86 protein-coding genes are annotated in these 80,883 nt (G+C 71.4%); 69 read left to right on the top strand and 17 right to left on the bottom strand.

All coding sequences use genetic code 11. The annotated features are described in order from the left end of the window. The first annotated feature begins 52 nt into the window (after positions 1 to 52). The 11 genes from KHA85_RS03855 to tuf all read left to right on the top strand — a co-directional run bounded on the left by KHA85_RS03855 (position 53) and on the right by tuf (position 13,535). Positions 53 to 1,255 (top strand): acyl-CoA dehydrogenase family protein, encoded by a 1,203-nt coding sequence (locus tag KHA85_RS03855; RefSeq protein WP_213184854.1) that lies wholly within the window; start codon positions 53 to 55, stop codon positions 1,253 to 1,255. Continuing rightward, positions 1,252 to 2,850 carry an acyl-CoA carboxylase subunit beta gene (locus tag KHA85_RS03850; protein ID WP_213184853.1) on the top strand — a complete coding sequence of 533 codons (1,599 nt, stop codon included), beginning with the start codon at positions 1,252 to 1,254 and terminating at the stop codon, positions 2,848 to 2,850. The genes KHA85_RS03855 and KHA85_RS03850 overlap by 4 nt, the downstream gene beginning before the upstream one ends. 11 nt (positions 2,851 to 2,861) lie before the next feature. Beyond that, positions 2,862 to 4,904 carry an acetyl/propionyl/methylcrotonyl-CoA carboxylase subunit alpha gene (locus KHA85_RS03845; protein WP_213184852.1) on the top strand — a complete coding sequence of 681 codons (2,043 nt, stop codon included), beginning with the start codon at positions 2,862 to 2,864 and terminating at the stop codon, positions 4,902 to 4,904. Positions 4,905 to 4,909: 5 nt separating this feature from the next. Beyond that, positions 4,910 to 6,091 (top strand): acyl-CoA dehydrogenase family protein, encoded by a 1,182-nt coding sequence (locus KHA85_RS03840; RefSeq protein ID WP_213184851.1) that lies wholly within the window; start codon positions 4,910 to 4,912, stop codon positions 6,089 to 6,091. A gap of 40 nt (positions 6,092 to 6,131) precedes the next feature. After that, the gene (locus KHA85_RS03835) at positions 6,132 to 6,941 is read left to right on the top strand and encodes an enoyl-CoA hydratase family protein (protein WP_213184850.1); all 810 of its coding nucleotides are present in this window, start codon (positions 6,132 to 6,134) and stop codon (positions 6,939 to 6,941) included. A gap of 82 nt (positions 6,942 to 7,023) precedes the next feature. Next, positions 7,024 to 8,157, top strand: coding sequence for an NDMA-dependent alcohol dehydrogenase (locus KHA85_RS03830; protein WP_131885278.1), 1,134 nt, complete (start codon positions 7,024 to 7,026; stop codon positions 8,155 to 8,157). Positions 8,158 to 8,168: 11 nt separating this feature from the next. Continuing rightward, positions 8,169 to 8,819 (top strand): TetR family transcriptional regulator, encoded by a 651-nt coding sequence (locus KHA85_RS03825; protein WP_070720664.1) that lies wholly within the window; start codon positions 8,169 to 8,171, stop codon positions 8,817 to 8,819. Between the two features lie 200 nt (positions 8,820 to 9,019). Then, positions 9,020 to 9,391: a 30S ribosomal protein S12 gene (gene rpsL / locus KHA85_RS03820; RefSeq protein ID WP_007628148.1), complete on the top strand. Its 372-nt coding sequence runs from the start codon at positions 9,020 to 9,022 to the stop codon at positions 9,389 to 9,391. Continuing rightward, on the top strand, positions 9,391 to 9,861 hold the full coding sequence (gene rpsG, locus KHA85_RS03815) for a 30S ribosomal protein S7 (protein ID WP_007628146.1): 471 nt from the start codon (positions 9,391 to 9,393) through the stop codon (positions 9,859 to 9,861). The genes rpsL and rpsG overlap by 1 nt, the downstream gene beginning before the upstream one ends. Before the next feature lie 195 nt (positions 9,862 to 10,056). Continuing rightward, positions 10,057 to 12,168 carry an elongation factor G gene (gene fusA / locus KHA85_RS03810; protein ID WP_213184849.1) on the top strand — a complete coding sequence of 704 codons (2,112 nt, stop codon included), beginning with the start codon at positions 10,057 to 10,059 and terminating at the stop codon, positions 12,166 to 12,168. Between the two features lie 176 nt (positions 12,169 to 12,344). Further along, positions 12,345 to 13,535: an elongation factor Tu gene (tuf, locus tag KHA85_RS03805; protein ID WP_063971880.1), complete on the top strand. Its 1,191-nt coding sequence runs from the start codon at positions 12,345 to 12,347 to the stop codon at positions 13,533 to 13,535. A 111-nt stretch (positions 13,536 to 13,646) separates the two neighbouring features. On the opposite strand, the gene KHA85_RS03800 is transcribed toward tuf, so the two are convergent. Then, on the bottom strand, positions 13,647 to 13,919 hold the full coding sequence (locus KHA85_RS03800; protein WP_007628135.1) for a hypothetical protein: 273 nt from the start codon (positions 13,917 to 13,919) through the stop codon (positions 13,647 to 13,649). Positions 13,920 to 14,483: 564 nt separating this feature from the next. On the opposite strand from KHA85_RS03800, the gene rpsJ reads away from it, so the two are divergent. The 31 genes from rpsJ (at position 14,484) to rplQ (ending at position 33,801) form a co-directional block, all read left to right on the top strand. After that, positions 14,484 to 14,789 (top strand): 30S ribosomal protein S10, encoded by a 306-nt coding sequence (gene rpsJ, locus KHA85_RS03795; protein WP_003938093.1) that lies wholly within the window; start codon positions 14,484 to 14,486, stop codon positions 14,787 to 14,789. A 52-nt stretch (positions 14,790 to 14,841) separates the two neighbouring features. Continuing rightward, entirely contained in the window at positions 14,842 to 15,507 is a 666-nt protein-coding gene (gene rplC / locus KHA85_RS03790) for a 50S ribosomal protein L3 (RefSeq protein WP_063971881.1), read from the top strand. Continuing rightward, the gene (rplD, locus tag KHA85_RS03785) at positions 15,504 to 16,193 is read left to right on the top strand and encodes a 50S ribosomal protein L4 (protein ID WP_007628131.1); all 690 of its coding nucleotides are present in this window, start codon (positions 15,504 to 15,506) and stop codon (positions 16,191 to 16,193) included. The genes rplC and rplD overlap by 4 nt, the downstream gene beginning before the upstream one ends. Next, on the top strand, positions 16,190 to 16,492 hold the full coding sequence (gene rplW, locus KHA85_RS03780; RefSeq protein ID WP_007628130.1) for a 50S ribosomal protein L23: 303 nt from the start codon (positions 16,190 to 16,192) through the stop codon (positions 16,490 to 16,492). The genes rplD and rplW overlap by 4 nt, the downstream gene beginning before the upstream one ends. 31 nt (positions 16,493 to 16,523) lie before the next feature. Next, positions 16,524 to 17,360 (top strand): 50S ribosomal protein L2, encoded by an 837-nt coding sequence (gene rplB / locus KHA85_RS03775; protein ID WP_061228295.1) that lies wholly within the window; start codon positions 16,524 to 16,526, stop codon positions 17,358 to 17,360. Positions 17,361 to 17,374: 14 nt separating this feature from the next. Further along, positions 17,375 to 17,656, top strand: coding sequence for a 30S ribosomal protein S19 (gene rpsS, locus KHA85_RS03770; RefSeq protein WP_007628126.1), 282 nt, complete (start codon positions 17,375 to 17,377; stop codon positions 17,654 to 17,656). Next, a complete protein-coding gene (gene rplV, locus KHA85_RS03765; protein WP_007628124.1) occupies positions 17,653 to 18,081 on the top strand; it encodes a 50S ribosomal protein L22 in 429 nt (142 codons plus the stop codon). Before rpsS ends, rplV begins: the two co-directional genes overlap by 4 nt. Continuing rightward, complete coding sequence (gene rpsC / locus KHA85_RS03760) at positions 18,082 to 18,900, top strand: 30S ribosomal protein S3 (RefSeq protein ID WP_007628122.1); 819 nt, start codon at positions 18,082 to 18,084, stop codon at positions 18,898 to 18,900. Positions 18,901 to 18,902: 2 nt separating this feature from the next. Beyond that, a complete protein-coding gene (gene rplP, locus KHA85_RS03755; protein ID WP_007628120.1) occupies positions 18,903 to 19,319 on the top strand; it encodes a 50S ribosomal protein L16 in 417 nt (138 codons plus the stop codon). Further along, the gene (gene rpmC / locus KHA85_RS03750) at positions 19,319 to 19,549 is read left to right on the top strand and encodes a 50S ribosomal protein L29 (RefSeq protein ID WP_007628118.1); all 231 of its coding nucleotides are present in this window, start codon (positions 19,319 to 19,321) and stop codon (positions 19,547 to 19,549) included. Before rplP ends, rpmC begins: the two co-directional genes overlap by 1 nt. Then, positions 19,546 to 19,842 (top strand): 30S ribosomal protein S17, encoded by a 297-nt coding sequence (gene rpsQ, locus KHA85_RS03745; protein WP_174521529.1) that lies wholly within the window; start codon positions 19,546 to 19,548, stop codon positions 19,840 to 19,842. Before rpmC ends, rpsQ begins: the two co-directional genes overlap by 4 nt. Positions 19,843 to 20,016: 174 nt before the next feature. Beyond that, positions 20,017 to 21,528, top strand: coding sequence for an alpha/beta hydrolase (locus tag KHA85_RS03740; RefSeq protein WP_236885127.1), 1,512 nt, complete (start codon positions 20,017 to 20,019; stop codon positions 21,526 to 21,528). A gap of 144 nt (positions 21,529 to 21,672) precedes the next feature. Further along, a complete protein-coding gene (rplN, locus tag KHA85_RS03735) occupies positions 21,673 to 22,041 on the top strand; it encodes a 50S ribosomal protein L14 (protein ID WP_007628112.1) in 369 nt (122 codons plus the stop codon). 1 nt (position 22,042) lies between these two features. After that, the gene (gene rplX, locus KHA85_RS03730) at positions 22,043 to 22,357 is read left to right on the top strand and encodes a 50S ribosomal protein L24 (protein ID WP_070720656.1); all 315 of its coding nucleotides are present in this window, start codon (positions 22,043 to 22,045) and stop codon (positions 22,355 to 22,357) included. 2 nt (positions 22,358 to 22,359) lie between these two features. Beyond that, on the top strand, positions 22,360 to 22,932 hold the full coding sequence (gene rplE / locus KHA85_RS03725; RefSeq protein WP_063971884.1) for a 50S ribosomal protein L5: 573 nt from the start codon (positions 22,360 to 22,362) through the stop codon (positions 22,930 to 22,932). A gap of 271 nt (positions 22,933 to 23,203) precedes the next feature. Continuing rightward, complete coding sequence (gene rpsH, locus KHA85_RS03720) at positions 23,204 to 23,602, top strand: 30S ribosomal protein S8 (RefSeq protein WP_007628106.1); 399 nt, start codon at positions 23,204 to 23,206, stop codon at positions 23,600 to 23,602. Positions 23,603 to 23,614: 12 nt separating this feature from the next. Next, the gene (gene rplF / locus KHA85_RS03715) at positions 23,615 to 24,151 is read left to right on the top strand and encodes a 50S ribosomal protein L6 (RefSeq protein WP_063971885.1); all 537 of its coding nucleotides are present in this window, start codon (positions 23,615 to 23,617) and stop codon (positions 24,149 to 24,151) included. Between the two features lie 2 nt (positions 24,152 to 24,153). Next, positions 24,154 to 24,549, top strand: a complete 396-nt coding sequence (gene rplR, locus KHA85_RS03710; RefSeq protein ID WP_063971941.1) for a 50S ribosomal protein L18 — start codon at positions 24,154 to 24,156, stop codon at positions 24,547 to 24,549. Between the two features lie 43 nt (positions 24,550 to 24,592). Next, positions 24,593 to 25,252 carry a 30S ribosomal protein S5 gene (gene rpsE, locus KHA85_RS03705; RefSeq protein WP_063971886.1) on the top strand — a complete coding sequence of 220 codons (660 nt, stop codon included), beginning with the start codon at positions 24,593 to 24,595 and terminating at the stop codon, positions 25,250 to 25,252. Positions 25,253 to 25,254: 2 nt separating this feature from the next. Beyond that, positions 25,255 to 25,437, top strand: a complete 183-nt coding sequence (rpmD, locus tag KHA85_RS03700) for a 50S ribosomal protein L30 (protein WP_007628098.1) — start codon at positions 25,255 to 25,257, stop codon at positions 25,435 to 25,437. Between the two features lie 2 nt (positions 25,438 to 25,439). Then, complete coding sequence (gene rplO, locus KHA85_RS03695) at positions 25,440 to 25,886, top strand: 50S ribosomal protein L15 (RefSeq protein ID WP_213184848.1); 447 nt, start codon at positions 25,440 to 25,442, stop codon at positions 25,884 to 25,886. Between the two features lie 204 nt (positions 25,887 to 26,090). Next, on the top strand, positions 26,091 to 27,413 hold the full coding sequence (gene secY, locus KHA85_RS03690; protein WP_007628094.1) for a preprotein translocase subunit SecY: 1,323 nt from the start codon (positions 26,091 to 26,093) through the stop codon (positions 27,411 to 27,413). 48 nt (positions 27,414 to 27,461) lie between these two features. Then, positions 27,462 to 28,007 (top strand): adenylate kinase, encoded by a 546-nt coding sequence (locus KHA85_RS03685; RefSeq protein WP_070720647.1) that lies wholly within the window; start codon positions 27,462 to 27,464, stop codon positions 28,005 to 28,007. A gap of 8 nt (positions 28,008 to 28,015) precedes the next feature. Next, the gene (gene map, locus KHA85_RS03680; protein ID WP_213184847.1) at positions 28,016 to 28,813 is read left to right on the top strand and encodes a type I methionyl aminopeptidase; all 798 of its coding nucleotides are present in this window, start codon (positions 28,016 to 28,018) and stop codon (positions 28,811 to 28,813) included. Positions 28,814 to 28,846: 33 nt separating this feature from the next. Continuing rightward, positions 28,847 to 30,127, top strand: a complete 1,281-nt coding sequence (locus tag KHA85_RS03675) for a lipase family protein (RefSeq protein ID WP_213184846.1) — start codon at positions 28,847 to 28,849, stop codon at positions 30,125 to 30,127. A 113-nt stretch (positions 30,128 to 30,240) separates the two neighbouring features. Further along, positions 30,241 to 30,462 carry a translation initiation factor IF-1 gene (gene infA / locus KHA85_RS03670; RefSeq protein ID WP_005140011.1) on the top strand — a complete coding sequence of 74 codons (222 nt, stop codon included), beginning with the start codon at positions 30,241 to 30,243 and terminating at the stop codon, positions 30,460 to 30,462. A gap of 169 nt (positions 30,463 to 30,631) precedes the next feature. After that, positions 30,632 to 31,000: a 30S ribosomal protein S13 gene (gene rpsM, locus KHA85_RS03665; RefSeq protein ID WP_007628088.1), complete on the top strand. Its 369-nt coding sequence runs from the start codon at positions 30,632 to 30,634 to the stop codon at positions 30,998 to 31,000. Further along, a complete protein-coding gene (gene rpsK, locus KHA85_RS03660; protein WP_043566757.1) occupies positions 31,000 to 31,407 on the top strand; it encodes a 30S ribosomal protein S11 in 408 nt (135 codons plus the stop codon). Before rpsM ends, rpsK begins: the two co-directional genes overlap by 1 nt. A 22-nt stretch (positions 31,408 to 31,429) precedes the next feature. Beyond that, positions 31,430 to 32,035, top strand: coding sequence for a 30S ribosomal protein S4 (gene rpsD / locus KHA85_RS03655; RefSeq protein WP_007628084.1), 606 nt, complete (start codon positions 31,430 to 31,432; stop codon positions 32,033 to 32,035). A 106-nt stretch (positions 32,036 to 32,141) separates the two neighbouring features. Then, positions 32,142 to 33,176: a DNA-directed RNA polymerase subunit alpha gene (locus KHA85_RS03650; RefSeq protein ID WP_007628082.1), complete on the top strand. Its 1,035-nt coding sequence runs from the start codon at positions 32,142 to 32,144 to the stop codon at positions 33,174 to 33,176. A 34-nt stretch (positions 33,177 to 33,210) separates the two neighbouring features. Then, positions 33,211 to 33,801: a 50S ribosomal protein L17 gene (gene rplQ / locus KHA85_RS03645; protein WP_213184845.1), complete on the top strand. Its 591-nt coding sequence runs from the start codon at positions 33,211 to 33,213 to the stop codon at positions 33,799 to 33,801. 74 nt (positions 33,802 to 33,875) lie between these two features. On the opposite strand, the gene KHA85_RS03640 is transcribed toward rplQ, so the two are convergent. Then, positions 33,876 to 34,859 carry an SGNH/GDSL hydrolase family protein gene (locus tag KHA85_RS03640; protein ID WP_213184844.1) on the bottom strand — a complete coding sequence of 328 codons (984 nt, stop codon included), beginning with the start codon at positions 34,857 to 34,859 and terminating at the stop codon, positions 33,876 to 33,878. Positions 34,860 to 34,936: 77 nt separating this feature from the next. Here KHA85_RS03640 and truA point away from each other — a divergent pair, with 77 nt between their 5' ends. Then, on the top strand, positions 34,937 to 35,824 hold the full coding sequence (gene truA / locus KHA85_RS03635) for a tRNA pseudouridine(38-40) synthase TruA (protein ID WP_213184843.1): 888 nt from the start codon (positions 34,937 to 34,939) through the stop codon (positions 35,822 to 35,824). Between the two features lie 34 nt (positions 35,825 to 35,858). Here truA and KHA85_RS03630 read toward each other — a convergent pair whose 3' ends face one another. Continuing rightward, a complete protein-coding gene (locus KHA85_RS03630) occupies positions 35,859 to 36,578 on the bottom strand; it encodes a CPBP family intramembrane glutamic endopeptidase (protein ID WP_243699613.1) in 720 nt (239 codons plus the stop codon). Continuing rightward, on the bottom strand, positions 36,575 to 37,675 hold the full coding sequence (locus tag KHA85_RS03625) for an NAD(P)H-binding protein (RefSeq protein WP_213184842.1): 1,101 nt from the start codon (positions 37,673 to 37,675) through the stop codon (positions 36,575 to 36,577). Before KHA85_RS03625 ends, KHA85_RS03630 begins: the two co-directional genes overlap by 4 nt. Before the next feature lie 167 nt (positions 37,676 to 37,842). Between KHA85_RS03625 and KHA85_RS03620 the strand changes: the two genes are divergently transcribed. After that, positions 37,843 to 38,928, top strand: a complete 1,086-nt coding sequence (locus tag KHA85_RS03620; RefSeq protein WP_213184841.1) for a DUF695 domain-containing protein — start codon at positions 37,843 to 37,845, stop codon at positions 38,926 to 38,928. On the opposite strand, the gene KHA85_RS03615 is transcribed toward KHA85_RS03620, so the two are convergent. Next, entirely contained in the window at positions 38,882 to 40,513 is a 1,632-nt protein-coding gene (locus KHA85_RS03615; RefSeq protein ID WP_213184840.1) for a type VII secretion protein EccE, read from the bottom strand. The two genes, KHA85_RS03620 and KHA85_RS03615, sit on opposite strands and share 47 nt — an antisense overlap. 150 nt (positions 40,514 to 40,663) lie before the next feature. Here KHA85_RS03615 and eccB point away from each other — a divergent pair, with 150 nt between their 5' ends. After that, positions 40,664 to 42,118: a type VII secretion protein EccB gene (eccB, locus tag KHA85_RS03610; protein ID WP_213184839.1), complete on the top strand. Its 1,455-nt coding sequence runs from the start codon at positions 40,664 to 40,666 to the stop codon at positions 42,116 to 42,118. Between the two features lie 65 nt (positions 42,119 to 42,183). Here eccB and mycP read toward each other — a convergent pair whose 3' ends face one another. After that, entirely contained in the window at positions 42,184 to 43,581 is a 1,398-nt protein-coding gene (gene mycP, locus KHA85_RS03605) for a type VII secretion-associated serine protease mycosin (RefSeq protein WP_213184838.1), read from the bottom strand. Next, positions 43,578 to 45,098: a type VII secretion integral membrane protein EccD gene (gene eccD, locus KHA85_RS03600; protein ID WP_213184837.1), complete on the bottom strand. Its 1,521-nt coding sequence runs from the start codon at positions 45,096 to 45,098 to the stop codon at positions 43,578 to 43,580. The genes mycP and eccD overlap by 4 nt, the downstream gene beginning before the upstream one ends. Before the next feature lie 190 nt (positions 45,099 to 45,288). Between eccD and eccCa the strand changes: the two genes are divergently transcribed. From eccCa to KHA85_RS03570, 6 genes are all read left to right on the top strand, one after another. Then, entirely contained in the window at positions 45,289 to 49,362 is a 4,074-nt protein-coding gene (gene eccCa, locus KHA85_RS03595; RefSeq protein ID WP_213184836.1) for a type VII secretion protein EccCa, read from the top strand. Then, positions 49,359 to 50,204: a hypothetical protein gene (locus tag KHA85_RS03590; RefSeq protein ID WP_213184835.1), complete on the top strand. Its 846-nt coding sequence runs from the start codon at positions 49,359 to 49,361 to the stop codon at positions 50,202 to 50,204. Before eccCa ends, KHA85_RS03590 begins: the two co-directional genes overlap by 4 nt. 112 nt (positions 50,205 to 50,316) lie before the next feature. Continuing rightward, positions 50,317 to 50,637 (top strand): WXG100 family type VII secretion target, encoded by a 321-nt coding sequence (locus KHA85_RS03585; RefSeq protein WP_007628508.1) that lies wholly within the window; start codon positions 50,317 to 50,319, stop codon positions 50,635 to 50,637. A 33-nt stretch (positions 50,638 to 50,670) separates the two neighbouring features. After that, positions 50,671 to 50,964, top strand: a complete 294-nt coding sequence (locus KHA85_RS03580) for a WXG100 family type VII secretion target (protein ID WP_007628507.1) — start codon at positions 50,671 to 50,673, stop codon at positions 50,962 to 50,964. A 167-nt stretch (positions 50,965 to 51,131) separates the two neighbouring features. Then, positions 51,132 to 52,490 carry an NAD-dependent succinate-semialdehyde dehydrogenase gene (locus KHA85_RS03575; RefSeq protein ID WP_213184834.1) on the top strand — a complete coding sequence of 453 codons (1,359 nt, stop codon included), beginning with the start codon at positions 51,132 to 51,134 and terminating at the stop codon, positions 52,488 to 52,490. Positions 52,491 to 52,539: 49 nt separating this feature from the next. Beyond that, positions 52,540 to 53,412 carry a sulfurtransferase gene (locus KHA85_RS03570; protein WP_213184833.1) on the top strand — a complete coding sequence of 291 codons (873 nt, stop codon included), beginning with the start codon at positions 52,540 to 52,542 and terminating at the stop codon, positions 53,410 to 53,412. Between the two features lie 103 nt (positions 53,413 to 53,515). On the opposite strand, the gene KHA85_RS03565 is transcribed toward KHA85_RS03570, so the two are convergent. Continuing rightward, complete coding sequence (locus tag KHA85_RS03565) at positions 53,516 to 54,346, bottom strand: HpcH/HpaI aldolase/citrate lyase family protein (RefSeq protein ID WP_213184832.1); 831 nt, start codon at positions 54,344 to 54,346, stop codon at positions 53,516 to 53,518. Between the two features lie 96 nt (positions 54,347 to 54,442). After that, entirely contained in the window at positions 54,443 to 54,838 is a 396-nt protein-coding gene (locus tag KHA85_RS03560) for a VOC family protein (protein ID WP_213184831.1), read from the bottom strand. Positions 54,839 to 54,969: 131 nt separating this feature from the next. On the opposite strand from KHA85_RS03560, the gene KHA85_RS03555 reads away from it, so the two are divergent. Continuing rightward, positions 54,970 to 56,082, top strand: coding sequence for an ATP-binding cassette domain-containing protein (locus KHA85_RS03555; protein WP_213184830.1), 1,113 nt, complete (start codon positions 54,970 to 54,972; stop codon positions 56,080 to 56,082). Next, positions 56,079 to 56,945, top strand: coding sequence for an ABC transporter permease (locus tag KHA85_RS03550; RefSeq protein ID WP_063971904.1), 867 nt, complete (start codon positions 56,079 to 56,081; stop codon positions 56,943 to 56,945). Before KHA85_RS03555 ends, KHA85_RS03550 begins: the two co-directional genes overlap by 4 nt. On the opposite strand, the gene KHA85_RS03545 is transcribed toward KHA85_RS03550, so the two are convergent. From KHA85_RS03545 to mftR, 4 genes are all read right to left on the bottom strand, one after another. After that, complete coding sequence (locus tag KHA85_RS03545; RefSeq protein WP_213184829.1) at positions 56,865 to 57,275, bottom strand: transcriptional regulator; 411 nt, start codon at positions 57,273 to 57,275, stop codon at positions 56,865 to 56,867. The genes KHA85_RS03550 and KHA85_RS03545 overlap by 81 nt on opposite strands. Next, positions 57,272 to 57,769, bottom strand: coding sequence for a hypothetical protein (locus KHA85_RS03540; RefSeq protein WP_213184828.1), 498 nt, complete (start codon positions 57,767 to 57,769; stop codon positions 57,272 to 57,274). The genes KHA85_RS03545 and KHA85_RS03540 overlap by 4 nt, the downstream gene beginning before the upstream one ends. 60 nt (positions 57,770 to 57,829) lie before the next feature. Continuing rightward, positions 57,830 to 58,336 (bottom strand): hotdog fold domain-containing protein, encoded by a 507-nt coding sequence (locus KHA85_RS03535; RefSeq protein WP_063971906.1) that lies wholly within the window; start codon positions 58,334 to 58,336, stop codon positions 57,830 to 57,832. A gap of 64 nt (positions 58,337 to 58,400) precedes the next feature. Then, on the bottom strand, positions 58,401 to 58,997 hold the full coding sequence (mftR, locus tag KHA85_RS03530) for a mycofactocin system transcriptional regulator MftR (RefSeq protein ID WP_231888781.1): 597 nt from the start codon (positions 58,995 to 58,997) through the stop codon (positions 58,401 to 58,403). Positions 58,998 to 59,109: 112 nt separating this feature from the next. Between mftR and mftA the strand changes: the two genes are divergently transcribed. The 12 genes from mftA (at position 59,110) to KHA85_RS03470 (ending at position 69,563) form a co-directional block, all read left to right on the top strand. Then, on the top strand, positions 59,110 to 59,196 hold the full coding sequence (mftA, locus tag KHA85_RS03525; RefSeq protein ID WP_063971908.1) for a mycofactocin precursor MftA: 87 nt from the start codon (positions 59,110 to 59,112) through the stop codon (positions 59,194 to 59,196). 1 nt (position 59,197) lies between these two features. Beyond that, positions 59,198 to 59,524, top strand: coding sequence for a mycofactocin biosynthesis chaperone MftB (gene mftB / locus KHA85_RS03520; RefSeq protein ID WP_063971909.1), 327 nt, complete (start codon positions 59,198 to 59,200; stop codon positions 59,522 to 59,524). Further along, complete coding sequence (mftC, locus tag KHA85_RS03515; RefSeq protein ID WP_213184827.1) at positions 59,521 to 60,780, top strand: mycofactocin radical SAM maturase; 1,260 nt, start codon at positions 59,521 to 59,523, stop codon at positions 60,778 to 60,780. The genes mftB and mftC overlap by 4 nt, the downstream gene beginning before the upstream one ends. Positions 60,781 to 60,840: 60 nt before the next feature. Further along, on the top strand, positions 60,841 to 62,064 hold the full coding sequence (gene mftD, locus KHA85_RS03510) for a pre-mycofactocin synthase MftD (RefSeq protein ID WP_213184826.1): 1,224 nt from the start codon (positions 60,841 to 60,843) through the stop codon (positions 62,062 to 62,064). Between the two features lie 45 nt (positions 62,065 to 62,109). Continuing rightward, a complete protein-coding gene (locus tag KHA85_RS03505) occupies positions 62,110 to 62,925 on the top strand; it encodes a mycofactocin-coupled SDR family oxidoreductase (RefSeq protein ID WP_213184825.1) in 816 nt (271 codons plus the stop codon). 6 nt (positions 62,926 to 62,931) lie between these two features. Beyond that, positions 62,932 to 63,657 (top strand): mycofactocin biosynthesis peptidyl-dipeptidase MftE, encoded by a 726-nt coding sequence (gene mftE / locus KHA85_RS03500; RefSeq protein WP_213184824.1) that lies wholly within the window; start codon positions 62,932 to 62,934, stop codon positions 63,655 to 63,657. Continuing rightward, positions 63,654 to 65,147, top strand: a complete 1,494-nt coding sequence (gene mftF, locus KHA85_RS03495) for a mycofactocin biosynthesis glycosyltransferase MftF (RefSeq protein WP_213184823.1) — start codon at positions 63,654 to 63,656, stop codon at positions 65,145 to 65,147. Before mftE ends, mftF begins: the two co-directional genes overlap by 4 nt. Further along, the gene (gene mftG / locus KHA85_RS03490; RefSeq protein WP_213184822.1) at positions 65,144 to 66,439 is read left to right on the top strand and encodes a mycofactocin system GMC family oxidoreductase MftG; all 1,296 of its coding nucleotides are present in this window, start codon (positions 65,144 to 65,146) and stop codon (positions 66,437 to 66,439) included. Before mftF ends, mftG begins: the two co-directional genes overlap by 4 nt. A 57-nt stretch (positions 66,440 to 66,496) precedes the next feature. Beyond that, positions 66,497 to 67,408 carry an alpha/beta fold hydrolase gene (locus KHA85_RS03485; RefSeq protein WP_063971915.1) on the top strand — a complete coding sequence of 304 codons (912 nt, stop codon included), beginning with the start codon at positions 66,497 to 66,499 and terminating at the stop codon, positions 67,406 to 67,408. Positions 67,409 to 67,602: 194 nt separating this feature from the next. Further along, the gene (gene trxA, locus KHA85_RS03480; protein ID WP_063971916.1) at positions 67,603 to 67,986 is read left to right on the top strand and encodes a thioredoxin; all 384 of its coding nucleotides are present in this window, start codon (positions 67,603 to 67,605) and stop codon (positions 67,984 to 67,986) included. A gap of 159 nt (positions 67,987 to 68,145) precedes the next feature. Beyond that, positions 68,146 to 69,084, top strand: coding sequence for an alcohol dehydrogenase catalytic domain-containing protein (locus tag KHA85_RS03475; RefSeq protein ID WP_308936846.1), 939 nt, complete (start codon positions 68,146 to 68,148; stop codon positions 69,082 to 69,084). Then, on the top strand, positions 69,000 to 69,563 hold the full coding sequence (locus tag KHA85_RS03470) for a DUF1707 domain-containing protein (protein ID WP_236885125.1): 564 nt from the start codon (positions 69,000 to 69,002) through the stop codon (positions 69,561 to 69,563). The genes KHA85_RS03475 and KHA85_RS03470 overlap by 85 nt, the downstream gene beginning before the upstream one ends. On the opposite strand, the gene KHA85_RS03465 is transcribed toward KHA85_RS03470, so the two are convergent. From KHA85_RS03465 to KHA85_RS03455, 3 genes are all read right to left on the bottom strand, one after another. Beyond that, positions 69,560 to 70,060, bottom strand: a complete 501-nt coding sequence (locus KHA85_RS03465) for a dihydrofolate reductase (protein WP_213184821.1) — start codon at positions 70,058 to 70,060, stop codon at positions 69,560 to 69,562. The genes KHA85_RS03470 and KHA85_RS03465 overlap by 4 nt on opposite strands. Before the next feature lie 21 nt (positions 70,061 to 70,081). Further along, positions 70,082 to 70,882, bottom strand: a complete 801-nt coding sequence (locus tag KHA85_RS03460; RefSeq protein ID WP_213184820.1) for a thymidylate synthase — start codon at positions 70,880 to 70,882, stop codon at positions 70,082 to 70,084. Positions 70,883 to 70,944: 62 nt separating this feature from the next. Then, positions 70,945 to 71,685, bottom strand: coding sequence for a 3'(2'),5'-bisphosphate nucleotidase CysQ (locus tag KHA85_RS03455; RefSeq protein ID WP_063971921.1), 741 nt, complete (start codon positions 71,683 to 71,685; stop codon positions 70,945 to 70,947). A 96-nt stretch (positions 71,686 to 71,781) separates the two neighbouring features. Here KHA85_RS03455 and KHA85_RS03450 point away from each other — a divergent pair, with 96 nt between their 5' ends. The 4 genes from KHA85_RS03450 (at position 71,782) to KHA85_RS03435 (ending at position 79,113) form a co-directional block, all read left to right on the top strand. Then, positions 71,782 to 76,464 (top strand): ATP-dependent helicase, encoded by a 4,683-nt coding sequence (locus KHA85_RS03450; RefSeq protein WP_213184819.1) that lies wholly within the window; start codon positions 71,782 to 71,784, stop codon positions 76,462 to 76,464. 70 nt (positions 76,465 to 76,534) lie between these two features. Beyond that, positions 76,535 to 77,482 carry a cation diffusion facilitator family transporter gene (locus tag KHA85_RS03445; RefSeq protein WP_213184818.1) on the top strand — a complete coding sequence of 316 codons (948 nt, stop codon included), beginning with the start codon at positions 76,535 to 76,537 and terminating at the stop codon, positions 77,480 to 77,482. Between the two features lie 3 nt (positions 77,483 to 77,485). Continuing rightward, positions 77,486 to 78,361 carry a DNA-formamidopyrimidine glycosylase family protein gene (locus KHA85_RS03440; RefSeq protein ID WP_213184817.1) on the top strand — a complete coding sequence of 292 codons (876 nt, stop codon included), beginning with the start codon at positions 77,486 to 77,488 and terminating at the stop codon, positions 78,359 to 78,361. Next, positions 78,358 to 79,113 carry an SDR family oxidoreductase gene (locus KHA85_RS03435; protein WP_213184816.1) on the top strand — a complete coding sequence of 252 codons (756 nt, stop codon included), beginning with the start codon at positions 78,358 to 78,360 and terminating at the stop codon, positions 79,111 to 79,113. Before KHA85_RS03440 ends, KHA85_RS03435 begins: the two co-directional genes overlap by 4 nt. A 49-nt stretch (positions 79,114 to 79,162) precedes the next feature. Here KHA85_RS03435 and KHA85_RS03430 read toward each other — a convergent pair. Beyond that, positions 79,163 to 80,883, bottom strand: a 1,721-nt coding sequence (locus KHA85_RS03430; RefSeq protein ID WP_213184815.1) for an HNH endonuclease signature motif containing protein, incomplete at its 5' end; no start/stop codon positions are given.

The raw sequence follows: 80,883 nt of genomic DNA, 5'->3' as shown, positions 1-80,883 counted from the left end.
CCCCCGTGCCCACCACCGCCGATGCCGCCCGCGCGGCCGCCGAGGAGAACGCGTGACCATCCCGCGCAGTACCGCCCCCACCGTCCCACCTCATGTACCCGGGGACCCCTGGTACACCGACGAACGTCTCGCCCTGCGCGAGACCACGACCCGCTTCGCCGAGCGCGAGATCCTGCCGCACCAGGACAAGTGGGAGGCCGCCGGAGCGATCCCCCGCGACGTGCACCGCGCGGCCGGTGACCTCGGCCTGCTCGGCGTGTCGTTCCCCGAGGAGGTCGGCGGCGGCGGGGGAGACATGCGCGACTCCCTCATCGTGTGCGAGGTCCTCCACGAGGCGGGCGTGTCCGGCGGGGTCTTCGCCTCCCTCTTCACCTGCGGCATCGCCACCCCGCACCTCGCCCAGTCCGGGCGCCCCGACCAGATCGACCGGTGGGTCCGCCCCACGCTGGCCGGCGAGATGATCGGCTCCTTGGCCATCACCGAGCCCGGCGGGGGCTCGGACGTCGGACACCTGACCACCAGCGCCCGCCGGGACGGCGACCACTTCGTCGTCAACGGAGCCAAGACGTACATCACCTCCGGTACCCGCGCCGACTTCGTCGTCACCGCGGTCCGCACCGGCGGCGAGGACCTACCCGGTGCGTCCGGCGTCAGCCTCCTGGTGATCCCCACCGACACCCCGGGGTTCCACCGCTCGCCCCCGCTGGAAAAGCTGGGCTGGCGCGCCTCGGACACCGCGGAGTTGACCTTCACCGACTGCCGGGTGCCGGTCGAGAACCTCGTCGGCGAGGAGAACGACGGGTTCGCGCAGATCGCCATCGGCTTCGTGGGCGAGCGGATCGCGCTGGCCGCCCAGGGCTACTCGCACGCCCAACGCTGCCTCGACGTCACCCTGGCCTGGGTTCGCGAGCGCGAGACCTTCGGCCGCCCGCTGCTGTCGCGCCAGGCCGTGCAGAACACGGTCACCGAGATGGCCCGTCGCGTCGACGTGGCCCGCACCTACACGCACCGGTGCGCCGACCTCGCCGTCGCCGGGCACGACGCCATCGCCGAGGTCTGCTTCGCCAAGAACACCGCCGTCGAGTGCGCCGAATGGGTCGCCAACCAGGCAGTGCAGCTTTTCGGAGGGCTCGGCTTCATGGCCGAGTCCGAGGTGAGCCGCCAGTACCGCGACGTCCGACTCCTCGGCATCGGCGGCGGCACCACCGAGATCCTCACCACCCTCGCCGGACGACGTTTGGGGTACACGGCATGACCATCCTGCGGTCCACACTGGACACCACCAGCGCCGAGTTCGGCGCAGCGAGAGAGGCCATGGAGGGCAAGCTGGACCAGCTCGCCACCGACCTCGAACCGGCGCTGGCCGGCGGCGGCGAGCGCAAGGTCGCCCGCCACCGCGAGCGCGGCAAATTCACCGCCCGCGAGCGGATCGACATGATCCTCGACCGCGAGTCGCCCTTCCTCGAACTGTGCGCGCTCGCCGCGTGGGGCTCGGACTTCCAGACCGGCGCCTCCGTGGTCGCCGGGATCGGGGTGGTCTCCGGTGTCGAGTGCCTGCTCATCGCCAACGACCCCACGGTCAAGGGCGGCACCTCCAACCCCTGGACCCTGCGCAAGATCCTGCGACTCAACGACGTCGCCATGAAGAACCGGCTCCCGGTCATCAGCCTCGTCGAGTCCGGCGGCGCCGACCTGCCCACGCAGAAGGAGGTCTTCGTCCCGGGCGGCGGTCTGTTCCGTGACCTCACCCGGCTGTCCAAGGCCGGCATCCCCACCATCGCCGTCGTGTACGGCAACTCCACCGCCGGCGGCGCGTACGTGCCCGGTATGAGCGATCACGTCGTCATGATCGAGGAGCGGTCCAAGGTCTTCCTGGCCGGCCCTCCGTTGGTCAAGGCCGCGACCGGGGAGATCGCCGACGAGGAGACTCTCGGTGGCGCCGACATGCACGCGCGGGTCTCCGGGCTGGCCGACCACCTCGCCGTCGACGAGTCCGACGCCGCGCGTATCACCCGCGGCATCGTCCGCCGCCTCAACTGGACCAAGGCCGGGCGCGCCCCGCGCGCGGACGTGATCGAACCGCTCTACAGCGCCGACGAGCTCCTGGGGATCGTGCCCGACGACCTCAGGATCCCCTTCGACCCGCGCGAGATCATCGCCCGCATCGTGGACGGCTCGGACTTCGACGAGTTCAAGCCCCTCTACGGCGCGAGCCTGTGCACCGGGTGGGCCGAGATCCACGGCTACCCGATCGGCATCATCGCCAACGCCCGCGGCGTGCTCTTCAGCGAGGAGGCCCAGAAGGCCACGCAGTTCATCGAACTGGCCAACCGCTACGACACCCCGCTGCTGTTCATGCACAACACCACGGGCTACATGGTCGGCTCGGAGTACGAGCGCGGCGGCATCATCAAACACGGCGCCATGATGATCAACGCCGTCTCCAACTCCGAGGTCCCGCACCTGTCGCTCATCACGGCCGCGTCCTACGGCGCCGGCCACTACGGCATGTGCGGCCGCGCCTTCGACCCGCGATTCCTCTACACCTGGCCGAGCGCCAAGTCCGCGGTGATGGGCGGCCAGCAGCTCGCCGACGTCGTCACCTCGGTGGCGGCCGCCGCGTCGGCCGCCCGTGGAGAGGAGATGGACCCCGAGACCATCGAGGGGCTCAAGGCGGCGATCGCCGACCAGATCGAGTCCGAGTCGTTGCCGGCGTTCCTGTCCGGGATGCTCTACGACGACGGCGTCATCGACCCCCGAGACACCCGGACGGTGCTGGGCCTCAGCCTGTCCGCGATCCACTCCGGAGAGGTCGCCGGAACCGACCGCTTCGGCGTCTTCCGGATGTGAGGAACGAGACCATGAGCACCACACCCATCACGTCCGTCCTGGTGGCCAACCGCGGCGAGATCGCCCGGCGCGTCCACCACACCGCCCGCGCGCTCGGGATGAGCACCGTCGCCGTCTTCTCCGACGCCGACGCGGACGCGCCCCACACCCGCGAGGCCGACGCCGCCGTCCGCCTGCCGGGCAACACCCCGGGAGAGACCTACCTGCGCGGCGACCTGGTGATCGAGGCCGCGAAGGCCGCCGGCGCCGACGCCGTCCACCCCGGGTACGGCTTCCTGTCTGAGAACGCCGGGTTCGCCCGCGCCGTCATCGACGCCGGCCTGACCTGGGTCGGCCCACCCGTCGCCGCCATCGAGGCGATGGGCTCGAAGATCGAGGCCAAGAAGATGATGGCCGGCGCGGGCGTGCCGATGCTCACCGACCTCGAACCCGCCGACGTCACCGCCGACATGCTCCCCGTCCTGATCAAGGCCTCCGCCGGTGGCGGTGGTCGCGGCATGCGCGTCGTCCGCACCCTCGACTCGCTGCAGGACGAGATCGCCGCCGCGCAGCGCGAGGCCGGGTCGGCCTTCGGTGACGACGCGGTGTTCTGCGAGCGCTACCTCGAGCGCGGCCGGCACATCGAGGTCCAGATCATGGCCGACGCCCACGGCACGGTCTGGGCGGTCGGGGAGCGCGAGTGTTCCATCCAGCGCCGACACCAGAAGGTCATCGAGGAGGCCCCCAGCCCGCTCGTCGATCGCACCCCCGGCATGCGGGAGAAGCTCTACGAGGCGGCGCGCAGCGCCGCCGCCGCGATCGGGTACACCGGCGCCGGCACCGTGGAGTTCCTGGCCACCGACGACGGCGAGTTCTTCTTCCTCGAGATGAACACCCGACTCCAGGTGGAGCACCCGGTCACCGAGGCCACCACCGGTCTGGACCTCGTCGCCCTCCAGTTCGACGTGGCCGCAGGCCTGCCGCTGCCGTCCGCCGAACCGCCGGCCGCCCACGGATGGTCGCTCGAGGCGCGCCTGTACGCCGAGGACCCCGCGAACGACTACGCGCCCGGGTCGGGGACCCTGTGGGCGCTCGACGTTCCGGGCGTCTCCGCGCGGTTCTCCGGGCCGCAGCGCCCGGGCATCCGCCTGGACAGCGGTGTCGAACCGGGCCCCGACGGCGCCCTGATCGGCGTGCACTACGACCCCATGCTGGCCAAGGTGATCTCCTACGGACGCACCCGCGCCGAGGCCTGTGCGTCCCTCGCCGGGGCACTGTCCCGCGCGAAGGTCCACGGCCTGACCACCAACCGCGCGCAGCTCGTCCGCGTACTGCGCCACCCCGAGTTCATCGCCGGCAACCTCTCGACCGCGTTCCTCGACGATCACGGCGCCGAGTCGCTGGCCGCCCCGCTCGCGGACCCCGAGGCGGTGCGGATCTCCGCCCTGGCCGCCGCGGTCGTCTCCGGCACCGCCGATCACCTCGCCGGACCGGTGGCTCGGGCACAGCCCGGGTTCCGCAACGTCGGTCGCACCCTCCAGAAGCGCACGTTCCGGATCGGCGAGGACGAGCTCGAGGTGAGCTACCTCCGCGACCGCTCGGGCCCCCGTCCGGACGGTGAGCTCGCCGACGTCGTCAGCATCGAGGACGTGTCCGCCGACTCCGCCGTCCTCGCGATCCGGGGGGTGCGCCGGGTGTTCACCGTGGCGCGCTACGAGACACCCGGCGCCGACACGGTCGTCGAGGTCGACTCGCCGCTCGGCCCCGTCTCGCTCACCGAGCCGCCCCGGTACACCGACCCGGCCACCGAGGTCGCGGCGGGGTCCCTGCTCGCACCCATGCCCGGCGCGGTCATCCGGGTGGCCGTCTCCGTCGGGGACACCGTCACCGCAGGCCAGCCCCTGTTGTGGATGGAGGCCATGAAGATGGAACACACCATCGCGGCCGCCGTCGACGGAGTCGTCACCGAGCTCCCCGTGGAGGTCGGCACCCAGGTCGAGTCGGGAACGGTCCTCGCCGTCGTCACCGAACCCGGCACCCACACCGACAGCACCGACGCCACCACCCAGGAGTAATCACGATGACCGACGTCTCACAGATCCCCAACCCCGTGATCGACACCGACGAGCAGGCCCAGCTCCGGAAGGTCGCCTACGACCTGGGCTCGCGCTACGGGCTCGAGTACATGCGATCCAAGTCCGACGCGGGTGAGACCACAGACGAGCTGTGGACCGAGGCCGGGAAGCTCGGCCTGCTCGGCGTGAACCTGCCCGAGGAGTACGGCGGCGGCGGCGCCGGGATGACCGAGCTCGCGATCGTCGAGGAGGAGCTCTCCGCCGCCGGCGCCGGGCTGCTCATGATGGTGGTCTCTCCGGCCATCAACGGCACCATCATCTCGCGGTTCGGCACCGAGGAGCAGAAGAAGCGCTGGCTGCCGGGCATCGCGTCGGGCGAGACGATCACCTCGTTCGCGATCACCGAACCCGACGCCGGGTCCAACTCGCACGCCATCACCACGACGGCCCGTCGCGACGGCTCCGACTTCCTCATCTCCGGCCAGAAGACGTACATCTCCGGCGTCGACCAGGCCGACGCGATCCTCGTCGTGGCGCGCCTCGAGGGCTCCACCTCCGGTCGGCTCGAACCGGCGTTGTTCATGGTCCCCACCGACGCGCCCGGCCTCGAGCGGACGCACATCCCCACCGAGGTCCGCACGCCCGAGCGGCAGTTCCAGCTGTACTTCGACGACGTCCGCGTGCCCGCCGAGGCGCTCATCGGCGACGGCGACACCGCCATGCTCATGCTGTTCGCCGGCCTCAACCCCGAGCGCATCATGGCCTCCGGGATGGCGTGCGGTACCGCGCGCTTCGCCCTGGACCGGGCCGCGAAGTACGCCAACGAGCGCGCCGTGTGGAAGACCCCCATCGGCGCGCACCAGGGTGTCGCCCATCCTCTCGCGCAGTGCAAGATCGAGGTGGAACTCGCGCGGCTGATGATGCGCAAGGCCGCCGCCCTGGTCGACGCCGGCCGCGACGACCTCGCCGGGGAGGCCGCGAACATGGCCAAGTACGCCTCCGGAGAGGTCTCGGCCCGCTCGGTCGACCAGGCCATCCAGACCCTCGGCGGCAACGGACTGTCGGTCGAGTACGGCCTGGCGGGGATGCTCGCCGCGTCCCGGCTGCCCCGGATCGCGCCCGTCAGCCGGGAGATGATCCTCAACTACGTCGCCCAGCATTCGCTCGGGCTGCCGAAGAGCTACTGAGGGGCGTGACATGAGTGACCAGGCGATGAGTGATCGGACCATGAGTGATCAGGCCGGGGCCGGTCGGTCCCTGGTGCGCTACGAGGTCTCCGGCGGTGCCGCCCGCCTCACCCTCGACTCGCAGCACAACCGGAACGCCATCTCCACGGCTCTCGTCGAGCAACTCCATGCCGCGCTCGATCGCGCGGCCGACGAGGACACCGCCCGGGTGGTGGTGCTCGGGCACGCGGGCGGCACGTTCTGCGCCGGGGCGGACCTCTCGGAGGCCTCGGCCGCCGGTTCGGAGAGCACTCCGGAGGAGCAGGCGGCCGAGCGGACCCGGATCTTCCTGAACCTGCTGCGGGCGATCGTGTCCCATCCCAAACCGGTGATCGCGGCCGTCGACGGACACGTCCGTGCAGGCGGGATGGGACTGGTGGCGGCATGCGACTTCGCGCTGGCCGGCCCGGCCTCGACGTTCGCACTGACCGAGGTCCGCCTCGGTCTCGCCGCGGCCATGATCTCGGTACCGCTGGCGGCGCGCGTGAACTCGCGTGACCTCACCCGGGCACTGCTGACGGGCGAGAAGTTCGATGCCGCCCATGCACGGGCGATCGGGCTGCTCTCCGAGGCCGTGGAGGACCTCGACCCCGCCGTCGACGAGCTCGTCGCGGCGTTCAGGCCCTGCTCACCACAAGGCCTCGAGGAGAACAAGGCCCTGCTCAGCGCACCATTGCTCGCCGAGTTGGACGCCCGGGGCGAGGACCTGGCGGGCATCACGGCCCGCCTGTTCGGTACCTCCGAGGTCGCCGAGGGGATGACGGCGTTCCTGGAACGCAGACAGCCCTCCTGGGCAGCAGAGTCGGAGTAGGTTGGGCTGTGACACTGGTCACATGACCGGTGTCACATCATCCTTTCTCGCTCATCACCCTTTCTCATCCGAGGAGACACGAATGCGCACCAAGGCCGCCATCATCCGGGAGCCGAAGCAGGACGGCTGGGAGATCGTCGACGTCGACATCGACGATCCCAAGGCCGGGGAGGTCCAGATCAAGCTGGCAGCGTCAGGCCTCTGCCACTCCGACGAGCACCTGCTCACCGGCGACCTGCAGTTCGAGTCCTACCCGATCATGGGCGGTCACGAGGGGGCCGGCGTGATCACGAAGGTGGGGGAGGGGGTGATCGGACTCGAGGAGGGCGATCACGTCGTCCTGGCCTTCATCCCCGCCTGTGGGACCTGCCCGCCCTGCTCCGAGGGGCTGCAGAACCTCTGCGACAACGGCGCCGGCCTGCTCAGCGGGCGGGCGATCAGCGACGGCGGGTACCGGGTCCACACCGCGGACGGGACCGACGTCGCCACCATGTGCGTCCTCGGCACCTTCGCGCCCCACGTCACGGTGCACCAGTCGTCGGTCATCAAGATCGAGAAGGACATCCCCCTCGACAAGGCGGCCCTGCTGGGTTGTGGCGTGTGCACGGGCTGGGGATCCGCCACGGAGATCGGCGGCGCCAAGGAGGGCGACATCGTCGTGGTCGTCGGCGTGGGCGGCATCGGCATCAACTCCGTGCAGGGCGCGGCGGCCGCGGGCGCCCGCGCCATCGTCGCGGTCGACCCGGTCGAGTTCAAGCGGGAGAAGGCCGTGGAGTTCGGCGCGACCCACACCTGCGCCTCGATGGACGAGGCGATGGGGCTGGTGGGGGAGATCAGCTGGGGCCGCATGGCCGACCTCGTCATCCTCACCATGGGCGTCGTCGAGGGCAAGGACCTGCTCCCGGGGCTGCTGCTCACGGGTAAGGGGCGGCGGTGCGTGGTGGTGGGGCTCGGCGACATGAACGCGGTCGACGCCCAGATCTCGATCCTCGACCTGGCGATGCAGCAGAAGACCCTGCAGGGGGCTATCTTCGGCGGCACCGGTCCGCGCAAGCAGATCCCACACCTGCTGCACCAGTACCGGGCGGGCAACCTCAAGCTCGACGAACTCATCACCAAGACCTACCGGCTCGAGGAGATCAACCAGGGCTACCAGGACATGCGTGACGGCAAGAACCTCCGCGGTGTGATCATCTACGACGAGCAGGACTGGTAACAGGAGGACCGATGACGGCACCAGAGCAGCGCGCGCCAAAGCAGGACCGCAGCCGCATCACGCGGGAGCGACTGCTCGGTGCCTCCATCGACCTCCTCGCCACCCAGGGCTGGGCGGCCACCACCGTCGGGGCGGTGGCCGCCGCCGCCGGCGTCTCACGGGGCGCCGCCCAGCACCACTTCCCGACCCGCGAGGACCTCATCACCGCCGCGCTCGGGCACATGATCGAGCAGCGCATCTCCGACGTCCGACGTGGCGGACTCGACCTGCCCGAGCCCGGCCCCGAGCGCACCGTGGCCGTGGTGGGTTTCATCGTCCAGCACTACACCTCGGACCTGTTCAAGGCCGCCCTGCACGTATGGACCGCCGCGGCGAGCGATCCGGCGCTCCGCGACAGGGTCCTGCCCCTCGAGAACCACATGTCCCGCGAGGTGCTGGCCATCGCCGCGGCGGCACTCGGCCGCGACGCCGGCGACGTCCGCGTGCGACGCGGGCTCCAGACCACCCTCGACCTCGCCCGCGGGCTCGGCCTCGCCGACGTCCTCTCGGATGACTCCGAGAGACGTGAGAAGATCGTGCGGTTCTGGGCGCAGACCCTCGACGGCGTCCTCGCGGAGACCCCCGGGTCGCCGGCCGGGGACGTCGCTAATGCCTCATTTTGACCGCCACTCCTTCCGGCGGTTAGGCTTGACCATCGTGCTCGCAGTATGCGAGCTGGAGGATCGTGCCCTGTAGGCCAGCGAGAGCGGCTGACGAGGTCGCCCGTGCGCGGCGACAGGTGCGCGAGAGTCCGGATACGAGCCATGTCCCAGAGACCGGTGGTCGCCCCCGACGGAGGCCGCCAGCTAGAGAAAGTCGGTTCATGCCAACCATCAACCAGCTGGTCCGCAAGGGCCGCCAGGACAAGAAGTCGGCGACGTCGACGGCTGCCCTCAAGGGCTCGCCTCAGCGTCGCGGCGTGTGCACCCGCGTGTACACCACGACCCCCAAGAAGCCGAACTCCGCGCTCCGTAAGGTCGCCCGAGTGCGCCTGACCAGCGGCGTCGAGGTCTCCGCCTACATCCCCGGTGAGGGCCACAACCTGCAGGAGCACTCGATGGTGCTCGTGCGCGGCGGTCGTGTGAAGGACCTCCCGGGTGTCCGTTACAAGATCATCCGCGGCTCGCTCGACACCCAGGGTGTGAAGGACCGCAAGCAGGCCCGCTCCCGCTACGGCGCCAAGAAGGAGAAGTAATGCCTCGTAAGGGTCCCGCCCCGAAGCGCCAGCTCATCAATGACCCGGTCTACGGGTCGCCGCTGGTCACGCAGCTCGTGAACAAGATCCTCCTCGACGGCAAGAAGACCACCGCCGAGCGCATCGTCTACTCGGCGCTCGAGATCTGCCGCGAGAAGACCGGGACCGACCCGGTCATCACCCTCAAGAAGGCCCTGGACAACGTCCGCCCGGCCCTCGAGGTCCGCTCCCGTCGTGTCGGCGGCGCCACCTACCAGGTGCCCGTCGAGGTCCGCCCCGGTCGTTCGACGACCCTGGCGATGCGCTGGCTGGTGACCTTCTCCCGGCAGCGTCGCGAGAACACGATGGTCGAGCGCCTGGCCAACGAGATCCTGGACGCCTCCAACGGCCTGGGTGCCGCGGTCAAGCGTCGCGAGGACACGCACAAGATGGCCGAGGCCAACCGGGCGTTCGCGCACTACCGCTGGTGATCCGGTGGGGCCGTGGCCGGGGCGGCGTCGATGACGACCCCCCGGCCAGGGTCCCGTGGTCACCCGCCGGGTGGCATCATTGAACAAGGCCCGTACCGGCCGCACCGAGTGCGGGTACCGGCAGTAACACCGACCCGGTTCGGACGGTCGACACCGACCGCACGGGCCACCGACGACTCACAATCGGGAGAATCCGTGGCACAGGACGTGCTGACCGACCTCAACAAGGTCCGAAACATCGGCATCATGGCGCACATCGACGCCGGTAAGACCACCACGACCGAGCGCATCCTGTTCTACACGGGTGTCAACCGCAAGGCCGGCGAGACCCACGACGGCGCGTCGACCACCGACTGGATGGAGCAGGAGAAGGAGCGCGGCATCACGATCACCTCGGCCGCGGTGACCTGCTTCTGGAACGACAACCAGATCAACATCATCGACACGCCGGGTCACGTCGACTTCACCGTCGAGGTCGAGCGCTCGCTCCGCGTGCTCGACGGCGCCGTCGCCGTCTTCGACGGCAAGGAGGGCGTCGAGCCCCAGTCCGAGCAGGTCTGGCGCCAGGCCGAGAAGTACGACGTCCCCCGCATCTGCTTCGTCAACAAGATGGACAAGCTGGGCGCGGACTTCTACTACACGGTCCAGACCATCATCGACCGTCTCGGTGCCAAGCCGCTGGTCCTGCAGCTGCCGATCGGTGCCGAGGACCAGTTCGACGGCATCGTCGACCTGCTGACCATGAAGGCCCACGTCTGGCCGGGCAAGACCGAGATCGGTTCCGAGGCGCAGATCCAGGACATCCCGGCCGAGCTCCAGGAGAAGGCCGAGGAGTACCGCGAGAAGCTCCTCGAGACCGTCGCCGAGAGCAGCGAAGAGCTCATGGAGAAGTACTTCGGCGGCGAAGAGCTGACCCTCGACGAGATCAAGGCGGCCATCCGCAAGATGACCGTCAACTCCGAGGTGTATCCCGTTCTGTGCGGTTCCGCGTACAAGAACAAGGGTGTCCAGCCGATGCTCAACGCGGTCATCGACTTCCTCCCGACCCCGCTCGACATCGGTGAGGTCCACGGCCACAAGGTCGGCGACGAGGAGACCGAGATCCTGCGGAAGCCGTCCAAGGACGAGCCGTTCTCCGCGCTGGCGTTCAAGATCGCCGTGCACCCCTTCTTCGGCAAGCTCACGTTCGTGCGCGTCTACTCGGGTCGTGTCGAGCCGGGTGCCCAGGTCGCCAACTCGACCAAGGGCAAGAAGGAGCGCGTCGGCAAGCTCTTCCAGATGCACGCCAACAAGGAGAACCCGGTCGACGAGGCCGTGGCCGGCAACATCTACGCCTTCATCGGACTCAAGGACACCACCACCGGTGACACGCTGTGCGACCTGAACAACCAGGTCGTCCTCGAGTCGATGACGTTCCCGGACCCGGTCATCGACGTCTCGATCGAGCCCAAGACCAAGGCCGACCAGGAGAAGCTGTCGACCGCCATCCAGAAGCTCGCCGAGGAGGACCCCACCTTCTCCGTGCGTCTGGACGAGGAGACCGGGCAGACGGTCATCGGCGGCATGGGCGAGCTGCACCTGGACGTCCTCGTGGACCGCATGAAGCGCGAGTTCAAGGTCGAGGCCAACGTCGGTAAGCCCCAGGTCGCGTACCGCGAGACCATCAAGGGCTCGATCGACAAGTACGACTACACCCACAAGAAGCAGACCGGTGGTTCCGGTCAGTTCGCGAAGGTGCAGATCGCGCTGGAGCCCCTCGACCAGGAGGCCGTCGAAGAGGGCTCGACCTACGAGTTCAGCGACAAGGTCACCGGTGGCCGCGTGCCCAAGGAGTACATCCCCTCCGTGGACGCCGGCATCCAGGACGCGATGCAGTACGGCATCCTCGCCGGGTACCCGATGGTCAACGTCAAGGCGACCCTGGTCGACGGTGCGTACCACGAGGTGGACTCGTCCGAGATGGCGTTCAAGGTCGCGGGTTCGATGGCCTTCAAGGAGGCTGCCCGCAAGTGCCAGCCCGTGATCCTTGAGCCGCTCATGGCCGTCGAGGTCGTGACGCCCGAGGACTACATGGGTGACGTCATCGGCGACCTCAACTCCCGCCGCGGCCAGGTCATCGCGATGGAGGAGCGCTCCGGCGCCCGCGTCGTGAAGGCCAACGTGCCGCTTTCCGAGATGTTCGGCTACGTCGGCGACCTCCGGTCGAAGACGCAGGGCCGGGCGAACTACTCGATGGTCTTCTCCCACTACGCCGAGGTTCCGGCGAGCGTGGCCAAGGAGATCATCGCCAAGGCGACCGGCGAGTGACCGGTACGGCTCCGGTGCGTCTGTGAAGGCGCACCGGGGCCGATGCCGGCGGCGCACGGTCGAACCTCCGGGTGGCCGCCGGTTCGTGCCTCACGGCACGATGAGTAAGATCAGACCCCACACAATGCAGTGCCCACCTCGACGGGTGGGGACAGACCAGTCCAGGAGGACAACAAGTGGCGAAGGCGAAGTTCGAGCGGACGAAGCCGCACGTTAACATCGGCACCATCGGTCACGTCGACCACGGTAAGACCACCACCACCGCGGCCATCACCAAGGTTCTGGCGGACACCTACCCCGAGCTCAACGACGCCTTCGCGTTCGACGAGATCGACAAGGCGCCGGAGGAGAAGGCTCGTGGTATCACGATCAACATCTCCCACGTCGAGTACCAGACCGAGAAGCGTCACTACGCGCACGTCGACGCCCCCGGTCACGCCGACTACATCAAGAACATGATCACCGGTGCCGCCCAGATGGACGGCGCGATCCTGGTCGTGGCGGCCACCGACGGCCCGATGCCCCAGACCCGTGAGCACGTGCTGCTCGCCCGTCAGGTCGGCGTTCCCTACATCCTCGTCGCTCTCAACAAGTGCGACATGGTCGACGACGAGGAGATCCTCGAGCTCGTCGAGATGGAGGTCCGCGAGCTGCTGGCCTCGCAGGAGTTCGACGAGGACGCCCCCGTCGTGCACATCTCGGCGCTGAAGGCGCTCGAGGGTGACGAGAAGTGGGTCCAGGCCGTTCGCGACCTCATGCAGGCCTGCGACGACTCGATCCCCGATCCCGAGCGTGAGACCGACAAGCCGTTCCTCATGCCCGTCGAGGACGTCTTCACGATCACCGGTCGTGGCACCGTCGTCACCGGTCGTATCGAGCGTGGCCAGATCAACGTCAACGAGGACGTCGAGCTCATCGGTATCCGTGACAAGGCGACCAAGACCACCATCACGGGCATCGAGATGTTCCGTAAGCTCCTCGACTACGGCGAGGCGGGCGACAACGTCGGTCTGCTGGTCCGTGGCCTCAAGCGCGAGGACGTCGAGCGTGGCCAGGTCGTCATCAAGCCGGGCGCCTACACCCCGCACACCACGTTCGAGGGTCAGGCCTACATCCTGTCCAAGGACGAGGGCGGCCGTCACACGCCGTTCTTCAACAACTACCGCCCGCAGTTCTACTTCCGTACCACGGACGTGACCGGCGTCGTGACCCTCCCCGAGGGCACCGAGATGGTCATGCCGGGCGACAACACCGAGATGAGCGTCGAGCTCATCCAGCCGGTCGCCATGGACGAGGGCCTGCGGTTCGCCATCCGTGAGGGTGGCCGCACCGTCGGCGCCGGCCAGGTCACCAAGATCATCAAGTGATCGAGTGATCCCACGGCGCGGGTGATCAACTCGCACCACATGTGAAGGGCGTCCCACCGCGAGGTGGGGCGCCCTTCACGCATTCCGTGGGAGGCGGTGGGGCGGCGTCGATCACCTACGGCGGCCGAGGATGCTCATGGCCACGGACAGGCCGACAGCGGCGACCCCCGCGAACGCCGTCACCGCGACCGCGGCGACCTGCTCGGCACTGGCGCCGTGATCGGCGCGACCGGTGCCGATGACCCCGTGTCGCCTGTCCACCTCCTCGAGAGCGCGCAGGAGCGCGTCGGGGTCACCTCCCTTGTCGGGATGATGGCGGAGGACCGCCTGCCGCCTGTCCCTTCGATAGGCGACAGGATCGCGGGGTTCACGTCGACTGTTCACGGGCAGCTCTCCTAGGCGCGGACGGGGTCGCTGATCTCCCCGACGGTACCCAAGTCGTGGCGCGCGCCGTGGCGCCGTCCGGGACGACACGGCGTGGGCGTCGGATCGCCGGGGCGCGCCGATTTTGCCCCCGGCGACGATGTACTGCATACTGGTCAAGTTGCCCGGACAAGGCGGCGTCTGCGGATGGGTCCTCACGGATCGGTTCGTGGTGCCGGGTTGGTCGGGCGAGCACGACAAGGGCGGGTGAGCGATCACCCGCCGGAAAAGCGGGAGGGCGACACGCCCGACCGCGTGGACGCGTCGTGACACGTCAACAGCGGCAGCGGATCGGTCCGCCGTCATCCTCGCCTCGCGCGAGTGTGCGGCATCCCGTCCTCTGGAGGTCTCGTAGTCGTGTCATGTGCGTGCACGGGGGAGCCCTCCACGACGGGCACCGATGCACGAGACCGGGTTATCGACGGTCTGACGGTGTCACGTATGACAAGCGAACACAGCAGTGTCCCCGCGCGGCGAGGGCGCTCACGACAGCCGCCTTCATGGGCGGGAGGAGAAGAGGACGAAGTGGCGGGACAAAAGATCCGCATCCGGCTCAAGGCCTATGACCACGAGGCCATCGACGCCTCGGCGCGCAAGATCGTCGAGACGGTGACCCGTACGGGTGCTCGTGTCGTCGGCCCGGTGCCGCTGCCCACCGAGAAGAACGTCTACTGCGTCATCCGCTCGCCGCACAAGTACAAGGATTCGCGTGAGCACTTCGAGATGCGTACCCACAAGCGGCTGATCGACATTCTCGACCCCACGCCGAAGACCGTGGACGCGCTCATGCGCATCGACCTGCCTGCCAGCGTCGACGTCAACATCCAGTGACCTCCGACCGCGTAGCGGTCAGCAAGCAACGTGCAGCGGAGACAGTGAACAGATGAGTAACACCGAGATCAAGGGCATCCTGGGCGCCAAGCTCGGCATGACCCAGGTCTTCGACGAGAACAACCGGGTGGTCCCGGTGACCGTCGTGAAGGCCGGGCCGTGCGTCGTGACCGGGATTCGTACCGAAGAGAACGACGGCTACAACGCCGTCCAGATCGCGTTCGGCGCGGTCGACCCCCGCAAGGTCACCAAGCCGGTCGCGGGTCAGTTCGAGAAGGCCGGGGTCACCCCGCGCCGCCACATCGCCGAGATCCGCCTCGACAACGCCGAGCAGGCCGCCGGCTTCGAGATCGGTCAGGAGATCGGCGCCGACGTGTTCGAGGACGGCGCCTTCGTCGACGTCACCGGCACGTCGAAGGGCAAAGGTTTCGCCGGCACCATGAAGCGCCACGGCTTCGCCGGCCAGGGTGCCTCGCACGGTACCCAGGCCGTGCACCGTAAGCCGGGTTCCATCGGCGGCGCCTCGACGCCCGGCCGCGTCTTCAAGGGCAAGGCCATGGCCGGCCGCATGGGCAACGAGCGTGTGACCACCATGAACCTCAAGGTCCACAAGGTCGACGCCGAGGCCGGCGTCCTCCTCATCAAGGGAGCCATCCCGGGTCGCAACGGCGGCCTCGTGATGGTCCGTTCCGCTGTGAAGGGCGGTGCGCGCGCATGACCACGACGGAGAACACCGTGAACCTCAAGCTGGATGTCCGTACCCCGGCCGGCTCGACCGACGGATCGGTCGAGCTCCCCGCCGAGATCTTCGGCGTCGAGCCCAACCTGCCCCTGATGCACCAGGTCGTAGTGGCGCAGCTCGCCGCGGCGCGGCAGGGCACCCACTCGACCAAGACCCGCGGCGAGGTCAGCGGCGGCGGTCGTAAGCCGTTCCGCCAGAAGGGCACCGGCCGCGCCCGTCAGGGCTCGACCCGCGCTCCCGCCTACACCGGCGGCGGTACGGTCCACGGCCCCAAGCCGCGTGACTACTCGCAGCGCACCCCCAAGAAGATGAAGGCCGCCGCTCTCCGTGGCGCCCTGTCCGACCGGGCCGCCAGCGAGCGCATCCACGTGGTCACCGAGTTCGTCGAGGGCCAGAAGCCGTCGACCTCCGGTGTCCGTGACTTCCTCGGCACCCTGTCCGACCGGAAGAAGTTCCTGATCGTGGTCGGTCGTGAGGACCTCGCCGCATGGCGCTCCGCCGCCAACCTCGATCATGTCCACCCGATCGCTCCGGATCAGCTCAACACCTACGACGTCCTGAACGCCGACGACGTCGTGTTCTCGGTCGAGGCTCTGGACGCGTTCGTCACGCAGGCGAGCCGTTCGCTCGCCGGCAAGGCTGCGAAGGAGGCCGACAAGTGAGCACCGTCGCCGATCCCCGGGACGTGATCCTCGCCCCGGTCGTCTCCGAGAAGGCCTACGGCCTGCTCGAGCAGGGCGTGTACACGTTCCTGGTGGCACCGGACGCCAACAAGACGCAGATCAAGATCGCCATCCAGGAGATCTTCGGCGTCACGGTGGAGTCCGTGAACACCGCTAACCGTCAGGGCAAGCGCAAGCGCACCCGCACCGGGTACGGACAGCGCAAGAGCACCAAGCGCGCCATCGTGACCCTCGCGGCCGACAGCAAGCCCATCGAGATCCCGGGTCTGACCGCCTGACGGCGGGAAGAGTTAAGGACGAGAGAACCTCATGGCTATCCGCAAGTACAAGCCCACGACCCCCGGTCGTCGCGGCTCGAGCGTCTCGGACTTCGCCGAGATCACCCGCTCGACGCCCGAGAAGTCGCTGCTGCGCCCGCTGAGCAAGACCGGCGGCCGCAACGGCCACGGCCGCATCACCACCCGTCACAAGGGCGGTGGACACAAGCGCCAGTACCGCGTCATCGACTTCCGTCGGAACGACAAGGACGGCGTGCTCGCCACCGTGGCGCACATCGAGTACGACCCGAACCGCACCGCGAACATCGCGCTGCTGCACTACGCGGACGGCGAGAAGCGCTACATCCTCGCCCCCCGCAACCTCAAACAGGGCATGAAGGTCGAGTCGGGCGCAGGCGCCGACATCAAGACCGGCAACAACCTGCCGCTCCGCAACATCCCCGCCGGCACGGTCGTGCACGCGGTGGAGCTGCGCCCGGGCGGCGGTGCCAAGATGGCCCGCGCGGCCGGCGCCGGTATCCAGCTGCTCGGCAAGGAGGGCACCTACGCGTCCCTGCGTATGCCGTCCGGTGAGATCCGCCGCGTCGACGTGCGCTGCCGCGCCACGATCGGCGAGGTCGGCAACGCAGAGCAGGCCAACATAAACTGGGGTAAGGCCGGCCGCATGCGGTGGAAGGGCGTCCGCCCGACCGTCCGTGGTGTGGTCATGAACCCCATCGACCACCCGCACGGTGGTGGCGAGGGCAAGACGTCCGGTGGACGTCACCCCGTCAGCCCGTGGGGCCAGCCCGAGGGCCGGACCCGCAAGCCCAACAAGGCGAGCGACAGCCTCATCGTCCGTCGCCGTCGCACCGGTAAGAAGCGCTAAGGAGGGAAACTAGGATGCCTCGTAGTCTCAAGAAGGGTCCGTTCGTCGACGAACACCTCCTCGCGAAGGTGGACGTGCAGAACGACAAGGGCACTCATCAGGTCATCAAGACCTGGTCGCGTCGCTCGACGATCCTGCCCGATTTCATCGGCCACACGTTCGCCGTCCACGACGGCCGCAAGCATGTGCCCGTGTTCGTGTCCGACTCGATGGTGGGTCACAAGCTCGGCGAGTTCGCGCCGACGCGCACGTTCAAGGGGCACATCAAGGACGATCGGAAGAGTAAGCGTCGATGAGCACTGACACCCAGAAGAACGAAGCGCAGGCCGAGCAGAAGCTCACCGCCCGCGCCACCGCTAAGTTCGTCCGCGTGACGCCCATGAAGGCGCGTCGCGTGATCGACCTGGTCCGGGGCAAGGACGCCTCTGACGCGCTGGACATCCTGCGGTTCGCCCCGCAGGCCGCCAGCGAGCCGGTCGCCAAGGTCCTGGCGTCGGCTATCGCGAACGCCGAGAACAACCTGGATCTGGATCCCCGGACCCTGGTCGTCACCACGGCGTACGCCGACGAGGGGCCGACCCTGAAGCGGTTCCGTCCGCGCGCCCAGGGCCGGGCCTTCCGCGTGCGGAAGCGCACGAGCCACATCACCGTCGAGGTGACCAGCGTGCCCGAGAAGGCCGGGTCCGGCCGGGGACGTCGTAACCAGGGAGGTGCCCGCTAAATGGGACAGAAGATCCATCCGCACGGCTTCCGTCTGGGCATCACCTCGGACTGGACGTCCAAGTGGTTCGCCGACAAGCAGTACGCCGACTACGTGTCCGAGGACATCAAGATCCGCCAGCTCCTGTCGAAGGGCATGGAGCGTGCCGGCATCTCGGGCGTGGACATCTCGCGTACCCGTGACCGGGTCCACGTGGACATCCACACCGCCCGTCCCGGCATCGTGATCGGTCGTCGTGGCGCCGAGGCCGACCGCCTGCGCGGCGAGCTCGAGAAGCTCACCGGCAAGCAGGTCCACCTCAACATCCTCGAGATCAAGAACACCGAGGCCGACGCCCAGCTCGTTGCCCAGGGCATCGCCGAGCAGCTGTCCAACCGCGTGGCCTTCCGCCGCGCGATGCGCAAGGGCATCCAGTCCGCCATGCGCCAGCCGCAGGTCAAGGGCATCAAGGTGGTCTGCTCGGGTCGTCTCGGCGGTGCCGAGATGTCCCGTTCGGAGCGCTACCACGAGGGTCGCGTCCCGCTCCACACCCTCCGTGCCGAGATCGACTACGGCACGTACGAGGCCAAGACGACCTTCGGTCGCATCGGCGTCAAGGTGTGGATCTACAAGGGCGACGTCGTGGGCGGTCGCCGCGAGTCCGACCAGTACGCCCAGTCCAGCAACCGCGGTGGCGCTGACCGTGGCCCGCGCCGCGAGCGTGGTGCCGGCCGGCCCCGTCGCTCCGGCGCCCAGGGCACCACGGCCACCAGCACCGAGACCGGCCGCGCCGGCTCGGCTGCCCCGGCCGAGGCGCCCGCAGAAAACAAGGAGGCCTGACCGTGCTGATCCCGAAGCGCGTCAAGCACCGCAAGCAGCACCACCCCGGCCGCAGCGGTGCGGCCAAGGGCGGCACCAAGGTGACGTTCGGTGACTACGGCATCCAGGCCCTCGAGCCGGCGTACGTCACCAACCGTCAGATCGAGTCCGCTCGTATCGCCATCAACCGCCATATCAAGCGTGGTGGCAAGGTCTGGATCAACATCTACCCGGACCGTCCGCTGACCAAGAAGCCCGCCGAGGTCCGCATGGGTTCCGGTAAGGGGTCGGTCGAGTGGTGGGTCGCCAACGTCAAGCCGGGACGCATCCTCTTCGAGATGTCGTACCCGAACGAGGAGACCGCTCGCGAGGCGCTTCGCCGCGCGCAGCACAAGCTCCCCTGTAAGACCCGCATCGTGACCCGGGAGGAGCAGTTCTGATGGCTAGTGGAACCACCGCCCCCGAGCTGCGCGAGCTCGACGCGGAAGCGCTGACCGCGCGTCTGCGTGAGGCCAAGGAAGAGCTGTTCAACCTGCGCTTCCAGATGGCCACCGGTCAGCTGACCAACAACCGTCGCCTGCGTGTCGTCCGTCACGACATCGCTCGCATCTACACCGTCATGCGCGAGCGCGAGCTCGGGCTGTCGGCGGCGCCGGGTGATGCCAAGTGAGTGACAAGGAAGCAGTTGTGACTGAGTCCAACGAGAACACCGAGCGCAACAGCCGCAAGGTGCGGATCGGGTACGTCGTGTCCGACAAGATGGAGAAGACCATCGTCGTCGAGCTCGAGGACCGCGTGAAGCACCCGCTGTACGGCAAGATCATGCGTCGTACGGAGCGCGTCAAGGCGCACGACGAGACCAACACCGCCGGTGTCGGCGACCGCGTGCGGATCATGGAGACCCGCCCGCTGTCCGCCTCGAAGCGGTACCGCCTCGTGGAGGTCCTGGAGCGCGCCAAGTAGGTCCGCCCCGCTCCACACGAGCAACCCGCCCCTGGGATTCCCGGGGGCGGGTTGTTCGCATTTGTCACATGAGTAGACGCTGATACGACGGGGAACGTACTGTGTCATCGGCCCGGGTACGGACCGGAGCCTCACACACGACAGCGACATCGCCCAGCCAGGACAGGACGCCACATGACCGTACGAGTGGATATCCACCAGCGGAAGGAAGTGCGAGCCGGGGCCGCCCGCGGATTGCGCGCCCTCGCCGCGTCGGCAGCCGCGGTGGCTCTGATCGCCGGCGGGGCCGTGCCGGCCGCCGCGCAGAGCCCCGACGCCGGATCGATCGGGCCGGGGTCCGTCGACCCTGCGTCCCTGGCGCCGAGCGTCGTGCCCGGGAGCCTGTTCGGGGTACCGTCGCTGAGTATTGCCGCCTCGACCCATCTCGGCGCGCCGATCCCGTTGACGGGCGTCCTCGGATCACTCGCGGACGCCGGGTCCGGGGATTTCGCTCGGCCCGGCAGCTCGCTGCCGCCCGGGCAGCCGATAGCGGTCCGCGACAAGTCGATCACCCGGTCCGAGGTGCGGAGCATAGATCCGCTCTTCCCCGCGTCCCCACACGAGGTCGACGGGCGCGCCGAGGTCTGGACGGTCACGTCGGCGACGATGCAGCGGGTCGTGCGGGTGGAGGTCTACCGCGCTCCCGCGGGCGTCGACGCCCCCAACGTCTACTTCCTCGACGGTGTGGGCAGCGAGTCCCCCTCGGGCTGGAGCGGTGGCATGGGCTGGGGCGATCCGGCCGTGCGCGACCTCGACGTCAACGTGATCGCGCCGACCGGCGCTCCGTCATCGATGTGGTCCGACTGGCGGACCGACGATCCGGTCCTCGGCCCCAACAGCTGGGAGACGTTCCTGACCGAGGAGCTGCCGCCGCTGCTCGAGCAGGGTCTCGAAGGCGCCGCCGACGGGCTCGCGCACAACGGGGACTGGGGCGTGTTGGGCGTCTCGATGGGGGCGGCGTCGGCGCTCCACCTGGCCAACTCCACTCCGGAGATGTTCAGCGGGGCCGGGGGAGTGTCGGGTGCCTATTCGACACTGGACGAGCTCGGGTACCAGTACGCCCGTCTGACCGTGGCCGCCCGCCACGGTGAGGTGACCAACATGTGGGGACCACGTGGATCGCAGGCGTGGGAGGACCACGACACGGTCGCCGACCCGAGCGGGCTGGCCGGACAGTCCGTGTTCCTCAGCGCTGCCACCGGGCTCGTCGGCTCGACCGAGCTGGGGTACTTCGGGAGCAACGAACTCGTGCTGCTGGACGGGCACGTCCTCGAGAAGGGGTCATTCGAGAGCACCCTCGCACTCGAGGCCGCACTGGGCGGGGTCCCGGACGTCGATCTCGAGGTCGTCTACATGGACGCCGGTATCCACAACTGGCCGGCCTTCGTCCCACAGATGCTTCCGGGCCTGCAGCACATCCTCTCCGGCCTCGCGCCCGCCGTTCCCAATTCGCGCGCCACGACCGGGGGAGTGGCCGACCGCGAGAACGGCCCACTGGGTTCGCTGGGGTCGACCAGCTCGACCAGCTCGACCGGCTCGGCCGGCTTGACCGGCTCTTCGGGCGCGACGGGTTCCGCCGGCTCGTCCGGTTCCTCCGGGTCGCTCCGCTCGGTCGGCGCCGGGTCGGCGGGGTCAGGGGGTAGCTGACCGGGATTTGGGCCGCGCAGGGGCCGCACCCTACACTGGAACAGTTGCCCGAGCTGTCGCGTACCTTTCGCGCGCCCGGGCGGCATGACCGCGTGTGTCGGGTCGGTATCCGGCACACATCGAACAGACCTGGTCAGGAGAACCATGATCCAGCAGGAGTCGCGGCTGAAGGTCGCCGACAACACGGGTGCCAAGGAGATTCTCTGCATCCGCGTTCTCGGCGGGTCCAAGCGTCGCTACGCGGGCGTGGGCGACATCATCGTCGCCACCGTCAAGGACGCCATCCCCGGCGGCAACGTCAAGAAGGGTGAGGTCGTCAAGGCCGTCATCGTGCGCACCGCCAAGGAGCGCCGTCGCCCGGACGGGTCGTACATCAAGTTCGACGAGAACGCCGCCGTCATCATCAAGAACGACAACGACCCGCGCGGCACGCGCATCTTCGGGCCCGTCGGCCGCGAGCTGCGCGACAAGAAGTTCATGCGCATCGTCTCGCTGGCTCCGGAGGTGCTCTGACATGAAGGTTCACAAGGGCGACACCGTGCTCGTCATCTCGGGCAAGGACAAGGGCGCGAAGGGCAAGGTCATCCAGGCTTACCCCGCGCAGGAGAAGGTCCTCGTCGAGGGCGTCAACCGCATCAAGAAGCACACCTCCAACTCGGCTGCCGAGCGTGGCGCCTCCTCCGGTGGCATCGTCACCCAGGAGGCCCCGATCCACGTGTCCAACGTGATGGTCGTGGACGCCGACGGCACCCCGACCCGGGTGGGAATCCGCACCGACGAGAACGGCAAGCGCGTCCGTGTCTCGCGTAAGACCGGGAAGGACCTGTGACCATGACCGAGACCGCACTTCCCTCCGGCTACACCCCGCGTCTCAAGGCGAAGTACCGCAACGAGATCAAGCCGGCCCTGAACGAGACGTTCGAGTACACGAACGTTATGCAGATCCCGGGCGTCGTCAAGGTCGTCGTCAACATGGGCGTGGGCGACGCCGCTCGCGATGCCAAGCTCATCAACGGCGCGATCAACGACCTCACCCTGATCACCGGTCAGAAGCCCGAGGTTCGCCGGGCCCGCAAGTCCATCGCGCAGTTCAAGCTGCGTGAGGGCATGCCCATCGGTGCGCGCGTCACCCTGCGTGGCGATCGCATGTGGGAGTTCCTGGACCGTCTGACCACGGTCGCCCTGCCGCGTATCCGCGACTTCCGCGGCCTCTCCGGCAAGCAGTTCGACGGCCACGGCAACTACACCTTCGGTCTCAACGAGCAGACGATGTTCTACGAGATCGACGTCGATAAGGTCGATCGTCCGCGTGGTATGGACATCACCGTCGTCACCACCGCGACGAACGACGAAGAGGGCCGGGCGCTGCTCAAGCAGCTCGGTTTCCCCTTCAAGGAGAACTGAGCCTCTCCTGCCAGGCCGGACCGGCCGTCCTCGCCGGGGCACCGCACCGCGGATCCCCGGCGACGGGCAGACGGCCCAGTCGTCTGGTCGTGAACAGTGAGAAGAGCACTGTGAACGGCGGGACACCCGAGCGCCCCACGGGGAGCCGGATCCCACACAAGAGAACATTCGCACTCTTCGTGATAGGCCCACGACGTTCGCGGGCGACCCACAGGTCGCCGGAGGGACGTGTTGCATGGGAACCGTTACGAGAAAGGAACATGGTCCATCCATGTCGATGACCGATCCCATCGCGGACATGCTGACGCGTGTGCGTAACGCCAACTCGGCGTTCCACGACACCGTGTCGATGCCGCATTCCAAGCTCAAGGGCAACATCGCGGCGATCCTCAAGCAGGAGGGTTACATCGCCGACTACGCCGTCTCCGACGCCGAGGTGGGCAAGAAGCTCACCATCGATCTGAAGTACGGCCCGTCCCGCCAGCGGAGCATCCAGGGCATCAAGCGCATCTCGAAGCCGGGTCTGCGCGTGTACGCCAAGTCCACCGAACTGCCCAAGGTCCTCGGCGGACTGGGCGTCGCGATCATCTCGACGTCCCAGGGTCTGCTCACCGACCGTCAGGCGAACAACAAGAAGGTGGGCGGGGAAGTCCTCGCCTACGTCTGGTAAGGGGGCGACGAAATGTCACGTATCGGCAAGGCTCCGATCACGGTCCCGTCCGGTGTCGACATCAAGGTCGACGGCCAGACCATCACGGTCAAGGGCCCCAAGGGTGAGCTCACCCAGGTGCTGCCCGAGCCCATCTCGGTGACCATCGAGGACAACACCATCACGGTGAACCGTCCCGACGACCACCGCGACAACCGCTCCCTGCACGGCCTCTCCCGCTCGCTGGTCAACAACATGGTCGTGGGCGTGACCGAGGGTTACAAGCAGGACATGGAGATCTTCGGCGTCGGTTACCGCGTCGTGGCCAAGGGCTCGGACCTCGAGTTCGCCCTCGGTTACTCGCACCCGGTGCCGGTCGCCGCTCCGGACGGCATCACGTTCGCCGTGGACGGTGCGACCAAGTTCTCGATCTCCGGTATCGACAAGCAGCAGGTGGGCCAGATCGCCGCCAACATCAAGCGACTGCGGAAGCACGACCCGTACAAGGGCAAGGGCATCCGCTACGCCGGCGAGCAGGTCCGTCGCAAGGTCGGAAAGACGGGTAAGTGATCATGAGCAGCACCAAGAAGCGTTCCCCGCTGGGAACCGACGCCTCGACCGCACGTCGCGAGGGTCGCGCCCGGCGCCATTACCGCCTCCGCAAGAAGGTCTCCGGCACGCCGGAGCGCCCGCGGTTGGTCGTCAACCGGTCCTCGCGCCACATCCACGCCCAGATCGTCGACGACCAGGCGGGCCGCACGCTCGCCGCCGCGTCGACCATCGAGGCCGATGTGCGCTCCCTCGAGGGCGACAAGAAGGCCCGCAGCGCGAAGGTCGGCCAGCTCCTGGCCGAGCGCGCCAAGGCCGCCGGCATCGACGCCGTCGTGTTCGACCGTGGTGGCAACAAGTACCACGGCCGGATCGCGTCGCTCGCCGACGCCGCCCGCGAGGGTGGGCTGGAGTTCTGATGACCAACACCACTGCACTGACCGCTAATGGAAGGACCGTCTGATGCCGGGACGTCAGCGTCGTGACGGCGGAAGCAACGGGCCCGCCGCAGACAACAAGAACACCAACGACAACGCCCAGGGGCGCGGCGGCGACCGCGGCCGTGGGCGGGGCCGCGATGATCGTCGTGGCCGCCACGACGACGAGAAGTCGCAGTACATCGAGCGCGTCGTCACCATCAACCGTGTCTCCAAGGTCGTGAAGGGCGGTCGTCGCTTCAGCTTCACCGCGCTCGTGATCCTCGGTGACGGCAACGGCATGGTGGGCGTCGGCTACGGCAAGGCCAAGGAGGTGCCGGCCGCGATCCAGAAGGGATCGGAGGAGGCCCGGAAGAACTTCTTCCGAGTCCCGCTCATCGGCTCCACCATCCCGCACCCCATCCAGGGTGAGGCCGCCGCCGGTGTCGTCATGCTCCGTCCGGCCTCCCCGGGTACCGGTGTCATCGCCGGTGGCGCCGCCCGCGCCGTGCTCGAGGCCGCCGGGGTGAACGACATCCTCTGCAAGTCGCTCGGCTCGGACAACGCCATCAACGTCGTTCACGCGACCGTGGCCGCCCTCAAGGGTCTGCACCGTCCCGAGGAGGTCGCGGCACGTCGTGGCCTGCCGATTGAGGACGTCGCGCCCGCGGGCATGCTCCGTGCGCGTGCCGGACAGGGGGCCTGATCATGGCTAACCTCAAGATCACCCAGGTCCGTGGGACCGTCGGGACCAAGAAGAACCAGCGGGACTCCCTGCGTACGCTCGGCCTCAAGGGCATCCGGAAGTCGGTCGTGCGTGAGGACAACGCGCAGACCCGGGGTCTCATCAACGTCGTGAACCACCTCGTCGTGGTCGAAGAGACGGAGTGAGCATGACCATCAAGTTGCACCACCTGCGCCCGGCGCCCGGCGCCCACACCGACAAGACCCGCGTGGGTCGTGGTGAGGGATCGAAGGGCAAGACCGCCGGCCGCGGTACCAAGGGCACCAAGGCGCGTAAGAACGTCCCCGCGGCGTTCGAGGGCGGCCAGATGCCGATCCACATGCGGCTCCCGAAGCTCAAGGGCTTCAAGAACCGCAACAAGGTCGTCTTCCAGGTCGTCAACGTGTCCGACATCCAGCGGCTGTTCCCCAACGGCGGCGAGATCGGCGTGGCCGAGCTCGTCGACGCGGGCGCTGTCCGCAAGAACCAGCCGGTCAAGGTTCTCGGTGACGGGGAGATCTCCGTCGCCGTCACCCTGACCGTCGACAAGGTCTCCGCGTCGGCCAAGAGCAAGATCGAGGCCGCCGGCGGAAGCGTGTCGGAGGCCGGAGCCTGATCCCCGGCCGGCCCCTCGTGGGCCGCTGAGGTGCGCAGGGGTCGGGTCCGAGAGTCTCGGATCCGGCCCCTGCCCTCGTCTTGATAGAGTTTTCCCGTTGTGCGCTCCGGGCCCGGCGACCGCCGTGCGGTCCGTCCGACCCGCTCCCGGCGCATCTGCTTTCGACGACCGGCGGCCCACAGCCGACCACGACCAGGAGGACATGTGCTCTCCGCACTCGCGTCCGCGATCAAGGACCGGGACCTGAGGAAGAAGATCCTCTTCACCCTCGGGATCATCATCCTCTACCGGATCGGCGCGCAGATCCCGTCGCCCGGCGTCGACTACCCCAAGCTGCGCGGCCTGCTCGACACCGCGATGACCGGGGACAACGCCCAGTTGTACTCCCTGGTCAACCTGTTCTCCGGTGGCGCGCTGCTGCAGCTGTCCGTCTTCGCGATCGGCATCATGCCGTTCATCACTGCGAGCATCATCGTCCAGCTGCTCACCGTGGTCATCCCTTACTTCGAGCAGCTGAAGAAGGAGGGGCAGTCCGGCCAGGCCAAGATGACGCAGTACACGCGCTATCTGACCATCGCGCTGGCCGTCCTCCAGTCCGCCGGCATCGTCGCGCTGGCCGACCGGGGACAGCTCCTCGGTAACGGGCAGTCCGTCCTCATGGACGACGACATCCTCACGCTCATCACGATCGTGATCGTCATGACCGCCGGCGCGGCCCTCGTGATGTGGTTCGGCGAGCTCATCACCGATCGCGGCGTCGGCAACGGCATGTCGCTGCTCATCTTCGCCGGCATCGCGTCCCGCATCCCCGCCGAGGGCGTGAACATCTACCAGAACTCGTCGACCATGAAGTTCGCCGCGGTCATGTTCGCGGTCGTGCTCATCGTCGTCGCCGTCGTCTTCGTCGAGCAGGGACAGCGCCGGATCCCCGTCCAGTACGCCAAGCGGATGGTCGGTCGCCGTCAGTACGGCGGGACCTCGACCTACCTGCCGCTGAAGGTCAACCAGGCGGGTGTCATCCCCGTGATCTTCGCGTCGTCGCTCATGTACGTGCCGATCCTCATCACCCAGCTGGTGCAGGGCCCCGAGCCGTCGGGTGACGGGTTCTGGCAGCGCTACGTGATGCAGTACCTCCAGAACCCGTCGAGCTGGGGTTACATCGTCCTGTACTTCGCCCTCATCATCTTCTTCGCGTACTTCTACGTGGCCATCCAGTTCGATCCGATGGAGCAGGCCGAGAACATGAAGAAGTACGGAGGCTTCATCCCGGGGATCCGGCCCGGACGCCCGACCGCCGAGTACCTGGGCTACGTCCTCAACCGGATCCTGCTCTTCGGTTCGCTGTACCTCGGCCTCATTGCCGTGCTCCCGAACATCTTCCTCGACATGGGCAGCGGGGGTGGCGACATGCAGAACATGCCGTTCGGCGGCACCGCCGTGCTCATCATGGTCTCCGTGGGCCTCGACACCGTGAAGCAGATCGAAGCCCAGTTGATGCAGCGCAACTACGAGGGCTTCCTGAAGTAGCCGCGGCCTCGTCCGAGCAACCCCACTGTAGAAAGGCTGGTCCCCACCATGCGTCTCGTCCTCCTCGGCCCTCCCGGTGCCGGTAAGGGAACCCAGGCGGCTCTGTTGTCGGAGAAGCTCGGCGTGCCCCACATCTCGACCGGCGACCTCTTCCGTGCCAACATCTCCCAGGGCACCGACCTGGGCAAGGAGGCGAAGGGCTACATCGACGCCGGCAACCTGGTCCCCGCCGAGGTGACCAACCGCATGGTCAAGGCCCGGATCGCCGAGCCCGACGCCGAGGAGGGGTTCCTTCTCGACGGGTACCCCCGCAGCGTCGCGCAGGCGGACGCCCTCAAGGAGATGCTCTCGGAGGCGGGGTGCTCCCTCGACGCGGTGCTGGAGTTCAAGGTCGACGACGACACGGTCGTCCAGCGGATGCTGGCCCGTGGTCGCGAGGACGACACCGAGGACGTGATCCGGAACCGCATGTCGGTGTACCGGTCCGAGACCGCCCCGCTGCTCGAGTACTACGCGGGCGACGTCAAGAGCATCGACGCCGTCGGTGAGGTCGAGGAGATCAACGCCCGCGCGCTCGCCGCGCTGGGTCGCTGACGCCCGCCGTGTTCGGCCGGTCGCGCAAGGGCGTCGTCACCGCCCGCACCGCGGGGGAATTGGACGCGATGGAGGCGGCGGGGCGCATCGTCGGCCGCACGCTCATCGCGGTCCGGGACGCCGCCGTCCCGGGCGCGACGACAGGTGATCTCGACGAGGTCGCGGAGCAGTTGATCCGCGAGGCCGGGGCCATACCGTCCTTCAAGGGGTACGAGGGATTCCCGGGCTCCATCTGTTCCTCGGTCAACGAGGTCGTCGTGCACGGGATCCCCGGACCTGACACGGTGCTGCGCGAAGGCGACCTCGTCTCGATCGACTGCGGCGCCATCCTCGAGGGATGGCACGGTGACTCGGCGTGGACGTTCGGCGTGGGGTCCCTCGCGCCCGATGTCGCCGCCCTCAACGACGCGACGGCCGAGGTCCTCGAGGAGGGCATGCTCGCGATGCTCCCCGGGAACAGACTGACCGACGTGTCACACGCGCTCGAGGTGGCCACCCGGCGGGCCGAGGAACGACACGGCGTCTCGCTCGGGATCGTCGACGGTTTCGGCGGCCACGGCATCGGCCGTGAGATGCACGAATGGCCGTTCCTCGCCAACGAGGGCAAACCCGGTAGGGGACCGCGCCTCCAGGAGGGATCGGTCCTGGCGATCGAGCCGATGCTGGTTCTCGGCGGAGAGGCCGACACGCGGACCCTGTCGGACGACTGGACGGTCGTCACCGTCGACGGTTCGCCGGCCTCACACTGGGAGCACACCGTCGCCGTGACCGCCGACGGTCCGCGGATCCTCACGCCACGGTCGTGACGGCGACGGAACCCGCGAGAAGGGGAGTGTGGAGTGCGCGCCCGGCCTGAGTGCACCACGCCGCGGTCGGCGGCTCGGGTGCTGCTCGCGCTGATCGTCGGCGTCGCGGTGGCCCTGACGCAGCTCGGGACGCCGTGGGCCCCGGTCGCCGCCGCGCAGTCCGTCATGGACCGACCCGGGGGACCGGTGATGGAGCCGCCGCAACCGGCACCCTTCTACCACGCGGACCCCGGTGTGCTCGCCGCCGCCCGTAACGGACAGGTCATCAACACGCGCGACGTGACGATGCCCGTGTTCCTCGGGTACCGGACCACCGAGATCGCCTACCGGTCCACCGATACCGCCGATCGGCCGCTGCTGGCCACCGCCACCGTCGTCAGGCCCCCACACGCCCGCCCGAACGGGCCCGTTCTGAGCTACCAGCACTATCTCAACGCGCTCGGTCAACGGTGCGCCCCGACGGAGACGCTGGTCAACCCCACGCTGGAGACGGTCCAGGACAACGTCATGGCCTTCCTGCGGGTGCGGCTCGACCAGGGGTGGACCGTGATCATCCCCGACCACCTCGGCCCCAAGGTCGCCTACCCGGGTGGCCAGCTGTCCGCGAGGATCGTCCTCGACGGCATGCGTGCGGTGCGGGACGACCCCCGGTTCGACTCCGCCGCGAGCCGATTCGGGGCGTTGGGCTACTCCGGCGGCGGCATCGCCAGTGCGTGGGTCGCCCTGATGCACGACGAGTACGCGCCCGACGTCGACCTCGTCGGAGTCGCGCAGGGCGGTGTCCCGACGGACATGACCACCATGGCCCGCATGATCGGGAACGCGCCGCATCCGGCGTTCGGTCTGGCCTTCGCGGCCGCGGTGGGCATGGCGCGCGAGTACCCGGAGGCCATCCGCCTGGAGGACAAGCTCACTCCGGAGGGGTGGGCGCTCTTCGAGCAGCTGCGCGGTCGGTGTACCGCCACGCTCCTCGCCCTCGGGGCGTTCAAGTCGGTGCCCATGGTGCTCCACGGGGGCGACCTGATGGCGGAGGAGGGGCTCATGCGCGCGTTCGCGGCCAACAGCGTCCGGCTCAGCCCCGACGTCCCCCGCGTCCCGGTGTTCATGTGGCACGCGCGCACGGATCCCCTCGTGCCGTTCTGGGACGCGGAGGAGACCGCCCGCCGCTACTGCGCGGAGGGCACCCCGCTGACCTGGGAACCGGGGATCGCACCCGAGCACCTCGTGGGCGCGGTGGAGAAGCTGCCGGCTGCGATGACGTGGCTGCAGCAGCGGTTCGACGGTGTGGCCGCCGGGCCGCGCTGTACCGTCTGAGCCTCGATTGGCGCGCAGCCCCGGCCTGCCGTAGGCTTATACGTCGGTGTGCCCACCAGTGCACCACAATCCGGTAGACGTCATCCGGGGAATCGTGGAGGACCGTAACCAGCATGGCAAAGAAAGACGGAGCCATCGAGGTCGAGGGCCGTGTCGTCGAGCCGTTGCCGAACGCAATGTTCCGCATCGAGCTCGAGAACGGGCACAAGGTCCTCGCTCACATCAGCGGGAAGATGCGGCAGCACTACATCCGCATCCTTCCGGAGGACCGCGTCGTCGTGGAGCTCTCGCCCTACGACCTGACGCGTGGTCGGATCGTCTACCGCTACAAGTAAAGACGCTCAACTCCCCGTACCAGCCGCCGCCTCCGGGAAAAGGGGTCGGCGGGTTCGTACCCCCGGTTGCGGAGGCCGGGGCCCCGGACGGCTGCTCATCGAGAGATGACCATCCGGATCGGGGGCGGTCGGGGAGCAGACCTACCGCACGACGAAAGAGATACGCCACATGGCACGCCTTGCCGGCGTCGATCTCCCACGCGACAAGCGCATGGAGATCGCGCTCACCTACATTTTCGGCATCGGTCGCACCCGGTCGTTGGAGATCCTGGAGCGTACGGGCATCAGCCCCGACCTCCGCACCAAGGACCTCACCGACGAGCAGCTGACCGTCCTTCGTGACGACATCGAGGGCAACTACAAGGTGGAGGGTGACCTCCGCCGCGAGATCCAGGGCGACATTCGCCGGAAGATCGAGATCGGTAGCTACCAGGGACTGCGTCACCGTCGTGGCCTGCCCGTCCGTGGTCAGCGGACCAAGACCAATGCCCGTACCCGTAAGGGTCCGAAGAAGACCGTCGCCGGAAAGAAGAAGTAATGCCCCCCAAGTCACGCGCTGCGGGCCCCAAGAAGACGGGCCGTCGCAAGGATAAGAAGAACGTGCCCCTGGGCCAGGCCCACATCAAGAGCACGTTCAACAACACGATCGTCTCGATCACCGACCCGTCCGGTGGCGTCCTCGCATGGGCGTCCTCCGGCCACGTCGGCTTCAAGGGCTCGCGTAAGTCGACGCCCTTCGCCGCCCAGCTGGCCGCCGAGAACGCGGCCCGCAAGGCGCAGGAGCACGGCGTCAAGAAGGTCGACGTGTTCGTCAAGGGCCCCGGCTCGGGACGTGAGACCGCGATCCGCTCCCTCCAGGCCGCCGGCCTCGAGGTGGGCACGATCTCCGATGTCACCCCCCAGCCCCACAACGGCTGTCGTCCGCCCAAGCGGCGTCGAGTCTGAGCCGGAAGGAACGCACTAGACCATGGCACGTTACACCGGCCCCGTCACCCGCAAGTCCCGCCGCCTCGGCGTGGACCTCGTGGGTGGAGACACCGCATTCGAGCGTCGGCCCTTCCCGCCCGGTCATCACGGCCGTGCGCGGATCAAGGAGTCCGAGTACCGCACCCAGCTGCAGGAGAAGCAGAAGGCCCGCTTCACCTACGGCGTGATGGAGAAGCAGTTCCGTCGTTACTACGAGGAGGCGAACCGCCGCGCCGGTAAGACCGGCGAGAACCTCCTCCAGATCCTCGAGTCGCGACTGGACAACGTCGTGTACCGCGCGGGTCTCGCGCGGACGCGCCGTCAGGCCCGTCAGCTCGTGGCGCACGGCCACTTCCTGGTCAACGACCAGAAGGTGACCATCCCGAGCTACCGCGTCTCGCAGTACGACATCATCGATGTCCGTCCCAAGTCCACCAAGATGGACTGGTTCGAGATCGCCCAGGAGACGCTCGGTGAGCGTCCCGTCCCGGCGTGGCTGCAGGTCGTCCCCACGACCCTGCGGATCCTCGTCCACCAGCTCCCCGAGCGCGCCCAGATCGAGGTGCCGCTGCAGGAGCAGCTGATCGTCGAGCTCTACTCGAAGTGATCTGTCCTCCCTCGTCGCCGGGCGGGCCGCACACCGCGGCCCGCCCGGCGACGGTGGGTTCCCACGGCGTCAAATAGCGGGCGCCGAGAATCGAAAGAGGTAGCACATGCTCATCTCCCAGCGGCCCACCCTCACCGAGGAGGTCGTCTCCGAGAACCGCTCGCGGTTCGTGCTCGAGCCCCTCGAGCCCGGTTTCGGCTACACCATCGGCAACTCGCTGCGGCGCACGCTGCTGTCGTCCATCCCGGGCGCGGCCGTGACCAGCATCCGCATCGAGGGCGTCCTGCACGAGTTCACCACCGTGCCGGGTGTCAAGGAGGATGTCACCGACATCATCCTCAACCTCAAGGGCCTGGTCGTCTCGTCCGTCGAGGACGAGCCGGTCACCATGTACCTCAAGAAGCAGGGCCCGGGCGCCGTCACCGCCGGTGACATCGTCCCGCCCGCAGGCGTCGAGGTGCACAACCCGGACCTGCACATCGCCACTCTCAACGAGAAGGGCCGTCTGGAGATCGAGCTGGTCGTCGAGCGTGGTCGTGGCTACGTGCCCGCCGGGCTCAACAAGGACGCGGGCCACGAGATCGGCCGGATCCCCGTCGACTCGATCTACTCGCCCGTCCTCAAGGTGACCTACAAGGTCGAGGCCACCCGTGTGCACCAGCGCACCGACTTCGACCGCCTGGTCCTGGACGTCGAGACCAAGAACTCGATGACCGCCCGGGACGCCCTGGCGTCCGCCGGCAAGACCCTCGTCGAGCTCTTCGGCCTCGCCCGTGAGCTCAACGAGGAGGCGGAGGGCATCGAGATCGGGCCCAGCCCGGCCGAGGCCGACCACATCGCCGCCTACGGCATGCCCATCGACGACCTGGACCTGTCGGTCCGGTCCTACAACTGCCTCAAGCGCGAGGGCGTCCACACGGTGGGCGAGCTCGTGGCGCGCAGCGAGTCGGACCTGCTCGACATCCGCAACTTCGGCCAGAAGTCGATCGACGAGGTCAAGGTCAAGCTCGTCGAGCTGGGCCTGTCGCTCAAGGACGCGCCCCCCGGATTCGATCCCGCCTCGGTCGCCGGCTACGACGCCGAGACCGGGACCTGGACCGACGAGGGCGGCGAGGATTACGCCGAGACCGAGCAGCTCTGACGAGCGCCCGGAACACCATTCCTAGGAGAATCTGATGCCCAAGCCCAAGAAGGGCGCCCGCCTCGGCGGATCCGCCGCCCACCAGCGGCTCATCCTCTCGAACCTGGCCACCCAGCTGTTCGAGCACGATGCCATCCGCACCACGGAGACCAAGGCGAAGCTGCTGCGCCCCTACGCGGAGAAGCTCATCACCAAGGCCCGCCGCGGCACGCTGGCCGACCGTCGTGAGGCCGCCAAGGTCATCCGCGACAAGGACGTCCTGCACAAGCTGTTCGCCGAGATCGGACCGCGCGCGGCCAACCGCGACGGTGGCTACACCCGGATCGTCAAGCTCGAGAACCGCAAGGGCGACAACGCGCCCATGGCGATGATCGCGCTCGTCACCGAGGAGCTCGCTTCCGCCGAGGCCTCCCGCGCCACCCGCGCCGCCGCCTCCAAGGCCGCCGCCGCGCCGGCCGCCACCGAGTCGACCGACGACGTGACCGCCGAGGCCGAGGACAACAGCCCGATCGCCGACCAGGTCGAGGCCGCCGACGACTCGCAGGTGGACGCCGCCGAGGAGACCGCCGAGGCCGTGTCCGAGGACGCGACCCACGCCGAGGGTTCGGACGCCGACAAGGCCTGATCCGCCCCGGCACGAGATGCAGGGCCCCGTCACCGCACCCGCGGAGACGGGGCCCTCGTCGTACGCGCCGCCGGTCAGAGCACGTTCGCGACCGCCTCGGCCATCGCCCGGTGCCCGGCCGCCGTGGGGTGCATCGGGTGCGAGGCGGTCTCGATGCCGGTGAAGTCGGTGTAGCGCTCCGCCACCGGCGCGCAGGCGTGGCGGCTCGCGGCGTCGTCGGGCAGGACCGCCTCGGCGCCGGCGCGGTCCGCCGCGTCCACGACGACCCGGTTGATCCGCTCGGTGACGGACCGGGTCCAGTCCACGTCACCCGGACTCATCCGCGCCACGAAGTCGCAGCCGCCGCGCTCGGGAACCAGCGGGAGGTACGCGGTCGCGACGATCCGCGCGTCGGGCGAGCGCTCCCGGATGCCGGCGTACACGGCGTCCAGCCGACCCGGCAGCCCGTCCAACGCGTCCGAGGTGGCCCCGTCCAGCCGCTCGCGGCAGGGCGCCCCGTCGGCGACGCGGGGCGCCCGGACCACGCAGCCCACGATGTCGCCGAACCCGATGTCGTTGCCGCCGATCGACAACGTCACCAGGTCCGTGTCGGCGGTGAGGGCGTCGAACTGCGGCGGGGTGTCGGGGATCTGTGATGTGGTCATGTCGACCGTCCGCGCGCCGCCGCAGGTGGCGTCGACGAACTCGCCCGGGTCGATGTCGGCGGCGAGGAGTGACGGGTAGTTACGGGTGGAGCGCAGGCACGCCTCCGGCCCGCTGGTGGGGGCGTCGGTCGGCCCCAGGGCGGCGAACGAGTCGCCGAGCGCCACGTACCGGGTCACGGCGGTGTCGGACGGTCCCGCGCTGTCGGCGGGTGCGGGAGGGGACGCGACGGGCGGGGCCTCGTCGTCGTCGCCCCCGGAACAGGCCCCCAGCGCGAGGGCGACGGTCACGCCGACGGCGAGCAGCGCGGCGTGGTGTGGCCGGCCGCGCGCGGCGCGGCGAGGGGGAGGGACCGACGGGCCGGACCCCGGCGCCGGTCGGGACGGGGACGACGGTGAGGACGGCGACGACGACATGGGCCCATCGTGCCGGACCGGGCGGCGGCGGGCTGGTGTGGCGGGCGCGCGCCGGCGTGGTCTAGCGTCTGTAGGCCGTGAGCACCCGCCGGATCCGCCTCGACGTCGCCTACGACGGCACCGACTTCTCCGGGTGGGCACGCCAGCCCGGCCTGCGGACGGTGTGCGGAGTGCTCGAGGCTGAACTCTCCACGGTCCTGCGCCACCCCGTCGTGCTGACCGTCGCCGGACGGACCGACGCCGGGGTGCACGCCCGCGCGCAGGTCTGCCACCTCGACGTGGACCCGGCGTGGCTCGACCAGCGCTCGCTGGACGGACGCCCCCAGGCGCTGGTCCGCAGGCTCGCACGGCTGTTGCCCGCGGACATCGCGGTGATGGACGCCAGGTGGGTGCCCGACGAGTTCGACGCCCGCTTCTCCGCCCTGCGCCGGCACTACGAGTACCGCCTCACCACGGCGCCGTGGGGCGCCGAGCCCACCCGCGCCCGCGACACGGCGGCGTGGACCCGCACCGCGGATCTCGAGGCGGTGCGCGCGGCCTCGGAGCGGCTGCTCGGCCTGCACGACTTCGCCGCGTTCTGCCGCCGCCGCGAGGGCGCCACCACCATCCGGGAGCTGCAGTGCTTCGAGTGGCGGACCGAGCCCGACCCGCGCGGCCCGGACGCGCCCGGTGCGGCCGAGGTGTGGACGGCGTCGGTGAGCGCGGACGCGTTCTGCTGGTCGATGGTGCGCAGCCTCGTGGGCGCCGTGATGGCCGTGGGGGAGGGCCGGCGCAGCCTCGAGTGGATCAGCGGGCTGCTGGCCGAGACCGAGCGGTCCTCCGCGGTGCCCGTGGCGCCCGCGTGCGGGTTGTCGCTGATCGGGGTCGACTACCCGGCCGACGACGAGCTCGCCGCGCGCAACCTCGTCACGCGCGAGGTGCGGCCGGGCCCGGGCGGCGGCGCGGCGGGGTGCTGCGGGGGATAGCCGCACAGGGCGGCGCGGCGGGGTGCTGCAGGGGTCAGCCGCGCGCGGCGTCGAGGATCGGCCCGAGCGCGAACAGCATCACCATGGACCATGCGACGTGCGTGATCGCCGGCCCCAGGACGCCGCCGGTGGCGCGCCGCTGTAGCGCGGTCACGACACCCACGATGACGGCCGCGAGCACCAGCAGGGGGATTCCCGCGGTGGCCGTGACCGCGGCGTACACGACGGTGGTGGTGAGGACCGGCCGCACGCGTGAGGCCGCCGAGTACACCGCGCCGCGGTGGAAGCACTCCTCGGCGACCCCGTTCACCGCCGTGAGGACCGCGACGAGCGCGAGGTTCCCCACGGTCGCGTGGGCGAGGAGCGCGTCGACCGGGTCGCGGAGTGGTTCGATGCGCGCCACGACGAGGGCCCCCAGGCAGAACACCAGCGCGAGCGCGGCGGCCGTGAGTACCGAGGACAGCACCGGCCGGCGCGGGCGGTACGGCTCGCAGCCCACCCGGATCGGGCCCGAGGCGAACGCGCCGGTCAGCCACACCGCGGCGAGGAGCGCGGTGGCGGGGTAGAAGAGGGCGTCCCCGGCGGGGATCCGGAGCGCCCACGCGCCCACCGCCGCGCCGACGACGAGGGTGACGACGACGACGAGGACGCGCCGCCGGGACGGGTGCGACGGCGCGGTGTCCATGTCACCGGTCCGCAGCGCCCGCAGGTACCGACCGGTGGGCGTGTCCCGGTCCCGCTGTCCGGACGTCACGGCCGGGAGCGCGTGCGCCCGAGGGTGGGCGGGCGGACCCCGGCCCAGTCGGCGTCGGACGGCAGCAGGCGCGCGGGATCGCCGAGCGGATCCGCGCCCTCCCACAGGGGTGGCCGCGCCGGACCGTGCGGGACCCGGAGCGCCTCGCGGAGGGCGTCGCGGTAGGTCGTGCGCCCGCCCGGCGGGGGCCCGAGCACCTCGTCGGCGTCGTCGACGCCCACCACGGCCTCGCAGCGGAGCGACTCGACCAGCGGCCCGGCGAGGCCGCGGTCGAGCGGGGTGACCAGGCCCATCCACAGTGCCGACAGTTCGGGGGTGAGCACGGGCACCGGGACCATGAGGCGACGACGCAGACCGGCCTCCTCGGCGAAGACCTGCATCATGTCGCCGTAGGTGAGCACGTCGGGTGCGCCCACGTCGATCGCGCGGCCGCCCGCGAGGTCGCCCTCGAGCGGGCACGCGGTGGCGGCGGAGAGGTAGTGGGCCACGTCGCGCACGGCGATCGGCTGGATGCGGTTGTGCACCCACCTGGGTGTGACCATCGCCGGGAGCCGGGTGGTGAGGTGCCGGATCATCTCGAACGACGCCGATCCCGACCCGATCACCACCCCGGCCCGGATCACGAGCGCGGGCACGGACGAGGCGAGCATGATGTCCGCGACCTCGGCGCGCGAGCGCAGGTGCGGGGACAGGTCGTCGTCGTCCTCGGGGTGCAGCCCGGACAGGTGCACGATGCGCTCGACGCCCGCCTCCTCGGCGGCGCGGACGAACGCCTCGGTGGTCTCGCGCTCCTCGCGGGCGAAGTCCTCCGAGTCGCCCATCGAGTGCACGAGGTGGCACGCCACGTCCACCTCCCGCAGCGTCGCGAGCAGCGCGTCGGTGTCCCCGAGCCCGCCGGCGTGGACGGTCACCTCGTCCCGCCACGGCACGTCGTCGAGTCTGGCGGGGGTGCGCGCGAGCACGGAGACCTCGGCGCCGTCCGCGAGGAGCCGGGGCACGAGACGCGATCCGATGTATCCGGTCGCGCCGATCACGAGCACTCGCCGGCCGTGCGGCGCTCCGGAGGACAGCCCGGCCAGGTCCTGGGAGGAGGTCATGGTCCCGACCCTGCCACCGTCGCCGTCCCGCCGCACCCGCACCCGCACCCGCACCACGATCAGCCTTCTGACCTGTCCGGGTGTGTCGGCGCGGGCGCGATCGGCGGGTTATCCGGATACTGGGGAGGGACAGGCACTCACGGACCGCGGCCACGGGAGGAGAACACATGGCGATTCGCGCGGCTCGACCTCGGCAGCTATCGCGATCGCTGGACTTCTCCGGCGTGCGCATCGAGACGGCCCGCCTGCGATCGGACCGGGCCATCACCACCTTCTGGCGCTGGTGGTCCGCCGACGGCAGGCGCCGGGCCACCGCGGCGATCGACTCCGGCGACACCGGGCGGGTGGTCTCGGAGATCAGCTCGCTCATCGAGGCCATCGACCCGGGCCTGTCGTGGGAGTTCGTCCCGGGCTGCGAGGACGTGCCCCACCGGCTGACCGTGACCGCGGCGGGAGTACCCGAGCTGCGGGGCGCCGCCCGTCGGTGGCTGGCCGCGGCGCCGCGGGCCGACGAGACGTGGTCGTTCGCCGACTTGCGTGAGCCGGTCCGGGGCTGCGCGATGTACTTCCGCGATCACCGGCTGGGGTTCGACGACGCCGAGGTCGTGGTCGACCTGGGGCTGTCCCGGGCCGACGTCACCGTGCACCACCCCGCGTTCACCGCGCTGACCGGGGCCGACTCGTCGATCGCCGCCTACCTCCTGCTGGACGCCCTGTGCGGAGAGGAGCAGGTGGAGACGTGGGTCGGGCTCATCAGGGCCAACGCCACGGCGCCCGGCGTCGACGCGGTCCCGCTCGCCGACCTGCCCCGGATCCTGCGTGAGCTCGCCGCGGACAACACCGACGAGCTGGGCGAGCCGGCGTGGCAGATCCTCCACGGGGACACCGACCGGGGCCCGCTCGTGGCCGTGGTCCGTGTCCCGCTGGTCGCCCTGTCGGCGCCGGAGTTCGACCGCCACGTCGCCGTCCACGTGCCGTACACGGACGTCGAGGACGGGGGCCTGCCCGGACCGCGCTCGCTGCCCGGCCTGCGGAACCTCGAGGACCACCTCGTCGAGCGCCTCGAGGGCAACGGCGAGTGCGTCGGGGCGGAGAGCTGCGACGGCCGCCGCCTGCTGCACTTCTACGTCGACTCCACGACCCCCGCCCACGAGCAGCTGCGCGTGGCGGCGTCGGGCTGGGATCAGGGCGAGGTGACGGTGACCGTTACGGATGATCCGGGCTGGCGGAAGGTGCAGCACCTGCGGGTGTGAGCTCGCCCGGCACGGTGAGGGGGCCGACGAACGCCTCCTCGCCGGGACCGGCCACCACCGAGACGCGATGGGACTCGCCCGCGCGCGGCTCGACCGAGATCCACCCGTCGATCCGCCCGTCCAGGACTAGGTCCGGCGGGGCCGCGGTGTCCGGGTGCCGCTCGCCCCGCAGGTCCCAGTCGGCGTCGACGCGGATCACGGTGGGCGGGGTGACGTCCGGACCGCCCGGCCCGGCGAGGGCGTCGATGCGCCCCTCGGTCAACGGACCGTCGACGTCCCACATCACGGCGTCGACCGGTGCTCCCGCATCGGAGGCGTCGGGGTCGACGATCCGGTAGCGGGACTCGTCGCCGATCGCGGTCAGCGGCCGCCACCGGTCGGGGACGTCGGTGACCACGGCGACCCGGTACCCGGCCGCGACCGCGCGGAACGCGACCTGTCGACAGACCGCGGGTCGCGCGGCGAGCAGGACCGACCGCAGGTGCGGACCGGCCAGCTGGACCGCCGCCGCGCCCCCGGTGCGGGTCGCGCCGAGGATCTGCCCGCAGCCGTGCGCCGGCGGGGCGAGGGCGGCGAGGTCGTCCACACGTCGCCGGACCAGGGATCCGGCGACGGCCACGGGCATCTCCTCGCCGGGGACGGGCAGGACGCCCGCCGTAGGCAGCCGGTGGCAGGTGTCGGCGGTGGTCGGCAGGACCCGCTCGGCCATCGCCTCCGCGGCCACGCCGGTCAGCCCCACGGTGGTCACCACGTCCACCACGTCGTCGCGGCCCTCGACGCGCCGCAGGCGGAGCACCTCGGTGACGCGCGCGGCCCGCACGGTGGTGAGCCCGTCGATGACCGCTCGCGGGTCGGCGGACGGGCGCACCACCACCCCGACGCCCGGCCCCGGGTCGCCCTCGGCGTCCAGGTAGAGGCCGGCGAGTCCGGCCGCGTCGAGGACCCGGCACGGCACCCCGTGATGCACCAGCGACCGGCGCAACCGCTCGGTGGCCACCGTGACCACCTGCTCCAGCGAGCCGTCGGCCCGTCCGGCGGGCCCCAGCGCGAGCCGTGCGAGGTCGAACCGCAGCAGCAGGTGGACGCGCCGGTGCGAGATCAGCGCGAGCGGGCCGACGAGCGCGTCGTACACCTCGCCGTCGTCACCCGTCGCGGCGCGGCGACCGTCGACCACCACGTCGATCCCCTCGAGACGCACCCCGCCCTGCTCGAGCTGGCGTGCCACCACCGCCAGCGGGAGGCGGACGCCACGATGCGCGGCCGGGTCGTCGCGCCCCACCTCGGTGGTCACGAGCGCGCCGGCCGAAATCTCCACGGCGGTGGTCACCACGCGCTCGCCCTCCACGCATCCGACGGGGGAGCGGTCCGGGGCGACGAGGTCCACCACGTCGACGGGCCGCTGACGCGCGGTCCCCGGGCGAGCCAGCACCGGACGGCCGCCGCGGCGCGCGGTGATCACGGCGGCGACGAGCGCGACCGCCACGAACTGGGCCCACGGTTGCGCCTGCGGCGGGCAGACCGCGGTGAGAACGGCCGTCGCCACGAGCGCGGCGACCAGCCCGGCCAGGGTGGGAACCGCCGTCATCCACGCGCCCCCTTCACGCCTGTCGCGAGCTCTCGGGCGCGAGCGGACGGCGCCCCGGATGACCGGCCACGGGGGCCGGATCCTGGCGTACCCTACCCCCGGTGCCCCCGGCCGCGGGGGTCCCACATCCGTGGAAAGGGGGCCGCGCCGGTGCCGCTCAAGCCGACGACCAGGGCGCAGGTGGACGGCCACCGCTTCCTCGCCCGCCGGGCCCGCCACGCCGTGGTCTCCCGGGACGTCCGGATGCTGCACGATCCGCTCAGGCGCCAGTCGACGGGGCTGACGGTGGGCGTGGTCGCGGCGGTTCTCGGTGTGGCCGGCGCAGCGGTGTTGGCCCTGTTGGACCCCGCCCCGGACGTGGGCAGCACGACGATCATGGTCGGGCGGGACTCCGGGCAGATGTACGTGCGCGCCGGCCAGACGGTGCACCCGGTGCTCAACCTCGCGTCCGCGCGCCTCGTGCTGGGCGAGCCGGCGGAGCCGCGGACCGTGCGCGACGACGACATCGCCGGCACCCCGCGCGGCGGCCTGCTCGGCATCCCCGGGGCACCGTCGGCGTTACCCGGTCACCGGGACGCGGAGGCGGCGGCCGCCGTGTCGTGGACGGTGTGCGACGAGGTCGCCGACGCGGACCGCGGCCGCCCGCGCGTCACCGGCACCAGCATCGTCGCGCGGGAGGACGCGGACGCCGGGGCGGCGCCCGGTCGCGAGACGGGCCCGGACGAGATCGTGCTGGCGGACCAGGACGGCACCGGTTGGCTGCTCCGCGACGGCACCCGCGCGCGCATCGACCTCGAGGACGGCGATCTGCTGGAGATCCTCGGCCTCGGCGGGGTCGACCCGCGTCCGGTCACCGCGGCCCTGGTGGACCCGCTGCCGGAGGTGGACCCGGTGCGCCGGCCGGTGATCGAGATGGCGGGCGAGCCGGTCGACTACGGGCTCGACGGGCTGCGGATCGGCCAGGTGTTCACCGTGGAGACGGCCACGGGGACGCGGACCCATGTCGCGCTGGCCGACGGCGTGCAGGAGGTCGGACCGGTGCTCGCGGACGTGATCCGGTCCACCGCGACGGTGGGGGCGGTCGTCCAGGTGCCGCCGGACCGGATGGGTGTGCCGCGGTCGGTGGCGCTGGACGTGGAGGCCTTCCCCGGCGAGCGCCCGACGGTGCTGGAGACGTCCGCCTCGCCGGTACTGTGCGTGCGCGACGCGGGCGGGCCGGGCCCCGCCGCGCGCCAAGTGTCCCTGGTGGCGGGCGCGCCGGCTCCGGGCCCCGGGGAGGCCCGGGCGGTGGCCGGCGCCGACGGCGGGGGTCCGGCGGTCGACGCGGTGGGCGTGCCGGGCGGCGGGCTGCTCGTCGCGGCGACGGGGCGGGGCACGACGACGCGCACCGCGGTCACGACGATCGTGGCCGACACCGGGGTGCGGTTCGACGTCCCCGACGCGCCGACCGCGGCGGTGCTCGGCCTGGGTGGCGCGCCGGTGCCGGTGGACACCGCGATCCTCGACCGGCTCCCGGCCGGGCCGCGCCTGGACCGCGGGTCGGCGCTGGTCGCCCGGGACGGTTCGGAGCTGGAGCCGGTGGGTCAGGACGACGCGACGCGCTGACCCGGGCGCGTGGCGGGCGGTGGCCGGCGACGGGTGGCAGGTCCGCGACGGGCGGCGGGGTGCGGTCAGTCCGCGCGGCGCCTGGTGCCGCCCGGCCCGATGTCGCGGGACCCGAGCAGGGTGACGACGACGAGGGCGATCGCCCCCAGGGCCAGCGCGCCCGCCGCCACACCCGCGCCGGCGCCCGCACCAGGTGGGCCGGGCTCGGGCGGGGGAGCGGCGATCGTGGTGGTCGACGGGGCGGGCCGGCCGGCTCTGCGGACGCCGGTCACGGCGGCAACCGGGTCCACCACCCCGTGGCCGATCGCATGGTCGTGCCCGCCCGCGGCGGGGATCGCGGTGTCCTCGATCCGGGCGATCACCTGGCGCGCGGTGAGCCCGGGATGGGCCTGGCGGACGAGCGCGGCGGTGCCGGCGACGAACGGCGCGGCGAAGCTGGTGCCGCTGATCGGGGTGCGAGAGCCGTCGCCGGCCACGACGAAGTCGGACACGCCCGCGCCGTCGGCGCCCACGGACCGCAGCCCCACGGCGGGCGCGGCGACGTCCACCCACGGGCCGCGCAGCGAGAACTCCGCGGGGGCGCCGTCCGCGTCGACGCCCCCGACGGTGAGCACGTGGTCGTCGTACCAGGCGGGCGAGGCGATCGTGAGGACGTCGTCCCAGCCGTCGTCGCCCGGTACCGACGGGTCGGCCGCGGGCGGGTTCTGCTCGCCGCACGCCTCGCCGACGTTCCCGGCGGCGGCGACCACCACGACGTCGTGGTCGACGGCGGCGTAGCGGATCGCGCCGCCGAGGGTGGCGTCGGCGAGCACGGTGCCCGCGGGGACGCAGGCGACCTCGGAGATGTTGATGACCCCGGCACCGGCGTCGACGGCGGCCCGGATCGACCGGGCGAGGGTGGACAGGGTGCCGACCCCGGCGCCGACCGTCGGGCCGCCCGGGCCGGGGCTCTGGGCGCGGAGGACGCTGCTGGACTGGCGGATCGAGACGATCTCGACGCCGGGCGCGATGCCCGAGTGCCCGGTGGCGTCCTCGGTGGCCGCGAGCACGCCGGCCACGAGCGTGCCGTGGGCGTCACAGTCCTCCGTGCCGTCCCGGCCGGGCACCACGTCACCGGCCCCGCGGACCCGGGGCAGCCGCGGCCCGGGGTTGACCCCGGTGTCGATGACGGCCACGACCTGCCCCTCCCCGCGGCCGTGGATCCACGCGTCGGCGAGCTCGGCGGCGGTCGCGGAGGCGGGTGGGGCGGTCGGGTCGAGGACGGCGGCTGTGGTGCGGCACGGGCCGTCCAGGCGCAGCGGCCCGGACTCCAGCCCCGACCCCTCGGGGACCGGGCCGTCGATCGACGGGCGCTCCACCGCGGACGCGGCGGGCGTCCCGGCCGGGTTGGCGAGCAGCTGACCGGCCACCACCGCGGCCACAGCTGCCGTGGCCGCCGCCCGCCGGACGGCACGGACTGTCATCGCTGGCGGACGAGGGAGTAGACCTCCATGGCACCCACCGCGAGGGGGACGATCGCGCAGAGGGCGACGGCCTCGACCACGCCCACGGCCCGGAGTGCGCCGGGGGAGAGGTCGACATGCGGGAGGACCGACGCGGCCACGACGACCGCCGCGGCGACGGCCACCGCGGCCGGGACGACGACCCCCACCGGCGAGTCGACGGTCACGCCCGCGCCCACCAGGACGCCGGCGGTGAGCACGAGCGCCGAGACGAGCAGCACGGCCGTGTGGACCCGGTCGGCGTAGCCCAGCCCGCGGAGCACCAGCACGACGATGAGGACGAGCGCCATCGGAGCCGACCAGCGGGTGGTGTCGCCGTCGCCGGTCAGGGACGTCAGCGATCCGGCCGTGCAGACCGCGCCCGCCGCGGCCAGCAGGCCGGTGAGCCAGGACCGCGAGGTGAGGAACCGGTGCCGCAGCACGTCCGGCGTGGGCAGGGGGCCGCGGGCGCGACCGCGCACGTCGTGGTCGATGTCCTCGAGGTCGCCGGCCTCGACGTCCTCGCCCGGGGCGGGCACCGGCGGGATGGGGATGCGGGCGGCCCAGACGGCGATCCGCGGGGCCGCGGTGAGCAACAGGAGCCCGACGAGCACGGCGCCGGCGCCCACCGCGGGGGCCGGCGTGGGGGTCGTCGCCGCCACGAGCGCGCCGACAGCGCCCGTCGCGAGCGCCACACACGCCGCGAGGTACCCGGCGGCGGTGTCGTACCCGTGGGTCGGCCCCGGGCGGAAGACGGTCGATCGGAGCACCCCGGCGAGGACCGCCCCGGCCGTGAGTCCGCCCAGGAGGTGCCCGGCGCCGACGGGAGGGCCACCCACGGTGGTCCCCGCGAGCACCGTGAAGCCCACCGCACACGCACCCGCGACGGCGTCCGCGGACCCGGGGACGGGGGCGCGACGCAGGGCGAGGGCCGCGGTGAGGCCGAGCAGCGCGAGCAGAACCGACACCAGCGGGGTCGTGAGCCCGCCGTCGAGCCACCACTGCCGGGTCGCCGCCACCGCGGCGGCGACCGCCACGACAGCGGTCGCGGCGGTCGCGGTGGTGACCGCGTCGCGGCGGCCCCACGAGGCGGAGCGGGCCACGTCCGGCTCGGTCAGTCCCTGCAGGACGTCGTCGAACAGCGGGGCGGGCGTCGGCACCGGGCGGTGGTCCAGCACGAGGATCTCGCCGTCGTGGACGCGCTGCTGGGCGAGGGTCTCCGACACGGCCAGCGGGCCGCCGGCCAGTCGGGACAGCTGCCAGGACCCGCCGGTGCCGCCGCCCATCCGGGCGTCGACGTCCACCCCCGACGCCGGACCCGCGGCCGCGCGGATGTGGTCGCGGACGAGGTCCACGACCTCCGGGATCACCGCGACCAGCTCGAGGTGGGCGGGCAGGCTCAGGTCCACCCGGGTGGATCGGCACACCACCGACACCCGGCGCTGGTCCAGGGGTTCGACGCCCGCGGCGACGCCCCTGATCTCACTGTCCGCCGACATCCCGCCGACCTCCCGCTCGCTCCCGGTTGGTGCCCCCGCCAGAACGTGTACTGCCCTAACATCGCCACCCGATACGCCGATCATTGTCGGGGCGGAAGGGCGCTCGTGGGGGCCCCAACTCCCGGCGGCGCGCCGCGCGCCCGGCGGCAGTGGAGGAGACGATCGCTGGTGACGCACACGGGTGCCGCTGATGGGTGACGTCGTGTTCGCGCGCGCCGGGAAGCTCGACGCCCCGCCCACGCCCGGCGGCGAGATCGCGCTGCAGGCGCCGCCCGCCCTGCCGCGGCCGACGCCGCGTCCGCTCATCCAGATCGTCCTGCCCATCGTGTTGGTGGTGGCCGTGGGCGGGATGGTCGTGGTGATGATGCGCACGGGGATGATGCGCAACCCCATGTTCATGCTCTTCCCGGTGATGATGGCCGTCTCGGCGGTGGGCATGCTCGCCGGCACGCTGACCGGCGGGAACAAGACCGCCGAGACGGACGAACTGCGCAAGGACTACCTGCGCTACCTCGGCCAGACCCGGGACACCGTCCGTGAGACCGCGGCCGCGCAGCGGGCGGCCGCCCTGTGGCGCCACCCGGATCCCCTCGAGCTGCCCGCGCTCGTCGGTACGCCCCGCATGTGGGAGCGCGACGAGTCGGCCCCCGACGACCTCACCGTCCGCGTGGGCCCCGGCCGCCAGTCGCTCGCGACCCGGCTCGAGGCCCCGGACACCGGCCCCGTCGACGACCTGGAGCCGGTGTCGGTGGTGAGCATGCGACGCTTCGTCCGCGTGCACTCGGTGGTCGACGACCTGCCCGTCGCGCTGGAACTGCGCGCGTTCGCCGCCCTGTCCCTCGACGGCGACGTCGACCGCGTGCGCGCCGCCGTGCGCGCCATGATCGCCGGCCTCGTCGTGGCCCACGGTCCCGACCGGGTCCGCGTCGCGGTCGCCGCCAGCGAGGGCGACGCCCGCCGGGCCTGGGAGTGGCTCAAGTGGCTCCCGCACCACGAACACCCCGTCTACACCGACGGCGGCGGGCGGGTCCGGCTCACCGAGTTCTCGCTCGCCGGGGTCGAGTCGATGCTGGGGACCGACATCTCGGACCGTCCGGCCTTCTCACCGAGCGCGGCCGGTGTCCCGGGGCGGGCACACCTCGTCGTCGTCGTCGACGGGGTCGGCGTCACCGGCACCGAGCGTCTCCTGGCCGAGGACGGACTCGACGGCGTCACCGTGCTCGAGGTCTCCGGCAGCCGCGCGGGGCAGCTGCGCGACCTCGCGCTGCGCCGGGGCCTGTGCATCCGCGTCGGTGACGACCGCGTGGCGCGCGTCCGCACCGAGTCCGGCGAGGAGGAGGTCGCGCGGGTCGACGCGATGAGCCTGCCGGAGGCCGAGCGCCTGGCCATGGCGCTGTCGCGCTACCGGCCCGCCGACACGGTGACGCACGCCGACGGCTCCACCTCGACCCGCCGCGCGCCCGGCCTGCCCGACCTGCTGGGGATCGGCGTGGCCACCCAGGTCGACCCGGCGGTGGCGTGGCGGCGCCGCGGCGAGCGCGACCGGCTGCGCGTGCCCGTGGGGGTCAGCCCCGACGGCGCGCCCGTGGAGCTCGACCTCAAGGAGGCCGCGCACGGCGGCATGGGACCGCACGGGCTGTGCATCGGCGCGACTGGGTCCGGCAAGTCCGAGTTCCTGCGCACCCTCGTGCTGGGTCTGGTCGCCACCCACGACCCCGATTCGCTCAATCTCGTGCTGGTGGACTTCAAGGGCGGCGCCACGTTCCTCGGGCTGGAGCCGCTGGCGCACGTCGCCGCGGTCATCACCAACCTGCAGGCCGAGATCACCATGGTGGACCGCATGCGGGACGCCCTCGAGGGGGAGCTCACCCGGCGCCAGGAGGTGCTCCGCGCGGCCGGCAACTACTCGAACGTGGCGGAGTACGAGGCCGCCCGCGCCAAGGGCGCGCCGCTGGACCCGCTCCCCGCGCTGGTGATCGTGGTCGACGAGTTCTCCGAGCTGCTGTCCTCCAAGCCCGAGTTCGCCGAACTGTTCCTCACGATCGGACGGCTCGGGCGCTCCCTGCACATCCACCTGCTGCTCGCCTCCCAGCGCCTCGAGGAGGGGCGGCTGCGCGGACTGGACAGCCACCTGTCCTACCGGATCGCGCTCAAGACGTTCTCGGCCACCGAGTCCCGCACGGTTCTGGGCGTGACCGACGCCTACCACCTGCCCGCGACCCCGGGCGCCGGCTACCTCAAGGTGGACGCCGGCGACCCGGTGCGGTTCGACGCCGCCTATGTCTCCGGTCCGTACACCGAGGACCGACGCCTCGATGGTTCCACGGTGGCCACGGTCGCCGCCCGCGCGGCGGTGCGGCCGTTCACCGCCTGGTACATGCCGGTACCGACCCCACCGGTGGTGGTCGGAGGCGACGACGATGACGAGGACCTCGTTCCCGGCGACGCCGCGGACGCCGACGGCGCGGGGGAGTCGGCGAGCCTGCTCGACGTCCTGGTGGGCCGACTCGCCGGGCACGGCCGACCCGCGCACGAGGTGTGGCTGGCTCCGCTGGGGGAGGGCGCCCCGCTGGACTCGGCTGTGGGCACCGAACCGACGGGCGCCGAACCGCTGGGCACCGAACCGACGGGGACCGACCCGACGGGGACCTCGATCTCGGCCGCCCGGCCGGCCGGGCTGCGGTTCCCGCTCGCCGAGGTGGACCTGCCGTTCGAGCAGCGCCGCGACACCTGGTATGTGGACCTGTCCGGGGCCGACGGCAACGTCGCCGTCGTCGGCGGCACCCGCTCCGGCAAGTCGACGACACTGTGCACCCTCGTGCTGTCCGCGGCCGCGACCACCGAGCCCGACCGGCTGTCGGTGTACGTCGTGGACCTCGGCGGCGGACTGCTGCAGTCGGTCGCGGACCTGCCGCACGTGGGCGGGGTCGCCCGCCGCGGTGAGGAGGAGAGGATCCGGCGCACGATCGCCGAGGTGGACGCCGAGCGCCGCCGTCGCGAGACCGCCTTCCGCGAGGCGGGCATCACCTCCGTCGACCAGGCGCGCCGCCGCGTGGTCGAGCGGACCGGGCGCCCCGTGACGGAATACCCCGACGTCCTGCTGGTGCTCGACGGGTGGCAGGCCCTGCGCACCGAGTTCGAGGACCTCGAGGCCGTGGTCCTGGGGCTGGCCGCGGACGGGCTGTCCTACGGCATCCACGTGGTGCTGTCCGCCTCCCGCTGGGCGGACCTGCGGCCGGCGCTGCGCGACGCCCTGGGCACGAGGGTGGAGCTGCGGCTGGGCGATCCCACCGACTCCATGATCGACCGGCGCGCGGCGATGACGGTCCCGGCCGCCCCGGGGCGGGGACTCACCCGCGCCCGCGATCACATGCTCGTCTACCAGCCCCGGCTCGACGGTCGCGTCGACCCGGAGGGCATGGCCGACGCGACCGCCGAGGCCTCGCGTCACCTCGCCCGGCGGTGGCGCGCCCGCGTGGGTGACGTCGGTGCCGCCCCCGTCCGGATGCTGCCCGAGGTGCTGCCCTACGCGCAGGTCGCGAGCCTGGCCCGCCCCGACGCCGACGGTCGTCGCACCCGCGTCCCGCTCGGCGTGGACGAGGCCGATCTCACGGTGGTCTACGCCGACCTCGAGGGCGACCCCCTCATGCTGGTGCTGGGCGACTCGGAGTGCGGGAAGACCTCCCTCCTGCGGTCGCTGTCCCGGGGGCTGGTCGCGGGGAACACCCCCGAGCACACCAAGCTCATCGTGGTGGACTACCGGCGCACGATGCTCGGCGAGGTCACCGGGGACCACCTCGCGGGATACGCGCCCACCGAGACGGCCCTCGTCCCCATGGTCGGGCACCTGGCGCAGGTCCTCGAGGAGCGCATGCCCGGCGCCGACGTCACGGCCGAGGAGCTGCGCGCGCGGTCGTGGTGGAGCGGACCCAGGATCTACCTCCTCGTCGACGACCTCGACCTCGTCATCACGGGCGGGGGCAACCCGCTGCAGCCCCTGGCGCGCTTCCTGCCGCACGCTCGCGACATCGGCCTGTCGGTCGTCCTGGCCCGGCGCAGCGCCGGCGCCTCGCGCGCGCTCTTCGACCCCTTCGTGGCCCGGATTCGCGACCTGGGCGGCGCGGGATTCGTCATGTCCGGCAGCCGCGAGGAGGGACCGCTGCTCGGCGGCGTGCGACCCGGCCCGCTGCCGGCCGGGAGGGGACGGCTCATCACCCGTGACGGCGGCGTGCGGCTGGTCCAGACCGCCCTGTCCGAACCGTGACCGACTCGCGGGCGGCGACCCTGGCCGTCGACCTGTCCTGCTCGGGGTTGGCCGTCGCGGCGGCGTCCGCCTCGGCGGTGCTGTCCCCGGTGGTCGCCCCCGCCTCCGTCCTCGCCGGCCTCGACGGATCGGCGCTCCCGCCCGGTGGCGACCGCATCGAGTGCTCGGATCGGGCCGACGCGGCCGCCGCCCGCTTCCCGGCCCGGTGTCTCGCGGACCCCGTCGCCCACGCGCACCGCGACCGCGTGGATGTCGCCGGCCTCTCGGTGCCCGTCCCCGAGCTCCTCGCGGCCCCCGTGGCGCGCGCACTGCGCTGGGCCGGGACCGGGCCCGGCGACGGTTCCGGTGACGGTGACGGCGACGCCGCGGTGCTGGTGGTGCCCAGCGACTGGGGGACGAGCCGCACCACCCGGCTCGTGGCCGCCGCCCGGGGCGTGGGGGTCGCCGCCCGCGTGGTCCGCTCAGCCCTGGTCACGGCCGAGGCGCTCCCGTCGTCGTCGGCGCGCTGGGCGGTGTGCGTGGAAGTCTCCCGCACACGCACCACGGTCTCGCTCGTCGAACGCGCGCGCGGCGGACTGACCCTGGTCGACCGCGCCGTGGTGCAGCGCCGCGACCCGTTCCGCGACACGGCCGCCGACGACGAGGTGGCGCGCATCCTCGACGCGGTCACCGGCCTGCGGCGCCGGCGGCGCGAGGCGGCCACCGGGTCAGCGGAGGTCCTCGTGCGCGGCCGGGTCGCCGAGCGGGTCGTGGACGCGTGCGACCGGGCCCGCCTGCTGTCGTTCGTCGTACCCGAGGTCGCGCCGGTCGAGGCGGCGGCCCGGCTCTACGCCACCTCCTGACGACCCCGACGGAGATTTTCCCGATCCCGTGGAACCGAACGGCCTCGCGGCCGCGTCGAACACTGTGACGGACCCAGAAGGGGAGTCCGCAGCGACCACAGGGGAGGACGAGATGACCGGGTTCAACACCCACATCGGGACCATGGACACGGCGGCCAGGAGGGTCGACGACGTGAACCTCGAGATCGACCGGCTGCTCGGCACCGTGCGGGACTCGGTGTCCCAGCTCGGCGGCTCGGTGTGGCGCGGCGCCGCGCAGGCACGCTTCACCCAGATCATGACCGAGTGGCAGCAGCAGAGCGCCAAGCTCAACAACGCCCTCGCCGGGATCTCGGAGACGATGCGGACCAACAGCTCGTCGTTCGACGCCGCGGACCAGGACTCGGCCGCCCTCATCACCCGGGCCGGCGGCACCGGCCCGCTCAACCTCTGATCGCCGACACCACCACCACCGGAAGGGACCGTCATGACCTCTGGACAGATCACCTACAACCACGGCCCGATCGAGGCCCTCGTCGGCCAGGTCGCGCAGGCGTCCACCAACCTGCGCACCACTCTCGACGACCTCAAGGCCTACCTCGCCCCGCTGGTCGCAGAGTGGGAGGGCGACGCCGCGGTCGCCTACCAGGCGCACCAGAACGACTGGGACCAGGCCGCGGCAGCGCTGCAGGCGATGCTCGCCGAGATCTCCCGCGCCGCCGCCCAGGGCAACCAGGGCATGGCCGACGCGGATCGTCGTGCCGCCCAGGGCTGGGGCTGACCCACCGGCCCCGACACCCACGTCCGACCTCCTGCGACCCCGTCCCGCACCACTGCGGAGGCGGGGTCGGGGCGCACCGACCGGATGCACCGGTCCGACCCGCCGCCTACCGTCGCGGCACACGACCGGGCACCACCACCGGCCGCCGCGAGAAGAGGGAGGACCGCATGTACGTCACGCACGACCCGTCCACCGGTCGGACCGACCGCGAATACGAACAGATCCGCGACGTCGACGGCGTCCTGGACACGGTCACCGGGGGATTCGCCACCTGGCGCGCCACCGACCTGGCCGAGCGGGCCCGCATCCTGGTGGCGATCGCCGACGCCTTCGACGAGCACCGCGAAGAACTCGGTAAGGCGATCACCACCGAGATGGGCAAGCTGCCCGACCAGGCGCAGGGCGAGGTGGAGCTCGCGGCGTCGATCTACCGCTGGTACGGCGAGCACGGTCCCGCCGTCCTGGAGCCCGAGTCGCTGGACGTGCCCGAGGCGCGTCTCAACCGGGTCACCTACGAGCCCGTCGGGCCGCTGGTGGGGATCATGCCGTGGAACTACCCCTACTACCAGGTCGCCCGGTTCGCCGCGCCCAATCTGCTGCTCGGCAACACCGTCGTGCTCAAGCACGCCAGCATCTGTGCCCGGTCGTCCGCGGCCATCGAGAAGGTGCAGCGCGCGGCGGGCCTACCCGAGGACGTCTTCGTCAACGTCTACGCCTCCAGCGACACGGTCGCCGAGATGATCGCCGACCCCCGGATCAAGGGCGTCTCCCTCACCGGGAGCGAGGGAGCCGGCGCCGCGGTGGCCACGGTGGCCGCGGAGAACCTCAAGCCCAGCGTGCTGGAACTCGGCGGGTCCGACCCGCTCATCATCCTCGACGCGGACGACCTCGACGAGCTCACCGAGACCGTGGGACGGGCACGGCTGTCGAACTGCGGGCAGGCGTGCAACTCGCCCAAGCGGATCTTCGTTCCGTCGCAGCTCGAGGACGACTTCCTCGGTCGGCTGAAGAATCTCTACGAGGAGCTGACCGTCGGGCCCGCCGCCGACGAGGGCACGGAGCTCGGGCCGCTTTCGTCCGAGGACGCCCGCGACGGCGTCGTCGAGCAGGTCGAGACGGCCGTGCGGCAGGGCGCGACGCTCGTCACGGGCGGCGCGGCGATCGACCGGCCCGGCGCGTTCATGCAGCCCACCATCCTCACCGGTATCACCGAGGAGATGGACGCCTACCGCGAGGAGATCTTCGGCCCCGTCGCGATGGTGTACACCTACGACTCCGTCGACGAGGCCGTGCGCATCGCGAACGACACCCACTTCGGGCTGTCCGGATCCGTGTGGGGGACAGACACCGAGCGCGCCTCCGAGGTGGCGGAGCGTCTCGAGGTGGGCATGGCCTACGTCAACGAGCACGGCACCACCATGCCGGGGCTACCGTTCGGCGGCGTGAAGCGCTCCGGGTACGGGCGTGAGTTGGGCCGATGGGGCCTGACCGAGTTCGCCAACGTGCGGCTCCAGCGCGTCAGCTGAACAGATCTGTCTATCCTTGAAAGGGCGTACCCCATCGAAAGGACGAGACATGACGACTCCGCTCACCGTGAGCCCCGGGTGGCTGCGCGAGCACCTGGGTGACGCCGACCTCGTCGTCGTCGACGCCACCACCCACCTGACCGCCGACGCGGACGGTACCCCGCGCCCGGTCTCGGGCCTCGAGACGTACCGGCCCGAGCACATCCCCGGTGCCCTGTTCGCCGACCTGCTTGGCGACTTCGCGGACCCGTCCAGCCCCCTGCCCGCCACCGCGCCGGATCACGAGCGTTTCGCGGCCGCCGCGAGCGGGCTCGGCATCGGGGACGGCGCGACCGTGGTGGTCTACGACCAGCATGAGGGGTTCTGGGCCACCCGGTTCTGGTGGCACCTGCGCTTCGAGGGCTTCGACGACGTCGCGGTCCTCGACGGCGGCCTACCGGCGTGGAAGGCCGCGGGCTACGAGGTCACCGACGAGATCGCGGTGCCGACGCCGCGCACCTTCACGGGCGTCCGTCGGCCGGAGCTGATCCGGTCCACCGAGGACGTGGCCGCGGCCCTCGACGACGAGAACACGATCCTCGTCAACGTCCTCGACGAGGCCACGTACCGCGGCGACGTCGCCTCGTACGGGCGTCCCGGCCACATCCCCGGCAGCATCAACCTGCCGGTGGCCCGCCTCCGGAACCCTGAGACCGGCACGCTGCGTCCGCTCGAGGAACTGCGTGCCGAGTTCGAGGCCGCCGGGCTGCTGGACGAGGACCGCACGGTCGTCACCTACTGCGGCGGTGGCATCGCGGCCACCGGAGTCGCCCACGCGCTGGCGCTGACCGGCCGCGAGGACGTGGCGGTGTACGACGGTTCGATGACCGCGTGGGCCGGCGATCCCGCCCTGCCGCTGGTCACCGGCGACTCACCCCGCTGACCGTACCGACCAGCTGAACGACCCGGAGCGACGACAGGGCCCCGACCGCATCGCGGCCGGGGCCCTGTCACGTCCGCGACGAGCCAGGTACCCGAGGCTTCCGTCAGCGCGCGACGGCGTACGCCTGCGCGAGCCGGGCGATCTTCTGCGCGCGGGCCAGGCGCGGCAGGTCCGACCCGTCGCGGCAGCGCTCGCCGCCGTTACCGAGTTCGTCGATGACCGACTCGGCCCACGAGACGTCCGCGGCGGAGGGGGAGAGGACCTCGTTGATGTACGGCGCCTGGTCGACCCGGAGACACAGCTTGCCGGTCATGCCCATCTCGACGGCGTGCTCCGCCGCGTCCATGAGCACGCGGGTGTCGTTGGAGATGGTCGGCCCGTCGATCGGTGGGGCCACGCGCGCGATCCGGCTGGCCACGACGAACTGCGAACGCGTGTAGGCCAGGGCGATCTGGGAGGACCCGATGCCGGTGTCGCGCCGGTAGTCCCCGACGCCGAACGCCAGGCGCACCACCTGGTCGGTCTTGGCGATCTCCGCCGCCTGTGCCAGGCCGTCCGCGGACTCGACCAGGGCGACGATCGGGGTGCCCTCGGCCATGCGGGACGCGGTGAGGGCGACGTGTTCGGCGTTCTCGGTCTTGGCCAGCATCACGCCGTCCAGCCCGGGGCAGTGACCCAGCGCCATGAGGTCCTTCTCCCACTCCGGGGAACGGACGTCGTTGATGCGGATCCACGCGTGGTTGCCCGCCTCGAGCCACTGGCGCACCTCGCGGCGCGAGCGCTCCTTCTCGGACTGCCGCACCCCGTCCTCCACGTCGAGGACGACCACGTCCATCTCGGAATTCACGGCGTCGTCGAAACGCTCGGACTTGTCCGCGGGCAGCAGGAGCCACGAACGGGCGATGGTCGGTGGGATGGTCGACTGGGGGCTCACGGGTACTGGTCATCCTTTGGTCTGGGGCATCGGAAGGCGCTGGCGGCCTCCCACGATACGTCGCGGAAGACGGGCGCGGCCCCGCGGAACCGGGACTCAGAGGTCCGGGGCGGTGGCGAGCTGGACGAGGTTGCCGCAGGTGTCGTCGAGGATCATCGTCCACACCGGACCCATCTCGGTGGGCGGCTGCACGATCCGCGCGCCCCGCTCCTGCAGCTCGGTGTGTACCCGGTGGATGTCGTCCACCTCGAACTGCGCGGCGGGGATCCCGTCGGCGTGCAACGCCGTGACGTAGGCCCGGGCGGCGGGGTGCTGGTCGGGCTCGAGCAGCAGCTGGGTGCCGTTCGGGTCGCCCGGGTCGACCACCGTGAGCCAGCGGAACTCGCCTGCGGGAAGGTCGTGCTTGAGGACGAACCCCAGGACCTCGGTGTAAAAGCTCAGCGCACGCGACTGGTCGTCGACGTGGACGGAGGTGATGGCGATGCGGGGCATGGCACGACGGTAGGCCGCTCGGGGTCCGCCGGCATCCGATCCGGTGCCGCGGGCCGCATTGCTGACAGGATCTGTCCGCACAGCGCGGCGGGACTGTTGACTACATCACGGGTGCGGGCCACCCTTTGAGGGTGAGTACCCGATCCACGTCCGCACCGGCGATCGAGGCCGAACACCTCGTCAAGCGATTCGGCGACTTCACCGCCGTCGACGACATCTCGTTCACCGTCCCCACCGGGACGGTCCTCGGACTGCTCGGTCCGAACGGTTCCGGCAAGACCACCACGATCCGGATGATGACCACCCTGAGCCCGCCGACCTCGGGGACCGCCCGGGTGGCCGGCCACGACGTCGTCTCCGAACCCGCACTGGTGCGCAAGAAGATGGGGCTGACGGCCCAGTCGGCCACGGTGGACGAGCTGCTCACCGGGCGGGAGAACCTCCGGCTGATCGGTGACCTGTACGGGCTGCCGAAGAAGGCGGTGAAGGCGCGGGCGGACGAACTGCTCGAGAAGTTCTCGCTCACCGAGGCGGCGACCCGCGTCGCCAAGAGTTACTCCGGCGGGATGCGGCGACGCCTCGACCTGGCGGCCAGTCTCGTGGCGGCCCCGCCGGTGCTGTTCCTCGACGAGCCGACCACCGGGCTGGACCCTCGGTCGCGCAACGAACTGTGGGACGTGCTGCGCGGACTGGTCCGTGACGGCACCACGCTGCTGCTCACCACCCAGTACCTCGACGAGGCCGATCAGCTCGCCGACCGGGTGATCGTGATCGACCACGGACGTGTCATCGCCGAGGGCACGCCGCTGCAGCTCAAGGACCGGTCGGGGGCGGCCAGCCTCGTGATCACGGTGTCGCGTCCGGAGGACGTCGACGAGGCCGCGCGGGTGTTGACGACCCGTATCGCCGACTTCCACGTCGACCGCGACGCGCGCCGCCTCACCGCGCCGTCGGAGGGGGTGTCCGCGCTCGCGGGGATCGCCGCGGCGTTCACGGAGGCCGGGATCGAGCTCGACGACATCGGCCTGCAGCGCCCGAGCCTGGACGACGTCTTCCTCTCGCTGACCGGGCGGAAGGCGGAGGACCCCCGACTCGAGTCCGCCGCGGACGGGGCCGCCGAGTCCGAGACCGACAGGCCCGAGACCGACAGACCCGAGCCCGCCCGATCCGAGAGCGCCAGAACCGAGACCACCAGAACCGAGACCGCCGGTCTCGGCACCACCGAGGAGGAGCACCGGGTATGAGCACCGTCGCGGACCCCGCCGTGGGGACCACCAGCGCGGACGGCTTCGTCGTCCCTGCCCGCCCGGACGGCCCCTCGTTCGGCCGGCAGGTCTCGGCGCTGGTACGCCGCAATCTGTTCCACATCCGGCGGCAGCCGGAGAACCTGGCGGACGTCACCATCCAGCCGGTGATGTTCGTGCTGCTGTTCGCGTACGTCTTCGGCGGCGCGATCGCCGTGGCGGGCGGGGTGAACTACCGCGAGTGGCTGCTGCCGGGGATCATGGCGCAGACCATGGCGTTCTCGTCGTTCGTCGTGGCGTCGGGGCTGTGCAACGACCTCAACAAGGGCATCATCGACCGATTCCGGTCGCTGCCCATCCAGCGGGCGTCCATCCTCATCGCGCGGAGCGCGTCGAGCCTCATCCACTCCTCGATCGGGGTGGTGGTGATGTCGTTGACCGGGTTGATCGTGGGGTGGCGGATCCGTTCGAACCTCCTCGACGCCCTGCTGGGCTACGTCGTGCTGGTCGGGTTCGGGTTCGTCATGATCTGGATCGGGATCGTCGTGGGGTCGCGGCTGAAGACGATCGAGGCGGTCAACGGGGTCATGTTCACGACCACGTTCCCCATCACCTTCCTGGCCAACACGTTCGCCCCGCCGGAGTCGATGCCGGACTGGCTCCGGGTCTTCGCGGAGTGGAACCCGCTGTCGTCGGTGGTGCAGGCGATGCGCCAGCTGTGGGGCAACGCCCCGGCCGTGGGGCCGGAGGCGGCGCTGCCGCTGCAGTACCCGCTGCTCTCGTCACTGCTGTGGATCGTCGGCCTGACCGTGCTCATCGCTCCGATCGCGATCCGGGCCTTCGACGCCCGTACGCGGGACTGACGCGCTCCGGGCGAGCGGCTCGCCCTCCGCGGCGGCGGCGAGTTCGCGCAGTGCCTCGAGGTGACCGGCGAAGGCCTTGCGTCCGGCGCGGGTGAGGGCCAGCCACGTGCGTGCGCGCCCGGTGGGGGCGGCGGCTTTGGAGGTGGTGGCGTAGCCGGCGTCGGTGAGGACCTTGAACTGCTTGGACAGGACCGAGTCGGCGACGCCGAGTTCGTCCCGGATGGTGCCGAACTCCATCGACTCGACGGGGGCGAGCAGGGCGCAGATCCGCAGCCGGTGGGGGGCGTGGATGATGTCGTCGAACCGGGCGGCGGCGCGCCTGGCCGTCATCGACGCGCCTTCGGGAGGGCGGCGGCGCCGGTGCGGATCTCCTCACGCATCGCGCTGTCGACTCGGCGGCCCAGGACGATCGTGGCGACCAGGGCGACGGCGGCGAGCAGGACGGCCAGCCAGACGGGGAGCGCCCGGCCCGAGGCGGTGGGGATGAGTGAGGACCCGGTCACCACCAGCACGATCACCGCGTAGGCGAACCACCACCTGCGGGAGGTGGGACCGAGGTTGCGCATGTCGACCCACAGGCCGGTGGTGCGCTGGTAGGCCCCGACCAGCAGGCCGATGCCGATCGCCCCGCCCAGGGAGACCACGAGGCGGACGATGTTGTGGAGGTCCAGAGCGGCCACCAGCATGATCGCGGCGAGGATCGCCCCGAGGGCGGGGTGGTACCACCACGGGGTGATGAGCCGGTCGGCCACGGAGCGGCGGGCCGAGTCGACGTCGGCGAGGGCGGCGGCGGGGTCGTACGGGGACGACGCGTTGTTTTCCATAACGGAAACGATAGGAGTTACTTTCCGTTTCCGCAAGGGAAAATCAAGACTGGTGCCCGGTCACGCCTTCTTCTTGGGCGAGACCCGGATCGTGATGCTGCCGACCACGGGCTCGACCCCCGCGTCGTCGACGAACCGCAGCGGGACCTCGACGTCCTGCCCGGTGGTCATCGACGCAAAGTCGGGCAGTTCCGTCCATTCGGCGGTGACGGTCATCCCGCCGGTCGACTTCGCGGGGTAGCGCACGTTCATGCCCACGGGGATCCAGCGGTGGGTCGCGGGCACGGTGGCCTCGGCGAGCATGCCCATCGCCATCTCCGCGAGGTTGCACGCGGCGATCACGTGGAAGGTGCCGATGTGGTTGCGGTTGCCCCACCATCCCGGCCCGCGCACGACGCAGCGTCCGGGTCGGAGCTCGGTGACGTGCGGGTGGGCGGTGCGGAAGTACGGGGCCTTGAGGCTCACCGCCGCGCTGAACAGGCGTGACCCGAACGGCAGGCGGGTGGTGGTCTTCCACAGGCGGTAGGTGGAGGTGTCGGCGGCGGGGCTGGGCGAGGTATCGGTCACGACGACGAGGTTACCCGTCGGTAAGTTGTCCCGCGGCCACCGGGGCGCGCGAGTGCCCACCTCGTCAGGCCAGTATCTGCGTCCCGCGGCGCAGGAGCTCGTGGAGGCGATCCTGATCCGCCCCGGGCTCGGCCACCCACAGGCGGTAGGCGGACAGCGCTATCCCGAGAGCAGCGTGCGCGGTGGCGGCGGGCACGAGGTCGTCCACCGTCTCGCCCCGCCGGTCAGCGACGAACCCGGCCACGGCCCGCCGCCAGTCGGCGTACACGAGCGTCGAGTGGGCCTGGAGTTCGTCCACGCTTAGGAGGAGGCGCATCCGGAGACGGTGGACCTCGGTCTGCGACGGTGGGAACGTGTTGAACGCGATGAGTGCGTCCGCCAGCGCGTCGCGCAGCGGCGTGTCCTCCGGGACGCCGGCCAGGTACCCCAGCATGAGCTGGATCTGCTCGTCGAACTCGCCCCACGCTATGGCGGCCTTGCCGGGGAAGTAGCGGAACAGGGTGCGCCGCGAGATGTGGGCGGCCTCGGCGATCTGATCGACGCTGGTCGCCTCGTAACCCTGGCGCGCGAACAGGTCGAGGGCCACGTCGACGATCGACGCGCGGGTGGTCGACGGGCGACGTCCTGGCGTCCGTCCTGAGGTCATTCCCGTCGTTCCCATGACACGAGAGCCTAGATCAGTGATCCTTGTCACTGGCACCAAGTGCCAATATGATTCGGGTCTCACCACGCCCGTGGTGGGGTTCCCGTAGTTCCGGAGGGAGGGACGCGAGATGGACAACGCGCAGAACACCGAGGTCGTGCTGGAGGAGGCCCTCATCGAGGAGGTCTCGATCGACGGCATGTGCGGGGTCTACTGAGATGACCTCCGCGGCAGCGCCGGCCGGCGCCGGGCAGACGGCCGCCCCGGCGGCATTCGATCTCGACGCCGGCTGGCGCCTGCACCCCGGGGTGGCGCTTCGGCCCGAACCGTTCGGGGCCCTGCTCTACCACTTCCACACCCGCAAGCTCAGCTTTCTCAAGTCGCCGACCATCGTCGAGGTGGTCCGCACGCTCGCGGAGCATCCCACCGCCCGCGCCGCGTGCGCGGCAGCGGGGGTGCCGATCGACGACCCGGGCACGGCCCGGCTGTACCTGCACGCGCTCGGCCAGCTCGCCGCCTCGCGCATGATCGAGGAGACCTCATGACCAGCACGCTCGACCGCCCGGCCACGTCCGGCGCAGCGCCCACCACCGCGGCGCCGGCTCCTGTCGGCCGACTCGTGGACCAGTTCGAGCGCGGGCTCGACGCGCCGATCTGCCTGACCTGGGAGCTCACCTACGCCTGCAACCTCTCGTGCGTGCACTGCCTGAGCTCCTCGGGCAAGCGCGATCCGCGGGAGCTGAGCACCGAGCAGTGCAAGGCGATCATCGACGAGCTGCAGAAGATGCAGGTCTTCTACGTCAACATCGGCGGCGGCGAGCCCACGGTCCGCTCGGACTTCTGGGAGCTCGTCGACTACGCCACCAGCCACCAGGTGGGCGTGAAGTTCTCCACCAACGGCGTGCGGATCGACGAGAAGGCCGCCCGGCGCCTGGCGGCGAGTGACTACGTCGACGTGCAGATCTCCCTCGACGGCGCGACCGCCGAGGTCAACGACGCGGTCCGCGGCCCGGGCTCGTTCGACATGGCCGTGCGGGCGCTGCAGAACCTCAAGGACGCCGGCTTCACCGACGCCAAGATCTCGGTAGTGGTCACGCGCGAGAACGTCACCCAGCTCGACGAGTTCAAGGCGCTCGCCGACCGCTACGACGCCACCCTGCGCATCACGCGACTGCGTCCGTCCGGTCGCGGCGCCGACGTGTGGGACGACCTGCACCCGCTGCCCGAGCAGCAGAAGGACCTCTACGACTGGCTGGTCGCGCACGGCGAGAACGTGCTCACCGGCGACAGCTTCTTCCACCTGTCCGCGTTCGGCGACGGCCAGGGTTCGCTGCCGGGTCTCAACCTGTGCGGCGCCGGCCGCGTGGTGTGCCTGATCGACCCGATCGGGGACGTCTACGCGTGCCCGTTCGCCATCCACGACAACTTCCTCGCCGGCAACGTCGTCGCCGACGGCGGGTTCGAGTCGGTGTGGCAGACCTCGGAGCTGTTCAGCGAGCTGCGCGAGCCCCAGTCCGCGGGCGCGTGCGGGTCCTGCGGGTTCTACGACAGCTGCCGCGGCGGCTGCATGGCCGCGAAGTTCTTCACCGGCCTGCCGATGGACGGCCCGGACCCCGAGTGCATCCAGGGCCACGGGGAGGGCCTGCTCGCCGCCGAGCGCGCCATCCCGGCGCCGTCGCAGGACCACTCGCGCACCAAGGGGCTGGCGGCGCGCAAGCAGCCCGCCGGCCCGGTGCCGCTCACGCTCATCACCACCCCGCCGCGCCGGCCCACCAGCCTGTGCGACGAGTCCCCGATCTGACCGCGCGTCCCGAGCCGATCCGCGCCCCCCGGACCGAATCCCGTAGGAGGAACCCCCACCGTGTCCCGTCTGTCCAAGATCGCCGAGGCCAACCCCTGGCGGCAGAACCCGTGGTTCGAGTCCGTCGCCGAGGCGCACCGTCGAGCGAAGAAGAAGCTGCCCAAGAGCGTGTACATGGCGCTCGTCGGTGGCAGTGAGGCGGGCGTGACGATCCGCGACAACATGGACGCGTTCTCCGAACTCGAGCCGAAGCCGCACGTCATCGGCGCCAAGCAGGAGCGCGACATGGCCACCACGGTGATGGGTCAGCCCATCAGCCTGCCGGTGATGATCTCGCCCACCGGCGTGCAGGCGGTCACCCCGGACGGGGAGGTCGACGTCGCCCGTGCGGCGGCCGCCCGCGGCACGGCGATGGGCCTGAGCTCGTTCGCCTCCAAGCCGATCGAGGAGGTCATCGCGGCCAACCCGCAGACCTTCTTCCAGGTGTACTGGCTGGGCGGCAAGGAGCAGGTCCTGCGCCGGCTCGAGCGGGCCAAGGCCGCCGGCGCGGCAGGGGTCATCCTCACCACGGACTGGTCGTTCTCGATGGGGCGGGACTGGGGGAGCCCGGCCATCCCGGAGACCCTCGACGCCGGGGCGTTGGTCACCCTGGCGCCGCAGATCGCCGTGCGGCCGCGCTGGGCGGCCGAGTGGGCCCGCGACGTGGTGGTCAACAAGCGCTTCCCGGACCTGACGACCCCGAACCTGGTCGACCGGGGCGAGATGGGGCCCTCCTTCTTCGGCGCCTACGGCGAGTGGATGAACACCCCGCCGGCGACGTGGGAGGACATCGCCTGGGTGGTCGAGAACTACGACGGCCCGGTCATGCTCAAAGGCATCACCCGCATCGACGACGCCAAGCGGGCCGTCGACGCCGGGGTCACGGCGATCTCGGTGTCCAACCACGGCGGCAACAACCTCGACGCGACCCCCGCCTCGATCCGCTGCCTCGCGCCGATCGTCGACGAGGTCGGCGACCAGGTGGAGGTGCTGCTCGACGGCGGTGTCCGCCGCGGCTCGGACGTGGCCAAGGCGCTCGCGCTCGGCGCCCGTGCCGTGATGATCGGCCGCGCCTACCTCTGGGGCCTGGGCGCCAACGGGCAGGCCGGCGTGGAGAACGTCCTCGACATCATGCGCTCCGGTCTGGACTCCAGCCTCATCGGGCTGAGCAAGTCGTCGATCTCCGAACTGAACCGCGACGACTACGTCATCCCCGAGGGCTTCATGCGCCGCCTCGGCGCCTGATCCGCCACCATCCCACGAGAACTCAGAGAACAGGACACCTCCTCCATGGGAGATCTCGACGGCAAGGTCGTCTACATCACCGGCGTGGCCCGCGGCCAGGGACGCAAGCACGCCATCCGCTTCGCGCGCGAGGGCGCCAAGATTATCGGCCTCGACCTGTGCGCGGCGCCGTCCGAGTACGTCAAGTACCGGACCGCCACCGAGGATGACCTGGCCGACACCATCGAGCGCGTCGAAGCCGAGGGCGGGGAGATCTGCGCCGAGATCGGGGACGTGCGGGACCTGGCGTTCCAGCAGGACCTCGTCGCGCGCGGCGTGGAGCGCTTCGGCGGGCGTCTGGACGTGGTGATCGCCAACGCCGGTATCTGCAACTGGGGCAAGGTGTGGGAGCTCGACGAGCAGCAGTGGCAGGACACCATCGACATCAACCTCACCGGGTACTGGAAGACCCTCAGGGCCACGATCCCGCACATGCTCGACGCGGGCAACGGCGGCTCGATCATCCTGGTCAGCTCCGTGGCGGGCCTCAAGGCCATGCCGGTGCAGTCCCCGTACTCGGCCTCGAAGTACGGCGTGGTGGGCCTCGCGCAGACCGCCGCGAAGGAGCTCGGCGAGCACGGCATCCGGGTCAACACGATCCACCCCTACGGCGTGCAGACGCCGATGGGTGCCGAGGACCCCGACGCGCTCGAGGTGTTCAACAACATGCCGCAGTTCATGCCGCACTTCACCCCGATCCTGGGCATGGGCATGGCCAGCACCGACGACATCTCCGACTCGGTGATGTTCCTCGCGTCGGACGCCTCGCGCACCATCACCGCCTCGACCTTCACCGTCGACATGGGCGCGATCAAGGTCTGACCCGACATGACGGGCGCGACCGGCGCGGACGGACGGCCGGGCGGCGGCGTGCTGGCCGTGCTGCCACTCGGGGCCACCGAACAGCACGGTCCGCACCTGCCGCCGGAGACCGACACCCTCCTCGCGGAGGCCGCGGCCCGCGCCGTCGCCGACTCGGCCACCGGCGCCCCGGCCCCCGCGGCGACCGACGTCACCGTCCGCGTGCTCCCCGCCCTGGCCTACGGCTCGAGCGGGGAGCACCAGTCGTTCGCGGGGACCGTCTCCATCGGGACGGCGGCGCTCGCCGAGGTGATTCTCGAGTTCGGTAGATCGGTGTCCACGTGGGCGGACCGGCTGCTCGTGGTCAACGGCCACGGCGGCAACGTCGACGCCCTCCGCCGCGCGGTCCCGCGACTGCGGCACGAGGGCCGCGACGCCGCGTGGCTGTCCTGCCGCACCGCCGAGAACCCCCGTGACACCCACGCCGGGCACACCGAGACCTCGCTCATGCTGCACCTGCACCCACACCTCGTGCGCGTCGACCTCGCGGCCCGCGGGTGCGTCCGGCCGCTGCCGCAGATCCTGCCCGCCATGCGCGACGACGGGGTCGCCGCGGTGAGTCCGTCCGGCGTCCTGGGGGACCCGACCACCGCCACGGCCGCGGACGGCGAGCGGCTGTGGGGCCTGCTGGTGGCCGACGCCCGCGCGCGGCTCGACGGGTGGCGGCCGGGCGACGACGGGATGCTCCGATGACGCCCTCCGGACACCGCGCACCCGCCACCGCCCGGCCGCACGTGTTGCTCGACCGCCGGACCCGGATCCTGCGACGCGGCGGCGTCGTGCGGGTCCTGGGCGGCGACCCGGTCACGCTCATCACGCCCGCGCCGTCGGTGGCGGGCCTCCTGGACGGCGGCCGGACCGTCGCGACGGACACGCCCGCGGGGGCCGCGCTCGCCCGTGCTCTCACCGATCGAGGGATGGCCCATCCCGCCGGCCCGGTGTCCGCGGACCGCTCGCTGGACGGCCTCGCCGTGGTGGTCCCGGTCCGTGACGACGCGGACGGGGTCGACGCCCTCGCGCGGACCCTCGCACCCGAACTCGCGCGGGGCGCCCACCTCGTCGTCGTCGACGACGGCTCCACCCAGCCCGTCACCATCCCGCCCGTCACCACTTCCGTCACCACCCGGCCCGTCACCGTCCTGCGCCACGACCGCTCCCGCGGCCCGGCGGCCGCGCGCAACGCCGGCACGTCCGCGGCGGTCGCTTCCGGCGCCGAGGTGGTGGTGTACCTCGACGCCGACGTCCTCCCGCTGCCGGGCTGGCTCGACATCCTTTTGGCCCGACTCGACGATCCGCTGGTCGCGGCGGTCGCGCCGCGCGTCGTCGCCGCCGAGCCCGGCCGGCTCTGGGTGCGCGGCTACGAGACGGCGCGTTCGGCGCTGGACATGGGGCCCGAGCCGGCGCGGGTGCGGCCGCGCACCCGCGTGGCGTACGTGCCCAGCGCCGCCCTCGCGGTCCGCCCCGACCGGCTGCCCCGGGTCCCCGCCGGAGGGGGCGAGGGGCCGTTCGACGAACGCATGCACGTCGCGGAGGACGTGGACCTGTGCTGGCGCATCGACGACGCCGGGGGCCGGGTCCGCTACGAGCCCGCCGCCCGCGTCGCCCACCGGCACCGCACCGGGCTGCGCGCGCTGCTGACCCGCCGCGCCTACTACGGGCGTGGAGCCGCGCCCCTCGCCGCGCGCCACGGCGCCGACGTCGCGCCCGCCGTCGCCGCGCCGTGGTCGCTGGCCGTGGCGGTTGGGGTATGGAGCGCGAGCCCGCTCGGCACGGTGGTCGCGCTCGGCGCGGTGGCCAGGGCGTGGTGGCGGACGCGCGCGCTGACCGGCGACGGACGCGCGGCCGCCGAGCTCGTCGCCCGCGGCGCCGGGGCCTCGATCAGGCAGCTGCCGGAGGCGTTACTACGCCCGTATGGGCCGGTCACCGCGACCGCGCTGGCGCTCACCGCCGGGTCGCGGGGCCGGATCGCGCGGGCGCTGCGCCGGCGCCTCGCGGTCGCGGCCACCGCGGAGGGGCTGTGGCACTGGTGGAGCGCGCGGGAACCGGGCCGATGGCCGGCCGACGAGCCTGTCGGGCACGCCCTGCTGCACCGCCTGGACGACCTGGCCTACGGCGTGGGGGTCTGGCGCTCGGCGGTGGCAGAGCGTTCCCCGGCCGCCCTACGCCCGGAACTCACGCGATGACCGGCGGTTCGAGCGGCGACGCCGATGTCGTCGTGGTCGGGGCTGGCGCCGCCGGGTGCGTGGTGGCCCGGCGGCTCGCCGACGCCGGCGCGGACGTCCTGCTGCTCGAGGCCGGCACGGCCGCCGCCTCCCCGCGCGCGGGCCTGCTCGACATCGGCCCCGACTCCCGCGTGGTCGCGCGCCACCCCGCCACGCTCGGGGACGCGGCCCTGGAGCTGCCCCGCGGCCGGACGCTCGGCGGGTCGGGCGCGGTGAACGGGGGGTACTGCGCGCCGGCCCGGCCGGCGGATCTCGAGGCGTGGGGACCGGACTGGCCCCGGCGCTACGCGGTGGGGATGGCGCGCGCGGCCGAGCGTCTGTGCCCCCGCCTGGCGCCGATGGGGCCGGTCGCCTCGTGGGTCGCCGCCGCGTTCCCCGGCCGCGTGTCGGCCGTCCCGCAGGCGCGCAGCGGGGGGCGGAGGGTGACGGCGTCCGACGCGTGGGACCCCGCCGGCGCGGGCGTACGGGTGCGCACCGGCGCCGCCGTGCGCGAGCTGTCGTGGGCTGGCGGGGCCGTCGGGGGAGCGGGGGACGCCCGGCGGTGTGTGGGCGTGGTCCTCGACGACGACGAGGAGATCACCACCGGCCAGGTGGTGCTGTGTGCGGGGACGATCGGGACGACCGTTCTCCTCCTGGGCTCCGGCATCGACCGGGCCGGCGGGTGCCCCGTCGGCCACGAGGTGCAGGAGCATCCCGAGCTGTTGCTGGACGTTCCCGCGGACCTGGCCGCCGGGGCTGACGCCGGGCCCGACGCGGCCGGCGGGCTGCCGCCCCTGCTCTCCCACGTGGTGCGGCTCGCCCTCCCTGTGCGGGAGCGCGGGTGGGTGCCGGAGATCGAGGTGCGCCCCTACGCGGTCCCGATGCACCGCGTGATCCCCGGCCTCGGCGAGGTGCCGCACCGTGTCGGGGTGGCACTGATGAACCCCGTCGGACGGGGGCGGGTGCACGCCGACGGGAGCGTGGACCTCCCGGACGACCCGCGCGACGCGACGGCGCTGGCCGAGGCGACGGCGTTCGTGGCGGAACGCCTGGGCATCGACGGCGCCGTCATCCGCTCGACCTCCCACCACCTGTCGGGCGCGGCGCGGATCGGGGAGGTGTGCGACGACTCCGGTCGGGTGCTCGGGGTGGAGGGAGTGCGGGTGGCCGACGCATCGGTCCTGCCGTCGCTTCCGCGATGCGGTCCGTATTACACCGTCCTGGCGGTGGCCGAAGACCTCGCCGCGCGGATGGTCGCCGAGCGGGCGTGGTAGAACACAGATAGAACACGTTCCGCCGAGAGGGTGGGCGACGGCCCGGGAGGCACGCACATGCCGAGTACTGAGACCACCGTCGAGCCACAGCAGTTCGCGGTCGAGCGCGAGGACGGCGTCCGACTGGTCGGGGAGGTCTGGGAACCGCACGGACCGGACGGCCGGCCCACCGAGCCCGTCGACGAGATCCTCATGCTCCACGGCGGTGCGCAGACCCGCCACGCCTGGAGCCGGGCCTCCCGCCGCCTGGCCGCCGAGGGCTACCGCGTCACCGCGATGGATGCGCGCGGGCATGGCGACAGCGACTGGGACCCGGAGGGTGACTACGACATCCATCGCCTCGCCGCCGATCTCGAGGCGATCGTCGCAGAGCGGTTCCCCGAGCGGCGTCCGGTCGTCGTCGGCGCGTCACTCGGCGGGATGACCGCGATGCTCTCGCTGGGCACCGGAAAGGACGTCGCCCGCGCGCTCGTCCTGGTCGACGTCACCCCCAGGCTGGAGGCCAAGGGCGTCGAGAGGGTGGGGGAGTTCATGCGCTCCGGGTTCAACGGGTTCGCGAGCCTCGAGGAGGCCGCGGACGCGATCGCCGCCTACCAGCCCCACCGCAAGCGGCCCCCGAACCCCGAGGGGCTGCGCAAGAACCTGCGGCTGCGCGAGGACGGGCGGTGGCACTGGCACTGGGACCCCCGCTTCGCCGGCAACGCCTCGGCCGACAACACCGAGATCGGCAACGCCTTCTTCGAGGAGCTCGTCCCGAAGATCACGCAGCCCACCCTGCTCATCCGCGGGTCGGCCTCGGACATCGTCAGCGACGAGTCCGTGCAGCATCTGCTCGAACTGCTCCCGCACGCCCACACCACCGAGGTCGCCGACGCCGGTCACATGGTCGCCGGCGACGACAACGCCGTGTTCCTCGACCAGCTCGAGTGGTTCCTGGCCGAGGTGCTCGACTCGCCGCCCCTCCGCTGAGTCGCGGGCGGACCGCGACGCGGGGGTGTCCGAGGAATAACCCCACTCCGTGTACGTTGCCCTGGGTGAGCGGCCGTCGATACCCAGACGGGTATCGGTGGCCGGGGAATCTCGTCGTCGGCCCACGCGATCCGTAGGCTGGCGACGAGCAGACGGGTCGAGAGTCGCCCCGTACGCGCAAGGAGGGCATTCGTATGAGCACCGTCGACATCACGACCGCCGAGTTCGAGAAGACCGTCACCGAGAACGACATCGTCCTGGTGGACTTCTGGGCCGAGTGGTGTGGCCCGTGCAAGGCCTTCGGCCCGGTCTACGAGAAGGTCTCGGGCAAGAACCCCGAGGTGACCTTCGCCAAGGTCGACACCGACGCCGAGCAGCAGCTCGGCGCGATGCTGCAGATCCAGTCGATCCCGACGCTCATGGCGTTCCGTGAGGGCATCGCCGTGTTCCGTCACTCGGGTGCGATCCCGGAGCAGGCCCTGGACGACCTGGTCGAGCAGATCAAGGGACTCGACATGGACGAGGTCCGCAAGGCCGTCGAGGAGGCGCAGGCCCAGCAGGGCGACGCGCAGGTCTGAGACCCCGCACGGACCCGGGACCCCGGATCCGCACCGCGCTCCCCCCGGGGCGAGAACACGTTCTTGTAGCCACCCCACAGATGTCAGTACCGGGGTTAGTGTGACGAGAACACGTTCCAGTGACGGGGGTGACCACCGTCGCGCCCGGAGGGAGTCGCAGTGAAGACCAAGGCCGTAATCGCCCGTGAGATCGGTAAGCCGTTCGAGATCGTCGAGGCCGAGCTCGACGGGCCCCACTTCGGTGAGGTGCTGGTCAAGTGGAAGGTCGCCGGCCTGTGCCACTCGGACCTGCACATGCGGACCGGGGACCTGCCCGGTCGGCTCCCGATCGTCCTGGGGCACGAGGGCGCGGGCGTGGTCGAGGCCGTCGGTGAGGGTGTCACCCACGTCCAGCCCGGTGACCACGTGGTGGGCTCGTTCATCCCCGCGTGCGGCAAGTGCCCGGCGTGTGCCCGTGGCATGTCCAACCTCTGTGATGGCGGCCTGAACGGCACCTTCGGCGTCATGGCCGACGGCCGGTACCCCTTCGCCCTGGACAATGGCGAGACCGCCGGCGCCATGTGCACGCTCGGAACGTTCTCGCAGTACACCGTCGCCAACATGAACTCGGTGGTCAAGATCCAGGACTGGATCCCCTTCGAGGTCGCCGCGCTCGTCGGCTGCGGTGTCACCACGGGGTGGGGCTCGGCGGTCTACTCCGCCGACGTCAAGGCCGGCGACACCGTCGTGGTCTTCGGCATCGGTGGCATCGGCATCAACGCGATCCAGGGCGCCAGGCACGCCGGCGCCCGCTTCATCCTCGCGATCGACACCGACGAGACCAAGCTCGCCAAGGCCAAGGAGTTCGGTGCGACCCACGTCTACACGGACGTCGAGCAGGCCAAGGCCGAGCTGCCCGGGATGACCTGGGGCCTCTTGGCGGAGAAGGCCATTATCACGATCGGCGTGGCCGACGCCAAGGTCACCGCCGACATGGATCCGGAGCAGGACAACGACCCCAGAGCACTGGCCCGATGGTGGGGCGCGGTGAGCTCTCGCTCGCCGAGTTCTCCGACCGTGCAGCCAAGATCTGGGCGGCCACCTGCCCCGCCGAACTAGAGGTCGCCCTGAGCGGACTGCCCGCCGATCCCGACCCGGCCGCCCCAGCCGCCGCGCACCGCGCGGGCCCGCCCGCCTCCCGACCCGGCGCCGCCATCGCCGTGGACGAGGGCCAGAAGACCACCTCGATCTTCGACACCCTCAAGCGCGAGGGGCGGTGGATGTTACCGGACGACTACCGGCTCACCTCGTGGATGGGGGAGATCTACCTCGACGCCCGCGAGGCCGTCGTCGACCGCCCCCGCACGCACCTCCAGCTGGACCTGTGGGCCGCCAACGCCCGGGTGCTGCTCCCGCCGGGCGTCTCGGTCACGATCACCGGGAACCGGAGGATGACCGATCTCAAGATCGACGAGGGACGCTACGAGGTCCACGGCGGCCCGCACCGCGACATCGAGATCAACGGCTTCATGGCCACCGCCAAGATCAAGATCCTCGCCGCGGGGGAGAAGATCCCCAAGACCTGGAAGTGGTTCTAGCGCTCCCGGCGACGCCACACGGTATGCCGGTGCCGCACCTCGTCGTCGTACCCGTCGACGCGGCTCCGCGGATCGGTGATCCACTCGCCGACCTCCACCCGCTCCCACGCCGCGTCCAACGTGGGCGCCAGCACGGTCCCGGGCGCGTCGGCGTCGATCTCGGTCACCAGGCACTCGTCGGCCGCGGGCAGCGCGGCGGCGTAGACCTGACCGCCGCCCATCACGACCGCGTCGCGACCCGCCGAGGCCAACGCGGCGTCCACTGACCCGGCGCGCTCGGCGCCGTCGGCCGCCCACCCGGCGTCCCGCGTGCACACGATGTTGCGGCGCCCCGGCAGGGGGCGGAACCGCTCCGGCAGGGAGTCCCACGTCGCGCGGCCCATCACCACGGGACGTCCGACGGTGGCCTGCTTGAAGAAGGCCAGGTCCTCGGGGATATGCCACGGCATGTCCCGGCCGTCACCGATCACCCCGCCGCGGGCCTGTGCCCACACCATCCGCACCGCCACGGCGCCGGCTCAGACCGCGACCGGGGCCTTGATGCCCGGGTGGTGCTCGTAGCCGACGACCTCGAAGTCCTCGAACCGGTAGTCGAAGATCGACTCCGCCTTCCGCAGTCGTAGCTCCGGGTACGGGTACGGCTCACGCTCCAGCTGGGTGCGCACCTGCTCGACGTGGTTGTCGTAGATGTGGCAGTCCCCGCCGGTCCAGACGAACTCGCCCACCTCGAGGCCCACCTGCTGCGCGACCATGTGCGTGAGGAGGGAGTACGAGGCGATATTGAACGGCACGCCCAGGAAGAGGTCGGCGCTGCGCTGGTAGAGCTGGCAGCTGAGTTTCCCGTCGGCCACGTAGAACTGGAACAGCAGGTGACACGGCGGCAGCGCCATCTGCGAGAGGTCGCTGACGTTCCACGCGCTGACGATGTTGCGCCGCGAGTTCGGGTCCGTACGCAGCAGGTCCACGGCCGCCGCGATCTGGTCGATGTGCCGGCCGTCCGGGGTGGGCCACGACCGCCACTGGACGCCGTAGACCGGGCCGAGCTCGCCGGCCTCGTCCGCCCACTCGTCCCAGATGCTCACGCCGTGGTCCTGCAGCCACCGCACATTCGAGTCGCCGCGCAGGAACCACAGCAACTCGTAGGCGACCGACTTGAAGTGGACCCGCTTGGTCGTGAGGAGGGGGAAGCCGCGGGACAGGTCGTAGCGCAGCTGGTGGCCGAACAGGCTCCGCGTGCCCGTTCCCGTGCGATCCGCCTTCGGGGTGCCCTCTTCCAGGACGAGCCGGAGCAGATCCTCGTACGGGGTGGGGACGGTCATGAGGCGGAGTCTACTGAAATTCCGGGGGCCGACCCACTCTGCTCACGTCGACCCACTGGAGCTCACACCGACCAGCCCGCCGTGGCGGCCAGCACCTTCTCCGTGAGATCCGGTCGACACACGAGGATGTCCGGGGAATGGGCGTCGGACTTGTTGAACTCGATCGGCGAGCCGTCGGGCCGGGACGCGTGCAACCCGGACGCCAGCGCCACCGCGACCGGAGCGGCCTGGTCCCACTCGTACTGACCGCCGGCGTGGAGATAGACATCGGCGTCGCCGAGCAGCACCGAGAGCATCTTGGCCCCGGCGGAGCCCATCGGACGCACGCGCAGCCCGAGCTCACCGGCGATCTCGTGCACGCCGGCCGGCGGGTTGTTGCGGCTGATCACCATCGTGCCGGAGGGCGGCCCGTCGACGTGGTCGACCTGATCCGACCGGAACACCCGGCCCGAGTCGGGCAGACCCACCGAGGCGAGGGCGGGCCGGCCGTCCACCACGAGCGCCACGTGCACCGACCAGTCCGAGCGGCCGGTCGAGAACTCCTTGGTCCCGTCGATCACGTCGATGATCCACACGCGCGACTTGTCCAGGCGACTCAGGTCGTCGGTGACGCCCTCCGACAGGGTGCCGTCGTCCGGCCGGTGCACCGCGAGCACCTCGTCGGTCCAGTTCTGGGCGACCTCGTTGGCGACCCGCGCGAGCGACCGCCCGTGCAGCAACCCGCCGGCTCGGGTACCCCGGACGATGTCCCCGATGCCCGTGGCGAGGTGGTAGGCCAGGTCGTGGTCGCTGAGTTCGCGCATGCCCTCACTCTACGGAGCAGGCGGCGCGCGGCGGCCTGTGTCGTCGGCCGCCCTGTCGTGGGGCGTCCTGTCGTAGGCGTAGGCCATCATGAGTTCATGCCCGCCGCCCTGGACCGGTTCCACCCGGCCACCGCCTCCTGGTTCCGTGGTGCGTTCGACGCGCCCACCGCCGCCCAGGAGGGCGCGTGGACCGCGCTCGCCGGCGGATCGCACACCCTGGTCGTGGCGCCCACCGGTTCGGGCAAGACCCTGTCGGCGTTCCTCGCCGCACTCGACGGTCTGTTGCTCGGCGACCGGGACGGCGCGCCGGACCCCGGCCCGGGCACCCGTGTTCTCTACATCTCGCCGCTCAAGGCCCTCGCGGTGGACGTCGAGCGCAACCTGCGCGCGCCGCTCGCGGGGATCGCACGCGAGGCCGCGTCGATAGGGGTGCCGACGCCGGACGTCACCGTCGGGATCCGCACCGGTGACACCCCGCCAGACGAGCGTCGCCGCCAGCGCGCCCGGCCGCCGCACATCCTCGTGACCACCCCGGAGTCGCTGTTCCTGCTCCTCACCTCCGCCGCGCGGGAGACCCTCGCCACGGTGGACACAGTCATTATCGACGAGATCCACGCGGTCGCCGGCAGCAAGCGGGGGGCGCATCTAGCACTCAGTCTCGAGCGGCTCGACGAGCTGCTCGATACACCCGCGCAGCGCGTGGGGCTGTCGGCGACGGTGCGGCCGCACAGCGAGGTCGCCCGCTTCCTCGCGGGGGAGCGGCCCACCACGATCGTGGCGCCCGGGTCGGACAAGGGCTTCGAGCTGTCGGTTCGCGTGCCGGTGGAGGACATGGCGGACCTGTCCTCCTCGGCCCCGGAGGTCACCGCGCCGCCCGGCACCCCGGGGCAGGGCTCCATCTGGCCGCATGTGGAGCGTCAGGTCGTGGACCTCGTGACCGCCCACCGTTCGACCATCGTGTTCGTCAACTCCCGGCGCCTGGCCGAGCGGCTCACCGCACGGCTCAACGAGATCTACGCCGAGGACACCGACCCCGGGTCGCTCCCCGAGCCCCCCGCCCGGCCGCCCGCGCAGCTCATGGTGCCGTCGGAGGTCTCGCGCGGGGCGCCGCCGGAACTGGCCATGGCCCACCACGGGTCGGTGTCCAAGGAACGCCGGGCGATCATCGAGGACGCACTCAAATCGGGCCGGCTCCGCGCGGTGGTGGCGACCTCCTCGCTCGAGCTGGGTATCGACATGGGAGCGGTGGATCTGGTCGTGCAGGTCGAGTCCCCGCCGTCGGTGGCATCGGGGCTGCAGCGCGTGGGCCGCGCGGGACACCAGGTCGGCGAGGTGTCGCGGGCCGTGGTGTACCCCAAGCACCGCGCGGACCTCGTGCACAGCGCGGTGACGGTCGAGCGGATGCTCGCGGGCGCGATCGAGGAACTCACGGTGATCGCCAACCCGCTCGACGTGCTGGCGCAGCAGACCGTGGCCGCGTGCGCGCTCGAGCCCATCGACGTGGAGGAGTGGTTCTCGGCCGTCCGGCGCACCGCCCCGTACGCCGGGCTGCCGCGATCGGCGTTCGAGGCCACCCTCGACATGCTCGCCGGCAAGTACCCGTCCGCGGACTTCGCGGAGCTCAAGCCGCGCCTGGTGTGGGACCGCGACGCCGGCACCCTCACCGGCCGGCCCGGCGCCCAGCGACTGGCCGTCACCTCCGGCGGCACGATCCCGGACCGCGGCCTGTTCGGCGTGTTCATGGTGGGGGAGAAGGCCACCCGCGTCGGCGAGCTCGACGAGGAGATGGTCTACGAATCGCGGGTCGGCGACGTGTTCGCCCTGGGCGCGTCGAGTTGGCGCGTCGAGGAGATCACCCATGACCGCGTGCTGGTCTCTCCCGCGCCCGGCGGTTCCGGACGGCTGCCGTTCTGGCTGGGCGACGACCAGGGCCGGCCCGCCGAACTCGGCCGCGCCCTCGGCGGGTTCCTTCGCGAGGTGTCGGCCGGGTCGGAGGCGGAGGTCACCGCGCGCCTGGACGCGGCCGGCCTCGACACCTATGCCGCCGCCAACCTGCGGCGGTATCTGGCCGATCAGCGCGAGGCGACCGGCCACGTGCCCAGCGACACGACCCTGGTCGTGGAGCGGTTCCGCGACGAGGTGGGGGACTGGCGGATCGTGCTGCACTCGCCGTTCGGCGCGCGGGTGCACTGGCCGTGGGCGGAGGCGGTACGCGCCCGGCTGGCCGCCGCGCACGGCTTCGACGCGGTGCCGGTGGTGTCCGACGACGGCATCATCCTCCGGGTCCCCGATACGGGTGACGACGGCGAGGGGGGCGCGCGCCCGGGAGCCGAGACGTTCGCGATCGGTGCGGAGGAGGCGGTCGATCTGGTGACCCGGCACGTGGGCGGGTCGGCGCTGTTCGCCTCACGCTTCCGCGAGTGTTCCGCGCGCGCCCTGCTGTTCCCCCGGCTGGATCCGGGCCGGCGGGCCCCGCTGTGGCAGCAGCGTCAGAAATCCGCGCAGCTGCTCGACGTCGCGCGGAGATATCCGGACTTCCCGATGATCCTCGAGGCGGTGCGCGAGTGCCTCCAGGACGTCTACGACGTGCCCGCACTCGAGCGGCTGCTGGGAGAGATCGAGTCGCGCACAGTGCGGATCGTCGAGGTGGACACGCCCGGCGCCTCGCCGTTCGCGCAGTCGCTGCTCTTCGACTACGTCGGCGCCTTCCTCTACGAGGGTGACTCGCCGCTCGCCGAGAAGCGGGCCGCCGCCCTGAGCATCGATCCCGGCCTGCTCGGTCAGCTGCTGGGCCGCGTCGAGCTGCGCGAACTGCTCGACGTAGAGGTCCTCGACTCGATCGAGCGACGCCTGCAGCACCTCGAGCCCGAGCGCGCGGCGCGCGACGCCGAGGCGGTGGTCGACCTGCTCCGGCTGCTCGGTCCGCTCACCGTCGACGAGATCACCGCACGGTCCGCCGATCCCGACGCGGTCCCGGGCTGGCTCGACGAGTTGGCCCGGACGTGGCGGATCGTGCCGGTGGAGCACTCCGGCCGCAGCTGGTGGGCCGGGGTCGAGGACGTGGCCCGGCTCCGCGACGGCCTCGGCGTCCCGCCTCCGCCCGGCGTGCCGTCGGCCTTCCTCGGCGACGTCGACGACCCGCTGGGTGAGCTGATCCGCCGCTACGCGCGCACCCACGGGCCCTTCTCGATCGAGGCGGTCGCCGAGCGATTCGGACTCGGCGTGGCGGTCGTACGCGGCGTACTCGACCGGCTGACCTCCTCCGGCACGCTGCTGGCCGGCGAGTTCCGCCCCGGTGCGACGGGGCCCGAGTGGAGCGACGCCGAGGTGCTGCGCCACATCCGCCGCCGATCGCTGGCGGCGCTGCGCTCGCAGATCGAACCGGTGTCCCACTCCGCGCTGGGCCGCTTCCTGCCCGGGTGGCAGAGCCTGGGCTCGGGCGCCGAATCCGGCGTCGACGGGTTGCTCGCGGTGATCGAGCAACTCGACGGGCTCGCGCTTCCCGCCTCCGCCCTGGAACCGCTCGTCCTGGCGCCCCGGGTGAGCGACTACTCCCCGGCGATGCTCGACGAACTCCTGGCCGGGGGAGAGGTCATCTGGAGCGGGCGCGGACGTGCCGGAGCCCGCGACGGCTGGGTCTCCCTGCACCCGGCCGATTCCGCCGGCGCCACCCTGCCCCTGGAGCGACCGCAGCCGGAGGGGCCGGTCCACCTCGCCGTCGTCGACTCCCTGCGCTACGGAGCCCTGTTCTTCCGCGACATCGTCACCGCGGTCAAGAACGCACTCACCGACCCCGCCCCCTCCGACCCCGCGCCCGCCGTCACCGAGGCCGCGGTGCGCGACGCCCTCTGGGACCTCGTGTGGGACGGGGTCGTCACCAACGACACGCTCGCACCGCTGCGCGCGGTGCTCGCCGGCGGCGGCTCCTCGGGGTCGGGGACCGCGCACCGGTCGCCTCGCGCCTCCGCCCGCCCACGTCGCGCCAGGTTCGGCCGCACCGCGATGGCGCAGCTCAACGGCGCGGTCGCGGCGGGGACGAGGACGCCACCCGTGCTGGCGGGCCGCTGGTCCCTGGTCCCGGAGCCGATCACCGACGCCACGCTGCGGGCGCACGCCTGGGCCGAGACCCTCCTGCTGCGCCACGGCGTCGTCACCCGGGGCGCGGTCGAGGCCGAGGAGATCCCCGGCGGGTTCGCCGCCGTGTACAAGGTGTTGGCGCAGATGGAGGATTCGGGCCGCTGTCGCCGTGGGTACTTCGTCGACGGCCTCGGCGCAGCGCAGTTCGCGGCCGGCAACACGATCGACCGCCTGCGCACGTTCGACGACACCGCCGACGACGCCCACTGGCCCTCCGGCACCGACGAACCCTCCGTCCGGGTCCTCGCCGCCACCGATCCCGCCAACCCCTACGGCGCCGCGCTGCCCTGGCCGGCCGCCGCGCCCACCGGTGGCGGCGCGGCGGGCGGAGGCGACGCGGCAGGCGTGGGCGGTTCGGGTCACCGGCCCGGCCGGAAGGCCGGCGCTCTCGTGGTGTTGGTCGACGGGATCTGCGTGCTGTTCGTCGAACGGGGCGGGCGCACCGTCCTCGTCTTTGACGACCGCACCGGAGCGGTGCCTCTCGCCGCCGGTGCGCTCGTCGACGCCGTCCGCTCGGGAGCGGTCGGCCCGTTGACCGTCACCACGCTCGGCGGAGAGCCCGTGCACGGCTCGCCGCACGCCGCCGCGTTCGAGGCCGCCGGTTTCGGTATCACGCCCAAGGGACTGCGAATCCGACGCTGACGCCCTTGAGGCCCCACGCCCGATTAGTTAGAATATGCGCATTGGTGCATATATGGGAGGGGGTCGTCGGATGGGAGTCGGTCACGCGCACGGCACGCGCGGCGGTCACGGCCCGGGGCACACCCACGCCCGTCCCGCCGGACATGCCGGTGGACGCCACCGCGCCAGGCTGGCGATCGCGTTCGCGCTGACGGCGGCGTTCTTCGTCGTCGAACTGGTCGCCGGCCTGCTCTCCGGCTCCCTCGCCCTGCTCTCTGACGCCGGCCACATGGGGGCCGACGTCGTCGCGCTCGGCGCGGCTTTTCTCGCGACGATCATCGCCACCCGCCCCGACTCCACCGGCCAGCGGACGTTCGGCCGCTACCGCGTGGAGATCTTCGCCTCCGGCCTCGCCGTGCTCATCATGCTCGGCATGGGCGTGTACGTCCTGGTCGAGGCGCTCGGCCGGTTCGGCTCCGATGCGCCCGTCGCCACCGGGACGATGCTCCTCGTCGGCGTGCTCGGCCTGGTCGTCAACGTCATCTCCCTCCTGCTGCTCCGTAGCGGATCCGACGAGAGCCTCGCGGTACGCGGCGCCTACCTCGAGGTCCTCGCCGACGCCGCCGGGTCGGTCGGGGTGATCGCGGCCGCGCTGCTGATACGCACCACCGGGTCGACGGTCTGGGACCTCGTGGTGGCCGTGGCGATCGCCGTGTTCATCGTGGTCCGCGCGGTGGCGCTCGGCCGGCAGGTGCTCGCCGTCCTGGCCCAGCACGCCCCGGCCGGTGTCGAGCCCGCGGCGGTCGAGGCCCAGCTCGGCGACCTGCGCGACGTGAAGGAGGTGCACGACCTCCATCTCTGGACCCTCACGTCCGGGATGGACGTGGGGACCGTCCACCTGGTCGTCGCCCCGGACGCGGACCACGCCGAGGTGCTCGACGACGCCCGCCGTGTCCTGTTCGACGAGCACGGGATCGAGCACGTCACCGTGCAGATCGAGACCGCCGGCGTCGGCGGCTGCCGCGAACTGGGGTGGTGAGGCGTGCCCGAGGGAGACACGGTCCACCGCGCGGCCACGCGGGTCGACGCCGCGCTCGCCGGTCGGACCCTCGACCGGGCCGAACTCCGGGTGCCGAGGTTCGCGGCGGTCGACCTGCGAGGTAGGACCGTGGAGGCGGCCCGGTCGCGGGGCAAGCACCTCTTCGTCGACATCGGACCCGACGACCAGGGGCGTGACCCGGTCACCCTCCACCTCCACCTCAAGATGGAGGGCCGGGTCCTCGTGCTCCGCGCCGGGGAGCGGTGGCGGTTTGCCGCGCATACCGCCCGCCTCGTGCTGCGCGCGGGCGACGTCGAGGTGGTGGGCACCGAACTCGGGTTCCTGCGCGCCCTGTCGCCTGCCGAAGCCGACGAGGCCGTCGAGCACCTCGGGCCCGACCTCCTCGGTGCCGACTGGGATCCGGTGGCCAGCGTCGCCGAGGTCGTGCGACGCATCGAGGAACGGCCCACCCGCACTATCGGCGAGGCGCTCCTCGACCAGCGCAACCTCGCGGGCATCGGCACCGTCTACCGCGCCGAGTTGTGCTTCGTGCGGGGAGTGGACCCGCGCGATCCCGTCGAGACGGTCCGGGATCTCCCGGCGATGGTGAGGCTCGCGCGCAAGATGTTGGTGGCCAACGCCGACCGTGTCGTCCGGGTGACCACGGGCGAGACCCGGCGCGGCCGCGAGCTGTGGGTGTACGGCCGCGACGGCAAGCCGTGCCGACGGTGTGGGACCGAGGTGGAGACCTTCCGCCTCGGCGGCCTCGCGAACCCCGACGAGCCGAGCGATTCGCTCGATCGCATCGCGTACCGTTGCCCGTCCTGCCAGCCGCGACGTGCCACACTGGGCGCATCGCCAACGGAGGAGAACTCGTGACCGACCGCAAGACGATCCTGATCACCGGCGCCAGTTCCGGACTCGGCGAGGGTATGGCCCGCCGCTGGGCGGCGCAGGGGAAGAACCTGGCACTGTGCGCGCGGCGTCTCGACCGCCTCGAGGAGCTCCGCGCCGAGTTGGTGGCCGCCAATCCGTCGATCACCGTCGCCGTTCGCGAGCTCGACGTGGCCGACGCGGATGCGGTGGAGCGGGTCTTCGGCGAGCTGGACGCGGAGCTCGGCGGGATCGACCGGTTCGTGCTCAATGCCGGTCTGGGCAAGGGCGCCTCGATCGGCACGGGCAAGGCGCACGCCAATCGCGAGACCGCGATGGTGAACGTGATCGGCACTCTCAACCAGGCCGAGGCGGCGACGCAGCTGCTGCTCGCTCGCGGCGAGGGGCACCTCGTGTTCATCTCGTCGGTGAGCTCGCTGCGCGGGATGCCCAAGGCGCAGAACACGTACGGCGCCACCAAGGCGTTCGTCTCGGCCCTGGCGCAGGGGATGTACGCCGAGCTCGACAGCGCCGGCAGCCGCATCAAGGTGACGGACATCCTGCCCGGTTACATCCGGACGGACATCAACCGATCGGTGAAGACGGCGCTGATGACGGAGTTCGACGAAGGCGTCGATGCGCTGGTCAAGACGATCGATGCGGAGCCTGTCCGCGCGCTCGTCCCGGCCAAGCCGTGGAAGGCGATCGGCCCGCTGCTCACGCTGCTTCCGGAGAAGGTCAGCCGCCGCTTCGTCTGAGGTCGCCAGGTCGCAGCGGCATCACCTCGGGCTCGCACTTCCTCCCGCCTCAGAAGGGTGGTGGTGGTTGGAGGAGTTCGTCGAGGTGCTCGTGAAGGGCGTGGAGGATGGCTTTTTCCAGGGCGCTGTCGGTGGGTTTGTTGCGTTGCCACCAGCGGCTGGCCGCGGCGGGGGTCACCCTTCCTCGAGGGGCCGGGGCCGAGTGCGGGGCGGCGTCGGTCTCGGCAGGCGCCGCGGCGGGCGAGCTGCCCGCGGTCTCGTCCGCGGCCTCAGGTGGCGGCGAGGTCGCGGCGCGGGCCTCGGCGGCGTTGCGGGCGCGTTCGCGGGCCAGGCGTTGCGCGCGGCGGGCGAAGTAGGTCGCCTCGTCCAGGACCCCGGCCCCGTAAACGGGGCTGGGGTTGCGGCGCTGCTGACGCGCCCAGGCCTCGGCCTCGTCGCGTTGTTGCTCGCGCCGATGCTGGGCCAGCGGCCCGTCGGGGCGGGTGAGCATGACGGTGCCGTCGGGGGTGGTCACGATCAGGGTGCCGTCGGGCTCCAACTTGTAGGTCCAGTCGGAGAAGGTTTTGAACCGGTGATGGCGCCGGCACTGGGCCACCAGATTCGCCTCCACCGTCTGGCCACCGGCGGCGGGGTCGGCATGGTTGAACGGCACCACATGATCCAGGTCACAATCGTCGGCGGGGATCGTGCACCCGGGGTGGCGGCAGGTGCCGTCGCGGAGCCGGACCCGGCGCGCCAACTCGGCACCGGGCCGGTATCTCAGGGCGGCGTCGGTGTCGTCGGCGGCGCCGATGCGGGGATCGACCTGCTCGAAGGTGGCCCCATCCGAGGTGGCGAGCATTTCCATCAGGGTCTGCAGGGCGGCTTCGCCGGTGCGGGTGAACTCCACCCGCGCGCCGTGCTCGTCACGGCCGTTGTCGCCGGTGGCGATGACGGTGACCTTCGGCCGCAACACCGGCGCCTGACCGGTGCCGCCGGTGGCGGGCGCGCCCGCAGCGCCGTTAGCGTCGTCGGTGGCGGTGTCGGTGTCGGGGTTGGTGGGGGTGTCGCCGCAGATCAGGGACATCAGGGCGTCGGCGCGGCGTTCTGCTTTGGAGTAGTGCGGCTCCGGCTCGGGCTCGTCCGGGTCGGTATCGGGATCGGCGGCCCGCGCGGCAGCAGCCGCGGCGGCGGCGTCGGCGGCGTCCTGGTCGGCGACCCGCTGGTCGAGGGCTTCGGCCAACACGGCGGCTTCCTCGGTTGCCAGCAGGGCGGAGACGCTGGACATGCCGTCGACGCCCTTGCCGATGCGTACGCCGCGGGTGCGGCTGGCGTCTTCTTTGCGTAGCCGGATGGCGTCGGGGTCGTGGCGGCCGATGACGGCGTCGATCTCATCGCGCAGGGCCTTGTCGCCCAGACGGATCCCGGCGGCGACACCGTTGAGGTAGTCCTCGACGACCTGACGTTGGACCTGATCCAACACGTCCCCGCGGACGGTGGCCATCTGCCGGGCCAGCAGTTCGGCGACGCGTTGTTCCATCAGCCCGGCGGCCATGGCCTCCAGGATGGCCGGGTAGCGGGTGTGCAGTTCCCAGGAGAAGGACAGCATCTTCTCCGCGCGCCTGGCGGAGATGGACATCGCCGCCACCACATACCCGGCCGCGGCGACGAGGCCGTCAACAACGGCGTGGCCGGGGCGGGCCTCGTGGCTGCCGTCGACGCCGTGCCCGTACTCGCGCCAACACTCCTGCAGCAGCGCGTAACAGGCCACCAGACGCTGCGCCGCCGCGC

It is taken from the genome of Dietzia massiliensis, assembly GCF_018390595.1.
GTDB lineage: Bacteria > Actinomycetota > Actinomycetes > Mycobacteriales > Mycobacteriaceae > Dietzia > Dietzia massiliensis.
Note: the sequence above shows the minus strand (reverse complement) of the source record. Positions and strands in the feature narration are given on the sequence as shown.

What these genes read in the sequence shown, in the direction of transcription:
- rpsG (WP_007628146.1), top strand. Translation starts at nt 9,391, where the DNA reads ATGCCTCGTAAGGGTCCCGCCCCGAAGCGCCAGCTCATCAATGACCCG.
- KHA85_RS03445 (WP_213184818.1), top strand. Translation starts at nt 76,535, where the DNA reads ATGGGAGTCGGTCACGCGCACGGCACGCGCGGCGGTCACGGCCCGGGG.
- KHA85_RS03585 (WP_007628508.1), top strand. Translation starts at nt 50,317, where the DNA reads ATGACCGGGTTCAACACCCACATCGGGACCATGGACACGGCGGCCAGG.
- rplD (WP_007628131.1), top strand. Translation starts at nt 15,504, where the DNA reads ATGACCACGACGGAGAACACCGTGAACCTCAAGCTGGATGTCCGTACC.
- KHA85_RS03845 (WP_213184852.1), top strand. Translation starts at nt 2,862, where the DNA reads ATGAGCACCACACCCATCACGTCCGTCCTGGTGGCCAACCGCGGCGAG.
- KHA85_RS03740 (WP_236885127.1), top strand. Translation starts at nt 20,017, where the DNA reads ATGACCGTACGAGTGGATATCCACCAGCGGAAGGAAGTGCGAGCCGGG.
- mftE (WP_213184824.1), top strand. Translation starts at nt 62,932, where the DNA reads ATGACGGGCGCGACCGGCGCGGACGGACGGCCGGGCGGCGGCGTGCTG.
- rpsC (WP_007628122.1), top strand. Translation starts at nt 18,082, where the DNA reads ATGGGACAGAAGATCCATCCGCACGGCTTCCGTCTGGGCATCACCTCG.
- KHA85_RS03550 (WP_063971904.1), top strand. Translation starts at nt 56,079, where the DNA reads ATGAGCACCGTCGCGGACCCCGCCGTGGGGACCACCAGCGCGGACGGC.
- rpmD (WP_007628098.1), top strand. Translation starts at nt 25,255, where the DNA reads ATGGCTAACCTCAAGATCACCCAGGTCCGTGGGACCGTCGGGACCAAG.
- rplR (WP_063971941.1), top strand. Translation starts at nt 24,154, where the DNA reads ATGAGCAGCACCAAGAAGCGTTCCCCGCTGGGAACCGACGCCTCGACC.
- KHA85_RS03560 (WP_213184831.1), bottom strand. Translation starts at nt 54,838, where the DNA reads ATGCCCCGCATCGCCATCACCTCCGTCCACGTCGACGACCAGTCGCGT.
- KHA85_RS03830 (WP_131885278.1), top strand. Translation starts at nt 7,024, where the DNA reads ATGCGCACCAAGGCCGCCATCATCCGGGAGCCGAAGCAGGACGGCTGG.
- KHA85_RS03485 (WP_063971915.1), top strand. Translation starts at nt 66,497, where the DNA reads ATGCCGAGTACTGAGACCACCGTCGAGCCACAGCAGTTCGCGGTCGAG.
- KHA85_RS03840 (WP_213184851.1), top strand. Translation starts at nt 4,910, where the DNA reads ATGACCGACGTCTCACAGATCCCCAACCCCGTGATCGACACCGACGAG.
- KHA85_RS03825 (WP_070720664.1), top strand. Translation starts at nt 8,169, where the DNA reads ATGACGGCACCAGAGCAGCGCGCGCCAAAGCAGGACCGCAGCCGCATC.
- eccCa (WP_213184836.1), top strand. Translation starts at nt 45,289, where the DNA reads ATGGGTGACGTCGTGTTCGCGCGCGCCGGGAAGCTCGACGCCCCGCCC.
- KHA85_RS03640 (WP_213184844.1), bottom strand. Translation starts at nt 34,859, where the DNA reads ATGTCGTCGTCGCCGTCCTCACCGTCGTCCCCGTCCCGACCGGCGCCG.
- KHA85_RS03455 (WP_063971921.1), bottom strand. Translation starts at nt 71,685, where the DNA reads ATGCGCGAACTCAGCGACCACGACCTGGCCTACCACCTCGCCACGGGC.
- mftA (WP_063971908.1), top strand. Translation starts at nt 59,110, where the DNA reads ATGGACAACGCGCAGAACACCGAGGTCGTGCTGGAGGAGGCCCTCATC.
- KHA85_RS03580 (WP_007628507.1), top strand. Translation starts at nt 50,671, where the DNA reads ATGACCTCTGGACAGATCACCTACAACCACGGCCCGATCGAGGCCCTC.
- mftF (WP_213184823.1), top strand. Translation starts at nt 63,654, where the DNA reads ATGACGCCCTCCGGACACCGCGCACCCGCCACCGCCCGGCCGCACGTG.
- KHA85_RS03470 (WP_236885125.1), top strand. Translation starts at nt 69,000, where the DNA reads ATGGTGGGGCGCGGTGAGCTCTCGCTCGCCGAGTTCTCCGACCGTGCA.
- infA (WP_005140011.1), top strand. Translation starts at nt 30,241, where the DNA reads ATGGCAAAGAAAGACGGAGCCATCGAGGTCGAGGGCCGTGTCGTCGAG.
- KHA85_RS03460 (WP_213184820.1), bottom strand. Translation starts at nt 70,882, where the DNA reads ATGACCGTCCCCACCCCGTACGAGGATCTGCTCCGGCTCGTCCTGGAA.
- rpsD (WP_007628084.1), top strand. Translation starts at nt 31,430, where the DNA reads ATGGCACGTTACACCGGCCCCGTCACCCGCAAGTCCCGCCGCCTCGGC.
- KHA85_RS03620 (WP_213184841.1), top strand. Translation starts at nt 37,843, where the DNA reads ATGGCGATTCGCGCGGCTCGACCTCGGCAGCTATCGCGATCGCTGGAC.
- rpsH (WP_007628106.1), top strand. Translation starts at nt 23,204, where the DNA reads ATGTCGATGACCGATCCCATCGCGGACATGCTGACGCGTGTGCGTAAC.
- rpsL (WP_007628148.1), top strand. Translation starts at nt 9,020, where the DNA reads ATGCCAACCATCAACCAGCTGGTCCGCAAGGGCCGCCAGGACAAGAAG.
- rplO (WP_213184848.1), top strand. Translation starts at nt 25,440, where the DNA reads ATGACCATCAAGTTGCACCACCTGCGCCCGGCGCCCGGCGCCCACACC.
- KHA85_RS03570 (WP_213184833.1), top strand. Translation starts at nt 52,540, where the DNA reads ATGACGACTCCGCTCACCGTGAGCCCCGGGTGGCTGCGCGAGCACCTG.
- mftC (WP_213184827.1), top strand. Translation starts at nt 59,521, where the DNA reads ATGACCAGCACGCTCGACCGCCCGGCCACGTCCGGCGCAGCGCCCACC.
- rplB (WP_061228295.1), top strand. Translation starts at nt 16,524, where the DNA reads ATGGCTATCCGCAAGTACAAGCCCACGACCCCCGGTCGTCGCGGCTCG.
- KHA85_RS03685 (WP_070720647.1), top strand. Translation starts at nt 27,462, where the DNA reads ATGCGTCTCGTCCTCCTCGGCCCTCCCGGTGCCGGTAAGGGAACCCAG.
- KHA85_RS03625 (WP_213184842.1), bottom strand. Translation starts at nt 37,675, where the DNA reads ATGACCTCCTCCCAGGACCTGGCCGGGCTGTCCTCCGGAGCGCCGCAC.
- rplN (WP_007628112.1), top strand. Translation starts at nt 21,673, where the DNA reads ATGATCCAGCAGGAGTCGCGGCTGAAGGTCGCCGACAACACGGGTGCC.
- rplC (WP_063971881.1), top strand. Translation starts at nt 14,842, where the DNA reads ATGAGTAACACCGAGATCAAGGGCATCCTGGGCGCCAAGCTCGGCATG.
- rplE (WP_063971884.1), top strand. Translation starts at nt 22,360, where the DNA reads ATGACCGAGACCGCACTTCCCTCCGGCTACACCCCGCGTCTCAAGGCG.
- KHA85_RS03465 (WP_213184821.1), bottom strand. Translation starts at nt 70,060, where the DNA reads ATGGTGTGGGCACAGGCCCGCGGCGGGGTGATCGGTGACGGCCGGGAC.
- rpsK (WP_043566757.1), top strand. Translation starts at nt 31,000, where the DNA reads ATGCCCCCCAAGTCACGCGCTGCGGGCCCCAAGAAGACGGGCCGTCGC.
- KHA85_RS03545 (WP_213184829.1), bottom strand. Translation starts at nt 57,275, where the DNA reads ATGACGGCCAGGCGCGCCGCCGCCCGGTTCGACGACATCATCCACGCC.
- KHA85_RS03850 (WP_213184853.1), top strand. Translation starts at nt 1,252, where the DNA reads ATGACCATCCTGCGGTCCACACTGGACACCACCAGCGCCGAGTTCGGC.
- KHA85_RS03650 (WP_007628082.1), top strand. Translation starts at nt 32,142, where the DNA reads ATGCTCATCTCCCAGCGGCCCACCCTCACCGAGGAGGTCGTCTCCGAG.
- KHA85_RS03615 (WP_213184840.1), bottom strand. Translation starts at nt 40,513, where the DNA reads ATGACGGCGGTTCCCACCCTGGCCGGGCTGGTCGCCGCGCTCGTGGCG.
- eccD (WP_213184837.1), bottom strand. Translation starts at nt 45,098, where the DNA reads ATGTCGGCGGACAGTGAGATCAGGGGCGTCGCCGCGGGCGTCGAACCC.
- rpmC (WP_007628118.1), top strand. Translation starts at nt 19,319, where the DNA reads ATGGCTAGTGGAACCACCGCCCCCGAGCTGCGCGAGCTCGACGCGGAA.
- mftG (WP_213184822.1), top strand. Translation starts at nt 65,144, where the DNA reads ATGACCGGCGGTTCGAGCGGCGACGCCGATGTCGTCGTGGTCGGGGCT.
- KHA85_RS03505 (WP_213184825.1), top strand. Translation starts at nt 62,110, where the DNA reads ATGGGAGATCTCGACGGCAAGGTCGTCTACATCACCGGCGTGGCCCGC.
- rpsM (WP_007628088.1), top strand. Translation starts at nt 30,632, where the DNA reads ATGGCACGCCTTGCCGGCGTCGATCTCCCACGCGACAAGCGCATGGAG.
- rplQ (WP_213184845.1), top strand. Translation starts at nt 33,211, where the DNA reads ATGCCCAAGCCCAAGAAGGGCGCCCGCCTCGGCGGATCCGCCGCCCAC.
- KHA85_RS03575 (WP_213184834.1), top strand. Translation starts at nt 51,132, where the DNA reads ATGTACGTCACGCACGACCCGTCCACCGGTCGGACCGACCGCGAATAC.
- KHA85_RS03835 (WP_213184850.1), top strand. Translation starts at nt 6,132, where the DNA reads ATGAGTGATCAGGCCGGGGCCGGTCGGTCCCTGGTGCGCTACGAGGTC.
- trxA (WP_063971916.1), top strand. Translation starts at nt 67,603, where the DNA reads ATGAGCACCGTCGACATCACGACCGCCGAGTTCGAGAAGACCGTCACC.
- rplX (WP_070720656.1), top strand. Translation starts at nt 22,043, where the DNA reads ATGAAGGTTCACAAGGGCGACACCGTGCTCGTCATCTCGGGCAAGGAC.
- KHA85_RS03450 (WP_213184819.1), top strand. Translation starts at nt 71,782, where the DNA reads ATGCCCGCCGCCCTGGACCGGTTCCACCCGGCCACCGCCTCCTGGTTC.
- rpsE (WP_063971886.1), top strand. Translation starts at nt 24,593, where the DNA reads ATGCCGGGACGTCAGCGTCGTGACGGCGGAAGCAACGGGCCCGCCGCA.
- mftR (WP_231888781.1), bottom strand. Translation starts at nt 58,997, where the DNA reads ATGGGAACGACGGGAATGACCTCAGGACGGACGCCAGGACGTCGCCCG.
- KHA85_RS03540 (WP_213184828.1), bottom strand. Translation starts at nt 57,769, where the DNA reads ATGGAAAACAACGCGTCGTCCCCGTACGACCCCGCCGCCGCCCTCGCC.
- rpsS (WP_007628126.1), top strand. Translation starts at nt 17,375, where the DNA reads ATGCCTCGTAGTCTCAAGAAGGGTCCGTTCGTCGACGAACACCTCCTC.
- mftB (WP_063971909.1), top strand. Translation starts at nt 59,198, where the DNA reads ATGACCTCCGCGGCAGCGCCGGCCGGCGCCGGGCAGACGGCCGCCCCG.
- mycP (WP_213184838.1), bottom strand. Translation starts at nt 43,581, where the DNA reads ATGACAGTCCGTGCCGTCCGGCGGGCGGCGGCCACGGCAGCTGTGGCC.
- rplF (WP_063971885.1), top strand. Translation starts at nt 23,615, where the DNA reads ATGTCACGTATCGGCAAGGCTCCGATCACGGTCCCGTCCGGTGTCGAC.
- rplV (WP_007628124.1), top strand. Translation starts at nt 17,653, where the DNA reads ATGAGCACTGACACCCAGAAGAACGAAGCGCAGGCCGAGCAGAAGCTC.